The organism is Paenibacillus sp. FSL H8-0332 (assembly GCF_037963835.1).
Classification (GTDB): Bacteria; Bacillota; Bacilli; order Paenibacillales; family Paenibacillaceae; genus Paenibacillus_AQ; species Paenibacillus_AQ rhizoplanae.
The window spans coordinates 173015-288357 of record NZ_CP150145.1; the positions used below are offsets into that span (position 1 = coordinate 173015).

Here is a 115343-nt window from a genome sequence, read left to right on the forward strand (position 1 = left end):
GATCATGGTCGCTGATTCGGATGCCGTCGGCATCAGATACAGTGCCTTTCGGATAATCTCCCGGATCTGCAAAATCGGCATTAACATGCACGATATCAAGCTTGCTGGCAGAAGCCAGTCTGTTATTGACGAGGATATGATCCAGCGTCTGGGAGTTGCCCTGGAAGTTGTAGGAATACCGTTCATTCAGCGGCAGGTTGTTTACCAGATTCGTAAGCGCACTGCCCTTGAGGATATTCAGCGTGTCTGAGAACTGGAAGTCATTCAGATCGCCGAGCACGACAAGATTGGCATCAGGGTTCTTCTGAAGCACATCCTCAGCGAAGCTGCCTACTACCTTGGCGATCTTGGCCCGCTGAACTTCAGTCGAGAAGACCGGAGGCTGAACGGAGCCGAACAGATAGTTGTCGCTGCTCTTGGAGTTGAAGTGATTAGCAATCACGACGATCTCTTTGCCCCCGAAAAGGAATTCGGCAGCCAGCGGCTTGCGCGACTCCTTGAAGGCTTCATTGCCCGGATCAATGCGTCCAGGGTTCAGGCTGAGGCCGGCGCCGGCGCTATAGCTTACAGAATCAGTGGCTGTACCCGGTGTGCCTGGCTTCAGCGAGACGCGGTTCTTGTTGTACAGGAAGCCGGAGCGGATATTGCCGTCCGGAACGCCGCCATCTTGGTTGTTCAGCGGTGCGATATCCGTGAAGCGGTAATCAGATGCACCGCCGTCAATGGCTTTAATGGCGGCAATCAGCGCTGTATAGCTCTCGCTGGCATCCGTTCCGCCTTTGCCGGTTCCATCATTATCCTGCACTTCTGTCAGGCCGATGATGTCCGGTGTTTTGAGATTGACCACGATATCCTTGGCGACATTGGTGATTTTGGCCGGATCATTCTGCTGGGAGAAGTTCTCAATGTTAAAAGAAGCGATGTTCAGCTTATCCGCATCTCCCGGGGAGAGCGAGGTCACTTCTCTCTTAAGCTTGCTTGGGGAGACGTCTGGCAGGCCGCCTGTTTCCGTAGAAATCAGGAATTTGCCGAAATCATAAGTCAGAATACCGGTGATATTGCCCAAGAATTGCTGGCCTGTAGTGAGCACCGGGGCAGTCTTCACCGAGAGAATCAGGCGCTGCGGGTTAAAGTCGGCACCCGTCAGTACCAGTCCACCGGCAGGGGAAGTTACTTCAGTCGTGTTGCCCGTACCGTTGACGGTCACTACCGGAATCTCAAAGGTACTGCTGGAAGCATAGTAGACTGCCGGGCCCACCGTGGTCGGCTTGGCAAGATCCAGACGCATGCCTTCCAGGCTCTCATAGAAGTCGATGGCATCGGTGGCTGGCTCGAATTTGGCCGGATTCAGGCCATCATCATCGATTACAGCCGTTGGGATGAGACGTCCGCCAGTACCCAGCAGGGTTGGGGCCGGAAGCGGATTAGCGCTGCTGACAACCGTGGTTTGGCTGGCGGTAATCTGTGTGGTGGATAATTGTCCGGTGCGGCCAAATTCCTTGACAACTCCGTCTACCGTGACAGCATCGCCTGGTTTAACGGCACTGCTTTTTCCCTTCTGATAGATTTGGATGGCTTCCGAGGTCTTGATATCAGTATCCATATCAGCGGCTGCAGACTGGATGTAGAAGCTGTCAGCATCCTTAATGTAGGTAACAATTCCCTTGACTTCAGTGACCATAGCATCCACGTAAGGGGAGATATGTCCTGCGCCTTGAATCTGGTTAATCTTAAGACCTGCCAGTGCAGGGGCGACGCTGTATTCAAAAGTGGATGTTGGACCTTTCTCAGAATCGGATAATGAGGCATAAGCTGTAATCTTAAGAGAGGTAATATCGGAGTGAACGGTGATTGGGGCAGTATACAACTGCTCTGCCACTTCTGCTGTAGTACTCTTGTTGGCGTAGACGCTGTAGTACACGCTTGCCGTTACGGAGGTGTTTAAAGTAATCTTTGATCCTGTAGCGATCTTAGTGCCTGAGGCAGGGGATGCAGTAACCGGGGGAGCTTGAGTGGCCGCAGTGGCCGCAACCCTATCGGCTGCTATAATCGGCTCTGCCGAGGCCGTCCCCGAGCCTGTAGACAATCCCGGGAAGATCCCGGTTAATAGCAATGCTACCGCCAGGAATAGACTGAGCGGCTTCTTGCATTGTGAAGAAAGTTTCATGTGAGTATACCTCCCCATAAAATATCATTCGTACTCTATTATAATAGAGATAATATGAATCTAGTGCAATTTTTCGGCAATATTTGTTAAAATCGCATAAAAACGTAGAGGGAAATGATGAGATGTATAAAATTTTAAGGTGTTTTAGATGAAGTTAGCTACATTTTCTGAAACTATGTAAACTGCATGTTACTTTTATGCTGAAAACGGCTATTCTTCCTATAAAGGAGGAGAGCCGTTTCTTTGTTGCTTAGGAAATTATAATTTTCGTCTGTTGTGGATAGGGTGCACATAGAGTTGAGGTTAAGCGGCAGTCTTTGAATCACCGGAATAATGAGCTTGGATTGTATGCGCAAACAAACATGTCTTTGAAGGCACAACTAACGCATGAAAATGAGCATTGGGTGGTGTGGAGGCACGTGAGTGAAATGTAAGCGGAAAACCGAATATGATGTGTTGGCGGGAAGGTGTGTGGGCTGCATGAAGCCCGAAGTGAACAAAAAAGGGGCACTAATGCCCCTGAATTCGCCGGGTGTCCCAAAAGTGGGCGGATGAGTAGCCGGTGGTGGTTAAGGTGAGATTACTTGTGTTCGATCCGCTCCACCCCGCCCATATAAGGCTGCAGCGCCTGCGGGATATAGATCGATCCGTCCTCCTGCTGGTGATTCTCCAGCAGCGGAATCAGAATGCGTGGAGTGGCCACCGCTGTGTTGTTCAGGGTGTGGCAGTATTGCAGCCGCCCGTCTTCATCACGGTAGCGGATGCCCGAGCGGCGGGCCTGGAAGTCGAGCAGATTGGAAGCCGAGTGGGTCTCCCCGTAAGCTTCTCTGCCCGGCATCCAGGTCTCGATGTCATACTGTTTATGGGTCTTCATCGCCATGTCTCCGCTACAGACAGCAACTACCCGGTAGGGCAGCTCCAGCAGCTGAAGAATATGCTCGGCATTGCCGAGAATCTCCTGGAGCATCTGCTCCGATTCTGCCGGATCGTTCTTGCACATGACCACCTGCTCGATCTTCGAGAACTGGTGGACCCGGTACAGCCCGCGCACATCGCGGCCCGCCGAGCCAACCTCGCGGCGGAAGCAGGCCGACATCCCGGCCAGCCGCAGCGGCTGATCCAGCTCCAGAATCTCATCGCTGTACAGTGAGACCAGCGACACCTCCGAGGTGCCGGCCAGCCAGCGCTTCTCTCCAGTCAGCTCGTAGGTCTGATCCATGCCGCCGGGGAAGAATCCGGTCCGCTCCAAGGCCTCTGGCCGGACGATCACGGGCACATCCATGACGGTGAAGCCGCGCTGCATCAGCACATCCAGGGCCAGCCGCTGCACAGCGAGGTGCAGCAGCAGACCGGCTCCCTTCAGCACATAGCTGCGGGGGCCGCCGGCTTTGACCCCGCGCGGAAGGTCGAGGATGTCGTGCAGCTCTCCGAGCTCGACATGGTCCCGCGCGCGGAAGCCGAACACCGGCAACGTGCCATGCCGCCGCAGCTCCACATTCGCGCTGTCATCCGGCCCGATCGGCGTATCCGCCGACACGGGATTCGGCGCTTCCAGCAGCAGCTCCCCGCAGCGCCGCTCCGCTTCCGCCAGCTCCGCCTCCAGCAGCGCGAGCTCGCTGCCGATACCTCGCACCTGCTCCTTCACCCGCTCGCCGCCTTCGGCGTCGCCCTGGCGCAGCAGACGCTCCACTTCCTTCGTCAGCGCGTTGCGCTCTGCCCGGCGCAGCTCCGTCTCCCGGCGGGCCAGCCGCCGCCGGTCATCCCACTCCAGAAGTTCCTCCAGGGGGAACTTCAATCTTTTCCACTCGGCAGTCTTCCGTACAATGTCCTCATTCTCCCTGATCCAATTCATATCCAGCATCTGCATCCGCTCCTTAAGTGTGGGTAAAAAAACGCAAAAAACGCCCTCATCCATGGGACGAGGAGCGTCAGCTCGCGGTGCCACCCAGGTTGACCCATTCACGTTAAGCAACTCTAATGCACGGAATAAGGCCCTCTTTGGTCTTCGCGGTAACGGGCGAAACCCGGTAAACTTAGGGAACAGGAAGCTGCTCCGGTCGCAGACGCCTCGCGGTTGGATGCCGGTCGTTGGCCTGGTCGGGATATAGGTTTGCCGTTTATTATAACCAGAGGGGCAGCGGTTTGCAAGCATAAGAGGGGTTTGACAATATTCCTTGTACTCTGCTAGGATTATTACTAATTTGAAGTATCAGTGTCCGGTGCAGTAGCCCGGCATATCCTATAATAGCGGACGGAAGAGGTGCGGAAATGGCCAAAATAGTCGTAATTAACGGAACACCCTCTCTGGTCTCACGGATCAATGCCGTGATTGAGTATGCAGAGAGCGCCTTGCGGGAGCGCGGGTATGAAGTGGAGCGGATCAATGTGGCAGAGCTTCCGGCGGAGGATCTGATTCACACCAAGTTCGAGAGTGAAGCCATCGTCAAGGCGAACGGGCTCGTGGCGGAAGCCGATGCGGTGATCGTCGTCAGTCCGGTATATAAGGCTTCTTACACGGGAGTGCTGAAGACCTTCCTAGATCTGGTGCCGCAAAAAGGGCTGGCCGGCAAAATCGTGCTGCCGCTCTTCATGGGCGGAAGTCTCGCGCATCTGCTCGCCATTGACTATGCACTGAAGCCGGTATTGTCCGTGCTTGGCGCCCGCTACATTCTTGGCGGCGTCTACGCCGTAGACTCCCAGGCGGTGCGTAACGATCAGGGCGTAGTTGAGCTGGCGGAGGAGCTGAAGCTGCGCCTGAACAGCGTGCTGGAGGAGCTGGCTGAAGAGACGGAGCATAAGGTGGGGCGCAAGGCAGGGCAATCAGCAGCCGTAGAATAACGTTAGGCTGCCGGTTACAGCTGCCCGTACAATCAAAAGGCACTACATTACCCGAATGCGGGAGTGTAGTGCCTTTTTGTATATGAATTTTATACCCCTTGAAAGCTCAGCTCCGGCTCCCACAGTACCACCATATCTCCCGCCAGACTCGCCGGAATATCGATGATCCGCTGGTTGCTGCTCCCCCGGTAGGAGAGGGTCAGGTCCTTCAATGCCTCAACAAACCGTCCGTCGATCACGACCTGGCACAAGGCCAGCAGCTTCCATTCCGCAGAGCCCGGGGAAGCCGTAAGCTCCTCGTACGTATAGCCGGTATAGATCCAGATCGGGAAGCCCGGCAGCTCGGCGCGCAGCTCATGAATGAAATCTGCAGCCTCCTCAGCCGAGAAAAAAGGGTCCCCGCCCGCAAGCGTTAAGCCGTCCAGCAGCGGATTGCCTGCAATCTCTTCTATAATCTCCCGCCGCCGCTCCGGGGTGAAGGCCTCCCCGTAGTTGAAATTCCAGGTCTTCGGGTTGAAGCAGCCCGGGCAGCGGTGGCGGCAGCCGCTGAAGAAGAGGACGGCCCGCAGGCCTTCCCCTTCATTGATCGACTCCGGGTAATAGCCGCAGATGTTCATAGATGCTTAACACGGTCCCGGACTTCGGCTTGCTTGGCAGCATTGAAGCGGGTCTGATAGTCGCCGGTCAGATACCCTGTAACCCGGCGCAGACGGCGGATATGGGTGGTATCTTCATGCGCATTGCAGGTCGGACAATTCGCGCCGATGACCCCTTCATAGCCGCAGGCGGAGCAGCGGTCAATCGGATGGTTAATGCTGAAGTAGCTGATGTCCTGCTCCAGCGCGTATTTGATGATTTTGACGAAGGCTGACGGGTTGCTCCGGGCGTTGCCGTTCAGCTCGACATAGGAGATCGCTCCGGCGTTGCAATGTTCATGGAACGGAGCTTCCAGGCTGATCTTCTTAGCTGCGCTTAGTTCATAATAGACCGGAATGTGGAACGAGTTCGTATAGTATTCACGGTCCGTTACCCCAGGGATAGAGCCGAGCACCTTGCGGTCGATCTTGGTGAACTTGCCGGAGAGACCTTCGGCCGGCGTTGCGAACAAGGTGATGTTGAGATTAAGCTCCTCGCTCTTGCGGTCGCAATATTCACGCATGTGGCGGACGATGGCTACAGCCTTGGCGTGAATCTCCATATCTTCGCCGTGGTGCTTACCGTACATAGCTTTCATGCATTCTGCCATTCCAATGAAGCCCAGCGACAGACTGCCGTGCTTCAGCAGCTCGCCTACGCTGTCATCGGGGGCAAGCTGCTCGCCGCCTTCCCAGACGCCTTCACGCATCATGAAATCGGAGGCTTTGGCCTTCTGGGAAGCCTGAATACGGAAACGGTGCAGCAGACCGTCGAGCGCAATATCCATGTAGTGATTGAGGTCGTCAAAGAACCCTTTTTCGTCAGCAGCCAGGCGGCGGCCGGTTACCGTACCGTGGGCCAGTCCAAGACGCACCAAATTGAGCGTGTTGAAGGACAGATTACCTTTGCCGGAGCAGTGGTTACGTCCAAAGCGGTCGCCGAGCACACGGGTCCGGCAGCCCATCGTAGCGAACTCGGTATCCGGGTCAGCCGGATCGTAATATTGCATGTTCAGCGGAGCGTCCAGATTGGCGAAATTCGGATACAATCTGCGCGCCGAGCACTCCGCGGCCTTCAGGAACAGCTCATAGTTGGGATCGCCCGGCTGCTGGTTGACGCCTTGCTTACATTTAAAGATCTGAATTGGGAACACCGGCGTCTCCCCGCTGCCCAGTCCGTTCATCGTGGCCGCCAGCAGTGAACTGATCACAAGCTGGCCCTCTGGTGAGGAGCAAGTGCCGTAATTGATGCTGGTAAAAGGAATCTGGCCGCCGGAGCGGCTGGACATCGTATTCAGGTTATGTACCATGCTCTCTGCGGCCTGCAGGGTCTCGCTCTGCGTCTCCTTCAGGGCGAAACGGAAGGCACGCGGATACTGCTCAGCCAGATCGCTGCGGCTCATCGTAATCTCCCCAAGCTCAGAACCCTCTGTATTCTCCTCGAAATACTCCAGACCTTTGCGGAAGAGCTTGGAGAAGGATTTGGTCACATAAGGGGCCAGATCATAATCCAGCTTGTTGGCGGATACGCCGCCGTATTGCGCATTTTGCTGCGACTGGAAAATAATCGCCACCAGTGACATCGCCGTCATAATCGAGTTGGGAGGCCGTACGCTGCCGTTGCCGGTGTTGAAGCCTTCACGGAGAAGCCGTTCAAACGGAATGAAGATGCAGTTCGTGGTTCCAATGGCGTACTGATCAAGGTCATGTACATAGACGACATTATCCAGGGTAGCCTGTACCAGCTGTGGCGGCATGGTGAAGTTACGGGCATACCATTTGGAGTATTCACTGCCGAACTTGCTCATTTTGCCGGAGAAGCTCTCCCCGTTCAGGTTGGCGTTCTCGCGCAGCAGATCCAGATCCCGGCTTTCGATAATATCCCGTCCCAGATGAATGACCTCTTCTAAAAGATCCTCCTGTGCAGCTTGTCCTTCGTTATAACGTTTCTCCAGCAGCGTCATTATATAACTCTCTCCTCTCGGGTATTGTAAGCGTTAAAAAAGCACCCCCGGCCGGGAAGGCCGGAAATGCCCGAATGCATGATGCAAAGTTCCGGAAAGCGGAAATTTGCCTGTGGTCTGGGTGGAACATACGAGCAGACACAGGGCGATAGCTTACGCCCGTTCTTGTATATTCCGCAGAGCCGATACCTGAAGATAATCCTCGATCGTCCTCAGGTATCGGCAGCCTATGGCCCGATTGACGGAAGGCTAACTCTGCTATTGCAGGCCGCATACGGACACCTCCCCTGTTCCTCGCAGGAGTCTAAGCGGTGCCACCGAAACGGGCAGGTCTCCTGGCTTCCGGCAACTCCTCCTGCGCCTTCCCGGGGGGCTTATTCCGCCCCTTAGTGGCAATTAGCCGGAGAATGCGGCCCTGGGGCATCGCGCCCTGGGAGCATCCGGTTACAGTGGCGGGACCGCAGCGGTTTTGCACCGCGCTTCCCTATTAAGTCGCACCTCTATTACAAGGGGTGAAACACCCGTTTCTACTATATTTTGTTGTTATCTATTAAAGCTAACGCAATATATTGTGTTTGTAAATGTTTTTTTGCAATCCCGCACGGGGAGCGGGTTCGGCGCTTTTACTCACAGCTGATCCACAGTTAGTCCACAGGTAATCCACAACTTTTCTATGAATTTTCCTTGAATGTTTCATAAAATCTCCGAAAATACGCCACAAAGAATCCATAAATAGAGTGCGTCTAATCCTGGTTATCATTTTGACGGATATTAATAGAATAGAGAGGGTGGCAGGTGATTTGTGGCGAGCCTGGCGAAGCGTTACAATAAGAGGATAAATAAGAGGCTCAGGCACATCAGATCATTAGGAGGGAGATCACAATGGCAATTGGCGAAGTGACCGTTATTCCGATCGGGACAGGCAGCACCAGTCTCAGCAGCTATGTGGCCGAGATGCAGCGCGTACTGGAGACGGTGGAGGGCATTACCTATGAGCTAACTTCTATGGGTACGATTATTGAGGGACCGGTAGCGCGGATTCTGGCTGCGGTAGAAGCGCTGCATGAGTCGCCGTTCACCGCCGGGGCGCAGAGAGTCTCCACCTCGCTTAAGATCGATGACCGGCGCGACAAGATCTCCACCAGCCGCAGCAAGCTGGAATCCGTGGAGCGTAAGCTACAGGGAAAGTAGTGGGAATATAGTATCTAATCAGAAATGACGATAAGGAGCGGATTCTACATGGCAGAAGCAGCGCGGCAGATCGGAATTCAAATGTATACACTGCGGGACCAGACGGAGCGGGATTTCCTCGGCACACTGGGCAAGGTGGCAGAGATGGGATACCAGGCAGTGGAGTTCGCCGGTTATTTCGGCGTAGCTGCCGGGGAACTGCGCCGCAGGCTGGATGAACTGGGCCTTGCGGCGCCTTCGGCGCATGTGGGACTGGACTTCAGCAGCCTGGATAAGATGGAACAGGCCTTAGCCAAAGAGATTGAATACGCCGTAGAGCTCGGACTGCAATATATAATCACCCCGTCGGCACCGCTTCCGCCCAGCCCTTCCATCGAAGATGTGACAAGAATAATTCCATTCCTGGAGAAGGCTTCCGCGATGGTCCGGGCGGCAGGGATGGAGTACGGCTACCACAACCATGATTATGAATTCGCAAAAGTTGACGGCAAGGCGGTCATCGATATCTGGCTGGAGCGGATTCCTGCAGAGCATATGCTGGCAGAGTTTGATCTGGGCTGGGTACACCGGGGCGGAGCCCGGCCCGCAGATTATGTGTCACGGTACGCCGGCCGTGTTCCGCTGGTCCATATTAAGGATTTCGGAGCAAACCAGGAGGAGACCGATCTCGGGAAGGGAGAGGTCGATTTCCAGAGCGTCTTTGAGATAGCGGAGCAGAGCGGAATTCTCTACTATATTGTAGAGCAAGAGGCCTATGAGGTATCCTCCCTTGCAAGCGCAAAGCTCGCGCTGGATTATTTCCGCGGGCTGGGGCTAATGCAGTAGTGTTTAAGCCGATGCATATCAGGGGTAGGGGATCGGATATATCTAAGGGGTGTCCATAAAAATAATGAAGAGATATACGCTTTATTTAGATGAAATTCTCACAGGTGGTCATTTTGATCATTTTAGCTTAATGGGATTTGCAATTGGAGAAAACGAATATGAGATGGATATTATCCCTTATGTCAATTCAATAAAGAATAAGTACTTTGGGGATGAAAAGGTCATAATTCACGAAATGGATATCAATAGACATAAATCCGCCACCCCATTTAAGGTCTTTCAGGATAATGATGTGCTTAAAAATTTCTGGGGTGATATTACTGGGATGTTCAAGCATTATAATCTCCCAGTGTTTGGAGTCAGCATTCACGAGAAGGACTGCCAAAGCTTATATACTAATGGACGTGATAAGTATTTCATTGCTCTTCAAATAATTATGGAGAATTTTGTTCACTATCTTGAAATGAACGATGGTAAAGGTTCAATTTATTTAGAATCAACTAATGCTGATCCAGACCAAAAAGATCAACAATTACAATATCATTTCCATTATCTTATGGCCCAAGGAACTCTTTTTTACAGTAATAAAACTGTACAAAAAAGACTTAGTACAATAAATTTCGGCTATAAACCTGATAACATAATAGGATTGCAGATTGCAGACTTATTACCAAACACGTGGAATAGAAAGCTTTCCGGTAAACCACTTAGGACATATGGTTTACTTGATATGATTGAAAATCAAGCATACGATGGAGGATGTAACAAAAAGGAACGATTTGGCTTGAAAATAATTCCATAGTGTACATTGACATAGAAAATTGTTTGAGTTAAAATGTTTTATGTAGTGATAGCGTAAGCTTTCCCTGCATCAACTACCTCATAAGAATTGCGAAAGCTCTTCTTTGTACAAAAAGACATGTATAATTAAAGCAAGTCGACGAATACTAATATAAATGATATCTAAGACTGCGAAAGCTCTCTTAGGTATCACGACTTAAGGGGACTGCGAAAGCTCTCTTCTTATTTAATGGAAGCGCCTTTTAAGGCGCTTCTTTTCCTTTTAACAAAATGTAATTATCATACTCACTACTGAAAAAGGGCTTGCGTTTTCCGCTGGAAGAGTTATAATATTTTTTGCTTGGCAGGACAGCAAAGCCTGTTCGCTGGTGTAGCTCAGGGGTAGAGCAACGCACTCGTAATGCGTAGGCCGGGGGTTCAATTCCCTTCACCAGCATCCTTACAAAGTCGATAGTGGCGCAGGTTCCGGTTTTTTTGGAACTGCGCCTTTTTTCTATGCAAGTATCAACTTCTACCATCCAAATATAGTATAGTGTTAAGCATATGGTTGGATGCTAGGAGGCAAGGATCTTATATGGGAAACCGGACATTCCTGATTGTTACCAGTGCCGATACGGATTTGATTGGTTATGAGAATACAGCTTTCGAAACGAATAATTTTCTCGCTCCAGTATGGTTTTGTCTGGTCAGCCAAGACCAGTTCCAGCGCTATAGCAGGCAGCTTATGCAAGCTTGGAGCAAGATTCAACCCCATATGGACCAACCGGATGTGGAGGATTTGCCTGAGTGGGAGCATTTCTCCGAGGCCTTCCAATGGCAGATTCCATGGGCGGATGCTGCAGAGCAATTGCGCCTGAGTTTACCCGGCACGCTGGCCCGTTTCCCAGCGCTTGCCACTCCTGTACAGGAGTGGATGGAGACCTTATCGACCCATGTACAGCGTTATTCTGCTGCCGTTATTCATCTGGAGCTTTCGCAATATTTCTCGTTCACGGGCGATCCCGCCCTATATCTGAGAGACATTCAAGAGTACGTTACCCTCTGGCAGTCGCCGCATCCCTCGCAGGAGAAGGTCTGGCAGGGAGCAGCCGATAACTTTTATATGCTGAATGGGGAGCATTTGCCATGGAGAGAACCTACGGCAGCTCAACCGGAGCAAGCTTCGGATATTCAGCCAGCACAGTCCATTCCTCCAGCATCCGGGAAGCGCCAGTCCAAATGGCGGCAGGAGCTCAACATTTGGTTGCTTGTGATTCTATCCGCAGCCCTCTTTTTTGCCGTCTATGTCAAGACCACCAGTGGTTGGTTGGCGGTGCTCTGCTTCTTCATCCCCTCCCTGTGTATCGTTTTGTGGAATATAATTATCGGTCGTAAACAAACCTCCCGCCATCAGCTGGAAGCGGCTAGGAATTTGAAGAGGAACAGTCCTCCTTCTGATGCTGTGCTCAGAATTGAGTATTTCGCTGGGCATTCCCCTATTGGGGTGGATGGCATGGAGACCGGTCCTTCGGAGGATAAAGCGTTACCGGATCTTATCCCCTGGCTGGAAATCCTACAAGCGAAGGTGTTTTCATCTCATGAGGTTGAGCTCATCATTTCTGCTAACCCTTCACCAGTCTCTACCTTACAACTTCATTTGAAGCTGGATGAACAGCTGGATGCCAAGGATATCGTATCAGCGGTTAATGCGATGGTGCTGGCTCATGACAAAGCATTGGTATGATTACATTCACTAACCGGCTTGGTGGCATCGCCCTGGTCGTTGGTACACCAGGATTGGGACTGGAAGGCCAGGAAGATAGCCACCCATCTGTGTTCATTCTCGAAATGTATAAGGACTCCGCCGTCTTGCCATGTGCCATTTTCTCTGGCGTACCCGCCCGCATTGCCTTGGTTCATATGAATATTATGAACCCCGCGTCCGGGGGTGAAGCCGAAATACTTATCGGGCTTACCCTCTTCCGGTCCCCAAGGCTCGCCGAATACGTACAGGGTTGCATCCTGTTCCTGTGTCTCTTTGAGATAAGAGGTGATTTTGTCATACAGATTGTTGTGGGGATCATTGTCTTCCTTGTCATCTTGGTTCGTATTAGGCAGAGCTACCATCTTACTGGGAATCACCAGGTTTCCTCTGATATAATCAAGGGCAAGGCTCCGGTTATGCCTGGTGATCTTCGTGAAGCCGGATTCAAGCGTGAGCCAACGGTCCGTTTCTTCGGCTTTGAAATCTTCGCCCACATAATAAAGCACCTGATTTGCAGTGTCCTCCGGTAAATGTTCCGCTTTAGCACTTGATCTGATATTGATAGCCACCCTGTACTTTTTATTAATATTACCTTCAACCTCAACCAGTACCTGGACATGATTATTTTTGACACCTAGCTTATATATGGTATCCTCATTGGATAATTTGCATTTTAATACCCCGTACCCTTGATCTAATCCGTTACCCATAGTTCGTCAGTCCCCCTTCTTAGCTATTATTGTTTCCCATAGAAGGCCATAGTAATTCTGAGTAAAAAGGTGTTCATCAGAGGAGGCAAGCTACATTATGAAATGCCTGACCATTCGCCAGCCGTGGGCCACGTTAATTGCGCTGGGAGAAAAACAAATCGAAACCCGGACCTGGCGGACCGCCCACCGGGGGGAGTTAGCCATTCATGCCGGGATGCAGGTGAATAAGGCGATCTGCCGGACGGAGCCGTATCAGTCGTTACTTGCCCGTCATGGCTACACTGCAGACAATCTGCCAACGGGCAAGATCATTGCAGTCAGCCGCATTGCGGATTGCTGTGAGGTGACGCCGGAGCTTGCGCAGCAGGGCTGGCCGGGTGGCAATGAATATGTATTCGGCAATTATGCCGAGGGAAGGTATGCCTGGAAGCTGGAAAAGGTTGTTCCACTGGTACATCCTATATCTGCTAAGGGACGCCTGGGGTTCTGGGAATATCCTGTGCTGGAAGAGGAATTGTGAATTTCCTGACGACATTTTGAAGAAAAATTGCTCCAGATTGGCTGCCGGCTGGTATAATTGGGATATTCGGCGGGAAATCTTCCTATATATAAGGATAGTTGTGCTCTGAGGCGGTTACCGCTGGAGAGGGGCAGGAATGCCGGGAAGGAGCGTATGCATAATAGATGGGAAGCCTTCTAATTGCATGGCTTTGTATGCTTTGTTTGTTTCTTGCGTTCAGGGATCAGGTAAGCCGGAGAATCCTGTACCCGGTAGCTGTAGTGGTTATATGCGGCACGTTGGGGTATTGGACGTTATTAATGTAGCCGCATCCGGGCGATCATTTGATGTAGAAGTCTGCCGCTTGCGGCAGGCTTCTTTTGTTAGCGCTGCTTCATCTTCTCCATACCCAGATATCTGCGCATATGCAGAGTGGCCTGGGCGGCAATCACATCATCCAGCAGCAGCATCCGCTCGTGATAACCCCTACAGATGAATTTGGCTTCAACGCCTGCCTCCAGCCGCTGCTGTTCATAGACCTTCAGACCACGGGCGCGCATCCCGGCACGGACCTCCCGCAGATCGGCAGAAGCGGCATGGACGGCCGTCTGGATCACCTCCAGATAAGGCGCAGGCGTGCGCAGCTCTGAGGATATAGCAGAAGCATCGCGCTCGAAGGCGGATAGAATAAGCGGCAGCAAAATATAGGATTTGACCAGCAGGTTGTCCTGGCTCTCTGCTCTTTGCATCCTTCTCAACCCCTCAAAGAGAACGTATATTCGCATTGTAACTCATCCTTCAAAAAATAATCAATGGGTTTTATAAACTAATCCTAATAATGTGACATTTTTCACAATAAAATAGAATGAATTATTTTATATTAAAATTGAAACATTAAAGATAGAGGATTAAAAAATTTCAGCTCAAAGGAGAATGGCAATGAGTCATGAAGGAAGTCTCCGCCGTGGTTTAGTATTCGGGATCATTCTAAGTGTTCCGCTCTGGGTATCGATGATTGGCTGGGTTCAGCTGTTCGGGTCTGCCTAGGCGACATTTTTATTCAAAATATATGAATTCTATTTGCAGGTGTCGTCCCTATGGGCGGCACTTTTTTTTCGAGCTGAGATGCCCATAAATAGGTAAAATTGCATTGAACAGGAGCAGATGATGAGTAGAGGTGGGCTGAGGGCGATAAAATAGGACGAATGTATCAAATTTTAATGATATAAATTGATAGTATTATAGAAAAGAGAGACAAACGGCTACAGCCAATCCTCTGATTTCTCGACTTTTTTCGTCACTAGATAAAAAAGAGACTCGTCCCTTAACCCTTATGGTACAAGGGATCAATGAGGAACCATCGTAAAAAATAATTTCAAAAAATATACTGGGAGTGGATTGACAATAGGGTGGGAGAGCGGATAAACTGAAATTAGTACAAAAGTAACAAATGTCATAGACTCAACAATGAATTTACATAAGCAAATTATAATTTCATATCGAAATCATGTACAAACGCAAACCGTATCGAAAGAACGGGACGCAAAGTCAGGAATCTACTGTCTCAAAAGTTGAGGCTAGGGTCGTCCGGCCGCCGTGAAGCTAACCCTTCTTGGCGGTCTTTTTTGTTGTTATAGTCTCGTGACAGATTCATAGAATAGTAACTAGGAGGTGTGGACTATTGAAGAAAAGAGTGCGTAAAACAGCCGCCATCATTATGGCGGGCCTATTGACCTTATCCAGTGCCTTTACGTGGGGGACGGATGTTAGAGCAGCTTCAGGGGTGCCGTATACGCCAACACCGGTTTTGGGTGTCGCAGGGAATTTTAATGCTTTTATCCTCGGGGATTTTAAACAAGCCAATGATCAGATTGAGGGCCGCCTGGCAGCGGCAGGGAACATTACCCTCTCCGGAGGTTACGGAGTAGCCAGAGCATACAGTGGTGCTGCGCCGACGGATGTACTTGTGGCCGGTAAGAATTTTGTACATTCAGGCAGTGGAGAGATCTATGGGAATGTGGTATTTGGGGATAGCTTTACAGCCAATGAGCCTGGTGTCAACATCAAAGGCGGGAAGAAAAATGCCAGCCCGATTGATTTTGCAGCCGAGCAGCAGATGCTGATCTCCCGTTCCACAGAGTATGGGGCTTTGGCCGACACGAATGAGATTGGCGATAATCATTATGGACAGCTCAAGATAAGTGCACCGGATCGTTTCAATGTAGTTCATTTGGATGCTTCGACACTGGCGAAGACCAACTATATCGAATTCAACATTGCCCAGAACGCTACGCTGATTATTAATATAAGCGGGTCTACAGTCAATGTGCCGAGCTTTTCAATGAGTAACGGCAGAGCCAGTCAAGTATTGTTCAACTTTTACGAAGCCTCTGAGGTGAATATCGAATATACCTCATTCTTCGGGACGATCCTCGCACCTAGAGCGGATGTTCATTATAAAGGAGCAGAGCTGTACGGAACCCTGATTGCAAAATCTTTTAGCGGCGGGGTAGAGATGCACCTGGGATTGTACGAAGGAGAGGGGCCGCCGCCGAGTCCGACGCCGACCGCAACGCCGACACCTAGTCCATCACCGACACCAACGGCTACACCAACACCAACCGTGAAGCCAACGCCGACGGTAACACCAACACCAACCGTGAAGCCAACACCGACGGCAACACCAACACCAACCGTGAAGCCAACACCGACGGTAACGCCTACACCTACAGTGAAACCTACACCAACAGTAAAACCTAGCCCGACACCTGTGTGCACTCCAACTCCAAAGCCAACACCTACCGTGAAGCCGACACCAACAGTAAAACCTAGCCCGACACCTGTGTGCACTCCAACTCCAAAGCCAACACCTACCGTGAAGCCGACACCAACGCCGACCGTGAAGCCGACACCGACACCAACTGTAAAGCCGACACCAACGCCGACCGTGAAGCCGACGCCGACCGTGAAGCCAACACCAACGCCGACCGTGAAGCCGACGCCGACGCCGACCGTGAAGCCGACGCCAACACCAACCGTGAAGCCGACGCCGACGCCGACCGTGAAGCCGACGCCAACGCCGACCGTGAAGCCGACGCCAACACCAACCGTGAAGCCGACGCCAACACCAACCGTGAAGCCGACACCAACGCCAACTGTGAAGCCGACGCCAACGCCAACTGTGAAGCCGACACCAACACCAACAGCGGTACCGACACCAACGCCAACAGCGGTACCGACACTAACGCCAACAGCAGTACCGACACCAACGCCAACGGCGGTACCGACACCAACGCCAACGGCAGAGCCGACGCCAACGCCAACGGCAGAGCCGACGCCAACGCCGACGGCAGTACCGACACCAACGCCGACAGCAGAACCGACGCCAACACCAACGGCAGAGCCGACACCAACGCCAACGGCAGTACCGACACCAACGCCGACGGTAGAACCAACGCCGACACCGACACCAGAGCCAACACCGACGGTAGAGCCGACACCAACACCGACGCCGACGGCAGAACCAACACCAACACCAACGGCAGAGCCAACACCAACACCGACGGTAGAGCCGACACCAACGCCGACGGTAGAGCCGACACCAACACCAACGGCAGAGCCAACACCAACACCGACGGTAGAGCCAACACCAACACCGACGGTAGAGCCGACACCAACACCAACGGTAGAGCCAACACCAACACCGACGGTAGAGCCGACACCAACGCCGACAGCAACGCCAACGGCAGAGCCGACACCAACGCCAACGCCGACACCGACACCAACGCCGACGCCAACGCCGACGCCGACGCCGACAGCAACGCCGACACCGACACCGACACCAACGCCAACGCCGACGCCGACACCAACGCCGACGCCGACACCAACGCCGACACCAACGCCGACGCCGACACCAACGCCGACGCCGACGCCGACACCAACGCCGACGCCGACACCAACGCCAACGCCAACGCCGACACCAACGCCGACGCCGACACCAACGCCGACGCCGACACCAACGCCGACGCCGACACCAACGCCGACGCCAACGCCGACACCAACACCAGATCCAACACCAGTAACAACGCCAGCGCCAACATCGCCGCCGTTCAGTTTCCCTCCAGTGCCTACGCCGACTCCGATTATCGGATTTATCGTGAGCAATGATGTGGCTGTGAATGATGATCCGCTGCCGCTTGGACCTGTAGCAACTCCAATAGCTACAACAGTACCGGCACCAACGCCGACACCGGCTGTTGCGGTTGCGCCAATAGCAGCAACACCGGAGCCAACGCCGTCAGCGGAACCGGCACCCGATGTAGTCATTATTGATGATGAAGTTCCTCTAGGCGGTGTGCCTGTGGAAGGGACTCTGCCGAAGACGGGCGAATCTAGTCCTGCACCTTATTATTTTGCCGGTTTGGCACTAGCGGGTCTGGGCTTGATTCTTAGAAGAACCACCAGAAACAGCAAACGTAAGTAAGTGAATCATCCTAGCTGAGTTTTATACAAACAAACGGTGATCCTGTAATTTGACAAGGGCTGCTTTCGGAGAAGACGTTCTCCTGGAAGTAGCTCTTTCTTTTGATTAGAAAATTATGATTTACGTCCGATGTGGATAAGTTGTGCATATAGTTGGGGAAAAGTGTCTTGGAGCATCCGCAGGATGACTATATTCTGGATCAGGAATAGGAATGACTTTGCTGATTTCACTGAACACATGGACAGCGCGTGGTCATCTGGGCTGATTATGGCCGAAAAAGCGACTACATTCGGTGCGGCAGAGGCGTGTGTGCCGAATGTGGTCGAAAAACCGACTACATTCGGTGCGGCAGAGGCGTGTGTGCCGGATGTGGTCGAAAAAGCGACTACATTCGGTGCGGCAGAGGCGTGTGTGCCGAATGAGGTCGAAAAACCGACTACATTCGGTGCGGCAGAGGCGTGTGTGCCGGATGTGGTCGAAAAAGCGACTACATTCGGTGCGGCAGAGGCGTGTGGGTCGGATATGGTCGAAAAACCGACTACAATGGCGATGCCGCAAGCATTTTGTTCCTTTTGATACTCCCACTCTTAAACAGCGGAGCGGGCGGAATGATTGTGGAGAAGCAGAGCGGTCGCCTTTGTATCCGGATTTTCACCGATTAGGGGAATGGAAAAATCTGGATACAAGAGCGATTGGAACAACGTTCCGTTTGCGGAGCGTGCTTCTAAGCGTCGCCGTAATTCATACTCCATTACAAAATACACTAAAAAACAGGGCGTCTCGGCTATATTTTTAGTTGGCCGTACTCCCGTGCTATACTAGGCTCAAATTACACTAAGCAAGAGATGCTTTTCCCTGACTGGGAAGGGTTGCTTACTAAAGGAGGAACGTTGATGTGGATGCTATACCTGCTTGTGGCGCTGATCGTCGTGGCCGCAGGGGTGGGATATGCCGGATTCTATTTTTATGGAGTAGCCATTAGGCGGGCCCCTAAGGAATTCCTGGCCAAGACTCCAGACCTTAAGATCGATCCGCCGCCGGTGGCCGGAGCTTCGTGGGGAGAAGGGGCGGAGTGGGTGTCCCGGCAGACCTTCCGTGAGGTGGAGCTGGTGTCTGAGGAGGGGCTCAAGATGCAAGGCTATTATCTGGCGTCAGAGCGTGCTGCCGGACGGACGGTCATTGTTGCCCACGGGTATTCCGGGAAGGCCAAGGATATGGGAGCGACCGCTAAGAACTATTATGAGAACCTGGGGTACAATGTGCTGTTGCCTGATGCTAGAGGACACGGGAAAAGCGAAGGAGATTATATCGGCTTTGGCTGGCCGGAGCGCCGGGATTATCTGAAATGGATCGGATTTGTCCTGCAGGAGAACGGACCGGACGCGCAGATCGTGCTGCATGGCGTATCTATGGGCGGAGCCACGGTGCTGATGACGTCCGGCGAGGAGCTTCCTCCGCAGGTCAAGGCGATTGTCGCCGATTGCGGCTACACCTCGGTCAAGGCGCAGCTGTCCTATCAGCTGAAGCGGATGTACCATCTGCCCAGCTTCCCGTTTGTGCCGGTGGCCAGTCTGGTGACCCGGATGAAGGCCGGTTATTCCTTTGGGGAGGCGTCTGCGCTGAAGCAGGTACGCAAGGCCAAGGTGCCGATTCTGTTCATCCATGGGGATGCGGATACCTTCGTGCCTTTTGATATGATGAATGAGTTGTATGAGGCCTGCCGGAGTCCGAAGGAGCAATTAGTGGTGCGTGGAGCGGGGCATGGTCTTGCCTATGATACGGATAAAAGCACATACATCCGCACAGTAGGCGAATTCGTGGAACGCTATGTACACAGCCCGGTTGCCGCTGAATCAGTAAGGTAAAAGTCCCTAGAACGTAGACGCGCCCGATATCCGCTGACAGCGGTTATCGGGCGCTAATTATGTTCCACACATGGGGCCTTTCCCCAGAACAGGGAAGCAGCACGCCAAGTCTTTATCGGTATATTAATCCCCCGCCGTCTGTGAGCAAGACGGGTGTCGTTATTCCTTGTTATTTCCAGCAGCCGTGTGGCGAGAGAAATCCTTCCAATACGACAAAAGCCCTACCTCTCTTTTGTCCTTGCGGCTCCGTGGCCGCGCCAGTGTGAATCGGAATGCTATGTTCGAATTTAATCTCATAAAAGGGATAAGTACTGCAAGAAAACGTAAGATATTGTGTCCAAACCGCCGATAATATATAGAGTGATTCATCGGCCTGACATCTTCTTGATGGGGATAAACATACTCGAAAACAAATATTGTTTTATTATAGCACGGGCATCATAAAAACGCAACTGTATATTGGGCTGAGGCCGGGACGGGAATGAGGGGACAGATGAGACTATACAGAGGTTTTTTGAGAAGTCAGATCCGGAACTATGTCTTCGGCTCTACTGTAGCGGTACTGGCAGTCGGGAGTCTGCTTATGCTATCTTCCCTGGAGATCAGCCGGGTTGAATATTACCGCCTCCTGCTGGTGCTTATTTTTTCTTTTGTGATTATGGCGTCCATAGAGATTACGGTCTTTCTCAGACAGATCAGACCCATACGGGCTGCGCTGGTTCAGGAGAATGCTACATTACCTATGCTCGAGGAAGCTTATCTGCACACCCACCAGCTGCCCAAACGGGCCATTCAGCGGATTATGGGGCCGCATCTGCTCGGATTATCCGTGCCGGCTCTGTTGCTGACATTCTGGATGATTCATGCGGGCTGGGTGACGTTCCCTTATATCTATCTGATCCTGGCTATGTGCTGCGCTGTGCTTGTGGCCTGTATGCACTCCCTGATTGAATTCTTCCTGACCTGCACCGCCATTATTCCGCTGATCAAGGAATTCAGGAACCGTGCGCTGGAGCAGTATGGCGTGGATTTTGCCCTGGAGGGCCATGTGTTCGTGCCGATACGCCCCAAATTCCTGGTGAGCTGTATGCTGATCGGGACCTTCCCGCTGTTCCTGTTTATTATGGCGACACATATCCGTATGAACGGTGAGGGGGATTCTATAGTTGTCGTCGGACTTCAGAGCTATTGGGCCTGGGCGGGGATGGTGCTGCTGATCGGCACGCTGTTCTCCTCCATTGCGGCCTGGCTGCTGACGAACAGTGTACAGCATCCGATCCATGAACTGTATCAGGCGATGAACCAGGTGAAGGACGGTAATCTGGTCCAGGTGCAGGATGAGTATTCCGATGAGTTCTCCAAGCTGGTTGCGGGCTTTAACATGATGGTCCGCGGGCTCCAGGCCAGGGAGCAACAGAGCCGCCAGCTGCTGGACAGCTACTTCTCCACCCTGGCCGTGGCGCTGGATGCCCGCGATTCTTATACGGCAGGACATTCGCTGCGTGTAGCGGAGTATTCGGTTATTATTGGACAGCTGGCCGGACTGAGGGGGCAGGAGCTGGATGATCTGCGCAAGTCGGCCCTGCTGCATGATATTGGCAAGATCGGGGTGAGGGACAGCATCCTGTTCAAGGAAGAAGCCCTAACGGATGAGGAATTCCTTCAGATTCAGAGCCATACGGTGCTGGGGGAGAATATTCTGCGGCAAATTGAACCGGCGGACAAAATGGCACCCTTTCTGGGCGGTGTCCGCTCGCATCATGAGCGTTATGACGGCCACGGCTACCCGGATGGTCTTGCCGGTATGAATATCCCCCTGCATGGCCGGATTATCGCGGTGGCAGATGCCTATGATGCGATGACATCGGACCGGCCTTACCGGAAAGGGATGGACCACGAACGGGCGCTGGGGATTCTGGAGCAGGGCAGCGGCAGCCAGTGGGACCCAGAATTCGCCGGATTGTTCCTGGGTTATTTCGGACGGAAGCCGGAAGCCCGCAAGGATGCGCAGCCGGTCCAAGCCGGGTAATACACAGTTTGAGTGCATTATCCTTTTATTCCTTGCCGAAGCGGATACTATCCAGTTTATGGAGGTTCCGCTTCGGCTTTGCGTGCCTATTTTGTGAACTGACATGGAAATGCGACAATTAACGACTACATTCATTGAAGGATTGAAGGCAGACCGTTATAATTATTAAGTCTGGATTTTAATTAAAAAATAAGGGAGATTTCTATGAAACGCGCAGATGTGCTGCTAATTTCTATCGTTCTGATTGCTGCGCTCGCTTTTCTCGTGCCAAGATGGCTGTCAAACGATGCTAATAAAGGTGGGCCAGGCAAAGAACTCAAGGCCAATATAACGGTAGATGGTAAGTTATTCAAAACGATAACCCTGACCAAAGAAGAGCAGACTATTGAGGTCCGCACCGAGCGGGGCTATAACATTCTGAAGGTGCATGATTACGGGGTTGAGATGTTCGATGCGGATTGTCCCGATAAGGTCTGTCTCGGCTTCGGATTCATCACGCTGCCCAAGCAGACCATCGTATGTCTTCCGCACCGGGTATTGGTTGAGATTGCAAGTGCGGCCGGGGAGGATGAAGTAGATGGCTATGTCCAGTAGTGAATCGGCCACAGCGCTGAAGCGGACCGTAATTATCGCTATATTTGCTGCCGTTGCTGTGGTGCTGAGTATTGTGGAGGCGCAGATCCCGCTGGCCGGAGTGGGGCTGATGCCCGGGGCGAAGCTCGGCTTCGCCAATATTATGATTTTGACCTGTATTTACTTTCTGCGCGGACGCGATGTCCTGGTACTGGTGATCCTTAAGACACTGCTGACCGCCTTCCTGCTCGGCACGCTGTCCAGCCTGCTGTTCAGCTTGTTCGGCTCCCTGTTCAGCTTCATTGTGATGTTCGCGCTGGTGAAGCTCGGCCGCAAAAAGTTCAGTGTTATCGGCATCAGCATTGCGGGAGGCTTGGCTCATAATACGGGACAGCTGCTGGCAGCCTCGTTCGTATTTAATTCAACCAGTATTTTCTATTATCTGCCGGTTCTGCTGATTACCGGTATTATTACGGGCATTGCTGTCGGCTTCGCCGTCCGGTATGTGGTGGACTCACTATCCAAGATATCCTTGTTTGAAGAGTTCCTGAACGGACCGGGTCACTAGCTGCGGAAGGATGAGTAACATGAACCAAGCGTACAACGATACAAAAGCCGGTGAGAAGCCGGCGGTGATTGCCCTTGAGGGCGTATCCTTCGGCTATGATCCGGAGCATCCGATTCTTCATGATATCAACGTGTCTATCCCGCAGGGCCAATGGGTGAGCATTGTGGGGCCTAACGGCTGCGGCAAATCGACCCTGGTCAAGCTGCTGAATGCGCTGCTTCCGAAGAGCGCCGGCCATATCTCTGTCTGCGGGCATACGCTGCAGGAAGAGACGGTTCAGTCCATCCGGCAATGCATCGGAATGGTCTTCCAGAACCCCGACAACCAGTTCATAGGTCAGACGGTGGAAGAAGATATTCTCTTCGGCCTGGAGGGGCTGTGCCTGTCCTACGAAGAGATGAAGGAGCGGCTCGAATTCTATACCGGGAAGCTCGGGATCAGCCATCTGTTGTCCAAGCATCCCGGAGAGCTGTCGGGCGGGCAGAAGCAGCGTGTAGCCATCGCCTCGATTCTCGCCATGAAGCCAGGCATCGTCATCTTCGACGAGGCCTCTTCTATGTTGGACGAAGGCAGCCGGGATGAACTGATGGGGATTCTGCGCGACATGCAGGCAGAAGGCAGCTACACGATTCTGCTGATTACTCATGATGCTGATGAGATTCTGGCGTCGGACCGGGTGCTGGCGCTGCATGGGGGAAGCATCGTGGCAGATGTATCACCTGCGGAACTGTTCCGTGATGCAAAGCTGCTGGAGAAGTGTCATTTGCGGGAGCCATATACTTGGCAGCTTGCCCGTGAACTGGAGAGCCGGGGAATTACGGTGGATGTACCCGCCAGCGAAAAGGAGCTTATAGACACACTATGGCAATACAACTACAGCAAGTAAGCTACACGTATGCCGACCGCAGTATGTGGAAGCAGACGGCGCTGCACGGGATTAATCTGGAGATTGCCCAGGGTTCGCTGACCGGAATTGCCGGAGCCACCGGATCGGGCAAATCGACACTGCTCCAGCTGTTCAATGGCATTCTTAAGCCGACAGAAGGCACGGTGCAGGTGCTGGATGTAACGATAACTGCAGGGGAGAAATCACCGAGGCTGCTTCCGCTGCGGCGGAGGGTAGGCCTCGTCTTTCAATTCCCGGAGCAGCAGATGTTCGAAGATACGGTGGAGAAGGATCTCTGCTTCGGGCCGCTGAACTTCGGGGTCAGCCTGGAGGAGGCCAAGGAGCGGGCGCGCAAGTCGATGACGGATATGGGACTGGATCTGGCGCTGCTGGAGCGCAATCCCTTCCGGCTCAGCGGAGGACAGATGCGGAAGGCAGCCATCGCCTCGGTACTGGCGATGGACCCGGACATTGTGGTGCTGGACGAGCCGACCGCCACCCTGGACCCGGTAAGCCGCGCGGAGCTAATCGCGCTGCTGGAGCGGCTGTGCCGCGAGCAGGGCCGGACGATCATCATCGTGACGCACCGGATGGATGAACTGCTGCCGGTGGCCGACAACTGGGTCCTGCTCAAGGAGGGGGAACTCGCCTTCCAGGGCAGCGGCCGCGAGCTGGCCGCCGATCCGGCGATTCTGGAGCGCTGCGGACTGCGGGTTCCGCAGTCTCTGCGTTACTGGCAAGCTGCCGCCGAGCGCTTCGGCCTTAGCGGCGAGCAGCCGCTTCTTACAGCGGAGGGCCTCGCGGGGCGGCTTGCCGCCTTGCTTGAAGAGCGCCGCACGCTGAATGCCTCCGGCGGGGAAGAAATGGGGAATGGCCATGAATGAGCGTCTGCTGCTGGGACGCAGCATTGATACGGGCTCTTGGGTGCATAAGCTGGATGCCCGGTCCAAAATCACCGGGATGCTGCTCTATGTAGCGATCATCCTGCTGTCCACTTCGTGGATATCGATCGGGCTGGTCGCGGTCTTCTCCATTGCGGTGATGGCGACGACCCGCATTCCACTGAAATATTTCATTAAGGCTGCGAAGCCTTTGCGTTATCTGATGTTGTTCATTTTCATCGTACAGGCGCTGTCCGTGAAGGAAGGGGAGGTGCTGTGGTCGCTTGGCTCGTTCTCGCTGCATGCGGGCGGCCTGCGGATGGGGGCATTTTCTGTCATCCGCATGTTATTCCTGCTGACCTTCACCGCGCTGCTGACCTTCACGACAACGCCGGGCAAGCTGAACCAGGGGCTGGAGGGAGTGCTGGCCCCGCTGAAGAAGCTGAGGCTGTCACCCGACCGGATTACGCTGATGATCAGCATCGCGCTGCGTTTCATCCCGACGATTCTGGATGAGGCACAGATTATTCTGAAGGCGCAGGCCTCGCGCGGAGCGGATCTGAAGGAGCTGCCGCTGAAGGAGAAGGCGCGCATGCTTGTCTCGCTGCTGGTTCCGGTCATCGCCAGTGCGTTCCGGCGGGCCCAGGACCTGATCTATTCCATGGAAGCCCGGGGCTTCCGCATGGATGCGCCGCGCAGCCGGTATCACCGGCTCAGGTGGGGCGCGGCGGATACGCTTTTTGTTGCTATGTTCGTTGTACTGGGAGTTGCAGTTGCATTATTGTAAGACATTTAGGGGGATACGGAAATGGCACGTTATTTTAATGGTAAAGAAGTAGAGTTATTGGCACCTGCGGGAACCTTCGAGATCTTCAAGGCTGTCATTGAATCGAAGTGCGATGCGGTGTATTTCGGCGGTCCGGTGCTGAACATGAGAATGATGCGCAAGGGCTACAACTTGAGTCATGAAGAGATTATCGAAGCCCTGAATATCGCTCATACGATGGACAAAAAAGTATATATCACGGTAAACAATCTGTTCAGCGAAGAGGATGTGGAAGAGGCCAGAGAGTATCTGCGTTTCCTGGATACAGCCCGTCCGGACGCGCTGATCGTGCAGGATATGGCTGTGCTGGAGTTGATCCGCGAGATGGGGCTGAATCTGCCGGTGCACGCGTCCGTCATGATGAATGTGCATAATCTGGAGATGATCCATGCGCTGAAGGAGCTGGGCGTCAGCCGGGTCGTTACCTCGCGGGAGATGGATCTGCAGACCGCTAAGCTGCTGGGACGCCAGAGTGGCATGGAGCTGGAGTATTTCATCCATGGGGATATGTGCTCTGTCCACGGGGCGAACTGTTATTTCAGCTCCCAGGTGTTTGGGATGAGCAGCAACCGGGGCAAATGTATGAAGCCTTGCCGCTGGGATTACCGGATCAAACGTGACGGCTATGTCTTCCCTGCGGAATATCCGCTGGCGGTGAAGGATATGTTCATGTATGAGCATCTTCCGGAGCTGATTGAATCCGGCATTACTTCCTTCAAAATCGAAGGCCGTATGCGCGACAAAGACTTCATGGTGATGCTGTCCAACAGCTACGGCGATGCGATTGACCGTTATATCGATGATCCGCTGGGCTTCGACCGGACCCAGGATTCCAAGGACCTGCATAACAACCGCAAGCGCGATTTCTCCACGGCGTATGCTTTTGGCAAACCGGGACTGTCGAATATCAACCGCCGTTATGAGGGAACTGGCAAGTTCTACAGCACCGGTAAAGTGTTCAGTACGCCGACTGCCGAGCGTGAACTGTCTGCCGAGCGGGTGACAGAGCTGCGCGGGCGAATGGCTGAAGACAGACGCAGCACCCTTAACAAGCCTGAGCTGGCAGTGCGTGTGAATAATATGGAGCAGGCGCGTCTCGTACTGGAGATGGGAGTGGACAGCTTGTATCTGCCGGGCGATGTGTTTGAGCCGGACCGTCCTTTTACGAAGCAGGATATTAAGGACCTTGGAGCGGTAAAAGGCCATACCAAGCTATATCTCGGCCTGCCGCGGATGATGAATGAGCTGCATTTCGACCAGTATGATCATCTGCTGAACGGGGAACGGCTGCCGATTGACGGATTGATCATTACGAACCTGGGAGCGATCCGCCGTTACCGTGGGACTGGTTATCCTATGATGGGCGATGCCAATCTGAATGTCTACAACCATCTGTCTGCCGGACTGTATGCCGGACTGGGCCTTACGAAGCTGACTGTTTCGCCGGAGATGACGCTGGAGCACTTCGCCACCTTCACCTCGCACAGCGACTTGCCGCTGGAGGTTGTGGTACACGGAACGCCGGCGCTGATGTATATGGAGCATGATCTGTTCGAGAATACAGAGGTGATGGAGCCAATCGGAGAGGAAGACAACCAATATGTCCGCAATGATGTGCTGGTGCTCAAGACTGACAAGGGCGAGAACCCGGTCTACCGTGACCAATATGGCCGCTGCCATCTGTTGTTCGCCAAGGAGTTATGTTATCTCCCAATGCTGGGTGAAATGAACGGCCTGGGGATTGCCAGCTTCCGCATTGAAGGCCAGACATACAGTATAGAGGAGCTGCGCACTATTATTGCTGCTTATCAGGCTGCGATGGATGGAACGAAGCCGGAGGATGATCTGCTGGGCGGATTGAAGCCGGTATATGCGGGGTACACCCTCGGTTCACTGCAGTTTAACTAATGCTAATAATTCAATTTTAAAATAACGCTATTGCGAGTATAATAAGGGAATATGGCGCGATTATAAGTACCTTTTTTCACAAACTAATAGACAGGTGTGCCTGATGTGGCACCAGCCTGCTAGCCATCATTGTTAAATCATCAGCTATCGAAAGCGAGGGGAATCTCATGGAACAGAGCGTTATCATTGGAAGAGAAGCGGTAGCTGCCAAAAGAAAGCAGTATTTCTACCCGTGCACCGCACATTTTTACCGGGATGCCCCGCAATTGGTACGTGGAAGCATGCAGTATGTCTACGATGAGAACGGCAAGGAATACACCGACTTCTTCGCGGGAGTCTCTGTGGTTGCCTGCGGCCACTGTAATCCGGCTATTACTTCCCGTACGATAGCACAACTGCAGCAATTGCAGCACACCTCGCCGATCTATCTGACCCAGCCGAATGTAGACTTGGCGGAACGCCTTGAAGAAGTGCTGCCGGGCGCGCTGCGCCGGACATTCTTCGTCAATAGCGGCTCAGAGGCGAATGAAGGGGCGCTGCTGCTGGCGCGGATGCATACCGGCCGCAAAGGTTTCATCGCTCTGGATGCCGGCCTGCATGGCCGGACCAACCTCACTATGAGTGTGACCGGACTGCAAATGTGGCGGACCGATGCCTACCTCGATGAGGATGTGACGTTCATTAAGCGCCCGTATCATCCGGAATTGACTCTGGAGGAAGCGGCGGTGCAGTCCATCCAGAATCTGAAGGAGGTACTCGCTGCCCAGGGAGACACCATCGCTGCTATGATCGTGGAGCCGATTCAGGGAAATGGCGGGATTGTCATGCCTGCGCTGTCTTACTTCCGTGAGGTGAAGGCGCTGCTTGAGCAGTACGGTGTACTGCTGATTGACGACGAAATCCAGACCGGCTACGGCCGGACGGGAGCTATGTTTGCGATGGAGCATTTCGGCGTTGTGCCGGACATTATCAGCATGGCTAAGGCGCTTGGGAACGGTGTGCCCATCGCTGCCTTTTCCACGACGGATGAGATTGCGGCATCGCTGAACAAGCCTTCCGCCTCGACATTCGGAGGGAACCCGGTCTCTGCGGCTACGGCACTAGCGGTGCTGGACTACATTCGTGATGAGCGGCTGGCAGAACGTGCGGCTGAGCTCGGCGGGCAGCTGAAGCAAGGCTTGCTTGCTCTTCAGGAGCGTTACCCTGCGTTGATTAGCGATGTACGGGGCAGCGGACTTATGCTGGGGGCCGAGCTGGCCGGTACGGAGACTGAGGATGCCGCTGCTGTGACAGACTATGTGCTGGAAGAGTTGAAGGACCGCGGATACCTGATCGGCAAAAACGGCATAGGCCGCAACGTCCTCGCCTTCCAGCCGCCGCTTGTTGTCACTTCCGGGAATATCGATGCCCTGCTGGATGCACTTCATGAAGTGCTGCAAGCGATCCACTGAGAAAGAGGCCTAACATTATGGTGATCATTAATGCTTTTAAACATACGGCACTAAAAATGAAAATGTTCAGCGAGCTGGTGATGTTCTCCCATACGCTGTTCTCCCTGCCTTTTGCCATCATCTCGATGGTATGGGCGGCGGGCGGCTGGCCTTCCGGCCATATGATGTTATGGGGGCTGATTGCGCTGATCGGGGCGCGCAACGGGGCGAATGCGTTCAATCGTCTGGTAGACCGCACCTTCGATGGCAATAATCCGCGTACCGCCCACCGGCATCTGCCGCAGCGTCTGCTCGCCGAGAAAGAAGTCATTCTGTTCATTATCATCAACTATGCCCTGTTCATTGTAGCCTCCGGGATGCTGAACCTGCTCTGTCTGGTGCTGTCTCCGGTAGCCATTGTACTGATCTCATCCTATTCCTATACGAAGCGCTTCACCTTCCTCAGTCATCTGTATCTGGGCTTCGTGATTGCGTCGGCGCCGATTGGTGCCTGGTTTGCGGTTACCGGGAATATCGCCTTCACGCCGTTCGTGATCGGAACCGTGGTGATGCTCTGGATCGCCGGGTTCGATATTATCTACGGAACCCAGGACATTGAGTTCGACCGAAAAAACGGCTTATGGTCCATACCGAGCTTCTTCGGCCTGGAGAATGCGCTGTGGATCTCCAAGGGGCTGCATTTCATTATGGTTATGCTGCTGCTGTTCCTGTACCTCTGGCGTGATCTCGGCTGGATGTATCTGGTCGGCATCGGCATCGCTACGCTGCTGCTCATGACGGAGCACAAGATCATCAAGCCTGCTAACCGTAAGCTGATGAAGGTGGCTTCTTATAATTTGAATCAGGTGATTAGTATGGTGATATTGCTGTGTACGCTGATTGATTATTTTTACGTTAATTAGGCTGGGAGGCGGCGCGGGAAGCGCGTTGGAGGTTGGGGAGCTGCACTGCGCGGAATATTTGGACTTCCGGTCGCTGTTAACTTCGGATTCCCTGATTGGAACCGCTGAACGCGGTAGGAATCCGAAGTGAGCGTATGCTTCCGAAGCGAGCTTTCCTGCGGAAAGCTTTTAGGCGAACGCTGACGCTCCTCCAGTTCCAAAATTCCTCTCCGTTCCGTCCTAACCTCCCCCCAGGCAAGATTAACTTCAAAAAAAGACAACAGGCCTGCCCAGCAGGGGCGGGCGGCAAAAAAGCGCGATAAGCTTAGGCTTCGCGCTTTTCTTCTTTTTGGGCAGGTAGCTTAAGACCAACCCCCAACCCCCAACCCCCAAACCTGTAAAGTCTCTGTAGCTAAACACGTTCACGTTCGCTTCGCTGCGTTCACTTGTTTAGCGAAGCGGCAGTAACCATTGGCATTGCAATTGCACTCCGTACAATAGAATCCGGTGAAATTAGTCTGAAAATCGCATCTGTTGCACTTTGTACAGTAGATTTTGCTCAATGGATGTGAAAGGGGCACTTTTTACGAAATCAATGGTACAAAATACAACAGAACACGTTTGAGCTTAAGAATTGGTGGGATCTATTGTACAAAGTACAATCATCAGCATTAAAATCCAAGGGTCCATCCCTTGAACCCGCCAAGGCAACAAAAAAGAGCCTGATTAAAGGCTCTTGATTGGGAAAGATTACATATAACGCGCCAGCGGGTAAGGCCGGTTCAGCGGTCACGCCCGGCGAAGTACTGCAGCAGGGTCGTAAGATCGGCATGCGCCGGGAAGCCGGAGAGCTGCTCCACAATAGCAGCAGCCCGGGCCAGGTAGTCCTGGCTGACGGCCTCTGAGCGGGCCAGGGCATCACTGCCCTTTACCAGTTCCAAGACCTGCTCGATGTCCGCAGGAGAAGAGCCAGGGCCTATTCTGCGGATGGCAGGGGCAAGCTCAGCATCCTGTAAGGCGAAGAGCACCGGAAGGGTAACCTGGCCGTGGCGAAGATCGCTGCCAGCCGGCTTGCCGAGTACATCTGCGGATTGCGTGAAGTCCAGGATATCATCCTGAATCTGGAATGACATCCCCAGCGCTTCGCCGAAATCATAGAGAAGCTGAGCTGTCTCAGCACTGCTCTCCGCTGATAGTGCGCCTACCCGCAGACAGGTTGCCATCAGCAGCGCGGTTTTGTTACGGGACTTCTCCAGATATTGCTCCAGCGTAAGATTATAATCGAAGGCATGCTCTAACTGCTGGTATTCCCCAAGACATAACTGGGCCGTGGCGACAGAGGATAGATCGTGAACATAACGGTCCTTATCCCCGGTGTACTTGCTGAGCAATTCAATAATGCGGGCAGACATATAATTACCGATATGAACAGCGGATAGAATACCGGTCTTGATATGCAGCGCAGGCTCGCCCCGCCGCAGCTCGGCGTTATCAATAATATCGTCATGAATCAATGAGGCCACATGGATAAATTCAGCCGCAGCGGATAATTGCAGGGTTCGCCGTCCTTCAGGTCTCAGACCAAACCGGCTGCCGACAATGACCATCAGCGGACGGAGGCGTTTCCCGCCGGAGCCGGTCAGTTCGAGAATGCTCTGCGCCAGCTGAGACTTTTTGGGAACATCCTTATCATGGGTCACCAGATTCTTAATTTCACGGTTAATTTCATTCAGATCAATATTCAAGGCTTCATGCAGCTTCATCGTTCGTGTTCCCACCTGTCAAATGGCTTTGCTGGTACGGCTTCGTTGTCTGCGCTCCTGAATGAGGAAATCACCCAGCTCCCGGGCCGGATTGTGTTCCGTGAACTCTCCATTTGAACGTTCGATCTGCATTTTTTTGATGGAAGGGGCCATATAGGCCACCAGATCCAGCTCCCGGCATTTCACTGCAAACTGCAGGTAGAAGCTGTACAAGTAATCTCCATCCAAAATGTTGCGGGTCAGGTCAGGATGATGTGGGACACATTCCTTATGGCGCTGTGCAGCCACGGTAAGAATGGTATAAATGCCTAGCAAATGGATTTTGCGGTCATGTTCCAGATCATGGCGTTCCAGTACCGAGAGCATATGCTCGCATTCTGCCGGAGAGAGAGACAACTGAATTCCGGCGATCTTCGACATTTCAGCCTGAAGCAGCCGGAATGTATCTTGGGTGATTTTTTGGTTCACAAGCTTCTCTCCTTCTTGTCGGTTTTGCTGGATGGAACCAAATCCCTGATTATCCCTACAAAACCATTTTGTTGAAGATGCACACATAATTGTACTTTCACCTTGTTAAACAAGGAGAGTAATGTGTCCTAGGGACACATTACTCTTAAGAATATCCTATTCAGCTTGCAGCAGCGCAGCCTGTGCATACGCCGCTGTTATAAATGAATGTAGTTCTTAACTACCGGTTACCCGGTTCATCAGTCGGTATACAGATACCAGCGCCGGACGAGAGGAATCCTCTTCCACTGCTTCTTGAGCCAAGGAAGAACATAGTAATCCAGGCCGAACACGCTGCCGGAACCGCCGATGCAGGCAATCGCTGCGCCAACATACCAGAGCATTTCTGTTGCTGCCATCTTGGTGGTCCAGATCATAACCGCCATACCTATCGTGGCCAGAGCAGAGATAGCTGTGAACAGACCAACGATCAGCATTACACCGAACACGATTTCGGCACATACCATACCGATTTGGAACCATTTGGCCAAGAAGGTGTAAGAACCGTCCGGGTTATAGAACATAAGATCCATGAACCAGTTAGAGATATCATAGATGAAGCCTGGAACCGGAAGAGCCGATACAGCTTCTTTGGCAGTGGATACTGCGGAAGCGGCAGATTGGGCATCTACGGTAGTTTTGACTGCATCAACAGCTACACTGGCAGCTGAAGTGGCGTCGGCATAAGGAGCAGCAGGAATCAGGAAAATCTTATTCGGATCAACCCAGATTTTGCGGATCTTCTCTATACCTTCATATAACCACATTCCCCCGAGGAGCATACGGAGCGGAACGAGCCAGAAGTTCGGCGAACGCTTGGAGAAGTAGCCGCCGACGAAGCTCTTGCGGTTCTCAACATGGAAGAACTCGTGCATCATGTAAGTCCAGACCTTGTTGAAACCCACAACCTGGGACAGATAGAACATATTGATGAAATGTTTGGACAACATAGCCATGAAGCCGGTCAGCATGAAGAACTTGCCCGGAAGACCCACGTTCGCTACACCGTAGCGGCTGCCGATCGAAACCATGGTGCCATGGAAGCCTGGTTTGTATGCTTTTTTAGGCGTACCCTTGATATCGGCAGTGATGTTGCCTGCGATAACCGGAGCTGCTTGTTCAGCATTCTCAACCATTTGTGGAACTGGACGTTCTTCGCCTTCAGGGATGAAGAAGATGTTATCCCCTACAACGTATACGTTCTTATGGTCAACACTCTCGAGGTGTTCATTCGTAACAATACGTTTGCGGCCTTGCTGTTGAACATCAAGGTTGCCGACGATTTCGGAGCCTTCAACACCGGCTGTCCAGACGATTGTCTGTGCATCCACGATGTTCTTCTCGCCGAGGGCAACAGAGCCTGTGCCAACTTCGGTGATTTTGGCGCCGGTAACAATTTCTACCTTCAGCTTGCGCAGACGGGCTTCGGCTTTCTGAATCAGCTTCTCCGGCAGGATAGGCAGAATCTTCGGAGCCATATCAGCCACGACCAATCTAACTTCGGATGGATCAATGAAGAATTCCTTACAGAGCTCCTCGCGCTGCTCGGCCATTTCACCTACAAGCTCAACGCCGGTAAAGCCGGCACCGATGATTACGAAGGTCAGCATTGCGCGGCGGGTAGCCGGGTTCTTTTCCTTCGCAGCTTTGGTGTACATGTCGCGGATCTGACGCTTCAAGACAACTGCATCATCGTAGGACCAGAAGGAGAAGGTGTTCTCTTCTGCTCCAGGGATTCCGAAGAAGGTTGGCTTGCTTCCTGTGCCGATAACCAGATAATCATAAGCATAGGTGGCTTTGTCGGACTTCAGCTTCTTGTTCTTGAAATCAATGTTGCTGATTTCATCCAGAACAACATCTACCTTCAGGCCGGCAAAGATTTTCTTCAAGTCAATTTTGATCGAATCCTCAGGTGCGCGATTCGCAGAAACCTCATGCAGCTCAGTCAAAAGAGTGTGGTATGGATTTCGGTCGATCAGTTTGATTTCTACATCTTTGTCGTTTTTAAATTTCTTTGCCAGTTTCTTAGCCGTGAGTACGCCGCCGTAGCCGCCGCCCAAAATGACTATTTTCTTCAAGAGAAACTCACCTCATTCATCTGATTAGCTGCAAAAGGGTAGCGAATAGTTATTTCGCGCCTTCAAGTGCTTTTTGTGCAAGTGTGAAATATTCACCAACGTGGATGGATACGCCGGAAATTGCGTCTGTTTTACCTTCAGCATCCAGGGCAGGAGCTGTGCCTTTGTTCTCAAGGTAGTATTTCTCGGCAAGGGCGATTTCTTCATGCCATTCAGCAGCAGCGCCGCCGGCTTTCATGCCGTATTTGCCGTCTACAGAATATTGTTTCTTATCGTCGCCTGCAGCATTCACACCGCTGAAATTAACAGCTACAACGTTGCCGTTAGCAACAGACAGAGCAACAGTGGACTTCCAGCCGGATTTAGCATCCATTTCGCCTTCAGCAGTATATCCGCCATCTTTGTATGGGCCTGCTTGTGCAGGGCCGGCAGCAAGTGCAGCCTGAGCCGCGCCAACGAAATCACTAACGTGTACGGATACACCGGAGATTGCATCTGTTTTGCCTTCAGCATTTACAGTGAGAGCAGCAGGATCTTGTTTTTCAATCAGGTAGGCTTCAGTAAGAGCAGCCTGTTCATGCCATTCGGACTTCGCACCGCCGATTTTAACCAGACCATAGTTGCCATCTTCGGATACTTTTTTCTTCAAGTCGCCCGCTTTTTTAACATTGAAAGCATTCCAGTCAGCTTTGGTGATTTTGCCGCCTTCTACAGTCAGTTGTGTGAAGGTCTGCCAGCCAGTCTCTGGATCGGCATCCACTGTACCGTAGTAGGTTCCGTCCTGGTACTTGCCTGTTTCGGCTGCAGGTGCAGTAGTTGCTTCAGTTGCGGCAGTAGCAGTTGCTACAGGTGCTGTTGTTGCAGCAGCGTTCTCTGCTTTGTTGCTGTTGCCACAACCTGCGAGTAAAGTACCCAATACCAGAGCGCTCGACAAGATTACAGAAGCTTTTTTCATTTTGATATGACCTCCAAGAAAATAGTTTAAAATATATATATTAAAATGTAAAACATTTTAATAGCGGTGGAAGTGATAAAAATCACTTTATAAATGATAAATGTCACGTTCAACTCGGACTTAAGTCCCTTTTTGTAGCAGGCATACGACATATATCGGCAGGTAATAAGAAAAAATTTAATCATATCGTTTCTTGTTCGATGGCATTTTAGCACAAGCTGTAGAACTATCATGTGAAAATAATCACTTAAATCATAAATAAATTTACTTCTGAAGTATATCAAATTTTAAGATATTTGAATAGCTTTTTTAAAAGACTTTTATGTGACAAAAGTTGAGTATTTCTGCAAGGTTTCATCCCGGAGGAAGAGAAGCCCCGGCACAGCTCGGAGATTCAGTGAAAAGTCATAGGGGTAATAGTTCACAAGCAATTATAAGCTTTCGCCAGACATTAAATAGACAACTAAGGAGATGAGCTTGTAGTGGATAACAATGTGATCAAAGGCAAATGGCTACAGATTAAAGGTGAAGCAAAGAAACAATGGGGCAAGCTGACAGATGACGATCTGGATATCATCGACGGTGAAAAAGACAAGCTGTTAGGCAAGCTGCAGGAGCGTTACGGCCATTCCAAGGATGAAGCCGAAGCGGAGTACCATAAATGGGAGTCCTCCCACCGCAGCTAATCAGCAGTTAACGATAAGAAGGGCACTAGAAGAGCGCAAATCGTATCTGATTTGCGCTTTTTTGCCGTCTCCCGGACATGTCGAAGCCTTCACTCTCATACATATACATATGCAATAGCCCTCACGCTTCATGTTTTTCATTCCTCCAGTATGATACTATAAATATTATTGTGAACTTATTTTCGCTGCAGGAGTGAAGCCATGGAATATGTCAAAATCTTTTTTGTGAATACAGCTTTACTAATCACTCTGTCGTATCTGGCGAATCTAATATACAAGTACACTGTAACCCACGCATCCGAGCCTGTAAAAAGAGTAAGCTGGGTGCTGCTCGCGGTCTTCGCAGGGTGGATCAGCACCTTTTTCGGCTACAGACTGCATGAGCATGTCATTTTTGACCTGCGGTATGTACCGCTGATCATTTCTACACTGGCTTACCCCCAGCCCTTGGTCCTGATTATCATCGGAATCGCAACCGGGCTTACGCGCCTGACCTTTGGAGTGAACGAGGCAGCGCTGGTAGGCGTGCTGAATCTGACTATCCTGGGCTTTGTCTGTGCCGCTCTAAGCGTATGGATGAAGCGTTCGTCTTCGTCGGTGATTTATAAGGGGATTGCTACTATTCTGGTAGTCAATGTAGTGAATGTGCTGAATATTGCCGTATTTGGGGTCATTCCCACACATGATTACATAACGAAGATTCTGCCGGTTACCTTTCCCGCAGGCCTTGTCCTCAGTGCTCTGTTCGCGCTGATTATCCGCGATTTCCATCTGGACCTGATGCGTACCGGACAGATCATTAGAGCGAATAAGCTGTTGTCCGAGCAGACGGAGGAGCTGCATAAGAATAAAATTGTGCTCGAGGAAAGAGCCAAGCAGCTCATGCTCGCCTCACAGTTCAAATCAGAATTCCTGGCGAATATGTCCCATGAATTAAGAACCCCGCTGAACAGCATTATCAACCTGTCTCAGATGATTGAAGAAGGCGATGAATCCCTGAGTGCGGAGGAGCTTGCTGAATATGGGGGGATCATTCACCGCTCCGGGGAGGATCTCCTGTCGCTCATCAATGATATTCTCGATCTGTCCAAGGTAGAGGCAGGGAAGCTGGATATTATTATAGAGGATTTAAATACCAGCGAGGTCCCTGATCTGCTCGTCCAGCAGTTCGGCGTCTTAGCCAGACAGAAGCAGCTCACCTTCAGTGTGGCTCTGGACGAGGAGGTGCCTGCGGTAATCTACACGGACCCCCAGCGGGTGCAGCAGATTCTGCGCAATCTGCTCTCGAATGCGTTCAAGTTCACAATGACTGGCGGGGTCACTATGAATATCCGTGTAGTGGAACGTCAGGAGGGGGCTGCTGCACAGAAGTGGATTGCCTTTGAGGTGCAGGATACCGGGATCGGCATTCCCCCGGAGAAGCATGATCTGATCTTCGAGGCCTTTGAACAGGCGGATCTCAACGTCAGCCGCAAGTATGGCGGTACGGGGCTGGGCCTATCTATCAGTAATGATCTGGCCAGGCTCCTGGGCGGCTTCATTACCCTGCATAGCCGCGAAGGCCAGGGTAGTATATTCTCCTTACATTTACCACTGCATTCAGGCGCGTCCGTATAATCCCCGCAGCTCCAACTTTATTTGTGATTTCGGTGTATTGACAGGAACCTGGTGCTGAGTAGAATGAAGCAAAAGCCGCATCAAAGGAGAGTCAACACCCCATGAACATCATGAGAAACCGGCCGCTGCGGAACCGTTCCAAGGATTTGCGCAAGGCCTCCGTACACCGCAAGAATCTGCAGATCGCTACCTTTGAGGGGATACCGTCCACCATATTCCAGGTGCTGCTGCAAGGCCAATTTCTTACAGGCTTTTTGTTATACCTGGGTGCCAGCTCCAGTCAGATCGGATTTGTCCTGGCGCTTACTACATTGGTGAACGTCGCACAGATTGGTGTGGCCTTCCTGATCCAGAGGCTGCCGAGCCGCAAGTGGGCGCTCGTGACTTTTATTGGCTTACACCGGCTGTTGTGGGGATCTACGGGCCTGGTTCCGTTTGTTTTTCCGCAAGAGCACTGGGTTACCGCCTTCATCGTTCTTTACACGATTGCCTTCATTGCCAACACTGCAGGCGGTGTGCTGTGGAACTCGGTCATCAGTGACCTGGTGCCTGCAAGGGTCCGGGGCCGTTATTTTGGCATTCGTAATACGTTCCTTAACGCGCTGGGAAGCCTGGTGATGTACGGAGGCGGTATTATCCTTGACCGTTATCCGGGCGGACAGGGGTTCCTTATCCTGTATATTGTAGTGTGGGTTTTCTCCATCTCGAACATCGTGGTGTTCTTCTTCTACCCGGATGTGCCGTTTGAAAAATCTGAAGAGAAGGCCTTCCTGCCGATGCTCAAGAAGCCGCTTCAGGACAAGCTGTTTATGAAATCCACGCTGTTCCTGTCTGCTTGGCTGCTGCTGCAGAACCTGACCGTTCCGCTGTATTCCTATGTCATGCTGCAGCTGCTGAATATCAATTATGAGAAGCTGTCTCTGCTGAATGTCGCGCAGACGGTCTTCATGATGGCCAGTTTCTATGTCTGGGGCAACCTGAATGCCAGGCACAGCAACAAGAAGCTGCTGCTCTGGACGCTGCCGATTATCGCGGTCTCTTCCCTGATCTGGGGACTCTTGTCCGTGCTGCCGATGCTTCCGGTATTATTCGCAGCCCACATTGTATTCGGTGTGGGTGTGGGCGGTTTCAACCAGCTTGCCTTCAACTTCATTATTGGAGATACGCCGAAGCGCGAACGGCCGATGTATATGGCGATGTATGCGGCGCTCACCGGTCTGGCGGCCTTCTTCGGCCCGCTGCTGGGAGGCCGTATCTATGAATGGATTAAGGAATGGCCCCAGTGGATGCAGATCTATGGCATGCAGTTAGTGGTAGGCGTGCTGATGATTCTGCTGGCACTGCTGCTGGGCCGCCGTATTCTGCGGGATGAATAAGGAGGAATATAAGGAGGCTATTTCGGTGACAAGAATTGCACTGGTACTGGGAGCTACAGGGCTGGTCGGCAGTGCGCTGACCCGGGACCTGCTGGGCGGGAATTGGGACGAGGTCCGTGTACTGGTCCGCCGTCCGCTTGCGCTAGAGCATCCCAAGCTGAGACAGATTCAAGTGGATTGGGACCGGCTTGAGCAATACAGCGAGCAATTCGCCGGTGTATATGCAGTATTCTGCTGCCTGGGAACGACGATTAAGCAGGCGGGCTCGCAGGAGCAGTTCGAACGGGTAGATCTGGAGTATCCGCTTGCCGCTGCGGCCCTGGCCAAAGAGCATAACGTGAAGCAGTTCCTGGCCGTGTCTTCAATGGGAGCCAGTGCCAAATCGCGCACCTTCTATAGCCGCATCAAGGGGCGGACGGAGGAGGGCCTGATTGCTGCCGGATTCCATGGCCTGCATCTGTTCCGGCCTTCGTTGCTGCTGGGTGACCGGGCAGAATTCAGGCTGGGTGAACGCGCCGCGGCTGTGCTGATGAAGGCACTGGATTTCGCCATGATCGGCAAGGCTGCGAAGTTCCGGGCCATTCCGGCCGCCACGGTAGCGCGGGCAATGATGAATATTGCCCTGGCCGATACAGGCGGCGTTCATATCTACACCAATGACGTCATTCATGTGATCGGCAAGCATTAGAGGGCATCAGGGTTTGCAAACCGCAGACTCCAGGACTTACAATGAGCATACAATTAGAATGTACATAGCGGTCTATAGGCCGCGTACAGCATGCAGGAGGCGTTCACTATGACCAAAAAACAAGTAGCTACAAAGAAAGCTCCAGGAGCGATCGGCCCTTACAGCCAGGCCATTGTTGCCGGCAACTGGGTCTACACTTCAGGCCAGCTCGGAATGGACCCGCAGACGGCGGAACTGCCGGGCAGTGTGCAGGAGCAGGCACGCCAGTCGCTTAACAATGTGAAGGCCATCCTGGAAGAGGCTGGAGCCTCAATGGATCAGGTGGTGAAAACAACCGTGTATCTGAAGGATATGAATGATTTCGCGGCGGTTAACGAGGTGTACAGCACCTTCTTCACCGAGCCTTACCCGGCCCGCAGTGCCGTTGAGGTGGCCCGTCTGCCTAAGGACGCGCTGGTCGAGATCGAAGCGGTAGCACGCAAGAAATAAGCCCCGGCCGGTTACAACCGGTCAAGGTAGGGTAAAGGGAAATCCCCCGCACGTGAAGCAGGCGTGCGGGGGATTTTTTGTGTGTATTAGTATCTGCTGCGGGAACGGCGCGGAGTCAGGAGCAGCCAGATGCTGTAGAGCAAGAGAAGTCCCGCTGCAATCAGGCCGGTGAAATACACCTCATTCGTGTCCTTATGCTCTATAGCAATGGCGATGTAGGCCCAGACGAAGACGAGCGGGTAAATGCTGTCCCGGTACGGGTAGCTTACCAGCACAGCCAACAGAGCACCGACGCAGAGCATGATGACTGCCCAGAACGGGGCGCTGAGTCCGAAGCCGTCCCAGTCATTCTTCACCAGCACAACGCTGACATTGACAATGGTGGCTACCGAGATCCAGCCGAGGTAGAGGCTGAACGGCAGCTTCACGAGCCACTTCTCGCCAGTCGTGGGGTCTGCGATGAAGCGGGTTTTGCGGTAAATGACGATCAGGGAGAGCAGCAGAAGCAACATCGCCACCAGCGACAGCTCAATGTACAGGTAATGCCAGAGGAGCAGCCAGCCCATATTGAAGATGCAGCTGAGCATGAACCAGATTCCAATCCGCTGGACGGAATCCCTGCTCCCGGTATCGCTGCGGAACTGATAAATAATGAATCCGGCCAGCAGCAGATAGATCAGGGACCAGATGGAAAAAGCATATCCGGCCGGTGTGAGATACGTATGATACCTGTCCGAGATTTCGGCGGTACTGTTCCCGCCAAGCGGCAGGACGACCGAAAGGGTATTGACGGCAATGACGCCGAGGAAGAGCAGCAAATTCCCCCACTTATAAGGATTAGTTCTAGTCATATGACCACTCCCTAACTTGGTTGATAACTACGTTTTGGCCTTGGCCTATATAGAATATACCCGCTTTGGCGGCAATTAAGACTAATTCAACGAAAAAAATGACCAATTGGTCATAAAAATCGCGGATAGCATTCCTTGGGCCCGGGGTAATATGTAGTCAAGCAGTGGATCAGCAAGCAGCGAAGGGGGAGAAGATTCATGGAGAGCAGTGAGGCGATACGCCCCGAGAAGATGGGGCCGCTGGTGATGAAGGAGACCTGGAACACGCCGGGTAGCGTGGTGTCCTGGGAACGCTCTGAGAATATCTATATCGTCCGGGGGGAATGCGCCGGGATGGCTTTTATCTTCCTGAGCGATGATATGTTCCGGATGAAGGTCTTCCACGATAAGGTGCCGGACCTGACGACCTCGGAGGCAGTGCTGAAGGAGTGCTGTATTCCGCATCTGTTTCTGGTGGAGGAGACGGAGGAGCAGCTCATCTTTTCTACCAGTGCCATCCGGCTGATTATTGAGAAGGCTTCATTCCTGCTCCGCGTGGAGAATACGGCAGGCAAGGTGATCATGCAGCAGAATCTGGCCAGCTGGAACCCGCGCGGCGCAAGCCATGCGGAATATGATATGCAGCCGGACTCGCATTTCTACGGACTGGGTGAGAAGTCGAGCTTCCTGGATAAACGCGGAGAGCGTTATACGAACTGGAACACCGATGTGTTCGCCCCGCATCTGCCGGAGATTGAAGCGCTGTATGAGTCGATTCCGCTGATTATCCACATGCACGGTGACCTCTCCTACGGGCTGTTTCTGGACAATACGGGCCGGAGTGATTTCGACATGCGCTCGCACGGCATTGCTTTTACCATTGGCTGTTCTACGGGAGCATACGATATCTATTTCATTAATGGTCCCGAGATGAAGGATGTCGTCCGAAGATACACCACGCTCACCGGCCGGATCGCGCTGCCGCCCAAGTGGGCGCTTGGCTATCACCAGTCCCGCTACAGTTACATGAATCAGCAGGAGGTGCTGCAGCTGGCCAAGACCTTCCGCGAGAAGAACATCCCATGCGATGTAATCTATCTGGATATCCACTATATGGACGAGTACCGCGTATTCACCTTCGACCCTGTCAACTTCCCTGATCCGCAGAAAATGATCTCGGAGCTTGCGGAGCTGGGTGTGCGCATTGTCCCGATTGTCGATCCCGGCGTCAAAAAAGACCCCAAATACGAGGTTTATAAGCAAGGGGTGCTGGAGAAGCATTTCTGCCGCCGCCTGGAGGGCGATATTTTCTTCGGTGAGGTGTGGCCTGGGATCAGCGCCTTTCCTGATTTCAGTGACAGCCGGACCGCCGAGTGGTGGGGAGATCTGCACAAATACTACACGGAGCTTGGCATTCAGGGCATCTGGAACGATATGAACGAGCCTGCGGTGTTCAATGAGACCAAGACGATGGATCTCGATGTGATGCATTTCAACAACGGGCGGCCGGTTACGCATGAGGAATACCATAACCTGTACGGGATGATGATGTCCAAAGCTACCTATGAGGGGCTGGCCGAGCATATGGGGGGCGAGCGTCCCTTCGTGCTGACCCGTGCCGGGTATGCGGGCATCCAGCGCTATGCGGCCGTATGGACCGGCGATAACCGCAGCTTCTGGGAGCATATGGCGATGGCGATGCCGATGGTGCTCAACATGGGGCTGTCCGGGCTGGCCTTCTCGGGGCCGGATATCGGCGGGTTCGCCCATCATACATCGGCGCAGCTGCTGGTGCGGTGGACACAGATGGGCGTGTTTTTCCCCTACTGCCGGAATCACTCCTCCATCGGAACGCTGCGCCAGGAGCCGTGGTCCTTCGGGGAAGAGGTGGAAGGGATTCTGCGTGAATTCATCGGGCTGAGGTACCGCTGGATGCCGCATTTGTATAATCTTTTTCATGAAGCGGAAATGAGCGGTCTGCCTGTCATCCGTCCGCTGGTGCTCGAATATCCGCGTGATCCGCATGTGACCAACCTGTGCGACCAGTTCCTGCTGGGTGAAAATGTGCTGATTGCCCCGGTCTACCGCCCGGATACGGATCACCGCTCCGTCTATCTGCCGGAAGGCAGCTGGCTGGATTATTGGGACGGAGAGATTCACGGAGGCGGACGCCATATTCTTGCAGCTGCGCCACTGCACATCATGCCGATGTATGTGAAGGCCGGCAGCTTCGTGGCTGAGGGCCCGCTGAGACAGTATGCGCTGGAGGACACGGAGGAGACAATCATCTTCCATCTCTATGGGGCGGAAGCGGCTGCGGGCTTCTCTTCCTTCAAGCTGTACGAGGATGACGGCCACAGCTTCAGCTACCGCAAGGGGCAGTATACGGAGCTTACTGTGCAGGCCGAAGGCGGGGAAGGTGTGCTTGCGCTGAAGTGGGCGTATGCGGCGCATGACTATAAGCCGCGCCGGGAGACGCTGCGGTTCGCGCTCTGCTATCCGTTCTTCACTGTCGCTGCGGTGGAGGGGCTGGCAGAGATTAGTCTGGAGGAGCTGAATGAAGGGGCGCTAGGCTGGGCCTGGAACGGCAAGAACGGAGCGATCATCGTTCAGGTAGCGGATGCTGCTGAGGGCGGAGAGCTGCGGATTCTTGCGGAAGCGGAGCAGGGATAGGGAAATGCGGGAAACAGTGGAGGTTCAGAGCTAAACTAGTAGAGTACGTGGGCGTGCAGTAATATCCGGGCGATAGCCGGGTGGAAGTAGATGACAAAGAGCCGGCTTCGTTCCGCAGGGAGGGGAGTGCGGCTCTTTATGCGGACTGGAGAGGCTAAGTGAGGGTGAAGGGACTGGATAAATTATTCAGTTTGGCTTCCTGGAAGGCAAGCGGGGCTGCGATTTGCTGCGGTTACCGCTTAATTGCAGAGAAATTTGCGGAAAATCACAGAAAATGTGCAGAAAGATTTTTAAATATAGGCTTTTTCGTATAAGATGAAGGGATGAAGAAAAAGTTGCAGTTATCACCGTCATAGGAAGGCTGTACAGCTACAGCTATTGCCGCTGGTACGGCTTCATAATATATTTCTCGCGCAGCAGGATGCAGTCTTCCGGACAGGAAGGGCTGGCTCTTGCTGTGTGCTCAAAAGAATGGAGATCAACAATGATTAAGCATCTGTATGCAATATGGTTAGGGGACGTATTATTCTGCTTCTCGGGCGAAACCTCCGAGCCGAAGGTGGATGCATGGACACGCGTGATCAAACGGCTGGAGCTGCGCAGTGGCTGGCGTCCTTTTGCGGGGGCTGCGCTGCGTCTGGCGGAAGTGAAGTATCCTGCGGCCGCCGCCGTGGAGGGCAAACCGGCGCGGCGCGGACTGCCAGGGCGCACGCTTGAAGGGCTGGCGCTGTCGCCGAAGGATGCCTTCGAGCTGCTGCTGGCCTGGGATGAGCAGGCGAGTCGTGCCCAGGGCATTGAGCCTGGGGGAGAGCTGCGCTATTGGTCGGCAGCGGCCCGGTTTGCGCTGGAGCTGATGGGCAAGGGCGGGATTGTGCCCGGCGCCCAGCCGCCGCGCAAGGTCGGCACGCGGCGGCGCGGCGGCGAACAGGCCGCTGCCGTATGCTGGTCACCGGCGTTCCGGGAAGAGGCGGATAAGGAATTCTTCCTGCAGATGGCAGCCTCCATGCCGGTGCTTGCGCTCGGCACACACGTAGCCGAGGAAGGCGACCTGTCCTCGCGCGAGGAAGCGGGCGGATATGTGCTGTATTCCTTCCTGCAGGCAGTTATGACCGCCGAGATCAAGAATGTGGTTGCCGCGCATGAGAGTGCGCTGTCGGCATATAAGGCCAATTATCGACGCGGCTATTCTCCGCTGACCGAGCTGTGGTGGAACAGTCTGCTTACCGGCAGCCGGGATATCCCCGTGCAGGGAACCCCGGCTGAGGTGACTGAGCTGCTGGCGGTGGTGAACGAGACGGCGGGCCATGAGGTGCCGCATTTCGAGACCGAGGAGGCCCGCAGCGGGCAGCTTAGCCTGGGTCTGCGGCTGGAGCCGCCGGCGGAGGAGAGTGAGCTGTGGCAGCTGACCTTCTGGGCGGAGAGCCGGGAGGAGGGTGAATTCTGGATTCCGGCGGAGGCAGTCTGGAGCAGCAGCGAGCGGGAATTCACTCTATGGGGCAAGCGCTACCGCAATATTCAGCAGCAGCTGCTTGCTGCGCTGGGACGGGCGGCGAAGAGTTCGCCGGATATTCAGCGTTCGCTGGCTGAACCGGCCCCGCGCGGTGTTGAGCTGCCCCCGGAGCGGCTGTATTTCTTCCTGAAGGAGAGTGTGCAGCAACTGCGTGAACGGGGAATTACCGTGCAGATGCCTTCACGCTGGAGCCGTGAGGGACGGCGGCGGATTGGTATGAGAATGAAGATGCAGGCGCAGCCTCCGGCGGGCGGAACAGATGGTCCGGTACAGGCGGCGCTGGGTATGGAAGAACTGATCTCCTTCCGTATTGAAGCCTCTCTGGGGGATTCCGACATCACGGAGGATGAGTTGAATGCCCTGGTGGAAGCGGGCGTACCCTTTGTGCGCTTCCGGGGAGAATGGATTGAAGTGGACCCGAAGGAAGTTCGTCAGGTCTTAAGATATATGAAGCGCAACGAGAGCGGAGAGATGACGGCAGCCGACTGGATGCGTCTGGAGGCCGAGGATGGCGAAGACAGGCTGTGGAAAGGCATGTCGGTTACCGGCATGGAAACCTCCGGCCTGCTGGCTTCGCTTATGCACGGCGATATTCTGCGCGGGATACCGCTGCGTCCGGTGCCGGAGGATCTGAACGGAACGCTGCGTCCTTACCAGGAGCGGGGTTACCAATGGCTTACGGCGCTTAGTAGCCTGGGCTTCGGAGTCTGTCTTGCGGATGACATGGGTCTAGGCAAAACCATACAGGTCATCACCTGCCTGCTGGAACAGGCGCTGAATGCACCGCCCGGTGAGAAGCAGGAGCCGGTGCTGATTCTCTGCCCGACCTCGCTGCTGGGGAACTGGCAACGGGAATTGCAGCGCTTCGCCCCTTCGCTTAGTTTGCATATTCACCATGGGGGACGGCGGGTGCGCGGCGAAGGGTTCAGGGAGCTGGCGGCCAGCCATGAGATTGTGCTGACCACCTACCATCTGGCGGGCCGGGACAGCGAAGACCTGGCCGGGGTACGCTGGTCCACCGTTGTGCTGGATGAAGCGCAGTACATCAAGAATCACCGCACCAAGCAGGCGCAGAGTGTCATGAAGCTGACCGCGCCGCACCGGATCGCAATGACCGGGACTCCGGTGGAGAACCGGCTGGGCGAGCTGTGGTCGATTTTTCATTTTCTCAACCCAGGCTATCTGGGGACGTATCATTCCTTCCGCCAGCGTTATGTGTCAGGGGAAGGCGGCGAACGTCTGCGTGAGCTGCACCGCTTGGTATCGCCCTTCCTGCTGCGGCGTCTCAAGAGTGACCCGGATATCTCGAAGGATCTGCCGGAGAAGCTTGAGCTGAAGTCTTATTGTCCGCTTACGGAGACACAGGCTGCATTGTATCAAGGGGTTGTGGATGAGATGCTCGGCGTCATCGGCGAGCGCTCGGGCATGGCCCGGCGCGGGCTGGTGCTGTCTTCCCTGACCAAGCTGAAGCAGATCTGCGATCATCCCCAGCTGTTCCGTAAGGATGAGGGGCGGAGCCTGCGCAGTGAGCCCTCGGGCAAAATGGATGTCATGTTCGAGGTGCTCGACAGCATTTCCGAGCTTGGCGAGTCGGCGCTGATCTTCACCCAGTATGTGGCGATGGGCGAGCTGCTGGTCAGCCGGCTGGCCCGAAGATACGGGCAGACACCGCTGTTTCTGCATGGCGGCATTTCGAAGCGTGAGCGCGACGAGATGGTGCATGCTTTTCAGGAGGGAGAAGGTCCAGCCTTCTTCGTTCTGTCGCTCAAGGCAGGAGGGGTCGGCCTCAATCTGACACGGGCCAATCATGTGCTGCATTATGACCGCTGGTGGAACCCGGCCGTAGAGAACCAGGCGACGGACCGCGCCTTCCGCATTGGACAGCACAAGAATGTGCAGGTGCACAAGCTGATCTGCCAGGGGACGCTGGAGGAGAGGATCGACGAGCTGATTGAACGCAAAAAAAGCCTGTCCGAGCAGGTTGTAGGCTCCGGCGAGAACTGGTTGACCGAGATGTCCAACCATGAGCTTAAAGAGCTGATTGAACTACAGGGACAGGATTGGATGTAGATCAAGTGAGACGCTGTAAAGCAGAAGGAGGAAGCATCTATGAATGAGCTGCTGGAATTGCGGTTGGAGGTGCTGCCCGGAGTCATCAAGGCCACCGGGAGTCTTGGGCCTGCTGCTGAAGGAACAGATGACAGACGCAGCGGCAAAGCCGGAGCAGGGATAGAGAAGCAGGGGGAGCGGGCGGAACCAGTGCCGCAGGTGCAGCGGGAGGCTGTCACCCTGCGCATTCCGCAGTGGACGCCCGCCCGGAAGAATGAAGTGCTGCATCAGCTCGCTGCGCATCCGGGAGAATTGTATGATCTGCTGCAGGGCAGCCTGAATGGCGGGCTTGCTGCGCTAGAGGTATTGCCAGCAGATGACGAACTGAGGCAGGCGGCGGATGAAGAGGGCACGGGTCTGCTGCCCGCTGAGGAACTGGTGCAGCGGGTCCGGCAGCAATTGACCAAGGAGCCGCTGCTTGCGTTCGCCCTGCGCGGACTGTCCAAGGAAGAGCTGCTCTCCGGCGTGTTTGCTCTCTGGGCGGAGCAGGAGAATGAGCGGATTGAAGAAGAGGGCACGCCTGCGCCTGTGTCGCTGGCCTCCGAGCTGGCCCGGCTGGAGCGCAAGGGTCCGGCCGTCTCATCGGGAGAATGGCTGGCCGAGGCGGCGGCCGAAGGCTCGCTGCATCAGCCGGGGCCGCTGTTTCATGAGATCTCCTCCCGTCCTTTTCCGGCTATGCCTGAGGTGATGGAGCCGGAGGAGGACTGGAGCGCACTCCTGCCGCAGACACCCAAGGCGCGTGAAGGGCTTGCGCTGCTAATGCGCCGGGTCTCGGAAGCCGCGGCGAAGCGTGCGTCAGGCTTGAATAAGCTGTAGGTGCGCGGGTACGTGAGTTGGGCTTGAGTAGCAGTATGCTGCACGGGAATAAGGTGGATAAATCCCTGCCAGCAAAACAAAAGAGGAGCACAATAGTGCCCCTCTTGTAGCCGGATAACTACCTAGCTGTGGTCATGTTACCTTAATGTCTGCCCAGTTATGTTATTCACTTATGCTGCGGTGATGCGCAATTAAGACTTGTTACCACCGCTACCTTCCGACAGCTCCAGGATCTCCCGGCGCAGGCGGAGCATCTTCTGGTCCAGCTCATCAGCGGCACGGGCGGCTTCCTTAAGCTCCTCGGCCACATGGGAGGGAAGCTGTTTGTCGAATTTATAGTAGAGAATATGCTCCATGCTGGCCCAGAAATCCATGGCTAGCGTACGCAGCTGCATTTCTGCCTTCACCCAGCGGGTGCCATCCAGCAGCACCAGCGGAATAGCCACGATTAGATGCAGGCTCTGGTAGCCGTTCGGCTTCGGATGGGCGATGTAATCCTTAATCTCAAGCACACGGATATCCTCGCGGGCGCACAGGTGATCCACCAGCCGGTAGATATCCTTCACGAAGGCGCAGACAATTCGCATCCCCGCAATATCATGGATGTACTGCTCCATATTATCCAGGTTAAGCTCATAGCCCTTACGTTCCATCTTTTGAACAATGCTCTTCGGTTCCTTGATCCGTGACTTCACATGCTCGATCGGGCTGAAGCCGTCACGCACCTGCCATTCGGTCCGGATGATATCGATTTTATTCTCAAGCTCATTCAGAGCATGACGGTACAGCGCCGGCAAAGCCTTGAAATTCTCAACCTGCTTGGCAAAATCCTCGTCAATCTGCCACTTCTGCATATCCTTCACATGGACCTGCAACTTGTTCAATGTAGCTTGTGAACTATCATATTCTTCCACTGAAACTCTCCCGGTTTTCGTTATTTGTGACTGTAGACAATGAACGGATGACTACGGCGATCTCATACCATGTGCTTGCAGCTGATCTGATTCTATTTTAACCGATGTACAGCCCCGGAAGCAAAATAAAACCGTAACCCTGACCGAAGAGAAACATTCTTCCCTCCGGCGCGTATTAGCACAGTATAGGCATTAAGCCGTCCGTAAGGCGCAGCTCTGTTCATTCTTATTTGTTGGTGGGAGAGCCTGTGCCGTAACCTTCATCCTGATAGCCCGTGTTCTCCAGCTTCTGCAGGACCTTCAATCCATCGATCTGAAGGCGTGTCTCGTCGGTACCGTGGTCGTGCAGATACTGGAACAGGCGGATGGTGGCGTCATCGAACTGTTCTGCGGCATCATCGTGATCGGCTGACTTGTAGGGGACCAATGCGCGCCGGAAGGCGTAGTCATCTCCACTGGACAAATCGGTGAGGAGATCCTGAAGCACGGTCAGCCCGTCATTCGATAGCAGAATCTCGTAGTCACTGGAATCGCCCCTCTCTTCCTGAATCAGACCGTGATTCACAGAGACGAAATATCGGTTAAGGTTATCGTCAGGCACAATTCATCCCTCCATCATTCGATAATGTACGGGTACGCAGGAACGGAGGACAGCAGAAGGCAATACGTATGATTGCTTCTTCTGCAGCATACTCATTCCAATAAGAACGTTAGCCGCCTCTACTTGGTATTTACCACATGACGACAAATAATGAATCTGCCGTGGACTTTTGGTATGATAGAATCACATTTCCGCTGCTGCATGGAGCGGCAATTGGAATAGAAGGATATACGCGGCTGCGAATCAGCCTATTCTCACTCTGGAGAAGGAGGAACTACAATGAATTTTCTGCAACGCATTAAAGACGGTGCCAGCCGGGTGAGTGAAAAAGCGCAAAGCTCGGTGGAAGTGAGCAAGCTGAATGGGCAGATTTCGGATATTGAGCATGAGATGCAGGTTGAATTTTTGAAAATGGGGAAGCTTTTCTACGAGGGATATCGTTCAAGAGATATGTCGGTGGCTGAAGGCCAGATGATCGAGCTTGCGCGGGGCTGTAACAAGCTGCAGGAGCAGATCGAGGGTGTGCGCTCAAGAATTGCCGAGCTGAGGAATGAACGCCTATGCGCCTGCGGTCAGATCGTGGCGATGGATGCCAATTTCTGTCCGCATTGCGGACGTAAGCTGGAAGCACGCAAACCGGAGGGCCGGAGGCCGGAGGAGCAGGAAATCTCACTGCGTAAGGAACCGTCTTCGGCGGCAGCCGCGGCCGCAGCGCCGCCTGCGGTTACCGTACATACGGTGCTGGAGCATGAAGATGAGGAAGACCAATACTACGGCGAGGAAGAGCTGACCGAAGCGGAACGGGAGCTGGCCAGAAGACCCGAAGCGCGTGTGCAGTACGCTGAGGTGCTGCCTGAACGGGAAGAAGAGACAGAGCTGGAGGAGGTTGACCGGATGGTTGCCGGTTCTGACCGGAGCCGCCGGGAGGCAGATGAGCTGGAACGGGAACGGGAGCGGCAACTCGAGCTGGACCGCCGGATCAGGGACTGGAAGGCAAGTGAGCCAGACGAAGAGCGGGTAGCCGGAGACGCGGATACACGGGAGATCGTGAATTGCCAGATCTGCCGCGCCGATCTGCCGAAGGGCTCTATGTGGTGCCCGCGCTGCGGCTCGGAGCAAATATAGACAGTGTAGTACTGACAGCTTAGGGGGACAACATAGATGGAACAGTTGCTACTGCATCTGCGCAATTTGGGTTTCACAGAGATGGAATCCAAAATTATGGTTGAGCTGGCCACCAAGGGCCAGGCTTCGGGCTACGAAGTAGCAAAGCAGCTAGGAGTATCAAGATCGAACGTATACGCGGCGCTTCAGCGCCTGACCCAGCAAGGCTACGTGCGCTGCGGAGAAGGGGAGCCGGCACGCTACAGTGTGCTGGACCCGGAAGAGCTGGCCACGATGATTTCCGGCCGGGTGCAGGCCTCGCTTGCGTATATGGAGAGTGAAATGCCGCGTGGAGGTCCGGTCAGCCCCTCCTTCTACAACGTGGAGGGTGACCGGAATGTAATTGGAGAGCTGGTCCGCCAGCTGAATCTTGCCGCTCAGGAGATTGTAGTGGATGTGTGGCGGGAGGAAGCCTCGCTGCTGCGCAGTGAGCTTGAGCAGGCGGAGAAGCGCGGAGTGAAGCTGCTCTGGGCCTTTGACGGCGGTGACGCTGTACCGGCACCTTTTCCGGTGTGGCCGCCCCTGCCGGGCAAGCCGGAACGCAGCGGAGGCCGGAAGTTCTCCTTCGTGGTGGACCGGAGCTGGTGCATGCTCGGCATGCGCTATGAGGACGGGAGCGCCCAGGCCGTGGTTACCGAGCATCCGGTGCTGGTGGAGCTGCTGCTCAAATCTTTTACACAGGAAATGGTGTTGTTCGAGCTGGAGGAAGATATGGGTCCCGAACTGCAGCGACGCTACGGGGAGCGCTATAGCCGGATCTACAGCAAATATGTGCTGCATGATCAGGAGGAATCCGGGGAAGAGCCGGAGGAATAGGGCTGCAATAGTAAGTGCCCAAGTTCACTAAGCAAGGGAGGTGACAAGCATGGAGTGTATTGTACATTTTGAAGTGCAGCATGCAGAGGGCGTCAAGCCGCTGCGCGGACTGCTGTTCCTGGAAGAGGGTAAGACCCCGGGAGAACAAGAGCTGGTGGAGATGTTCAAGGACATGAAGTTCAACGTGCGGCTGGATGACCGCGAGAAATGGATTTTCAAGCCCGTGGCTCCGGGAGAAAGTTATTCCGAGATCCGCATTACCAGCTTTGACAACGGGAAGAAAAGCAGCAAGCCGGAGGGTGAGCTGAAGTCGATAGTCGGCAACTTACTGCCCCAGAAACCAACAGGGATATAACCGGAGCAGCGGTGTTCCAGCGGTTTTTGTCCGCTAGTAGAATTACTGCTGCTAATGGAGGATATGTTTGTGAAGAAGGTCTATTCCTGCACGAAGCAGGAAACGGACCAGGCGGAAACGTGAAATATGTAACAAAGAGCAGGCCCAGGGGAATACCCGGGGCCTGCTCTTTGTGTTGGGAGAAATATCATTCCAACTTCTTCATTAGCCAGAACAATCTGCAGCCAGACCAATCTGCTCCTAACGGACCTGAGAGACCTTATCCCCTGGAAAACAACACTTTTGGTGTCTTAACGGACCGAGGTGACCTTAAGGTAGCTCAAAACGATTCTTAAGAGCGGTATTTCAGAGAATAAGGTCCATGTGGTCCGTTACTTGCCTAATTTATGACTTTCATCCAGAATAAGAGCGCCTCAGTCCGTTACGCTGAGCCACATATGCGCCCCGCCCCGCCGCGTCCAGCCTAGCCGCCCGCGCGGCAGGACCCCGCGGCGCCGGCATCCACCGCCGAGGCTGCCGCCAGCGGCGAGAGCACGCGCAGCGCGCCCGGCTCGCAAGCCACGGCCAGCGGCGCCGTGCCGAGCGCTTCGCCGTCGCCGATGGCGTGGCGAGGCTGCGCGAAGTGGACGGCTACGCTGCGTCCGCGCAGCATAGTGACATAGGGCAGCTTCGTGTGCCTGCCCTTCACCACCGTCGGGAACAGCCGCAGCAGTTGCCCGCGGCTGACCCCGTGCACGACGCAGACGTCAAGCAGGCCGTCGCCTGATTCCGCCTGCGGACAGATCAATAGCCCGCCGCCGTAGCTGGGCAGGTTGCAGACCGAGACCAGCCACGCCTGGCCATAGGCCTGCTCCTTACCGTCGCAGGTCACGCTGACGCGGCAGGGCTTGAAGGTCATCAGCGTATGCAGCACGCCGATGATATAGGCTAGGCGCCCGGCGCCAATGGCGTTGCACAGCCGCTTGTAGCGGCTGGCGTTCACATTGACGGCCACCTGCGCGTCGAAGCCGCTGGCCACTGCGGTCAGGGTGAGAACACCTGCCGCGTTAAGCAGATCGGCTTCGATGCAGCGCTCCTGCAGCGCGTGATCCAGCGCTGCCTCAGGCGCGAGCGGGATGCTGAACCCGCGCGCGGTGTCATTGCCCGAACCCGCCGGGATGACTCCCAGCGGGACCCCTCTGCGCCGCAGTGCGCCCAGCACACTGTGGATCGTGCCGTCGCCGCCGACAACGATGGCGGCGCGCCAGTCCTCGCGGCGGGCAAGCGCGTGCAGCACCTGGCTCTCTGCGCTGTCAGCGCTCTGTGTGAATAGCGCTTCATACGCAGCTGCACGCTTCTCAAGCAAGGCCTGGATGGTGTGCCAGGTCCGCAGCCCTGCTCCGCCGCCGGAGCGGGAATTTATGATGAACAAATACATGGATGCTTCCCCCAGCCTGTAGATTCCTGCATGTCTTATCTCATTGTAAGGAGCAGACAGGCAAAAGGGAAACTATTTTGAAATACAAGAAATTATATGTTTCACACGATAACTTATCCTTCTATTTCTCGCCTAAACGAATGCCGTCCTTTAAAAGGACGGCAAAGCCGTTTCCACTTGTGCACCACGGAGCTATAGCTGCCGCAGCTGGCTTTCGGCGATTTGCCCTACCCAGGGGAGCTTGAACCATCTGCTGCCCAGGGCATGGTAGATCATCAGGAGCCAGACCGCGAAGCTGCAGAGGGAGATCAGGGCGCCCGCCACATCACCGAGAAGCGGAATGAAGCCGCTGAGCACATGGGCGATCATGAGCGCACCGAAGGCAATCAGGGATTGAAGCGAGTGGAACAGGACGAAGCGGCTGCGCTTCTCCAGCGCGAGGAAAATAATTGCCCCGATAAAAGGGAAGAAATAACACAAGGCGGCGGCAATGTTATCAGGCAGTCCGGTGGAAGATCTGAAAGGCGACAAAGGGCTCACTCTCCTTGGATTGTAGAGAAAAGGACGAATAATATTCTTGCTTCTTCCCTACAAGCCTATGAGGTGTCCAGGCAAAGTATGAGCCGTGCGGAGATGCTGTCCAATAATTTCTGGGGATAGGGGGCACACTATGTTCAGGTTCCCAAACGGGAGGGCAAGCATATACTATAAAAAATTTCCATTTGCATTTTTACATGGAAAGGTGGAAGTTAATCTGGAATATGATACAATATAACGATAAGGCCCGAAAGGAGTGATTCAGCAAGTGGCTCTTCGGGTAATTAAAGTGTCAAGGTGTCTTTGCAGTGGGACATCCTTACTCTCAGCCCAAATCACGACGAACCTGCTTCACCGGCAAGGCGGATTTCCAAGTTACTGGAATGGTAGTCTGGACGGGTAATGCAAGCCGCGTATGTGTAATGGTTCTTACTTGCATTTCAAGGTTACGGCGAACTTTTCATCATGCATTCTCTACAACGGAGCATTCATTTTCAATGTTTTGGGAGGGAACTGATCATGGCAAGTAAAGGTCATAACGAAGTCAAGGAAAGTCTAAGGGAAATGACACGTATTTTCCGGCCCAAAGATCCCAAGAAATTTGTGAAAGAGTACGTCCGGAAATATCGGATCACGGGAGGCTATGAGGAAGAACTGACCATGGTTGTGGAGCATGAGCTGGTTAGAATGAATTCTTCCGTCTCGTGAAGCAGCGGGCAGAGCGATTAATTCTGTTTCGTGCTGTGTGATTCCGACACTATACATTTAATTTACATTCGAGCGATAACATCCATGAGGATTCTCATAAACCGTGCCCGGGCAGCCTGCTGCTTCTGGAATCGGTTTTTTTTGTATGTCCTTTGCAGATGATCTTCGTATGTCAAATGAATTAATAGACACAACTACATATGAATACGCTTCAAAAGTAGTTTAACAGTTTTTCGGCAATATTGAAAGCGCTTTTAAAATCAGCATTGACAAGCTTTCCGCGATTCAAAAATGATTATGTGAATTTGTTGTGAACGATTGACAAAACCGTGGGCCGAACTTATATTAATAGTGATTGTTATAATTGACAGGAAAATACTCTAATCTACGAATTCGGGAAAAGCGGGGTAGATCAATGATGAAAACGTGGCAGGCTGGTAAGCGGCTTCTTCCCATGACGGCAGCGCTTGGACTCCTTCTGGCCGGATGCGGGCGGGAGGACTTGTCGGTACTCAGACCGCAGGGACCCGTAGCGGAAAGCTCTTACGGACTGATGAAGCTGTCGATCGCAATCATGATTGTGGTGCTGCTGATCGTCTTCTCTATTGCGGCTTATGTATGGATTCGCTTCCGCCGGAAGAAGGATCAGGATGAGATTCCGAAGCAGGTGGAGGGCAGCTTCAAGCTGGAGGTGCTGTGGACGGTCATCCCGCTTATCCTCGTCATTGTGCTGGCGATTCCCACGGTGAAGGTGGTGTTCGCTGCCGGCAATGATCATTCGGATGACAAGGACGCGATCAAGGTCAAGGTGACCGGCCACCAATACTGGTGGGAGTTCGAATATACGGATTACGGAATAACGACTGCGCAGGATCTGATTATTCCTACAGGCAAGCACATCGCCTTCGAGCTGAGCACCAAGGATGTGCTGCATTCCTTCTGGGTACCCTCGCTGGCCGGGAAAATGGATACTAACCCCGACGGCACGGTGAACCGCTTCAGCTTCAGTGCGCCGAATGAAGGCGTTTACCGTGGAAAATGTGCGGAGCTGTGCGGCCCTTCCCACGGGTTCATGGAGTTTAAGGTGAAGTCGGTCAGTGGTGAGGCCTTTGACAACTGGGTGGCTTCGATGAAGGCACCGGAGTCTGTGATGCCGGAAGACCCGGTACTGGCTGAGAAGTTCAAGTCCCAGTGCCTGAGCTGCCATGCGATTGGCAGCATGCCTGCATCACCGGTGGCTCCCAGTCTGACCGGAATCGGCTCGCGTGAATCGGTTGCCGGGATTCTGCTTAATGATGACACCCGTGAAGACGGGGCGCCGATTCTGGAGAATCTGAAGACTTGGCTGCATGATCCGCAGAGTGTGAAGCCCGGCAACAAGATGCCGAACCCGAAGGATATGGGCTTAAGTGATGAAGAGATCGACGGCATTGCCGAATATCTGGCCGGTTATACGCTGGACTAGGGGCCTATGACCGAAGCGGAAGCAGCATATTTGATAAGGGGGTACATACCTTGGCTCACGCAGCGCAATCCTTGCAGCCCTCCCAGCCCTTGAAGCCCGGCCACAGCGCCAAGCGGCATACCGGGCTGATGGACTGGATTACCACCGTCGACCACAAAAAAATAGCCATTCTGTATCTATGGGCCGGCGGCCTCTTCTTCGGCATAGGGGGCATTGAGGCGATCCTGATCCGTATTCAGCTGATCAAGCCGATGAATACCTTCCTGGACGCTCAGACCTTCAACGAGCTGATTACCATGCACGGCACGACCATGATCTTTCTTGGAGTCATGCCGGTTATTTTTGCGCTGATGAATGCGGTAATTCCGCTGCAGATCGGCGCGCGGGATGTCGCCTTTCCTTTTCTCAACTCGCTGGGCTTCTGGACCTTCCTGTTCGGCGGTCTCCTGCTTAACCTGAGCTGGGTGATGGGCGGTGCGCCTGATGCAGGCTGGACCGCATATACCCCACTCTCCGGTAAGGGATACAGTCCCTCGCACGGAGTGGATTTTTATACGATAGGGCTACAGATTGCCGGTCTCGGCACACTCATTGGCGGGATTAACTTCCTGGCTACCATCATTACGATGCGTGCGCCGGGGATGTCCTTCATGCGGATGCCGATGTTCGCCTGGGCTACCTTCATTACCTCAGCCATTATTCTGTTTGCATTCCCTGCGGTTACCGTAGGACTTGTCCTGCTTACCTTCGACCGGATACTGGACGCCAATTTCTTCAATGTTGACGGTGGGGGCAATCCCGTACTGTGGCAGCATATCTTCTGGATCTTCGGCCATCCCGAAGTGTACATTCTGATTCTCCCGGCCTTCGGCATCATCTCCGAGGTCATTCCGACCTTCTCGCGCAAGCGGCTGTTCGGTTACAGCTCCATGGTCTTCGCCACGATTCTGATCGCCTTCCTGGGCTTCATGGTCTGGGCGCATCATATGTTCACCACCGGCCTCGGTCCGGTAGCGAACGCCTTGTTCTCCGTCTCTACCATGCTGATTGCCGTGCCGACCGGGATCAAGATCTTCAACTGGCTGTTCACCATGTGGGGCGGACAGGTGCGCTTCACGACCCCGAATCTGTTCGCGGCCGGGTTCATTCCCACCTTCACGATGGGCGGGGTAACCGGGGTGATGCTGGCCTCCGCGCCGGCGGACTTCCAGTTCCATGATACGTACTTCGTGGTAGCGCATTTCCACTACGTCATTGTCGGCGGTCTGGTGCTCGGGCTGTTCGCCGGGCTGCACTACTGGTGGCCGAAGATGTTCGGGCGGATGCTCAGCGAGTCCTTGGGCAAGTGGACCTTCTGGACCTTCATTATCGGGTTCCACTTAACGTTCTTCGTGCAGCATTTCCTGGGACTGATGGGAATGCAGCGGCGCGTATTCACCTATTTGCCGAACCAGCAGTTCGATACGCTCAACCTGGTCAGTACAGTGGGGGCGTTCCTGATGGGAGTGGGCATGATTATCTTCCTGGTAAATGTATTCTTGACCTCCAGACGGCCAGCGGATGCGCCGGAAGACCCGTGGGAAGACGGGCGTACCCTGGAATGGACGATACCTTCGCCGCCGCCGGAATATAACTTCAAGCAGACGCCGCTGGTGCGTGGCTTGGATGCTTTCTGGAAAGAGAAAATGGCCGGACATAAGGCCATGACTCCTGCGGAGCCGATAGGCCCGATTCATATGCCGTCGGCTACGATTCTGCCGTTCCTGATGTCCGTCGGTATCTTCATTGCGGGCCTTGGCTTCATGTTCAGCCGCGATGAATTCAGCAGCAGCATGATGAGCTTCCTGTTCAATAACTATATTGTTACGGCGTTGGGGCTTCTTATTACCTTCGGATCGATGCTGATGCGGTCGCTGTTCGACGATCACGGCTGGCATATCGAACCCGAAGAGCTGGAAGGAGGGGAGCAGAGATGACAACGGCACATGCTGAAGCAGCGGACGGTACACTCCCGCATGAACCTGAGAAAGCGACCCTGGAAGGACGCAATAAAGTGCTGGCCTTCTGGCTGTTCCTCGGAGGGGAAGCGGTGCTCTTCGGCACCCTGTTCGCTACCTTTCTGGCGCTGCGCAATCAGACGAATGAGGGACCCTCGGCGGCTGAGCTGTTCCATCTGCCGCTGGTTGCGGCAGCGACCTTCCTCCTCCTGGTCAGCAGTCTGACCAGTGTGTTCGCCATTCAGGCCATGCACCGGGGAAATGTGGCCCAGCTCCGGAACTGGCTGGTGGTGACTGTCCTGCTCGGCCTTGCATTCCTGATCCTGGAGATTTACGAGTTCAGTGTATATATCCGGCATGAGGAATTCGGGATGACGACGAGTGCGTTCAGCTCGGCCTTTTATACGCTGGTCGGGTTCCACGGTGCCCATGTTGCCTTCGGGATTCTGTGGATCTCCGTGCTGATCGGACAATTGCTGTATAAAGGCTTGACGGTGGTTACCGCACCGAAGATCTACGTGTCGGCGATGTATTGGCATTTCATTGATGTGGTGTGGGTCTTTATCTTCACAGTCGTATACCTGCTCGGAAAGGTGGGGTGAAGCCATGACGACGAAGCAGCCTTCTTCAGATTCTGCGGTGAAGCACCGGCACCGTCCGGAAGGACCGCAGCGGCATATTGTGGTGTTTGTGTTCTCCGTGGTGCTAACGCTGATCGCTTTTGCCGCGGTGGCAGCCGGAGGGGTGAATGCTACCTTTGCGATTATCCTGCTACTGGTAATGGCTGTGCTGCAGGTGTTCCTGCAGATGGGCTTCTGGATGCATCTGAAGGACAAAGGGCATATGCTGCCGATTATCTTCATGCTGGGCGGCTTTTTTATCGCAGGCACCAGTATTGTAATGGCGCTCTATTGGGTATGGTGGGATTGATTCTATCTCCGGGGAGGTCTTGAGGATGATACCGGGATTGCAATATTTCAGCTTCACAGAATTATGGAGTCCGCTGTTTCTGGCCCTGTTGCTCCTCCTGACTGCCGGATATTTTGTGCTGATCGGTCCGCTGGCCTCCCGTTTTGAGGGCAGTACTGCAGTCCCCTTCTGGCGGAGGGGGCTGTTCTTATGCGGAATGCTGGCCCTCTATCTGGCGCAGGGGGGACCGGTCAGTCTGCTGGGACATATCTTATTTTCCTTCCATATGGTTAGTATGGCCTTATCCTATCTGGTGGCGGTCCCGCTGATTATGCTCGGTATCCCCGACTGGTGCTGGCGTGCCCTGCTGCGGGTGAATCCGCTGAAGGGACTGGCTTTTCTCGCTAAGCCGGTGGTGGCGGCTCTGCTCTTCAATGGCCTGTTCTCGCTCTACCACATCCCCGCCATCCATGATTATGTCATGCTGCATTTCACCGTTCACCGACTGTATTATGGCGTTCTGTTCCTGACCTCGGCGCTGATGTGGTGGAATCTGATCAACCCCTTGCCGGAATACCGGGCGCTTAGCGGTCTGGGGCAGGTGGGCTTCATCTTTCTGAACATGGTGCTGCTGACACCGGCCTGCGGGCTGATTATTTTTGCCAGTTCCCCTCTGTATGCAACGTATAGCGACCCGGGCACCTGGGCGAAAGCGATGGGCTACTGTGTTCCGCAGAGTCCGGCTGCATTACTGCAGGCTTTTGGCGGTCCCGGCTTCTTCGGATCTCTCTCCCCCAAGGTAGATCAGCAGGTCGGCGGCATCGTGATGAAGTTCATTCAGGAATTTATTTTCGCCTCGATGCTTGCTTATGTGTTCTATCATTGGTATAAAAAAGAGAACGGACAAGAGGACACGGATGTGTCCGCGTCACCCTCTGCCCTGGCGGAGGAGGTCTGAACTATAATGAGCTGGTAAGTACCGAGGGGGATATTCATGGATATTTTCACATTGTTTCCTACGATCAGTACATCGTTCATCGTCATAAGCGCGGTGCTGGTGGCAATCGGCTGGAGACAGATCATTCAAGGCAAACGCGAAGCGCACAAGAAGACAATGATTGCGGCTGCGGTGGCAGCGATTCTGTTCTTCCTGGTGTACTCGTCAAGAACGGTGTTCGTAGGCAATACCTCCTGGGGCGGGCCGGATGAGCTGACGACGATCTACCATGTCTTCCTGATCTTCCACATTGTGCTGGCTACCGTCGCTGCCGTATTCGGCATCACAACGCTGACGCTCGGCTTCAAGGCCAAGTATGCCAAGCACCGCAAGTGGGGCAGAGTGACCGCCGTCATCTGGTTCATCACCGCCATCACGGGAGTCGCTGTCTACGTCCTGCTGTATATCTTCTATCCGGGCGGCCACACGAAGCCGGTCTGGGAAATCATCCTGGGCGCTTAAGCCGAGGGGAAGCCTGAGGTGAAAAGGAAAAAAGCCTGTCCATCTGCTCCGCTGCTGCGGGGGATGGGTGGGCTTTTTTGGGGTTGGCGAAGTCAAAAAGGATTAGGTTGTTATATCTTTTTTGCTGCTACTAGTGAAAAAAAGATGTGCTCCATTATAGCTGGTAACTCTTGATGATGCACATTAGGATAACGTGTCATATTAGTAAGTTTGGCATCTGCGGGAGGATGAATATGATAAGGTTCAGTTCATCCACCCAGTCGTAGAAGTACATCTCTATTCGTCCTCTGCTGAGATGCTCAGTTATAAGCAAACGGGACAGATCCGTGAACACAAATGTGTGCCGGGTAAATGAGATAGAGGTGAATAGACCGCTGCCATCCCCATCACATGAGTTCATAATAATATTCGAAAAGTCTTTCTCCAACTGGCTGATGTTGGATGGGGGGCGAGTATTCAGTCCCATTTCCTTTCAATGGAGTACAGCAGACTGGACCATTGTACTGCGTCCCGAGATTGTTCTGGGGCCAAATCAGTTTTTTTGCCCAGTGTCTCTTCGAATGTTCCGCCATATCTTTTTTCAAAATGAACGACAGCATTAAGTATTTCAGCCATTTCCTCAGCTGCTGTCATTTCTTTATTTCTGCCTAAACGGTTTTGCTCTGCTTCATAACGTTTCGCAACTTCTGTTATAGCTGACTTCATTCCAGTAGGAGAAGTGTATATTGCATTCTCAGGAAACCTTATTTGTTTGTAACGCTCTCCTTTTTCAACACCGTCAAATCGCCCAAGTGCAATCCAATTATGGATCGTAGCAATACTTACCCCGAAGAATCGGGCGACATCTCCTGTTGTGTAGACTTTAGTGCTTAACACTTCAGCCTCTATCCCTACAGTAACCATGTGGATTAGCACTCGTTGCAGAGCCTGATCAGAATTACCATGAACCAAATGACTATTCACGGCCTGAAGCACTTCTGAAGGATTATGAATGGAGTTCCGTTCAATGTAATTGGCCAAAGCCTTAATAAACAATGACATCTGTGTTTCATTCTCGTGAAGATGTGTCTTGAATACTTCGGAGATTGACAATGCTTCCGACAATGCTCTTTCCTTTTCTGTTACATTAAACATATACATCACCTCAACTCCATTCTAACACTTCTCGCTTAAACTTAAAACAACTTAAAGTTTACCGTACTTAACTTAAACTTAACTTATATTATTGCCTGTTTTCGAATGATATAACGCATGCTATAAAAAAAATCCTGGAAATAGATGATGACAAGGAAGTGACTTCTGGAGGATGCATTATTATTTGAAAAGCTCTGAGGGGGTACATCAAGGATACGTATTTCTCGGTAGATGAGTCAGACCGGCAGCTGCCCGATGGCTGGAAGAGCCAGCTGGACTTGTTTCTTAAACTGCGTGAAATTATCGTAGTCGTCGGCATGCACCGGAGTTGGGATTTAACCCAGGCTGACGATTGGACGCGTGGGTTCTTGCAAGAGAGTACAGTGCGTATTATCAAGGGGATTTCATTAATTGATGGGTTCGGCGAAGAGGGACAATGATGATAGTTGGAAAAAGCACACTTAGTTCCAGCGATACAGCCAGTTGCAGGTAAGCAATTGGAAAAAGTCCACCTAATCCCCCGAATATCATCGAATTGGATGGAATCGTAGAAATTAAGTGTTGTTTGTCCAACTGCTGTCCGGGAATGGGGCGATGCCGTCAAATTAGATGGACAAAATCCAATTAACGCCACCGGCTGCGTTCAGAACTGTACACTAAAACCTTTGAATCGGTGGATGCCTGTTCCAAAATGATCAAGCCCTTGCTCTTGCAGATACAGTGCCGCACGCTTCGCTTCTTGAAGAATCTCAGGTTCAAGTCCAAGCGTATAATGAGAGCCGTATACTTTGAGGACGCCGCTAATCTCTGAAATGCGTATCAGGGAGCGTGTCAGATCAGCGGGATTCGTGGAAGGGTAGAAGGCATAGACGGGCATGGTGTCATAGAGCAGATCGCCACTGAACAGGAACCCCCGCTGATTGTCAAAGAAGCATAGATGGCCTGGTGAATGCCCTGGCGTATGATATACCGTGATCATCCGTCCGCCGCCCAGGTCAAGCGTATCTCCGTCATGCAGCAATCCTGCCGGTTCCCCTTGAAAAGGTGTGTAGGTAGAGGGATCGAACCCCTCAGGTGTCTGGCGTGTGATATCCCGGCCGATATTCCGCCTAATCTGTTCCAGGGACAAGCCCTGAATACCGTGGATCAGCCAGTGCTGATCCTCTTCATGCACCAAAATCCGCTCGAATTCTCCATGGCTGCCAATATGATCTGTATGAATATGGGTAGTAAGAACATCTATGGGCAGAGTGGTCAACTGGCTGGTGATGCTGCGGATATTCCCTATGCCAAGTCCTGTGTCGATCAGTGCAGCTCGGTATGTTCCCAGTAACAGAAAGGAATGCACCTGTTCCCAATGACCATATTCGCTGATGGCGAAGGTTGAATTATCGATTGCTGTAACCGTGAACCAAGAATCCTCCATTACACATCCCTCCAATAATTAAAGATACTGTATATCCGGCTGATCCCGCAAGAATAACAAAAAAACCTGCAAGCTCCGAAAGGGGGCTTGCAGGCACCTGAATGAACCAAGAGCTACAACCGGAACGAAGACACCGTGCTCTGCAGCTCCTCAGCCAGGCTGGCCAGGGACTGGGCGGAAGAGGCGGTCTCTTCGCTGCTGGCGGCGGACTGCTGGGTGGTGGCGGAGATGCTCTCCACGGCAGCGAGGACGTTGGTGGACTGGGCGGCTTGTTCTTCGCTGGCGGCGGCGATTTCGGATATTTTCTGGCCGGCGTTGTTGACCATCGTCACGATCTGATGAAAAGAAACGCCGGTCTTCTGCGACAGCTCCGCACTCTCCTGCACAGCGCTTACGCTGTAGCGTGTATTCACCTGCATCCCCTTGATGATGCTGGTGATCTGCTTGGTGGCCTCGCCGCTGCGTTCGGCCAGCTTGCGTACCTCATCGGCCACCACCGCGAAGCCCCGGCCCTGTTCCCCCGCTCTTGCGGCTTCAATGGCGGCATTCAGAGCAAGCAGGTTGGTCTGATCTGCAATATCCTCGATGACATCGATAATCTCGCCGACCTTCTGCGAGTCCTCCTCAAGCTTAGCCATCTGCCCGCTGACAGCCTGCATACTCTCCATTGACTCCTGAATGATGCTGTTCCCGTTCTCGGCAATGGTTACCGTCTCATCGGAGATCATCGAGGCCTGCTCGGTATTCTGGGCTACGGAGTGGATCGCGCTGGACAGCTCTTTGAATAACTCGCTGATGGTCCCGGCATCATCCGCTGTGGTCGTGCTGCCGCTTGCCACCTCTTGCGTACTGGCGGAGATCTCCTCGGCGGCGGCGGACAGGCTCTGGGAATGCAGCAGGATGGAGCTCACCGTCCGGCGGAGGTTGCTGACCATTTCGTTCACCTTGGCAGCCAGGCTGCCGATTTCATCTTTGGTGTCAATATCGGATTGGCTGCGCAGGTCGCCGTCAGCCACCTTCGAGAGAACGTTGACAACCTTCGCCAGCGGATTAGAAATAATCCGGGAGATGATATACCCTAGCAGGATGCACAGAATTACCGCACCAACAATGATGCCAAGGGTAATATTGCGCGAAGAGCTATAGAGTGCGGCTCCATTCTGCCGGGCCTGATCCGCTTCCTTGGTGTTGGTGAGAATCAGCTCGTTCAGAATATTCTTCAAGGAATCGCCTTGGTTGTTAAGTGTGCTGCCGCGCAACATTTCCAGCAGCTTCTCGTCTTGTCCGGTCAGGGAGAGGCTCACAAGAGAATCATAGGTTAGCAGATATTCATTCCATGCCGCTTCAAAAGGGGCAATGGCTTGAACCGATTCGGCGCTCAGCTTGGTTTTGCGGAAGGCTGCGATGTTATCGAGAACGTTCTGCTTCTCTTTTTTATAATCATCCACCCGCTGCTGGCGTTCCTCAGGGGTCTTCTTAATGTACAGATCCCTGACGATAACGCGCATGACGGAGAAGCTGTTCTGTGAGCTCTGCAGGGAGGAGACGGGAACCAGATTGTTCACATACATATCGTCCAGACTGTTATTAATAGAGCCGAGGTTGCTCAGTCCGTAGAGGCCCACGAAGGAAAGAATGACAGCGACGGTCAGGAAGGACGAGATTAATTTCACGCTTGTTTTTAGATTATAGAACCATTTCATACCTGTTTCCCCCAGTAAAGATGAATTTGTTAAGCGAAGACTCCCGTATTGAAAAATAAGCTGGCTGTATCTATGATCAGTGCGATATTGCCGTTTCCCAGGATGGTGGCTCCTGATATATTCTCCGTCTTGCCCATGTAGGCGCCGAGCGATTTGATTACGATGTCCTGATTGCCGATCAGCGTATCTACGGCCAGTGCCAGCCGTTTCTCTCCCCTTCCCACAATGATCAGCGGAATGGATGCTGGGCTGCCGCACGCACTTGCAGGGAGGTGCAGGATATCCTGCAGCCAGACCACCGGTACGAGCTGGCCCCGTGCGGTAATAACAGGTTGGCCCCGGACAGAGGCAATCTCCTCTGGAGCGACGCGGACGATCTCGGCCACACTGCTCATGGGAATCACGAAGGTGGCTCCCCCGGCATGAACGAGAAGACCCCGAATGATGGCAAGCGTCAGGGGCAGACGAATCCGGAAGCGGGTGCCTTGCCCCCGGGTGGTCTCAATATCGATCATGCCGTTAATCCGTTCAATGTCATTGCGGACGATATCCATCCCGACTCCGCGGCCGGAAATATCGCTGATTTGCGGGGCGGTGGAGAAGCCGGGCCGGAAAATAAGCCGCAGCGCCTCATCCTCAGTCATCCCGCTGGCCTCTTCCGCCGTAATGATACCCTTCCGCAGAGCAGACTCTGCAATCAGGCTGGAATCGATACCGGCCCCGTCATCCTCTATGACCAGGATGACCTGATTATCCTCGTGGGAGGCGGCGACGCGGACGGTTCCGGTCTCGCTTTTGCCGGCGCTGCGGCGGATTTCAGGGGTCTCTATCCCGTGATCGACGGCATTGCGCAGCAGATGGATCAGCGGGTCGCCAAGCTCCTCAATGAGCGTCCGGTCCAGCTCCGTCTCCTTGCCTTCAAGGACCAGCTCAACCTGCTTGTTCAGGGAGCCGGACAAGTCTCTGACCATGCGGGGGAGGCGGTTGAATAGCTGCTCTATCGGCAGCATCCGCACCTTAATCATGCTCTCCTGCAGCTCGCCCGTGATCATAGCCAGATGGTCGGCAAGCTGGCCGAGCTCCTCTGTCAGATCATTGGTTCCGTATTGCTGGTGGAATCTGCGGTTCAGCAGATGGAACCGGGTCTGGTCGATGACCAGCTCACCCGCCAGGTTCATCAGCTTCTCCAGACGCTCCACCTGGACGCGGATCGTTTGCGGCTTGGTTTTGTCAGTGGCAGAGGGTGGGGATTCGGGTACTTCCGGGAGTTCCCGGCTCCCCGTCTCCGGATGGTGCGGTCTCACGAATTCACCGGGACGCGGGGAATCGTTCAGCACTTCTTCTATGTAGATACGATCAACGTCCATAATGGATAAGACCTCCTGACGGAGCTCCTCGATATCAATCTTGGGTGACAGCAACCAGGAAGCCTCGTCGATCCGGCTGTCATGGTCCTCTATCTCTTCCAGCTCCGGCTTCATGCGCAGGACCGCAGCGACACTCCGCAGCTTGGCATCAATCAGGTGAAGGCGGGGCAGCTTCATCTCACAGCCGGGAGAGAGCCACACATGCACCCAGAACAGCTGGAGAGGCAGTTCTGCCTGGCTTGTCTGCACAGCGGGGGCCTTATCCTCTGGCTCCTGCAGTCCCTCCACTGCGAATGTACTCAGCCGCTGAACCAGACCGGATACATCTGTAGTCTCCTGATCCGTAGCAGCGATCTCGCTCTGTAGCGTGCGCATTCCATCCAGCGCTTCGAAGAACAGGCGGATCAGCTCCGGCGTGACCCCCCGTTCCCCGCCCCGCATCTGATGCAGCAGATGCTCCAGATGATGCGTGACCTCCTTCAGCCCGTTGTAGCCCATAGAGGCTGAGGAGCCTTTAAGGGTATGGGCCGCCCGGAAGAACTGCTGGATTCCGCCTTCCGTCTCCCCGGCCTGCTCCAGCCTGAGCACCTCATCCTCGATCAGCTGTAGCTGGTCCTCCAGTTCCTCCAGAAAAATCCCTCGGTATTCCGATAAATCAACCATGGTTCGCCTTCTCTCCGTGTAGCCTTTGTTTAGTCGCGCAGCAGGATCTCATCCAGCCTCAGAATGCCGACCAGCTCGGAAGAAGAGAAGCCTACTCCATTGAAGAAGGAACCGCTGATTCCGGCGATGCTGCCATTTGCGGGCTGGATATCGCTGAAGGTCGTCACTTTATTCACGTTGTCGACAATGACGCCGAGAGACTCCTCCTGGTGATGGACCACCAGAATGCGTGTATGCTTGGTGTGGGTCACTTCCTCCATCTGGAGCAGCACTCTAAGGCTGAGCACGGGCACAATTTTCCCCCTGAGGTTGATAATGCCCTTAACATAGTGACGGCTGCTGGGGATCTCCGTTATTTCCTGCATTCTTATAATTTCATGGACATCTGAGATCGGGATCGCATAATGCTCGTGATCTACTCCGAATTCAACATATTGTTTCTGCAAAACGGTCTCCATAGTTACCCTCCGGCTTCTCATATTACTTGGCTGGCCCGCAGCTGCTACCCTGTCTCCGTCCCCCTCCCTTGAATTCTGCACGGTACCTTCTGCTGTTCTCGCGTGGTCCGGTCTTTGGCCATCCTTGTGAGATAATGGGACAAAATACCACAAAAATGTCGTACAATATCACTTATGCGACATGTCTAATCCTGAGGAGTGATGAAAAAAGAATGAGCCAGACCGAATTCAACCGTACGGCGCTCAGCTTGGTGTACCCGGAAGAGGGATACTTAAGCGATGATCAGATTGTTCAGATGTTTATGGCTACCTGCTGTACGAATGTTAATACAGGTCGAAATTATAAGCGGGCGATTGCCGATTTCCGCAGATTTATTGCAGGCACCTCCTTACGGGCAGTTAGCTGGAGGGAGATTGAGGCGTATAAGATTTTCCTGACGCAGGGGGGCTACAGCTATCCGAGGCAACTGGCACCGGCAAGCATAGCGGCATTCCTTGCGCCGTTGAAGTCTTTTTATAAATGGGGGAGTGACCAGCATATCGGGATATTTGCCGTGAATCCGACCTCCTCGGTGCGTATCCCCAAAATAACTGTGACCAGCCGCAAAAACTTCCTGACCAAACGGGAGGTGGGAGAGTTACTGAATGTACTGGAGAAGCAAGGACTGCGCAATTATCTGATCGGGTTGACGCTGGTAGTGCTCGGTCTGCGGGTATCAGAGCTGACGGCGATGAAGTGGGGGGACTTCCATAATGATCTGCTGGAGACCTCTGTCTGGCTGACCGTGGAGAACGGCAAGGGGGGCAAACTCAGAGAAATCAAGGTTCCGCCGACCCTCTGGCAGCTGTATTCCAAGTTGTCTGATACCCTGCCAAGGAAGGAAGAGGTCACCCCGGAGCAGAGGATGTTTCCATTATCTTCGCGGCAGGTGGAACGGATTATTAAGAACGCCGGAGCAGCCAGCACGATTGAGAAAAAGCTGACGCCGCACTGGCTGCGGCATACGAATGCCACACTGGCTCTGCTCCAGGGAGCGTCGCTTCAGCAGGTTCAGGAAACGCTGGGGCATTCCCACATCAATACCACCCAGCGTTATCTTCACACCGTTCAGCAGATTCAAAAGGCTGCTCCGGATTTTGTGGAGGACAGCCTGCGCACGTTCTTTCAATAGATTGGATTCGACAAAAATTGCAGAGGCGCGAATGGAACATAATTGTGGAAGCAGAGGGGCTGATCCCGCGAAGTTTCTATACAGAAGTTAGGAAATGACCTATAATAAACGCATTGCTGCTTGATTATGCGCAAGTATGCATGGTTTATCGTGTTTCACTCAAAAAAAGTCGCATAAGTGATATTGTACGACAAAAAACGTCAAAGTATACATACAGACTTAGCTGATTGTGGTTTGTTGCATCGAAATCCGGCACTTGTGCCGCAAATCCTGCGTATGCTCCAATAATAAAGTCAAGACTCCGCCCATGTGCGGGGTTTTTTTGTACATGAAAATCGAAATAATAAAAATAGCAGAGGTAATCAGTTGACAGTGAAAACCATAGGTCATATACTGTGTATATAGATATATACAGTAAGCACACACAGATACACACTGAAGTTAGCTGATCTGCCGGCTCCTGCCGTTCAAGACGAATAAAGCGAGGTTAGAAGTTATGACAACATTAAAGCAAGCGTGGGTCATCGTACGCAGCGAATTCCACGGTGACCGCTGGAAGCTGCTGTGGGCACTGCTGTTTTCGCTCTTGTTCATGGGATATTTTGCCGCACTGTCAGGAATGATCATCGACGATACGCTAACAGGACATGATAAGCAGCTTTTCAGCGATATTCTGATGGTTACGATGATGCTCATGCTCAGTGTCAGCTTCTCCCGGCGGACGATGAAGTATATCTCGGAGGATTCCTATACCCGGATGCTGGCATATATGCGGGCGATGCCGGTGCCAACAGCAGTTATTCTCTGCAAAAGAAAGCTGAATACCCTGTTCGCTATTGTCATGAACAGTCTGTTGTACTTCGGCCTGATCTATGTACTCAGTCCAGGAATACGCGCCGAGCTGCCGCCTGCCGCGTACCTGGCCTTCGCCCTCACCTGGATAGGTTACAGTCTGATTGTCGCAGGCATGTATATTATCATCGAGTTCTCGGTCAGCGGCGTCATGTACTTCTGGATCATCTCAGCCATCATGCTGCTGGCGCTGGCGGTGTCGGGACTGGTCTATCTGGTTGGAGGCAATCTACTGCTTGCCACGGTCGCTGTATCCAAGGAATGGGGCCTATTATCTCCCCTGATGTGGGGGGCGCTGGTGCTTGGTGTGTTATCGCTTCAGCTGTTCTCCAGATGGACGATTCACCGGCTGAAGAGCCGGGATCTCGTATGAGACGGGGCAAGGCGTTCATCCGGGGGCCGGGCCTGGAAGGCAGGTGTAAATGATGTGGATACCTATACAAATTAATGAGAACAGCGCAGAGCCGCTGTACCATCAGATCGAGACGCAGCTCAGATCGCTGATTATCTCAGGTGCGATTACAGAAGGGACGCTGCTTCCTTCCATCCGCGAATTCGCCGGGGACCTGAAGTGCAGTGTCATTACGGTCCGCCGTGTCTATCAGGATCTGGAGAACGAAGGCTTGCTGCGCACCCGGCAAGGGACGGGGACCTTTGTGTCCCATATCGGGACCGGGGCCATGGAGGACTATAAGCAGGAGACCATCCGCAAGGCGCTGGAGAGCGCCGTGGAGGCGGGACTGTCCGTCCATTGCAGTGAAGAGGAGCTGACCAGGCTGTTCACAGAGATTGTGAAGGACAAATACGGGAAGCAGGCAGAAAGAGGGGGAAGCTGATGGGACAGCAAGCGATAGAGCTGCGGGATGTGTGCAAGAAGCGGCGGCAAAAGACGATTGGACCGCTTAATTTAAGCGTACCGCAGGGGTATATCACTGCACTTGTAGGCCAGAACGGTTCGGGCAAAAGCACATTGCTGCACATGCTGCTGCAGCTGAGTTTTCCCGGAGAGGGTGAGGTCCGCTGGTTCGGCGAGACTTACCGGGACGGGCTGCCGCTGCCGCTCCGCCAGCAGATGGCATATGTGCCTGAGGTATCCCAGAGCGAGGAGAATTTCTGGACAGCCGCTGAGGCTGCGGAGTTCCGCCGTCACTGGTATTCTTCCTGGGATCACGGCTACTTCGAGGAGCTGACCCGTAAGTTTGAAGTGCCGCCGAACGCCAGACTGGGCAAGATGTCCAAGGGGGAGCGCCGCAAGTTCGAGCTTGCCGCCGCACTCGCGGCGAAGCCCCGGCTGCTGCTGCTGGATGAGCCGTCCTCGGGCCTCGACCCTTTTGCCTGGAAGATTATGATTGATGCATTGCAGACTTATATGGAGGAGCATGAGGCGACGATTATCATCTCCACCCATATTGTTGAAGAGGTACGGCGGCTGGCCGATTATATCGTGCTGATGCACCAGGGGCAGCTGCTGGGAATGACCGAGAAGGACAGTCTGTTTGGTTCATGGAGTGAAATATGGGTTCAAATTGAGGGAGAGCAAGAGCTGCAGGAGCTGGCAGCCGAGCTGCCGCAAGCGCTGGAGCTGAAGCTGGAGACGCCGGGTGTGGCCTCATTTTTGACCCAGCAAATTTATCTGTATGAGAAACGCATTCACGATTTGGGCGTAAAGGTACTCAAGAGCCGCAGCCTGGAGCTGGATGAAATCCTAAGCTTATGGACCCGGGGACACCGTCCGGTTCTGATCGACCAGAAGAGAGGGGAATAAGAATGGAAGCATTGCAGTTGAATCAGGTAGTGAAGCAGTACGGTGAGAAGACAGCCGTCAACGGAGTCAGTCTAAAGGTGGAGCAAGGCGAGATTTACGGTCTGCTGGGTGCCAACGGCGCCGGCAAAACAACGACTATGCGCATGGTGCTCGGCCTGATCTATCCCGACGAAGGGAGCATCTTGTATAACGGCAAGCCGTATAGTAAGGAGCTTCAGCATCTGATGGGCTATCTGCCGGAAGAACGGGGACTGTACCCGAAGGTCAAGGTAAGCGATCAGATTATCTATCTGGCGCAGTTGCGCGGGATGTCCGCCAGTGAAGCGGATAAGAGCCTGAAGTACTGGCTGGAGCGCTTCGATGTTCCGGAATATTATAATAAGAAGATTGAAGAGCTGTCCAAGGGGAATCAGCAAAAGATGGGCTTCGTCGCCGCTGTGGTCCATAAGCCGAAGATACTGATCCTGGATGAAGCCTTCAGCGGCCTCGATCCGGTCAACGTGGAGCTGCTGAAGGATACCGTCAGAGAGATGCGGGATCTGGGAACGAGCATTCTGTTCTCCACGCACCGTATGGAGCATGTTGAAGAATTATGCCGCAATATCACGATTCTTGACCGCTCGAACACCGTGGTTCAGGGAGATATCCGCGAGATCAAGAAGGGGTATCCGCGGGAAGAAGTTGTACTGCGCACCGCCGGGGAAGTGAACGGACTTGCCGAGATTGCCGGAGTTACCGGAGTGCAGCGGCAAGAGCGCGGGTATGTGTTATCCATCAATGACCTGGGAGCGGCGCAGCGCATATTGCAGCTGGCTGTGGCTCAAGGCGAGGTCGAGCATTTCGAGATTAAGGAACCGACGCTAAACCAAATCTTTATCAGAGCGGTGGGTGAATCCAATGAATAAAATGGCAACCATTATCGGCTTCACATTCAAGAACAAGGTAAGAACGAAATCCTTCATGATTACGACCCTGATTCTGGTGCTTCTGCTTAGCATTGGGATGAATATTCCTTATCTAATCAAAGTGTTCAACGGAGAAGACGGTGCCAAGGACGCGACACAGATCGGAATAGTTGCCGCGCAGGGCTTCCGGCCCGCCGAGCTGCTGCTCGCTTATACTCCGCCGGCTGAAGCAGACGATAAAGTCGTATTTACCGCATATCCTTCCGCTGAGGATGCTGCGCTGAAGCAGGGGCTGGAGGATGAGAAGATTGAGGGGTATCTTACCTTTGCCGACAAGGGCAGTGTAGGGGTGCCTCCGGTAACGTATCACAGCAAAGACGGAGACATCAGCAGCCAGCTGAAAACGAATCTGCAAGCGGCTCTACAGCAGGTGAATACCGGGCTGATTGTTGGAGATAAGCTGACGGAGAGCCAGGTTGCTGCTATATTTGCTCCGGTCTCGTTTGATACAGAACAGCTCAGTGCCGCAGGAGGAGCGGGTGGTGCAGATCAGGATCAGTCCAAACCCATTATCAACTATGTGATTGTCTATATCCTCCTGATTCTGTTCTTCATGTCGGTGATGATGACGGGCAACATGATCTCGGCCGAGATTACCTCGGAGAAAAGCTCGCGCATTATGGAGATTCTCATCACCAGCGCCTCGCCACTCACCCAAATGTTCGGCAAGGTCATCGGAATCTTCCTCGTCGGTCTGATGCAGATCGCCATTATCTCGGCTGCCATCGCCGTCAACCTGATGCTGCCGCATAATTCCACGATCTTGAGCGATTTCGATCTGAATCTGGGACAGCTTAATGTCAGCATGATTGTCTATGGATTCATCCTGTATATCCTGGGCTACTTCCTGTACGCCCTGATGTATGCCGCTGTCGGCTCAATTGTCAGCCGGACAGAGGATTTGGGGCAGGCCGTGATGCCGGTCATGATGCTGGGCTTCGTCAGCTTCTATCTGCCGCTGTTCAGCATCTCGAACCCGGACACCCTGCTGGTGAAGGTAGCCAGCTTCGTGCCATTCACCTCTTCGCTCAGCCTGCTGCTGCGGATCGGGGTCGGCCATGTGGCCTTCTGGGAGATCATGGTCTCGCTGGCAATCCTGCTTGCGACAACCTTCCTCTTCGGCTGGCTCGCTGCCAAGATCTACCGCACCGGCGTCCTGATGTACGGCAAGCGCCCGAGCATCAAGGAGATTAGAAAAGCTATGAAGGCTTATAAGATCTAGGGTTGGACAGATTATTAACTTTGACAAGGAAGTGGAGAAAATGAATAAACAACAACAAAATTCAGTGATGCTGTTCCTGGCCTCTTTCTCAGCGATTGTTGCTGGTCAAGTCATTCAGTCTAACGGAAGCAGTGTGATGGATTTCTCGCAGGGAGTACTAACAGGCATTGGAATTGTGGGAATGATGATGACAATCGTAACTCTTGGCAAATTTAAGAAACGTAGGGAACAGTAAGGACTTTTGGCAGCAAAAATCCGCTACGGCCTTCCGGGCAATACAACAAGGAGCAGTTACCTCAGGTAACTGCTCCCTGTTGTATATTCAGCCATCCCCACCAGGATTCAAACCCCCTGTTTGATTAAACTCCAGAGGCGTTCAAACCGTTCTTGGTAGTCTGGTGAATTCCAGGATTCTTTAAAAGAGGGGAGACTAAACACTGCAAACGCAGATAGAATGGCCTCTGCCCGTTCAAATTGAGGATCATGATATTCCATGAAACCATCAATGACTTGATAAGAATCCCAAAGCACATCACGTAATACCAATGGATTACTGTCCACATATTGTGTATTCAAGGCGAACATTTGGGGATTCTCATTATAAGCGCGTTTTTTGGCATTAACAAATGCCCATAGCCAATCGTGGAGCACTTCCTGCGGGGAGGCCGAATTAATCATGTTTATACGGATTTGTTCTGAAATCATCCGGTTGAACCAGCCCTTAGCTACTGCCGCCCAGAGTTCTTGTTTATTTTTGAAATGTTTATAGAGTGCAGCGTGGGTGATGTTCAATTCATCCGCTATTTGAGAGAGCGTCACCTCAGATTTTTCCGTACGCTCAATTAATGTCTCGGCAGTTTCAATAATAAGCTCCTGTGTAATTTTAGCCATTTGTTGTGGCAGGTGAATGGGGGAGTGCAGGCACTTACGATTAACCCCCCAGTGTAACACCGTGCTGCCAACCCTTCTTTCGTTAATTAATAATATCCACTTATAGTTTAGCATGAAAAAACAAAGTAACAAATGTTGACTTTTGTAACTTCTAGTCTTATGCTTGCTGTGTTAGTTACAAATCATCACAAATGTTACTTAAGATATTGCGGATAGGAGGATATTAATTATGAAGGCGGCACAGATCACCAAATATTCCAAACCGTTTCAAGTTGAAGTGCGCGATATTTCAGTCCCGGAAATAAGTGATTACGAAGTTTTGGTTAAAGTAAAGGCGGCAGCGGTTAACCACTTGGAGCTGCTCATCGCTACCGGAAGCGTGAAGTTAATCCAGGACTATGAGTTCCCCTTGACCCTTGGTAACGAACTCACAGGTGTTGTTGAGAAGATGGGTAAGAAAGTCACAGGCTTCAAAGTGGGTGATGCCATTTATTCCCGCCTGCCGCTGCGAAAGATTGGAGCATTTGCCGAATATGCGGCGATTCATGTTGGGGCTATTGCTCACTTGCCGGGTAATCTGGATTTTGTAACCGGTGCGGCTGCGCCTTTAACAGGATTGACAGCCTATCAAAGCCTGCATGAAGAGTTAGCTGCCAAAGCTGGCGAAAGTGTGTTCATTCCAGGAGGCTCTGGTTCATTTGGTCAAATGGCGGTTCCTATCGCTAAAAGCATGGGGCTGAAGGTCATCGTCAGCGGAAGTCCACAGGCGCGCGAACGTACAATGGCCGCGGGAGCTGATCAATACATTGATTACACCACGGAGAACTACTGGGAACGGCTTCATGATCTTGATTATGTGATTGATACCTTGGGACCTGGTGAATTTGACCGTGAACTCTCTATTATTAAACCAGGCGGCCATCTTCTCTCTCTACGGACCGGACCAAACAAAAGATTCGCCAAAACTATGGGCTTGGCAGGTTGGAAGCAAAAGCTGTTCAGTATTGCTGGTGCTAAGTATGATCACAAAGCCAAGAAGAAGAAGATTGAATATCATTTTGTGTTTGTACGCAGTGATGGAGAACAATTACGGCAAATCACAAAAATCATTGAAGAGAACCAAATTATACCCGCGGTAGATGCCCGGGAGTTCCACATTGAAGAGATTAATGAAGCTCTAAATCTGGTTGCTACAGGTCACCCCCAAGGGAAAGTGGTTATCCGATTTTAAATATTCATATAATTATTTACCGATCGTTCTCAATATGTTATATTGAATTTATAGGACATCACTGCATGATAAGATTAGGTTAGGTTATTATATCATTTCCTGTGCATTTTCTAGAACAATCATTCTCATATAAGGAGCGAATACAATGAACATTTCTGAACAAGTCGCATTTGTTACTGGAGCAAACCGGGGGCTTGGCCGCCAGCTTACGCTTGAACTTCTAGCTAGAGGGGCTAAGGTCTACGCGGGAGCAAGAAATCCGGAGACCCTGGATATTCCAGGAGTTACCCCTGTAAAACTTGATGTTACCAACCCTCAAGAGGTAGCGGCAGCAGCCAGCCTGGCTAAGGATGTTACAATTCTGATCAACAATGCAGGATCATCTACAGGCGCTTCTTTGCTGGAAGGGGATATGGAGCAAATCCAGCTTGAATTGGATACGCATTTCTTCGGTACGTTATCCATGGTTCGCGCTTTTGCACCGGTCATCGAGAACAACGGGGGAGGATCGGTTCTGAATATTCTTTCCGCATTATCCTGGTTTAGTGGCGGAGCTGCGGGTGCCTACACAGCTGCGAAGGCTGCAGCATGGGCGCTGACGAACGATCTTCGTTTGAATCTGTATCCCCGTCATATTAGAGTATCAGGCTTACATGTGGGTTATATGGAGACAGACATGACGGCCGGCCTGGATGCTCCCAAATCAAACCCTTCAGATATTGCGAAAATAGCTATTGACGGCATAGCAGCCGGCAGCTTCGAAATTCTTGCCGACGATACCAGCCGAATGATCCAAGCCGGACTTGCAGGCGGCGTGTCCGCCCTCTACCCGCATCTGTCCTAATCCCAGTGCAATTAAAGTCAGGAACATGGAATTACCGCGTCGTTTAGCCATGGCCCCCATAAACAGGATGTTATCGAGTCTCCACATGGAGACTCTTCTTTTTTATTGTTTAGGAAGTTATTATGATTCTTATACCTCTAGAACGGAGGATTGAGATGAATATAAAAAGGATAATAACAGCTGCCATTGCATCAATTATGGTATTCGGATTCCTAACGGGTTGTTCCAATCTTTCTTCTGAATCAGATGGATTAGCAGCAGCAAGCCTGTCGCCAGAGCAAATTAAGGAGCTTCGTAAAGAATATCCTCTATCCACCGGCTCTCCCGAAAATGTTGATTTGCGGGATTTAACATTCAAGGAGGTATTGGATCATACGGACACGGTCATAGTTGCTGAAGTCATTCAGCAAATGCCGGATTTCAGCGTGGATCTGATAACTGAACCTGGAACTCCATGGGGTAATTTAGCGGAGAAATTGAAGGATTCCGGTCTGGAGCCTTATAAGCCTATGTTTACCTCTTTTCAAGTTAATGTAGATCAAGTAGTTACTGGTGAAGAGGTTGAAGGGACCATTAACCTGATTTATAACTCTGAGTTCAAGGGCATTGAACCCGAACTCAAACCAGGTATGAAAATTGTAGCAGCGGTGAAAAAGGGGGTGGGCTTAGAGCAAGAGGGGAGTTACTCGTATACGCGATATGGTACGTATTATGTCGTAGAAGACGATTATGTTCTATCTGCATTCGAGGGACAAACCGAAGAAATGAGAGCCTTCTCCCGGGATACCAACGGTTACAAGCTGGATCATCTCATTGCTGAGATTAAAGCGCTGAAGGAGAATTAAATAACGATAACTTATCAGCATAATAACAAAACACCCATCCGCCCCATAAAGGCAGATGGGTGTTTGCTATACACCATTATTTTTACGATAGTCGGAGGGGTTAATGCCCGTCCATCTTTTGAATTGTCTGCTGAAGTGAGAGAGATTCTTGTAGCCTAAACGGTTTGAAATCTCATTTAAAGATATCCTGGGCTGCTGGAGTAATATTTTGGCTTCCTGTAGCTTTAAGTCAGATAGATAGGTGCGGGGCGACATTTTATATATTTTTTGAAATACCTCTAATCCATAGTTGGGGCTGATCCCAAGCGAAGCAATGATGGGCTGGATGTGAAGGGTGTAATCTGAATTTCCCTGGGTGCAATTTTTCTTAAAAGCTCTCTTGATGGCTTCGGCAATTTCTTTGGCATATTTCGCAGTGGTCATCGATTGGTTGGCACGTATCTCCTTGTGAACCGGCTGGATATCTACTAGCACCTCTAATAACTCGAACAAGACAATTTGTGCTTTTAGCTTCGCTTTGGTGAACGACAACTCAGGCTCATGCAGAATATCGATCCATGTTTGAAGGCATTTTTTCAGCGGGCTATGATACAAACTGGAGGGAGAATAGACCCAGTCGCAGTTTTTCAGTATTTTCATCCGTAAGGAGGGCTCGTCTACATCGAAATGAGCACAAAAATAGGTCATCGATGTAGCAGAAATACACTTATTCGTATGCTCGAACCCAGGCGGAATCAGCAGAATATCACCACTGTTCACGATGAATTGTTCATGATCCATCCTTGTCTCTTGAGCCCCATCCAACACAATCAGAATCTCAAAGGCATGGTGGGATTCTGTAGTCATGCTCCAATCGGCAGGAACGGTCTGTGTATGTGCGCCAAAAAAGCGTATATTCCAATCAATGCGCGGCAGCAGCAGCGTCTGTGCACCTGTGAGATAGCTATTCATATGTTCCAATTTGCAGCACCTGCCTTTGATTTGGGTAAATCTAGCCGTAATCATCCCATCGCATAAGTACGTTAGTAGTTATTATAATATACATAGACAACAGGAAAAGGGTAAATAATATGGCTAAACAGCGAAGGGAAGCAAATAAATGACGAAGATTAATAATCCTATAATCCCTGGAATGGCACCAGATCCCTCTATTATTAGAGTGGATGATGTGTATTATATTGCAACCTCCACGTTTCATTGGAATCCCGGTATTCAAATTTTCAAGTCAACCGATTTAGCCAATTGGGAGCTGACGGCCTTTGCCCTGAATAAAGGTGAAGTGAATCTAAGAGGCACAAATACTCCAGCCGGGATCTGGGCACCGCATCTATCCTATGATTCTAGGACGAACCGGTACTGGTTAGCTTATTCGCATATGTTAAACATGGCAGGCCGTGAATTTAATTCGGATTCCTATGCCATGTGGGCAGAAGATATCCATGGACCCTGGTCTGAGCCCATCTATCTGACATCCATCGGTTTCGATCCGGCGCTCTTCCATGATGAAGATGGCAGACACTATGTGTCCATTCTTGAATGGGAGACCCGTGAAGGGTATCAGGCGCCTGGACATATTGTGATCGCTGAATTTGATTTGAATGAGGGAAAGTTGGTTGGACAATGGCACCGGGTGACGCAAGGCTTCACCAGCCGAGGCTGTGCTGAAGCACCGCAGATCTATAAATATAGAGGTATGTACTATCTTTTATTAGCAGCTGGCGGAACGGGTTATGCTCATGGTGTTGAGCTGGGGCGTGCAGAGAATATTTTTGGTCCCTATGAACCGCATCCGTCGGGAGAGCCTATTATCACCTCCTCGCCGCGCCATCTATTCTCACTGGGTAATCCGGATGCCGGGCATTTTGAGATGTATAATCCAAGTTCAATCATGCAAAAAGCAGGTCACGGCTCATTAGTTCAAACACAAACAGGCGAATGGTACATTGCCCATCTAATGTCACGGCCTGTGGAAGGAACGCTTTTAAACCCATTAGGCCGTGAAACCTCTATACAAAAAATGCATTGGACAGAGGATGGCTGGCTGGAAATGAAGGATGGATCGAATGTAGCCAAAATGGAAGTTGAGGGGTTAACAGGTGTTGAATTAGAGGCCGATGGAATCTCTCATGACGTATTTGATGATTTTAACCAGGAGAAATATGATCTTCATTTTCTGACTCCATACCGGGACCAGCAAGCTGCATGGGTGAATACGGTTGAACGTCCGGGTTACTTACGCATTCATGGAGAGAATTCTTTCTTCTCGCAGATCCATCCGGCGATTATGGCCACGCGTGCAACCTCCCTTCATTATGAAGTTCAAACCAAGGTTGAGTTTCATCCCGATCATTATTCGGAAACGGCCGGTCTGGGGCTATACTATGATTCAAATAATTGGCTGTATGTTCACTTGACCCACTCGGAATCAGAGGGGACCGTTCTATATGTGCTGCAGGCCAAGCTGGGGGAACGTACCGAATTGGTCCACAATTACATTCCAGTCCCTGAAGACGCAGCGGAGCTCAAGATTATCTATAATGCAGGCCTCGCGAGTATCCTGTACCGCTTCGGGGATAACGGGGATTGGCAAGCTTTTGTAGAGGCTATCGATGTTCTCTATTTGTCGGATGAAGGTGTGAACGGGGAGCCGGGGGAGATTGGCGGATTTACAGGGTTGTTCAATTTCATCGGTTCCGTTGATGCTCACCAGCATGACTCCTTCGCTGATTTTGAATACTATGTGGTGAAGAATTACTAGCCAAGGACGCCATACGTTCTTCGCCTGGTGGTGCCCGGAGCCGGGGTGAACTGGTGAAAACGCCGGAGATGGTGTACCTTAGATAGTATTAGTCTTTAGGAGTGGTGAATGGTTGTGAAGAAAAGTAGACAAACCCCCGTGCTGGTCGCGGCCTCTATCCTGCTCATTATTGTCAGCAGCCTGATCCCGTCGGATCAATCGGCTTGGCTGGGGGCGTTACAGACCCTTATGCTGGGAGCCGGATTGCTCGGCTGCTGTATGGCTTTTTGGCGGTTTGCCAAGGGCGGCAAGGGTGGTAAGGGCAAGAGCTGAGTTCGATGTACTGAACGGTCGGCGGAGACAGGATCAGTGCATGATGGTTAGCTATGTAAGGTAAGCCAAGCACTTTATGGGTGCTGGTGCTGAGAGTCAATGACTAAGTCGCGGCGGATGCTGCGGCTTTTTTTGATAGGCGTGCCCAGAGGCACGCATTATCTAGTTGGTGCAAGTCCAACCAAGAGAGGGGCCAAGCCACTCTTGTAGCTAGGATGCTTGCGCATGGCGAAATCTGTGTGTAAAAGCGCATCGACAAAAGTACCGGTCAGAGACTGGGCGAGCAACAACCCAGGCCGTAACATCAAGTGAATCCTGCCGCGTCGTCAAAAAGGCCCTGCGAAGGGGAAGAGAGGAAGCCGAGTCCCGCTTTCATGGACGAAGGCCAAGGAAGCTGTACAGAACTTGGAACAACAGTGAAGAATCCTCCGGGGTATAGGGATCGGCATGGGTTGAAAGATAATGCAGTGAACTGGGGAGACCCTCCCCCACACGGGGGTTTTTTTTTTTTTAGAAACCCGTAAATAGGCGCTCTATAAGTCCAAAAGACGAAATGAACCGTCTGTGGGAAGGGAGTCCGAGGGGCTCGTAGTACCGAAGAACCTAAGGACAACATAACCTTAGGGAGGGAAGGAGCCCTGCTTTGTTTACGCTTTTGGAGGAGGTACGAGTGAGTGAATGCCAACCGGCTAACGACACCCAAAGAAAAAGTTCAAGAACTCCAAGAAAAGCTAGGTCATGCGGCCAAGGAGAACAACAAGCGTAAATTCCATGCGCTGTACGACAAAGTCTATCGCTGGGATGTGCTGAGTGAAGCCTGGAGACGAGTTAAGGCAAACAAGGGAGCGGCTGGAGTAGATGCCGTGACGCTCGCAGATATTGAAGCACAAGGAGAAATACGGTTCCTGAAGGACTGTGAGCGAGAATTGAAAGCAGGTAGCTACGATCCAGAGCCCGTACGGCGGCACTATATCCCAAAGAAAGACGGGAAACAAAGACCGCTGGGTATCCCGACGGTGCGCGACCGAGTCATACAGATGGCAACGAAACTCGTGATTGAACCGATCTTTGAAGCAGACTTCGAAGAAGTATCCTTCGGATTTCGCCCGAAGCGAAGTGCGAAAGGAGCGCTGGATCGAATCCGGAAAGCCTGCAACCGCAAAGGGAATTGGGTAGTCGACGTCGATATCCAAGGCTACTTCGACAACATTAACCAGGAGAAACTTATGAAATTGGTACAAATGCGTATCAATGACAGGCGAATCCTGAAATTAATACGGAAGTGGCTTCAAGCGGGTGTGATGGAAGAAGGAAACGTAAGGCGTTCCGATTTAGGCACACCGCAAGGTGGGGTGATTTCACCGCTACTGGCGAATATCTATCTGAATTACTTTGACCGACTATGGGAGAAATACGGAAGGGGGTTGGGAGAACTGACAAGGTATGCAGACGACCTGGTGGTGGTCTGTAAAACCAAAAAGGACGCCGAACATGCTTATGAGCTCATAAGCAGGATTATGGAACGTCTAGAGTTAACCTTACACCCGGTCAAAACTCGCATTGTAGGCCTGTGGACAGGAGAGGAAGGATTCGACTTCTTAGGAATGCACCACCGAAAAACGAAAGCAGAAACCTCTCAAGGGAAGGTGTACTATACCACCCAGCAGTGGCTAACGAAGAAGGCAGAGGAACGTATTCGAGGCGTGGTCAAAGATAGATTAGCACCGCCCGGCATGCGATCTAAATCGTTTGCGGAACACGTGAAATGGCTCAATCCGAAGATACAAGGATGGAGAAATTATTACTACACGAACTACAGCCAAAAGAGATTAGCTAAGCTAGACTGGTATATTCTGCAGCGATTAACCCGGTGGTACGCGAAGAAGAGACAGCGCAGAAGATGGATGAGTTCACTATCTGAAGTCAAGTATATAGCCAACATGAATGGACTAAAAACGCTATTGTGATCTGCATGCTCATGAATGACAAACATCGGAAAGCCGTATGAGGGAAAACCTCACGTACGGTTTGATGAGGAGGGGCTGGTTAATCCAGCCCTTTACTCTAGAATTTATATGTTTTGGGTCCCCGCAAAGTACCTGAGTCATCATCGAAGCTAAACCCCACTTTGTGGGGTTATTTTGCGGACTCAGCGGCCCTTATTTCGTGAAAAAGACCGATTAACTCCCCGTTACGGACTGATAGGACGTTAAGGGCTGTGTGGAGCGCAAAATGAGGCGGAATGGGTTAATTAAGCGCCTCTCAGTCCGCTTGGCCTTCGGCATGGTCCCATTTGCCGAAATAGCGGATCTGTAGTCCGCACGGCCCGCTATCCATCTCCTTCTACCGCACTCATGCCTATATCCCATATCTTCCTCAGTCTCATCCCGCCGAAGGGCGGTGGACCGCAGGCAAGGTTGAATGTGCGGCTGCCATCTGTTCGCGTATTCCTCTAAGCCGCGCCTTCAGCTCGGGGATGCTGCACTCCAGGATCTGGCTGATGTCGGGCAGGGGGAGCTGGATGCCGTACCATAAGGCACTGGTAACGTGATCATCCCAGTTAAGCAGCCCAGAAGCGCAGCGGCTACGGTCCCGGGCGAGCACGGCACATTGGCGGATGCACTCTCTGTAGGCAGAAGCAGCAGCGCCGTCTCCTGAGAGGCTGTCCTTCAGCCACAGTGGATGGAGTGCCGCGAAGGTGGCGGTGGTTGCTTGCTCGGCGCGGGCCCCCTTTTCGAGCAGCAGGCAGCTAAGCGCATAGACGGGGCCGCTAGATTGCTGGATGAAGTGGTTGAATCCGGCAGCGCTTGCTGCCTTGGGCGATAAGGGGTCAGGCATGTGGTCACGTTCCTTCCTGAATCTGTACTTTAGTGTTCATTCCAGCGCGCAAAAAACCGCAGGACAGAGGAGGACCTCTGCCTGCGGTTTTGGGTATAAGGCGTTAGACGCCTAGCGCAAAATCGTGGCGGATCTGGCTCTCTCTTAGCGCTTACGGGGTTAGCTGTCGGATTCGGACGGTGAGAGTCGCCCTACCTGCCGGAGACTTGCGCGTGGCATTCTCCTTCGGATTCACCCCAAGTCGGCCTGACGGCCGGATGGTTCCCCCGTTTTCCACATGACGGAAATTCAGCGTGCAATGCATATGCTCATTTTCATGAATGCGTTCATTTGCTTTCAACACGAATCATACTCTGTTCAGAGGGGGGTTGTAAAAATGGAAAAGAGTGCTATTCGACTTGTTTTCAGCAAATGGCTGAATGGCTGTGCATAGTGAAGCCAAAACTCATATATATAGCAGATTATCTGCCATTTATCTCGCTCAAGCGCTGTTTTTTATTTTTGGCAGACGGCAGTGGGGAGGAAGGGTCCCCAGGTATCGTCGCCGCCTACCTCTATGAATCGCAATAAAAAAGGCGCTGCTCCTGTTGAGAAGACAGCACCTTTACGTATATTACAGAACAGCAGCATCCATAAGCTCCTGAAGCTCAGGAAGATTGAAGCCCTTGACCGCCCGGTCCCCGGATACGGTGACTGGAATGCCCATGAATCCCAGCTTCTCCACTTCCTCCTGGTAGACGGAGCTTGTCATCACATCCCGGACCTCGAAGGGAATGCCCTTGCTCTCAAGCAACTGCTTGACCTGATTGCATTCGCTGCAGCCGGAGGTTGAATAGACAATTACGTTCGCGCTCATTGTTCCACTGCTTCCTTTATCGCTTTTTGGGTAATCTTCCAGTGTGAGGTGTTCCAGCGGACTTCGCTGTCCTCCAGCAGGAAAATCTGCGGGGATTCATGCTTGATCCCTAAATCCTCAGCAATCTGGTTGGAGACAGGACGGTCTTCGATCACATGGACCACGGCTGCAGGAGTATCTGAATGCTGTGCATAGGCCTGGAATTCCTCGTTGGCCTTGGCGCTGATCGGACAGGTGGTGCTGTGCTTGAAGAGCAGTTTTTTGCCAGGCTGCCCGATATATTGCTCTAGTTCTTCCTTAGTGTGAATTTGTTGAATAGACATCAGAGGATCACCTTCCTGGGTAAGAGTAATGAAACCTGTTGTCAACAATTGTGTTGTTAACAACTATTATTCATGATTGTAGCATAGTTCAAAATTAAAGCAAAAGAAAGTTCACCATAGCCTGCCCCTCCCTTGCGGGATGTTGTTAACGGCCGGTGGCCGTGCTAATGTGAGAGGGATGAACCAAGGCTCGGTGCATATTGATGCAGATATGAGGGGGGAGCTCATGAAAAGGGTTGCGTGTGTCACCGGGGCTGATCGTGGACTCGGATTGTACCTTGTTCGCTCTCTTTTGGAGAGTAAGTACATGGTGTTTGCCGGACAGTATTCGCCGGATCAGGCGGCACTGGAAGCTTTGAAAGCGCAATACCCGGATAGCCTTAGGCTGGTCCCTCTCGATATCGGCAGTGCAGGGAGTGTGAAGGAAGCCGCGCGGAGTATTGCCGGAAGTACAGGACACCTTGATATGATTATCAATAACGCCGGGATTATCCACCGGTCGGATGATGCAACGGTGCTCGTGGATATGGATGATGAAGCGATGGCGCATATTTATAACGTGAACACGCTGGGTGCGCTGAGGGTAAGCAACGCATTGATGGGTTTACTGCTGCAAGGCCGGCAGCGTCTGGTGGTTAATATCTCGTCGGAGGCTGGCAGCATTGGGCGGAACAAGCGGATTAATATGTATGGCTATTGTATGTCGAAGGCCGCGCTTAATATGCAGTCCTCGCTGCTGCACAATCATCTGCGTACGATGGGCGGACAGGTGATGGTGTTCCATCCCGGCTGGCTACAGACCTATATGAACGGGGAGAAGGATGCGAAGGCGCCTGTAACTCCTGAAGAATCGGCAGGCAAGATTATGACGATCGTTCATAACCATAAGATGTATCTGGCTGAAGAACCGGCTTATATCGATCTGGACGGCAATCTCTGGCCCTGGTGACACGAATATTCAGGACAGGCTAAATTGGCTAACTTGGCAAAAGAGAGGTGTGCATATCATGTCTTCCTATAAAGCATTGGCGTTCGGCAGCTATACCGAAGTGAAGTATCATCCCTTCCAGGAGGTAGACCGTGAGCTGGAGCAGCTCCTTGAACCGGAGTTCCAGGTGGTCTCTACGGAGGATTACAGACGGATGAACAAGGCAGAGCTGGCAGAATGCAGGCTGGTGGTCTCCTATACGGAATTCTCCGAAGATAAGTTACCCGCTGAGCAGAGCGGGGCCTTACTCGCTTATGTGGCTGGCGGCGGGGGGCTGCTTGTCGTGCACAACGGCATTTCCCTACAGCGTAATCAGGAGCTTGGGGCGATGCTTGGTGCCCGGTTCACCCACCATCCGGCGTTCACGGCGCTAGAGATGAAAGTGACTGCGCCGGAGCACCCGATTATGGAGGGGATCTCTGATTTTGTGATAGAGGATGAGCCTTACTATTTCGAGCAGCATCCCCACTTCGAGACAACGGTGCTGGCCGAATATCCTCATGACGGAGCGATGAGACCGGCGGCATGGTGCCATACCTTCGGCGAAGGCCGGGTGGTCTATCTGATGCCTGGGCACCATCTGCCATCATTCTCCTCAGAGCCGCTGCGCCGGATGATCCGCAGAGGCGGATTATGGGCTGCCGGAATGCTATAGCATGTGACGCTAATGATAAAAGGCAGGATACCGCTTGGATAACATGCGGTGTCCTGCCTTTGTGTATGGGATGATCAGCTATGATGCCCTATTTTGGGGGCTCAGTATCAGCAACAGGTACGACCTCGTTCTGATGGAGAGCTTCCAGTACCTCTGCCCGCAGCGTATCGGTGAAGGCGGCCCAGACTTTTTTGCCGACATCCAGCTTTTCGCGTCCAATCGATTGCAGCGTCTCCAGCCATACCCGCTTGTCATTAATGAGTCCGAGCTGGTCCTGAATGTCCTTATAGAAGGCTTCATGGGCGTGGAATTTCTGATCCAGCGCAAAAGCAGCCGCATTCGCCGTATACCGCAGTTCCTTGGCGGCAATCCGCAGCTCATGAAGAGCTTCGAAGGCTTCCTGCGTTTCGGCTGCCGGACCCTTGAATAGGGTTTTGCAGGCTTTTTTCTTCTGTTCAAAGGCGACTTCAAGCTCGCGCATGGCGACATTGGCGTCTTTTTTGGCAGCTAGGGGCTCAAGCCCGGTCTCGATAAAAGGTGTCCACAGCGCTTCGAGTGCTTGGCCGGACAGCTTGGGCAGTGCCTTCTTTAGCTTCTTACGGGACGCCTTGCGTGTGTCCTTCTGGTGTCCGATGACCGCCTTCAGCAGCTTGGCAGTCTTCTTATCGCCCGCCGCCTTCGCCGCCTTGCGCCGGGCCTCAAAGGACCCGATCAGCACATCTGCATCACGGACCCTGCCGAGCTTCTTCTGGGCCTGCTTGAAGCTGTCATACAAGTCTGCCGTTGCAGTATGGCCCGGATCAAGAATGGACAACAGGGTCAGCAGCTTGCGGCTATTGACTCTGGCCTGATGAATATCCTCATCGTTGAACCCTTTGCGTGCATCCTTGCTGTAGTCCTGAAAATTAATGTACAGCTTGTTCATGGCCTGTTCCCATTGCCTGGATTTACTTAGTTGCCTGTGCATTGCCTGTGGTTCGGTTGTCATGCAGCATCACTCCTAGAGGTTGTGTATAGCATGAGCTTATGCGCGAATCTTATGGCTGGTATATTCTTCTGTACTACATTAAGGATAACGGGTTCGCTCCGCCATTTCAAATCCGTAAGGGGATACACTGCTGGTTGTACGGTGCGGGGAGAGATCGGTTACAATGTGAATAGTTAACGGAGTTAAGATTAGCGCAGGTCTTAATAGATAGAAAGGGGAATCAGCATGCGGAGTGAACCTTATGATGTATTGGAGAACGGGGCGGCAGGAAGGCTGCCGGAGCAGATGGTCCTCTTCACGCATACCGGCGGTGAATCAGGGGATGAGGCATCTGCTGAGGATATGCTGATTCCGTTTGCTTTTGAAGAGGTGCTGTGCCGTGATGTCGGGGCCGGGAGGGTCCCGCCGGTGCTGCATCTCTGGAGCCACCCCGGCGGAGTCGCGCTGGGGCTGCGGGACAGTAAGCTGCCCCGCGCAGCAGAGGCGATGCAGGCGCTGGAGCAGCAGGGCATCCGTACGGCGGTCCGCCATTCGGGCGGCGCTGCGGTGCCGCTGGATGCGGGAGTGATCAACGTGTCCCTGCTGCTGCCGAAGCCTGCGGGCAAGCTGGACTTCCACGATGATTTCCGGCTGCTGGCTTCGGTGATTACCGAAGCGGTAGCTGCGGGCCATCCGCAGGCAGCGGCGCAAATCCGGGCAGAAGAAGTCACCGGGTCGTATTGCCCCGGTGACTTCGACCTGGCGATCGGCGGCCGCAAGTTCTGCGGCATCGCCCAGCGCAGACAGAGCAGCGCGTACTTCGTCCACGCGTTCGTGATTGTGTCAGGCTCGGGGCTCGCGAGGGGAGAGCGTATCCGCCGCTTCTATCAGGATGCAGCGGACGGCGATGCCTCCCTGGACTATCCGTGCGTGCGGCCGGAGACCATCGCCGCGCTCGCGGAGCTTGGCGGCCCGTCTTCGGCGGCCGAGTTCACCGCGGGCATCCGGCAGGCGCTTGCCGGCCGGGGAACCTGCCTGCTGCCGGCGGAGCTGCTGCAGCAGGAGACCGGCTACAGCCTGCGGTACAGCGATCCGCAGGTGCTGGAAGCAGCGCTTATGCTGCGCGAGCGGTACGCCCGCTGAAGCGGGCTGCGGCTACTGGCGGCAGGCTGGGGTATGCGCGGCCGAATGTATGCGGAAAACAGGATACATTGTGCGCGTCCGAATGTATGCGAAAAACAGCATACAATGTGCAGGCTGGGGTGTGTGCGGGCCAGAGACAGTCCAAGAGGATGACCGCGGGGGCAAAAGATGCAGCCCCCCGCGATCATCCTCTACATTCCCCCCCCCAACTACATATACAACTCCGGGCGCCGGTCCGCGAAGACCGGTATCTGTCCCCGTACCTCCCGGACCCGGGCGAGGTCAAGCTCGCCGCTGAGGATCTCTTCGCTGCCGGAGGCCTCGCTGACAATCTCGCCCCAAGGATCGATGATCATTGAATGTCCAGCGAAGGTATTCGCCGGATCAGCTCCCGCCCGGTTACATGCTACGACGTAGCATTGGTTCTCAATCGCCCTGCTGACCAGCAGCGCCCGCCAGTGAGAGAGGCGGGGAAGAGGCCATTCCGCGCTGATGAACAGGATCTCGGCCCCTGCAGCCATATGGACGCGGACCCATTCCGGGAACCGGATGTCGTAGCAGATCAGCCCGGCGCAGGAGATACCGTCCAGTGTGAATAGTCCCTTGGCTGCGCCGGGCTGGAGGTAGAGATGCTCCTCCATCAGCTTGAACAGATGCAGCTTGCTATACTCTCCGGTGCACGCCCCGCTGCGGTCAAAGACATACATACTGTTCGTTATGCCGCCGCTCTCCTGCCTGACCGCAATGGAGCCAGCGACGATATTCACTCCATTTTCCCGCGCCAGACCTGACATTAAGGCACCGGTGGTCTGTCCGCCAGAGTCGGCGATTTCGCCCAGACGGGTCAGATCATATCCCGTTGTCCATAGCTCGGGAAGGATAATGCAGTCCGGACTGCCAGCGGCAGCCTCACGAATTTTGCGCTCAGCGGCAGCATAATTCACCTCCGGTTTGCCAAATGCTATATCGAGCTGAATCAGGGCTATTTTCATACAGGCAGCCACCTCCAAAAATTATTAGTTGACGGGTCAATGAATTGGGTGTAAAGTATGTTTTGTCGAAAAGGTTTTGCACAATTTATTTGCGTGAGGGGGTTAATCTTGAGCGAAGTTCAGCCCGATGAACATAAGATCTTCGAACTGCTACAGGCCCTGCACAAAGAAATCGGCCCCAAATTCGAGCGCTGTGCCGGCATGACTCCAACCCGCTTCAGGCTGCTGCAAGAGCTGTACCGGATTTCCGAGATCAGTCAGATTTCCCTGCAAAAGCTTCTGGAAATCGACCCAGCAGCGGTTACCCGCCACTTAAAAGGGCTTGAGGAGAACGGGATGATCGCCCGCCGGAATAATCCTGCCGATAACAGAGTGACTCTCGTCACCCTGACCGCTCATGGCCGCGAGCATATTGATGCCTACCGGGAGAACAAGACCGAGTTCATCGGTGATCTGCTGGCCGGATTCAATGAACAGGAGCGAACCGAACTCGCAGAGATGCTTACCCGGCTGCAATATAATATTAATGTACTGTAGCCGGCACCTATAATCAAACCATTTTAAAAGGAGCTAATTATTCATGAACACTACCAAAAACAATGATTACATCAGCATTATTACAGGACGCCGCTCGATCCGCAAATATGATCCATCGGTTAAAATCAGCAAAGAAGAAATGACAGAGATTCTTACAGAAGCTACGCTGGCCCCTTCTTCCGTGAATATGCAGCCTTGGCGTTTTGTGATCATCGAAAGCCCGGAAGCCAAAGCCAAGCTGGCGCCTATTGCCAAGTTCAACCAGCTTCAGGTCGAAACCTCCGCAGCCATGATTGCCGTATTCGGTGATTTGAAGAACTTCGATTATGCTGAAGAAATCTACGGAACTGCAGTAGAACGCGGACTTATGCCTGCCGAAGTCAAAGAAAGACAACTAGCTGCTCTCGGCGCGCACTTCGCCAATCTGCCGGCCGATATTAACAGAGAGACAGTCATGATTGACGGCGGTCTGGTCTCCATGCAACTGATGCTGTCCGCCCGCGCACACGGGTATGACACCAATCCGATCGGCGGATTTGAAAAGGATCAGATCGCTGAAATGTTCGGTATGGACAAAGAGCGCTACATTCCGGTTATGCTGATCTCGATCGGCAAAGCGCTGGATGAAGGCTACGCCTCCGTCCGTCTGCCAATCGACAAGATCGCCCAGTGGAAATAAGCTCAACTTAAACTCAGGAGGAATAAACGAATGTTAATTATCCATGCGCTGCTTCATGTGAATCCTGCACGGGAGGAAGAATTCCTGGCCACAGCGAAGCCGCTGATTGCTGCCACGCACGAAGAAGAAGGGAACCTGTCCTACGAGCTGTATAAGCATGCAGCAGACGGAAGTCTCTATATTATGGTTGAGACCTGGCGTGACCAGGCCGCCGTTGCCGCTCACAACACAAGCCCCCACTTCACCGGCTTCGCCGCCAAAGCGGGAGAGTTCCTGACCGCACCGCTCGATGTTAAGGTGTATAGCGCAGAGGAATTGAGCAAATAATTACGAATTAAGCGGTTCACCCAATACGATCTGGAATCCCGGGATGCTGCGGCAGTCTAATGACTGCTGCGGCATCCTTTTTATTGAAATATAAGAATTTATATGTTTCACATAATAAGTTTTCCTTCTATTTCTCGCTGAAACGGTACCGTCCTTTAAAAGGACGGCATAGCCGTTTCCACTTGCTAAGTGCCATACCGTTTATAAAACGTACAAGCGGGGTATCTTACCTTACTCTCACTTGGATTGTCATTTGCTGGCGAAGCAAGGCGGGGGGAAGGACGAAGGAGATGAAGACAGCATGACTAGTGTACATAACAATCACGGGTTAACCTCAATCCCTGCTGCTGCCGAGCGGGACGGGCAGCTTCAGCAGGATCTCATAGATTACGTGAATTATCATATTTCGGGCGGCTCCCTGGCCTCGCTTACCGAAGGCGCGAAGGAGGCTGAGCCGGCGTTTACCCCTCTTTTGCAAAGTGATACCGCGCGCGCTTACCGGCAGGAGTGCGGGGGCGTCATAACGGATATGCAGCAACTCGGGCAACTGCCGGGTATAAGCCAGGAATGGCTTAATCAGCTCGCGGATACAGTAGCGGGACTCGATTCCGGTAAGCTCAGAGCTCTGGCCCCGCAGACCACCCGGCATAACCGGGTAGATCCTTATGTGAACGGGCCGCAGTGCCTGGACATGCTGCTCGGCGAGATCCGCAAGGCTGAACGTTACATTCATCTGTCCGTGATGCTGTTCTTCAATGACCATTCGGGGAACCTTATCGCTGCTGAGCTGCTTCATGCGCTTGAGCGCGGCGTCGAGGTTAGAATCATGGTGAATTATACGGTCACTGCGCTCGGATACGGCCAGAATCTGGAGGTGGGGCAATTCTCCACAATTGCCGGGCGTCTGGAGCAGGCGGGTGCGAGGCTGCTGGATACCTTCCACTCCTATTACGGTGCGGAGGAATGGGCTGCGAAGCGTAAGGTGCTTAAGTCACAGGGCGTGCCTGAGAGCATCCTTTTTCTGCAGGATAAGGTTCAGGAGGATGTGGAAGTGACCGGGCTGAATGTGATTGACCACCGCAAATTCATGATTATAGACGGAATAACTTCCGTTATCGGCAGTCTGAATATCGGGGACCAGTATACCTTTGCCACCCCCATTCAGGAGGCCCCGGGCCGTCAGGCGGATGGACGTCCGCTCGGTATACCCGCGAAGGAAGAGGAATGGCATGACGGCTGCTTCCGCATTCAGGGGGCTGTGGCCCAGTCGCTGAACGCTGTTTTTCACTCCAGATGGTTGCTGCTCGGGGGAGATCACTTTGACCTTGCGTCACCCTTCTATCGTCCTGCGGTAGACTATGCATTCGGGGAGGAGGAGTGCACGCTCTTCGCGAGCTTTCCCGGCAACCCGGTCAACCTGATTCAGCAATATATTCTGGATGTGATCACCTATGCGGCCGATGAGACCGTTATTGTGAATCCCTATCTGATCGATCAGGCCTTCTGGGACCGGCTGGGAGAAGTGGGGCCGGAGCGCGCCTGCCATCTCGCCATCTGCAATCCGCTGGAGGTTAACGATCATCCGACAAACCGGGCGGCGGTGCGCAGCAACATGTACGTTCCCTTTTGTAATGGCGTATCCTTCTATGATTATAGTGCGACTGAACGCTTCTCCCACTGGAAAATCATCTACGACCACAGAGCGCAGGCGGTATTTCACGGCTCTTATAATATTAATGAACGGAGTGCCTGCCATGATTACGAGCTGGGCCTGCTGGTGAAGGGCAGAAGTCTCGCGGAGAAGGTGAAGCGCATGATTGATTATGACCTCAGTGTCTCCCGCAAAATCACCGACAAACACGAGTTCTTCAAGCATCCATGGCTGCATCCCAGCACGTATCTGAACAAAGCAACGCAGAATTACACCTGATATCCTCTCCGGCGACTGGTCATGTATAATGACGTTATACCAATGAACGAAGATGGAGCTAATGAAGATGAACATACAGATTCTTGGACAAGGTCCCCGGACCGGGGAAATCAGATTCGCGGCAGCGAAATGGGGGGAAGCCAGAGCCATTTGGTGCGGACCGCCTGTTCAGCCGGGAGAGGAATGGGAAGCTGAATGGGAGCTGCCGGCGCTATTCATGAGCTGGGTCGATATTGTGCCGGCTCCCGGCGGTGCCTTTGGCCTGCGCATTGAAGGGGAGACGGTCATCCTGACGGGCGTGCTGGAAAATATAGAGGAGGACGGCACGGGTTATCTGCGGATTGGCCGCGACCTGATCATGTTCGAATGCCTGGGCGAACCGATGGCGCTGGGCGGTTTCGTCGAGCTGAGGACCCGTGAAGCCAGGCTGTATCCGGTGAATCTGTAGGGGCCGCAGAGCCCCGGGCGGACGAATGATTTCCTGCCCCGGCATAGCCACCTTCAAGCAAATGAGCTAATATAATATAGATTGAAACAAGTAACAGCATAAGGAGTAGAAGTCTGATGAACAGCGATATTCAACAATTTAAGACGGAATTCTTCAAGGCGCTGGCTCACCCGATGCGGATTCGGATTCTGGAGCTGCTTAGCGAAGGCGAGAAGAATGTGAACGAGCTGCAGGCGATCCTGGGCTCGGAAGGCTCTGCGGTATCCCAGCAGCTGGCCGTCCTCCGGGCCAAAAATGTGGTCACCAGCGTCAAGGAAGGGACCACTGTCATCTATGCCCTCCGTGATCCTCTGATCAAGGAGCTTCTGGCTGTAGCCAGGCAGATTTTCGACAATCATCTGGTGAGTACCATTTCCCTGCTTGAAGGCATCCGCAGCGAATAACCCCGGCCTCCGGGGGCGGATTACCCCGTTGACAAGAGCAGCGGGCAGGAGTAATGTGGGTATTATATTCAAATAATCAGATATTCAGAGAAAAGAAGGTTATAGGATGACAGGGTGGGGCCGTTTCAAAGGCTATAACATTGCTTCGCTGCGCAAGGATATCATTTCAGGGACAATCGTCGGCGTTATTGCCATCCCGCTCGGGATGGCATTTGCTATTGCTTCCGGTGTGAAGCCGGAGTACGGAATTTATACAACTATTGTGGCCGGCATACTGATTTCCTTATTCGGCGGGACCAAGTTTCAGATTGGCGGGCCTACGGGAGCATTCATTCCTATTTTGTTCGCCATTGCGATGCAGTACGGGTATGAGAATCTGCTGATTGCCGGAATGATGGCCGGGGTGATTCTTGTCGTGATGGGTGTTCTGCGGCTGGGGGTATTGATTAAGTTCATTCCGAAGCCGGTGACCATTGGCTTCACGGCCGGGATTGCCGTTATTATTTTCAGCGGGCAGATTGCGAACTTCCTTGGCCTGAGGGATATGAAGCGGCATGAGAGCTTTATCGACAATATGAAGGAGATCGGGGCGCATCTCTCCACAATCAACCTGTACAGTATTCTGACTGCGGCGGCCTGTCTGGCTGTAGTGGTGCTGGGCATGAGGTTTGCCCCGAAGGTGCCGGGTTCCCTGATCGGACTTCTGTGCGCTACGCTAATCGCCGCCCTGTTCTTCAGCGGTAAGGTGACCACTATCGGTTCTGCTTACGGGGATATCCCGAATACACTCCCGAGCTTTCACTTTCCGCTCATTACCTGGGAGAAGATCAAGCTGCTGATCCGCCCTGCGTTTATCATTGCCATGCTGGGGGCCATTGAGTCGCTGCTCTCCGCAGTAGTAGCGGACGGCATGTCGGGCGACCGCCATGACAGCAACCGTGAGCTGATCGGCCAGGGGGTCGCCAATATCGCCGCGCCGCTCTTCGGCGGGATACCGGCTACCGGCGCGATTGCCAGAACCGCTACCAATATCCGCAGCGGTGCCGCTTCCCCGCTCTCCGGGATCATTCACGGTGTGGTGGTGTTCCTGATTCTGCTGCTGTTCGCTCCGTACGCCTCCAGCATTCCACTGGCAGCGATGGCGCCGATTCTGATGGTTGTAGCCTGGAATATGAGTGAACGCAAGGAATTCCTCCACCTGCTGAAGCTGAAGACTGGGGATTCGCTGGTGCTGGCGATTACCTTCCTGCTGACGGTATTCGCCGATCTGGCAGTGGCGGTAGAGGTGGGGCTGATCTTGGCCGTTGTCCTCTTCGTCAAGCGTATGGGCGAGGTGCATAGAATCTCCAAGGTGCTGCCTGACCCGACTTCCGTCAAGGTCGAGGCCCATATGGTAACAGAGAGCCACGACTGTCCGCAGATCGGAATCTACAATGTGGAGGGACCGCTGTTCTTCGGAGCCGCTTACCGCTTCGACCATACCATGCCGGAGCTTGGCCCGGATCAGCCTAAGCTCATCCTGCTGCGTATGGGCAAGGTGCCGCTGATGGATACCACGGGCGAAGCCAATCTGGCTGCGCTGGTGAAGCAGTTGCAGGCGGATGGCGGCAGGCTGATGATCTCAGGCATCCAGAGCCAGCCGCTGGAGCTGCTGAAGAAGACAAGGCTGTACGACCGGATCGGTGCGGCACAGTTCTATGATCATACCGGCGATGCAATCAATGAGGCGCTGGGAAGTGTCGATTACAACCGGTGCCGGGGCTGCGAACATGCGGCCTTCAGAGAATGCAGCGCCTTCTCGGGGCTGGAGGAATCCGCGTTGCGCAGCGCGGCCTTCAAGGGGCGCACCCCGGCGGTGACCCGCAAGCTGAGCGGCGGGGTATAACCCGCGCAATCCGGGGCTAAGAAGATAACAAATGCAGCCGCTTAGCGGCCAGTCCGCAGGCTCCGCAATTGCAGTTTTCTGTTAACGTCACACCAGCAGTGCTGTCCTTCATGGGCGGTACTGCTTTTTTACTGTTTAGGAAATTATGATTTTCTTTTATATTCATCTAATTTACATATTTTAACATAAAACCGAACACAATTGGACTGGACTCGCCACGTAGGCCGTGCGTTTATCGCAGGTTGTGCCAGAAGTATTTTCACAGGAAAACCGAATACAATGGGTGCCGCTGCGCGGAGGAAAGGGCCCCATGCATCACAACCAGTAACATTTTAAGAGAAATCCTGCAAAAAGGGCAACAATACTGCCCAATAGAAGCGGCTTATGCAGAAATCCTGCACGAAATGCAACAAATCCAGCGTTTACTTACTCTAACCACCGTAATTCCTGCAAATTATGCAACATTGTGCTTCAGCCAGTTACATTTATAGATAAATCCTGCAAAATGTGCAACAATGCTCTCCGTACAAGCGGCCGGTGAGAGAGAAAACCTTCAGAATTGGCCGGAGTTAGGCGGAGCACGGATTGGAAAGGGAGAAGACTTCAGAGTGTATGCGGAAAACCGAATACAATGCGCAGCGTGAGGGTACAGCACCAATATTGGACACTCCCGCCCCATATTTGTACAATTACATCATTGGACTATATCAAGGTAAGGAGATTATCCTTCATGAAAGAACTGAATTATACCAAGGTCTTCATCCTTCTGGCTGCTATGACAGCGGCAACACTTGCGGTATACCGCGTGGTTTCGCTGCAGACGGATACGTTCTATGCCTTTCTGCTCTGGAATCTGTTTCTGGCCTGGGTGCCGTTTTTCTTCTCCATGGCCGCGCATGAGCTGGATAAACGGAAGATCGGAGGGATGCTGATTTTGCCGCTGGGCGTAGCCTGGCTGCTGTTTTTTCCGAATGCGCCTTATATTATGACCGATCTGATCCATCTGACTGTCCGCAAAAGCAAGTATATCGTCGGCGGAACGATCCAGAACCGGTACTGGTATGATCTGACCACCCTGCTCCTGTTCACCTGGAGCGGCTGGCTGACTGGATTCTTCTCCCTGTACCAGTTCCAGCACGTGATCTACCGGAAAAGCAACATGCTGCTCTCGTGGGCCTTCGTCCTGTTCGCCTGTGTCATGGGCGGCTACGGCGTCCTGCTCGGCAGAGTCTACCGGCTGAACAGCTGGGATGTGCTGACGGACCGCCATCAGCTCTACCGGCTGGTCATGGACAGTCTGAACCGGCAGTCTGTGTTCTTCAGCCTGTTCGTCGCGTTTGTACTGCTGGTGATCTATGCCACGATGTACTGCCTGCTGAACGGGCTGGCGGACGGGAGCCGCAGGAGTTATTCCGAGGGCCGGAGGAAGATAGGTTAAGTGTCGTTCTCATCGCCGAGTTCAGGCTCCATCTCGATCTCCATATCCAGTTCCATGTCCAGCTCCAGCTCAAGAACAGGAACATACTGATAGCGCTCCAGGTCAACCACACCCCGTTCATCGAAGATAACGCCCTCTCCGGTTAAATATAGCTGCTGTAGGGAGGCGGATTCGTCTTCTGTGAGCGAGATCATTCCTTTGGCGTTGATGACCCTGTACCACGGCAGCTTATACTTCCTGCTCATGGAGTGCAGGATGCGCACGACCTGCCGGGCCGCCCGGGGACTTCCGGCCGCCCGGGCAATCCCGCCGTAGGTCATGACGGAGCCTTCCGGGATCGACTGAATAATGAGAATAACTTTTCGCGTGAATGGTGTCATCTTACGGGCTCCTTACTGTTCGTTCTCTGTCAATAACAATACTGTACTAACCATAACATAAAGCGGCTGCTGCAAGGAGCTTTTGCCGTAGTGGAGCAGCGGCTGGCGAATATCATATGAAGCTTGGCGTAAGTCAGCCCCTCTTTTGCAGAGCGGGCTAATTTGTTGTGCCGTTCAAGGGCCGGACGGCTTCGGCTCTTCCATGCAGCAAATTCTGGCGAATAAGAGTCAGAGAGACGGGGGATAATCAGAGCAATAGATCTCTGACAGGAGTGATAGCGGTGAAGAACAAGCATTCTGCACTGAACAGTGAAGCTGCCGGTACCCTGTCTGCCCATCCTCCGCTAAGCCCTTCGCTGGAGGAGACGGTGGGGCGGCTGCGGAAGATTTTCAATAACGACGGGACACTGAGAGTAAGGATCATGGAGAACAGCCAAGGCGCTCCCGTCCGCTGCGGATTAATCTATGTCGATGGAATGGTGGACCGGAATCTGATTCAGACGGGGATCATCAAGCCGATATTGGCTTACCAGCCCGCAGAGGAAGAGCACCGGGACCCTAAGGTTCTGATGGAGAGAATCCGGTTGACTGTCATTGATACCCCAGATGTCATGGTCTCCGAGGAGTTGGATGGACTGATCGGGGCGGTCGTCAGCGGGAAGGCAGTGCTGCTGCTGGAAGGTTATGCCGGAGGGCTTATCATCAATGTTCAGGGATGGGACTCCAGGGCGATAGAAGAGCCTACTACGGAAAAAGCAGTGCGCGGCCCCCGTGAGGGCTTCACCGAATCGCTGCTTGTGAATCTGACCCTGATCCGCCGCAGGGTGCGCGACCCGGATCTGAAAATTGAATTCACCGAAATCGGAACACGCAGCAAGACGCAGACCTGTATCTGCTATATGGGGAGTCTGGCCTCTCCCGATATTATTAAGGAGCTGTATGACAGGCTGGAGAAGGTGGAGCTTGATCTGATTCTGGACACGGGTTATCTGGCCGAGCTGATCCGTGACGAGCCCTACTCTCCGTTTGAAACCGTTGGAAGTACCGAACGGCCGGACACACTTGTGAGCAAAATCATGGAGGGGCGGGTTGCGCTTCTCATCGAAGGCACCCCTTTTGCGCTGACAGTTCCTTATGTATTCGTTGAGAACTTCCAGGCCAGTGAGGATTATTATATCAACTATTATTTTGCATCGTTTAACCGTGTGCTTAGAGTGTTGGGCGCCTTCATGTCGATCAGTATCCCGGCCGGTTATATTGCCCTTGTAACCTATGCCCAGGAGATGGTCCCCACTCTGCTGCTGCTTAGTATTGCGACTGCCAGGCAATCGGTACCTTTTCCGACCATTGTTGAAGCGCTGCTTATGCTGACCATCTTCGAGGTGCTGCGGGAAGCGGGGGCGCGGATACCGACAGCGATTGGCCAGGCAGTAAGCATTGTCGGGGCGCTGGTGCTGGGCCAGGCTGCCGTGGATGCGCGGATTGTCAGTGCGCCGATGGTTATCGTGGTGGGATTGACAGGGATAACGACCCTGCTGAATCCACGGCTGACCGGGCCGCTGATCATCGCCAGACTGGCGCTGCTGGGCACTACCTTTTTCCTGGGCCTCTACGGGTATTTCTTCGGTCTGCTCGGTCTGGTCATTCATCTGATGAGCCTGCGCTCCTTCGGCGTCTCTTATATGCTTGGGGTTGGCTCGATCCGGCCGCAGGATATTAAGGACACCGCTGTCCGTGCGCCCTGGTGGGATATGAATTTGCGTCCGGCGGTGATTGGAATGCGCAACCGGAGACGGAAGCCGTCCAAGAGACCGGCCAAGCGGTCATGAGGTCCCTGCGAAGAGGAATCGCCTCTCTTAGCTCACTACTGCTGCTGCTGAGCCTAGGACTCACTGGCTGCTGGAATTATGCCGAGGTGGATGATATGGCGATTGTAGCCGGAGTGGCCATTGATAAGAATGAGGATGGGAAGCTGCTGCTTACAGCAGAGATTGTGGATACAGGAGGGTCGGCAAACAAGGCTCAGGCGGGCTACAAGATGGTCAGCCTCAGCGGAAATACGATGTTTGAAATCGTCCGCAATCTGATCTCTATAACGGGCAAGAAGCTGTTCTGGAGCCATGCCAAGGCGATTATTTTCAGTGAGGAGGCAGCCAAGGAGGGGCTGATCCAAGTCATTGACTGGTACAGCCGGGATACGGAGACACGTTCAGATGTGTTCATCTTTGTGTCAGGAGAGAAGACGGCCCGCGAGGTTCTTAATCTGAACAGTACCACGGAAGCCATCCTGTCCTTTGAATTGGCCCAGATGATGCGTGATGAGAAGTATACGAACATCGCCCCGACTGTGGAGATATGGGATTTCATTGATAAACTGGAGACTTCAGGGATCAATGCGACCGCACCAGTCATTCATATTCATCAAAAAAACGGTGAGCAGAGGGTAAGGGTGTCAGGTACCGCCGTATTCGTGAAGGACCGGATGGTGGGTAAACTGAGCGGCGATGAGACGAAGACGATGCTAGTGGTCAAAAATGTACTGCAGGGAGGGGTGCTGGCTGTGGATGATAAGCGGGGGAATCCGGCGTATTCCCTGGAGATTGTCTCCAGTCAAACCAAGCTGAAGCACAAAATGGTGGATGGCAAGCTCCAGATGCAGATCCGTACTGTAACCAAGACAGGGCTGGATGAGGTTATGACACCGGATGGATTCTTTAAAGATGAGACTGTTCAGGATATTGAGCACAGGGCCGCTGAGCGGCTGCAGGCAGATATTCTTACGTTAGTTCATAAGATGCAGCAGCAATACGATGCTGATATTTTTGGCTTTGGCGAGAGCCTGTACGAGAATCAGCCCAAGCTCTGGGCGGAGGTGAAGGATCATTGGCCTGAGGTCTTTGCCGGTCTTGAAGTGAACGTCCAGTCTAAGGTGACGATACAGAGCAGTGCCAAGACTTCGCGGGCCATCCGGCTGGGGGATTAAGTATGTTCATTTACGTGATATTGATCTACGCATTGATAGCTGTAATTGATCCATGTGGGCTGCGGAAGAAGGGAATGAAGCGGGATTTCCTGGTCTGCTCCGCCCTGTACCTGATCTCCTTCGGGCTGGCCTTCGCACTGTCGATGCGCTGGGAGATTCCCAGTCCGTCCCCGCTGTTTGTGGATTGGGTGAAAAGGCTATATTAAAGCGCGCCGCTGAAGGAGGAGGAGAGTGTGAGCAAAGAGACTATTCCGGCTGGACAGTCCATCAGCATCGCTATATTATTTGTCACCGGCGCTTCCCTGTTCCTGGGAACCTCCTCACAGTCCGGTAACAGCAGCTGGATTGCCCAACTGCTGGCGATTCTGCTGGCGCTTCCCCTTATGCTGATCTATGCAAGACTCCATGTCCTGTTTCCAGGCAAGGATCTGTATGACATGCTGATTGAAGTGTTCGGCTCCGTCCTGGGACGGATGCTCTCTTGTCTGTATATCTGGTATGCTTTACATCTGGGAGCGCTGGTGCTGCGCAATTTCGGGGAGTTCAGCAAGACCGTGGCTTTAACCGCAACTCCGATGTTCGCACCCATGCTTATGATTGGACTGCTCTGTATCTGGGTGGTCCACGCCGGCATCGAGGTGCTTGGAAGAAGCGCCAAATTCCTGCTGCTGTTCTCGCTGATTGTAATTGTGATTTTACAACTACTCTCCGTACCCAAGTTTGAATACCATCATCTGAAGCCGCTACTCCATACCAGATTAGACCTTATTCTTGCAGATACAGCCGGATCGTTCACCTTCCCTTTTGCCGAGATTGTAGTCTTCCTTGGCGCGTTCAGCGCCATTCCGGCCAAGGGCTCTGCCAAGCGGGTGCTGGTCAGCAGCACACTGATTGCAGGGAGTATCATTATTATGATTACGCTGCGCAACCTGCTGATTCTTGGCCCTGATATTCTGTCCGGTCTGTACTTCCCCTCTTACGTGGCGGTCAGCCGGATTAATATCGGCGATTTCGTTACCCGGATCGAGGGCTCGGCGGCCATTGTATTTGTTACGGCGCTCTTCGTCAAGGTCAGTCTGTGCCTGTATGTAACCTGCAACGGGGTAGCGAAGGTATTCAAGCTGAGGAGCTACCGGTCTGTAGTGCTGCAGATGGGGCTGATTATGATCTATCTGTCGGATTTCATCTATTCCAATATTATGGAAATGGAGTATTTCGCGTATCACATCTATAAGGTGTATGCCCTTCCTTTCCAGGTGATTATCCCTGTACTGCTGTGGCTTACAGCCGAGCTTATCGCCCGCAAAAGGAGCAGCAGGCAGGAGGTTCCTCCTGAGCAGCAGCCGGAAGGTTCATAAGCGTAGAAGTCTCATCTCCTCAGCCCCGCCCTGCGGGGCTGCCTTGTTTTCAACCTGTGCTGAAGTTAGCTATAATGAGAGGTAAGAGAGCATCTCATAGAACAGGTAGGAAAGGCGTGGATTAAAGATGAGCGTATCCAGCATTGTAATGTCCTCACATTGGGGCAGAGAGGTCAGACATAAGCTTATCGCCCAAGGCTCCAAGGTACTGGCTGTGGTGTTTCCGGGACAGAATTATTCCGCCGAGCGGCCGCTGCTGGATTATGCGGGCAAGCTGGCCCGGGAATACGGCTGTGACCTGCTGCTATTAGAATACGGCTACCAGGCTGCAAGAGTATCCTTCAAGCGCGAAGAGATTGATATTGTTGCCGAGGAATGCAAAATTGCGCTGGCTTCGCTTCCCGACTATGAACAGCTCCTGTTCATCAGCAAGAGTATGGGGACGATTATTGCCGGTAAGGTGGCGTCGGAGCCTGGAATGGGGGAGAAGGTGTCGCAACTGTTTCTTACACCAGTTCCCGAGAGCCTTCCGTTCATCCGGCAGAGCCGGGGCAGTGTGATTTACGGCGGAAGTGACCCGATGTTCACCGGGCAGCATCCCGCCGAGCTTAGCAGCATGAAGCAGGTAAGGGTATACAGGATTGACGATGCCAACCACGCTCTGGAAGTGGATAGCGTCAACGAATCGCTGGCTGTGCTGCTGGTTATTATTAATTTCTATCATGAGTTTTTCCGCGATTCACTATAAAAGGAGATGAGAGTATTTACTCGCGGATCAGTCTGGATTAGCCGGGAGGGCATTGATATGCAGGGGAAGGTAATCGGTCAAGGCAGAACGGCGGAAGTGCTGGAGTACGGGGAAGGAAAGATTCTTAAGCTGTACCGCGATGACGTTCCGGAAGAGTATGTGGACTTAGAATACCGTTTCAGTAAATGGGTCTATGAACAAGGTGTTGCTACTCCGCAGCCCCATGAGCGGGTAGTGGTAGAGGGCAGACCGGGAATTGTGTATCAGCAGATCGCCGGTCCTACCCTGTTACAGCAGATGAACCGGAAGCCGTGGCTGAACTTCAGCGGCTTCAAGCAGATGGCCGGCCTGCACTACAGTCTTCACCAGCTTGAGGGTATGGGCGAAGCTGGAGCGCAGAAAAAGCAGCTGGAACATCAGATCATAGCTGCACCCATGCTTGCGACAGAGGAGAAAACACAGATTCTGTCCCGGCTTGCAGAGCTGCCGGACGGGGAGAAGCTATGCCATGGCGATTTCCACCCGGACAATATCCTGATGGACGATAAGCTGTGGGTCATTGACTGGATGACCGGCGTCCGCGGCAATCCTGCAGCGGATGTTGCACGGTCGGTAATCATGTTCAGTATCGGGGCCTTGCCTGAGCGGGCTTCTATGTTCACTAAGGGGTTCCTGGGGTTTGCCAGGAAGCGGCTGACCGCGCAATATGTCCGCAGTTATCTGAAGCTGTCAGGCATGGCGCTAGCTGATATTAACCCTTGGATACTACCGGTAGCGGCGGCACGGCTGGTAGAAGGCCTTCCGGTTCCCGAGAAGGAACTGCTGGTCCGCGAGATCCGTAGACATCTGAGAGCATAGCGCTGAGGGCAACAGACTGTATAGAGGAGGCGGAAGTGCAGATGAATACATACATTGCCTTGCTGCGCGGCATTAATGTCGGCGGCAATAAAATCATTAAGATGCAAGCACTTACGGCGATGTTCGAAGCGCTTAAGTATGGGAAGGTGCGGACCTATATTCAGAGCGGCAACGTTGTGTTCGAGAGTGAAGAGACCTCCGCTTCTCTGCTCGCCAGGACGATCAGCCAGCGGATTCAGGAGACCTTCGGCTTTGAGGTGCCGGTGATGATCCGTTCTCTGGAGGAGCTGGAGGCGGTCATTGCCGGCAATCCGTTCCCGCAGAGTGAACAGGAAGCCTACAAGCGTCTGTATGTCTCGTTCCTGGCAGCGGAGCCAGCCGCTGAGGCGCTGGAGAAGCTCCGCCCCTATGAGGATGGAACCGATAAGGTGCGGGTGATCGGCAGGGAGCTGTATGCCTTCTATGAAGTGAGTGTAAGCGAGTCGCCGCTGTTCAAGGTGCCGTTCGACAAGCTGCTGGGAACGGCACTTACCGCGCGCAACTGGAACACCCTGAACAAGGTAGCAGCGCTGGCCCGTAAGCCGTAAAGGAAGTAGCAACACTAATAAATACCCCACTTGGATGCATCTCCGAGTGGGGTATTTGTCTAAATATAAGAATTTATATGTTTCACACGATAACTTATCCTTCTATTTCTCGCTGAAACGGTACCGTCCTTTCAAAGGACGGCAATGCCGTTTCCACTTGTGTCCTGTGCTTCCGGCACGTTCAGCAAACATTCAGCGGGCATTCATTACGGGTTAAGGTACGGATGCCATAATACACCTAAGAAATGAACGAATCGGAGTGGATCAAACGATGAAATTACTGAAGAGGCCGGGTACCGATGTTGTCCTGCTAATGATTATGCTGCTGGCAGCCGTCCTGTACGGATACGGAATCTGGAATGACCAATATGCTAATACGTACTATACAACCGCTGTAGGAAGCATGCTGCAGAGCTTTCATAACTTCTTCTTCGCTTCCCTGGATTCTGCAGGGTCAGTAACGGTGGATAAGCCGCCGGTCACCTTCTGGCTGCAGACCTTAAGCGCGCTGGTCTTCGGCCTGCATGGCTGGAGTGTCATCCTGCCGCAGGTGCTCAGCGGTGTAGGCTCGGTACTCTTAGTCTATCTGCTGGTGAAGCCAACCTTCGGACGGGCGGCGGCAAGGCTTGCAGCGCTCGTTATGGCCGCTACTCCGGTAGCAGCGGCGGTAAGCCGCACGAACAATATTGATACGCTGCTGGTGTTCACACTGCTGCTGGCGGCATGGTTTCTCTTCCGAGGCACCCGGACCCACCGGCTGGGCAGCCTGCTGGCTGCCTTCGGGCTCATCGGTGTCGCTTTCAATGAGAAGATGCTGCAGGCTTATATGGTACTTCCGGCCTTTTATCTATTCTATCTCCTGGCAGCCAAGGTGAACTGGAAAAAGAAAACCGGCACCCTTGCAGCCTGCACTGCCGTACTCCTGGCAGTGTCTCTATCCTGGGCGGTAATTGTAGATTCCATTCCGGCGGATAAGAGGCCTTACATCGGTAGCAGTGGCACCAACTCTGTGCTGGGTTTGGCTTTTGGCTATAATGGTGTGTCCCGTCTGACCGGTGACCGCAGCACTGGGGGAGCCGGAAGCGGCGGCTTCGGCGGTGGCGGCATGCCCGGAATGAACGGGGAAATGCCGGACTATAGCGGTGAATTCCCGGCCATGGATGGAGCTGGCGGACGGCGCGGAGAAGGAGAGAAAGGCGGATTCGGCGGGTTCGGAAGCCCGAACGGACGCGGTGGGGTGGGTGGTGGCGGCATGTTCAACACAGGCACTGCCGGTCCGCTGCGGCTGTTCCAGCAGGAGCTGTCCGGCCAGGCGAGCTGGCTGCTGCCGTTCGTGCTGTTTGGCAGCATCGGGATCTTGGCCAGCCTGCGCCGCAGGAGCTTCACCCGGCAGCATAAGGAAGCCCTGTTCTGGCTGGCCTGGCTGGTTCCGGTCATGGGATTCTTCAGCATCGCCGGCTTCTTCCACCAGTATTACCTGATCATGATGGCTCCGCCGGTGGCGGCGCTGGCAGGTGCAGGCTGGTCTCGGCTCTGGAGCTACTATAAGGAGCGGAAGGCCTGGCTGTCCTGGCTGCTGCCCGCAGCCGTGCTGGCTACAACGGTGCTTGAGGTGTACATTATCCGTCCGTATGACGATACCATCGGCAGCGGCTGGTCCTACGGTATTTTGGCAGCAGGTCTTGCAATGACGGTACTGCTGGTGATACTGCGGCTGCTGAAGGCGGTACGCGATAAGTCTTCCTGGCTGCATGCCGCAGCGGTAACGGGGTTGCTAGTGCTACTGATTGGCCCGCTCTATTGGGCGTTCACACCGATTGTCTATGGCAATAATAGCATGACGCCAGCAGCAGGACCTGATAGCGGCAGCTCCTTCAGAATGGGCGCAATGGGTGCAACGGGCAACATGCCTGACATACCCAACATGCCTAACATGGGCGGCATGGGGGGAAGGAATAACGCTGCTGGAATCAATGAGTCTCTGCTGACCTATCTCAAGGAGCATAATACCGGCGAGAAATATCTGTTCGCAGCGATGGATTATGGAACAGCAGGCCCGTATATCATCGACGAAGGAGAGCAGGTCGTCATCCTGAACGGCTTCAATGCGTCAGATACGCCTTATACCCCAGACACCCTGAAGGAGCTTGTAGAGAGCGGGCAGGTGAAGTACTTCCTGGTCACCAACGGCGGCATGGGCGGGATGCGGGGCGGCGGCAGTTCGGAGATTACGGAATGGATTACCGCGAACGGGACGGAGGTTCCGGCCGCAGACTGGCAGGGAACGCAGAACAGCGGCAATGCCGGAACCTTGTACGAGATCACCCTGAACTGACCTGCGGGAGCAGGGGATCAGGAAGCGCGTATATCCGGTCGTGTGCCGGCGCGCTTCCTTACTACTTTTGAGGAGGAGCTGCCCATGAGTGTTCAAGTGCGCTATTCCATTATAATACCGATGTTCAATGAAGAGCCTGTTATTCAGGAGACCTACCGGCGCATCAAAAAAGTAATGGGCATAACAGGCGAGCCCTACGAGCTGATCTTCGTCAATGACGGCAGCACCGACAACTGCGCACAGATGATCGAGGAATACAGCTATTGGGATGAAAGTGTGAAGCTGATCGATCTGTCCCGCAATTTCGGGCATCAGGTTGCTATTACAGCAGGGATGGATTATGCGCTGGGCGATGCGGTTGTGATCATTGACGCGGATCTCCAGGACCCGCCCGAGCTGATTCCGGAGATGATTGCGGAGTGGAAGCAAGGCTACCAGGTCGTGTATGCCAAGCGGATCAAGCTGAACGGAGAGTCCCTGTTCAAAAAGTGGACGGCCAGCTTATTTTACCGGGTGCTGCGTTATTCGACAGATATCTCCATTCCGGTGGATACCGGCGATTTCCGCCTGATGGACCGCAGGGTCTGCGACGAGCTGAAGCGTCTGCCCGAGAAGAACCGCTTCGTGCGCGGTCTGGTCAGCTGGGTCGGATTCCGCCAGAAGGCGATAGAATACGAGCGGGAGGAGCGGCTGGCCGGAGAGACCAAATATCCGTTCAGACGGATGCTGAAGCTGTCGCTGGACGGCATTACCTCCTTCTCTTATAAGCCGCTGAAGCTGGCGGGCGTGCTTGGAGCGCTGCTGTCCGCATCCGGTTTTCTGTACCTGATGTACGTACTGTATCTGGTGCTCTTTACAGACGCAGCCGTGAAGGGATGGGCATCGATGATCGGAATCACCTTGACCTTCAACGGGTTCGTACTGCTCATGCTGGGTATTCTCGGGGAGTATGTCGGACGGATCTATGATGAATCGAAGGGCCGTCCCCTCTACATCGTTCAGGAATTCTACAATGGCAGGCCGCAGCAGAGCGCACAGGAGCAGAGAGTCGCCAGTCTCAACAAATAACATTATTCCTTCTGCACAAAAAGAACCGCCTCTCCTCCAAAAGGAAAGGCGGTTCTTCTGTAGTATTTGCTAAGCCTTCAGCAAATCGTGATCGACATACCGTGCGCCGTTCAGCTCACTGATGATGTTGACGGCCACCTTGGCGCCGTCCCCGGCAGTGATAATCGCGTGAACACTCATTCCGGCCGCAGTTCCAGCAGCCCAGATTCCGTCGATGTTGGTTCTGCCTTCCGGTGTGGCGGCAATGACCGTCTTGATTCTTGGCTCCGTGCCCTCCTTGGTTGTTACCCCGGCTGCGGCAGCCAGATCCGTCAGAACACCTGTCGCCAGCACAACATGCATAGCTTCATAAGTAGCTCCGTTCTCCGTCCCGATGACGAAGCCCTCACCGCCTGATTCCAGCGAGGTGGCCTGTCCGGCAACCAGCTCGGCCCCGAACTTCACGGCCTGCTTATGTCCGGTTTCTACCAGATCAGGTCCGCCGATCTCGCTAATCCCGTAATAATTCTCATACCAGCCTCTGCGGGTCATACCTTTGTCGTTGTCAATCAGCAGTGTTTTTTTGCCGGCCTTGGCAGCGAACAGGGCGGCGCTTGCACCGGCAGGACCGGCACCGATAATGGCGATTTCGTACATGAGATAACCTCCTAAAAGTTTTGGTAGATACTCTTCATTGATTCACTTCGCAAAACTGGCTTCGAAAGCATGTGCTTAAGTTTTGATAGCATAAACCTCGTTGAATCACATCGCAAAACTCGCTTCGTTTCTGCTAACTATTATATCGCTATTTACAGCTCATTGGCTAATCTGGCGAACAAGGAAGCGAGACCTTGAAGGCAGCGCCCTCACCCGGGGTGCTGGAGACCGTAACTTCTCCCTGATGTGCCTCGGCAATGGACCTCGTAATCGATAATCCTAGCCCGGAGCCGCCGTATTTGCGTGTGCGGGAGGAATCGCTGCGGTAGAACCGGTCGAAGACATACGGGAGATGCTCCGCAGAGATGCCGGAGCCGTTATCCTTCACGGTCAGCTTTGCCAGTTCTCCCAGTTCTCCCCCAGCATGCAGCGATATATGGATGATGCCCTTGGCCGCATCGGTATGCTGAACCGCATTGTGGAATAGATTAAGAAGGACCTGTCTGATCTGGTCAGGATCAACCAGGCACCGGATGCCGCAGGCTAGATCGAAGACGACCTGCCGCTCTCCGGCCAGTACCCGGAGCTGCGGCTGCATATCGTCGATCAGCTCGCCCAGCAGTACCTGCTTGACCCGCAGCCGGGGGGCGCCGTCCATCCGGGCGAGCAGAAGCAGGTCCTCCACCAGCTTGTTAATCCGCTTGGCTTCACCATGCATGCTGTTCAGCGCGCTGTACAACTGCTCCCGGTTATCGGCGGCTCCGCGCAGCAGCACCTCCAGGAAGCCGTAGATGGACGTCAGCGGCGTCCGCAGCTCATGGGAAGCATCGGCGGCGAACCGGCGCATCTGCTCCTTCGCCTCCCGCTCATTCTTGAACGAAATCTCCAGCCGCTCCAGCATGCCGTTGAAGGACTGGGCGAGCTGGTCGATCTCAAGCTGGCCCTGCTCCTCAGGGAACCGCACATTAAGATTGCCGGCATCGATGATCTGGGCCGAACGCCCCATGTTGGATAAGGGGACCAGCGTCTTGCGCAGCGCAGGCAAATACAGCAGCAGCCCGGCGAGCAGAGCCGCTACCGACAATGCGCCGAAGATAAGCAGCTGCTGCAGGATGACATCCCTCAGCGGTCCTGTCTCCACCGTCATCTGCAGGAGCATCCGGGCAGCACCGGGTCTGCCCAGATTCATGAAGACCGCCAGATGCTCGCTGCCATCCCCGGCTGTAATCAGCTGGTAATCCCCGCCCCGCTTGTCCGGGGGGAGCATCAGCAGCCGGTTATAGGCCTCACTGCTCATTCTAGGTGCAGGCGAAGCGGATAGGGTCTCGTCCTGCAAATCCCTGAAGCTGCCGTCCTGGCTGTAGATAGCGAGGGTAGTATGGGCGTCCAGCAGCAGAGGACGGCGGTCTCCACCCGGCCGTCTGCTGCCTGTACTATTGAAGATTTCATACGGCACGGAGCGTATCTGGGTCTCCATCGCCTCCGCCCGGTTGCTGTATATGAAATTCCGCATGAGTACATACTGGAGTGTGCCGATCAGAATAAGCAAGCCCGAGAGAATGAGCAGCGAGGCGGCGAGCAGCTGCTTGCGCAGGGAACGCGGAGCATGGAATCTGCCCGTGAGCCTCCGGGTCCGGGCCGTCATAACAGATCCACACGGTACCCTGCCCCGCGCAGGGTGCGGATAATCCGGTGCTCCTTATCACCGAGCTTCTCCCGGAGGGAGCGGATATAGACCTCCACAATATTCTCCTCTCCGCCGAAATCATAGCCCCATACCTTGTCGAGAATCATCGGCTTGCTCAGGACCAGCCCGTGGTTAATCACCAGATACTGCAGCAGCTCATACTCCGTCGGAGACAGCTCCAGCACCTCCTCCTTATGGCGGATCTCTTTGCGGCGGCCGTCAATCCGGAAGGGGCCGCAGCGCACCTCGCCGAGCAGGCCGGGGAACTGGTTGCGCAGCCGTGCCTGAATCCGGGCCAGCAGCTCATCGAAGCTGAACGGCTTCACCATATAATCATCTGCGCCCAGAGACAGGCCCGTCACGCGGTCGTCCACTTCATCCTTAGCGGTCAGCATGATGATCGCCACCTCCGCTTCCTCGGCACGGAGGGACCGGCAGACCTCGAAGCCGTCCATGCCGGGCATCATGACGTCGAGGATGACCACATGCGGCCTGAAGTCAGCCGTCGCAGCCAGGGCTTCGGCCCCATCTGCGGCCGTCTGTACCTCAAAGCCTTCGTTGATCAGGCCCAGCTCGAGGAACTGGAGGATATGAGGCTCATCATCCACCAGGAGCAATCGGACACCTTGTGCTGCTTTCATTAGAAGTTCCTCCATATTAAGTAAATTTAATATTATAGTATGTCCATAGTATGAAGTCTCAGGTTGAAGGTTTGCTGAAAATAGGTCTTTGGAGCCAAGGCTTCGATTCATTCGTGCTGATTGCGGTTAATCATAATGGTTAATCTAATTATAGAGATATTTTACGTCATTAAGTATGAAATATAGTTAGAAATAAGGCGGGCAATAAAGGGTTTTGACGGCGGGTATAGAACACTATTAGAATAAAGGATAGAATATATCCCGATCAGCAGTTTTCCTCCCCGTATCACCCGTATTCATCCTGTCTCTGCATTTCTTTTGGGCTACATCTTTTCACAACACTTCTTTTTAGGGTATTTACTTAGGTCTACACTTCACAGCTTCATTCATTCAACCTAATTTATTACATGTTTCACTACCCATAAGTCAAGGAGGCTCTTCCATGAAGAAAAAAGAGATGGTAGCCATGCTGTTGGCGGGAGGCCAAGGGAAAAGATTAAAAAGTTTGACCAAATCGATTGCCAAACCGGCTGTTTATTTCGGAGGAACCTACCGCATCATCGACTTCCCCCTAAGTAATTGCTCGAATTCGGGCATTGATACCGTGGGTGTGCTGACACAATATGAACCGCTGGTGCTACATTCGTATATCGGAGTCGGCAGCGACTGGGATCTGAACCGCAAGGATGGCGGCGTATTTGTATTGCCTCCGCATGAACGGGAGAATGGAAGCAGCTGGTACCGGGGAACGGCGGATGCCATTTACCGCAATCTCAAGTTTGTGGATCAGTTCGATCCGGAGCATGTGTTAATTCTGTCGGGAGACCATATTTACAAGATGGATTATCATGCCATGCTGCAATATCACAAATCCAAGAACGCGGACTGCACCATCTCGGTCATTGACGTTCCACTGGAGGAAGCGAGCCGCTTCGGCATACTGAATACGGAAGATGATCTGAAGATCTACGAGTTCGATGAGAAGCCAGCCCAGCCTAAGAGCACACTTGCTTCAATGGGTGTATATATTTTCAAATGGGATGTTCTGCGCAAGCATCTGCTGGAGGACGGAGAGAACGCCGGCTCCTCACATGACTTCGGCAAGGATATTATTCCGATGATGCTGGGTGAAGGCCAATCCCTCTATGCTTATCCATTCGAAGGCTACTGGAGAGATGTGGGTACGGTAGACAGTCTGTGGGAAGCGAATATGGATCTTCTGAGCGATACGCCTCCCTTGAACCTGAATGATACCGGCTGGAGAATCTTCACCCGTAATCCGAATCAGCCTGCACAATATGTGGCGCCGGGAGCCAAGGTATCGAGCTGCATCATTAATGAGGGCTGCATCGTGCATGGCGAGGTGAGGCACTCCGTCCTCTTTTACGGGGTTGAAGTGGGCGAAGGCAGTGTCATCACCGACTCTGTCATTATGCCCAAGGTGAAGATCGGCAAGAACGTGAGAATTCACAAAGCCATCATCAGTCAGAACACGGTCATTGAGGATAATATGGAAATCGGCGCCGACCGGGAGAATGAGGATGAAATTCTGCTGATCGACAAACGAAGCAAGAAGCTCAAATCTGTAGCAGCCAAAACCATATAACCACAAGAGGACGGGGGATTCCGATGAAAGAGCTTATGGGCGTAATTAATCTTGATCATGAATTGGATAATTTAAATGAACTGACCTATTTCCGCTGCGGGGCAGCGGTCCCCTTCGCCAGCCGTTACCGGCTGATAGATTTCGTCTTATCCAACATGATGCGTGCAGAGCTGGAGAGCGTGGGACTGTTCGTCCGCCGCAAATACCGGTCGCTGATGGATCATCTCGGTGACGGCAAATCGTGGGATATGAACCGTAAGCACGGCGGACTGTTCATCCTGCCGCCGGACTGGAATGACCCTACGGACACCTCCCTGGGAGACCTGCAGCATTATCATAACAATCTGGATTTCTTCAAAAGGGCTTCGGCCAAATACATCGTTTTCTCCGGCAGCCAGCACATTAACACGGTGGATCTGCAGGACCTCTATCAGTATCACCTGGAGCAGGGCGCGGATGTAACGATGGTCTACAAGCAGATTGACGAGCTTCAGCCGGAGCATGATCCGTGTCTGCGGGTCGAGCTTAATGAAGACAACCTCGTTACGAATATTCACCATGAGAAGCATCATCCGAATGTGTATCTGGACATCTTCATTATGGAGAAGAAGCTGTTCCTGGAGCAGGTGGAGCATTGCATTGCCCATGGCGAGAGCTATTTCTTCCGCGATGCCATTCAGAAGAACCGCCACAAATTCAAAATCTCCGCCTATGAATATAAGGGTTACCATGCCGTTATCAATTCGCTGGAGAGTTACTATAAGAACAGTCTGGAGCTGCTGAAGCAGGAGAATTACTTTGGCCTGTTCAAAGAGAATCCGGTGCAGACCAAGATTAAATACGAGGCGCCTACCCGTTATCTGGATAGTGCGTCGGTCAGCAACTCGCTGGTGGCCAACGGTTGTATAATCGCCGGGACGGTGGAGAACAGCGTCATTTTCCGGGGCGTGCAGATTCGTAAGGGTGCGAGGATTATTAACTCTGTTATTATGCAGAAATGCGTGATTGAGGAGAATGCCGTGATCGAGAATGTGATCATGGACAAAGATGTGCATCTCAGCAAAGACCGGATACTCGTTGGAGACAGCAGGCGTCCATTTGTCATAGCCAAGAGCAGCAAGATATAATATCTGGATCAGGGGAAATGTTCCACTTCGGGGCATTTCTTCTGATCCAGTGTTGTAATAGGCACTAATTTCTACAAATACAAGTATCTGTTAGGAGGAACCTGCCGTTGTTCAACGATAAAGAGACTTTCAAGCAAGTGTTCCGTGAGAAACTCATCGGGAAATTAGGCAAGCCGCTTGAGGAAGCTTCCAATGCTGATATTTATAATATTCTCGGCAACATGATCCGTGAGAGTGCCGGTAAGGACTGGGCTGCCACTAATCAGAAGTTCAAGATCGACAAGGATAAGCAGGTGTATTATTTCTCCATGGAGTTCCTGATCGGCAGGCTGCTGGGCAATAACCTGCTGAATATGGGCGTGCTGGAGGTTGTCCGCGAGGGACTCGCGGATCTGGGGTTCTGTCTGCAGGATATCGAAGAGGTAGAAGCGGATGCCGGTCTGGGCAACGGGGGGCTGGGCCGTCTGGCTGCCTGCTTCCTGGATTCGCTCGCTTCCCTGCAATATGCAGGACACGGCTGCGGCATCCGTTATAAATACGGCCTGTTCGAGCAGAAGATTGTAGACGGCTATCAGGTAGAGCTGCCAGACTATTGGCTGCAGAATGATAATGTGTGGGAAGTGCGCCGCGAAGACAAGCAGGTAGAGGTGCGGTTCTGGGGACAGGTGGATACCCGCTGGGAGAACAATGAACTTGTATTTGAACACAAGGATTATGAAGCGGTACGGGCGGTTCCTTATGATATCCCGGTCATCGGTGCAGACCGCAGACATGTGAATACACTGCGCAACTGGAGCGCCGAGTCGATCACCCAGCCTTCGAGAGTCTTCGGCGCTCTGGGCGGTTCGGATTATCACAAGTTCCTGGAATACAAGCGGTCCGTGGAATCCATCTCGGAATTCCTGTATCCCGATGATTCCCAGTACGAAGGCAAGCTGCTTCGGCTGAAGCAGCAATATTTCTTGTGCAGTGCCGGTCTGCAGAGCATTATACGGACCTTCGCTAAGACGGGCGTGCCGATTGAGAACCTGCCGGACAAGGTTGCCCTGCATATCAATGATACACATCCTACGCTGTTGATCCCGGAGCTGATGCGCATCCTGATGGATGTCTATAATCTGGGCTGGGATCAGGCTTGGGATATGACGACCCGTATGGTGTCGTATACGAATCATACCATTCTGAGCGAGGCACTGGAGAAGTGGCCGATCGGCATGGTCAGAGAGCTGCTTCCGCGCATCTTCCTGATTATTGAGGAGATTAACGCCCGCTTCTGTGGCGAGCTGATGAGCAAATATCCCGGAGACCAGGACCGGATCAATCAGATGGCGATCATCCATGATGATCAGGTGCGGATGGCGCATCTGGCGATTGTTGCCAGCCACAGTGTGAACGGTGTAGCGGCACTGCATACGGAGATTCTGCAGAAGCGTGAGATGCGCCTGTTCAATGAGATGTATCCGCACCGCTTCAATAACAAGACCAACGGCATCACACACCGCCGCTGGCTGCAGCATGCCAATCCTGAGCTTGCCGGACTGATCAGCGAATCCATCGGCACCCGCTGGATGCATCAGCCCCAGGAGATGATCGGGCTGATCAAGTACAGCGAGGACGCCTCCTTCCAGGAGCAGGTGGCCGCCATCAAACGCCGCAACAAGCTGCATCTGGCGGAGTATATTACCAGTAAGCACGGCATTCAGGTAGACCCGGACTCGATCTTCGACGTTCAGGTGAAGCGCCTGCATGCCTACAAGCGCCAGTTGCTGAATGTACTTCATATTATGCATCTGTATAATCAGATCAAAGATAATCCTTCGATTAATATCGTCCCGCGTACCTTCATCTTCGGTGCCAAGGCTGCTCCAAGCTACCATCTGGCCAAGCGGATCATTAAGCTGATCAATACAGTGGCTGATGTAGTGAACAAAGATCCGGACATTAACGGGAAGATCCGTATCTTCTTCCTGGAGAATTATTCGGTATCCTTGGCGGAGAAGATTATTCCGGCCGCCGATGTTAGCGAGCAGATCTCCACGGCGAGCAAGGAAGCTTCCGGTACCGGCAATATGAAGTTCATGATGAACGGTGCGCTGACGATCGGAACCATGGACGGGGCTAACGTGGAGATGCATGAGATGGTAGGAGACAATAATATGTTCCTGTTCGGCCTCCGGGCAGAGCAAGTACTTGATTATTACCAGTACGGCGGATACCACGCCCGCGATATCTATAATGGCGACGGTAGGGTAAAAGAAGTCTTGGATCAGCTAATCGTCCCAGGCCCCTTCTGCTCCCATGCCCAGGAGTTCGATACGCTCTTCCAGTCACTGATTGACAACAATGACGAATTCTTCGTGCTTAAGGATTTCGCCAGCTATGTGGAGACCCATGTCAAGATTGACTTGGCTTACCGGAATCAGAAGGAGTGGCTGAAGAAGTCCATTATCAATATCGGCCATTCCGGCAAATTCTCCAGCGACAATACGATTAGCCGCTACGCCTCCGAGATCTGGCATATCAATCCGGTCCGGCTGTAACGCCGCAGCTCCGGACGGTATAATCTGAGCAGCAAAAAAGCCGCCCCATCCAGGAATCATTCCTGCGGTGGGGCGGCTTCTTTCCGGTTCTTGCCTTATTTACTGCTGATGAGGAAGGATGCCCTTACAGCACCTCGGATACCATGGCTGCGAACCGTTCAAGGAAGCGGCGCTCCTCGTCGTCGAAGCGGTGCTTGAGCGGGCTGTCGATATCCAGTACGCCATAGAGGGTGTCCCCTTTGACCAGCGGAACGACAATCTCACTATTGGAGGCAGCATCACAGGCAATATGCCCCGGGAAGGCATGAACATCGCCGACCACTAGCGTGCGGCGCTCAGCGGCTGCGGTTCCGCAGACGCCGCGGCCCAGCGGAATCCGGATGCAGGCCGGAAGTCCCTGGAAGGGGCCGAGCACCAGCTCTTTGCCGTCATACAAGTAGAAACCGGTCCAGTTGGTGTCCGGTAGAGAGAGCTTTAACAGCGCCGAAGCGTTGGCCAAGTTGGCAATGGCGTTCGGTTCACCCTCCATCAGTGCCCCGAGCTGGCTTAGAACGGCTTCGAACCGTTC

104 protein-coding genes, 1 tRNA gene and 3 riboswitches (2 of these 108 running past the window's edge) are annotated in these 115343 nt (G+C 53.2%); of the genes, 73 read left to right on the forward strand and 32 right to left on the reverse strand.

The features are described from left to right. Positions 1–2167, reverse strand: partial view of an S-layer homology domain-containing protein gene (locus tag NST43_RS00740; RefSeq protein ID WP_339221889.1) — the 5' portion only. The gene continues 2963 nt to the left of window position 1, outside the view; 2167 of the gene's 5130 nt are visible here — the first part of the coding sequence; it begins with the start codon at positions 2165–2167; its stop codon lies beyond the left edge, outside the window. 580 nt (positions 2168–2747) lie between these two features. After that, positions 2748–4028, reverse strand: a complete 1281-nt coding sequence (gene serS, locus NST43_RS00745; RefSeq protein WP_339221890.1) for a serine--tRNA ligase — start codon at positions 4026–4028, stop codon at positions 2748–2750. A 407-nt stretch (positions 4029–4435) separates the two neighbouring features. Here serS and ssuE point away from each other — a divergent pair, with 407 nt between their 5' ends. Next, complete coding sequence (gene ssuE, locus NST43_RS00750; protein WP_209994704.1) at positions 4436–5005, forward strand: NADPH-dependent FMN reductase; 570 nt, start codon at positions 4436–4438, stop codon at positions 5003–5005. A gap of 89 nt (positions 5006–5094) precedes the next feature. Here the strand turns inward: ssuE and nrdG are convergent, their stop codons facing one another. Both nrdG and NST43_RS00760 read right to left on the reverse strand, forming a co-directional pair. Beyond that, entirely contained in the window at positions 5095–5622 is a 528-nt protein-coding gene (gene nrdG / locus NST43_RS00755) for an anaerobic ribonucleoside-triphosphate reductase activating protein (protein ID WP_339221892.1), read from the reverse strand. Continuing rightward, the gene (locus NST43_RS00760; RefSeq protein ID WP_339221894.1) at positions 5619–7604 is read right to left on the reverse strand and encodes an anaerobic ribonucleoside triphosphate reductase; all 1986 of its coding nucleotides are present in this window, start codon (positions 7602–7604) and stop codon (positions 5619–5621) included. The genes nrdG and NST43_RS00760 overlap by 4 nt, the downstream gene beginning before the upstream one ends. Positions 7605–7911: 307 nt before the next feature. Further along, positions 7912–8144: riboswitch (cobalamin riboswitch) on the reverse strand. Between the two features lie 342 nt (positions 8145–8486). On the opposite strand from NST43_RS00760, the gene NST43_RS00765 reads away from it, so the two are divergent. The 5 genes from NST43_RS00765 to NST43_RS00785 all read left to right on the forward strand — a co-directional run bounded on the left by NST43_RS00765 (position 8487) and on the right by NST43_RS00785 (position 12144). Further along, entirely contained in the window at positions 8487–8795 is a 309-nt protein-coding gene (locus tag NST43_RS00765; protein ID WP_209994701.1) for an MTH1187 family thiamine-binding protein, read from the forward strand. A gap of 48 nt (positions 8796–8843) precedes the next feature. After that, entirely contained in the window at positions 8844–9620 is a 777-nt protein-coding gene (locus NST43_RS00770) for a sugar phosphate isomerase/epimerase (protein WP_339221896.1), read from the forward strand. Between the two features lie 64 nt (positions 9621–9684). Beyond that, positions 9685–10422, forward strand: a complete 738-nt coding sequence (locus NST43_RS00775; RefSeq protein ID WP_209994699.1) for a DUF3800 domain-containing protein — start codon at positions 9685–9687, stop codon at positions 10420–10422. A gap of 363 nt (positions 10423–10785) precedes the next feature. Further along, positions 10786–10857, forward strand: a tRNA-Thr gene (locus tag NST43_RS00780). A 138-nt stretch (positions 10858–10995) separates the two neighbouring features. Next, the gene (locus NST43_RS00785) at positions 10996–12144 is read left to right on the forward strand and encodes a hypothetical protein (protein ID WP_339221898.1); all 1149 of its coding nucleotides are present in this window, start codon (positions 10996–10998) and stop codon (positions 12142–12144) included. Here the strand turns inward: NST43_RS00785 and NST43_RS00790 are convergent. Continuing rightward, positions 12123–12875, reverse strand: a complete 753-nt coding sequence (locus NST43_RS00790; protein ID WP_339221900.1) for a YukJ family protein — start codon at positions 12873–12875, stop codon at positions 12123–12125. The two genes, NST43_RS00785 and NST43_RS00790, sit on opposite strands and share 22 nt — an antisense overlap. Positions 12876–12972: 97 nt before the next feature. Here NST43_RS00790 and NST43_RS00795 point away from each other — a divergent pair, with 97 nt between their 5' ends. Further along, positions 12973–13395 carry an ASCH domain-containing protein gene (locus tag NST43_RS00795; protein ID WP_339221902.1) on the forward strand — a complete coding sequence of 141 codons (423 nt, stop codon included), beginning with the start codon at positions 12973–12975 and terminating at the stop codon, positions 13393–13395. A gap of 362 nt (positions 13396–13757) precedes the next feature. Here NST43_RS00795 and NST43_RS00800 read toward each other — a convergent pair whose 3' ends face one another. Then, entirely contained in the window at positions 13758–14123 is a 366-nt protein-coding gene (locus NST43_RS00800) for a hypothetical protein (protein ID WP_209994601.1), read from the reverse strand. Positions 14124–14880: 757 nt separating this feature from the next. After that, positions 14881–14973, forward strand: a riboswitch (cyclic di-GMP riboswitch). A gap of 82 nt (positions 14974–15055) precedes the next feature. On the opposite strand from NST43_RS00800, the gene NST43_RS00805 reads away from it, so the two are divergent. The 12 genes from NST43_RS00805 (at position 15056) to NST43_RS00860 (ending at position 29746) form a co-directional block, all read left to right on the forward strand. Further along, on the forward strand, positions 15056–17857 hold the full coding sequence (locus NST43_RS00805; protein WP_339221904.1) for a choice-of-anchor A family protein: 2802 nt from the start codon (positions 15056–15058) through the stop codon (positions 17855–17857). A gap of 183 nt (positions 17858–18040) precedes the next feature. After that, positions 18041–18433, forward strand: a complete 393-nt coding sequence (locus tag NST43_RS00810) for a hypothetical protein (RefSeq protein WP_339221906.1) — start codon at positions 18041–18043, stop codon at positions 18431–18433. A gap of 323 nt (positions 18434–18756) precedes the next feature. Then, positions 18757–19722 carry an alpha/beta hydrolase gene (locus NST43_RS00815; RefSeq protein WP_339225309.1) on the forward strand — a complete coding sequence of 322 codons (966 nt, stop codon included), beginning with the start codon at positions 18757–18759 and terminating at the stop codon, positions 19720–19722. Between the two features lie 514 nt (positions 19723–20236). Next, positions 20237–21751 carry an HD-GYP domain-containing protein gene (locus NST43_RS00820; RefSeq protein ID WP_339221908.1) on the forward strand — a complete coding sequence of 505 codons (1515 nt, stop codon included), beginning with the start codon at positions 20237–20239 and terminating at the stop codon, positions 21749–21751. Between the two features lie 204 nt (positions 21752–21955). Further along, the gene (locus NST43_RS00825) at positions 21956–22345 is read left to right on the forward strand and encodes a NusG domain II-containing protein (RefSeq protein ID WP_339221910.1); all 390 of its coding nucleotides are present in this window, start codon (positions 21956–21958) and stop codon (positions 22343–22345) included. After that, positions 22329–22892, forward strand: coding sequence for a Gx transporter family protein (locus NST43_RS00830; protein ID WP_209994599.1), 564 nt, complete (start codon positions 22329–22331; stop codon positions 22890–22892). The genes NST43_RS00825 and NST43_RS00830 overlap by 17 nt, the downstream gene beginning before the upstream one ends. A 19-nt stretch (positions 22893–22911) precedes the next feature. Beyond that, positions 22912–23778, forward strand: coding sequence for an ATP-binding cassette domain-containing protein (locus tag NST43_RS00835; protein WP_339221913.1), 867 nt, complete (start codon positions 22912–22914; stop codon positions 23776–23778). Next, entirely contained in the window at positions 23754–24662 is a 909-nt protein-coding gene (locus tag NST43_RS00840; protein ID WP_339221915.1) for an energy-coupling factor transporter ATPase, read from the forward strand. Before NST43_RS00835 ends, NST43_RS00840 begins: the two co-directional genes overlap by 25 nt. Next, positions 24649–25446, forward strand: a complete 798-nt coding sequence (locus NST43_RS00845; RefSeq protein ID WP_339221917.1) for an energy-coupling factor transporter transmembrane component T — start codon at positions 24649–24651, stop codon at positions 25444–25446. The genes NST43_RS00840 and NST43_RS00845 overlap by 14 nt, the downstream gene beginning before the upstream one ends. A 21-nt stretch (positions 25447–25467) precedes the next feature. Continuing rightward, a complete protein-coding gene (locus tag NST43_RS00850; protein WP_339221918.1) occupies positions 25468–27393 on the forward strand; it encodes a U32 family peptidase in 1926 nt (641 codons plus the stop codon). A 167-nt stretch (positions 27394–27560) separates the two neighbouring features. After that, positions 27561–28844, forward strand: a complete 1284-nt coding sequence (locus NST43_RS00855) for an aspartate aminotransferase family protein (protein WP_339221919.1) — start codon at positions 27561–27563, stop codon at positions 28842–28844. 17 nt (positions 28845–28861) lie between these two features. Beyond that, positions 28862–29746, forward strand: a complete 885-nt coding sequence (locus NST43_RS00860) for a UbiA-like polyprenyltransferase (RefSeq protein WP_339221921.1) — start codon at positions 28862–28864, stop codon at positions 29744–29746. A gap of 761 nt (positions 29747–30507) precedes the next feature. On the opposite strand, the gene NST43_RS00865 is transcribed toward NST43_RS00860, so the two are convergent. From NST43_RS00865 to NST43_RS00880, 4 genes are all read right to left on the reverse strand, one after another. Then, positions 30508–31488 (reverse strand): polyprenyl synthetase family protein, encoded by a 981-nt coding sequence (locus tag NST43_RS00865; RefSeq protein WP_339221923.1) that lies wholly within the window; start codon positions 31486–31488, stop codon positions 30508–30510. A gap of 18 nt (positions 31489–31506) precedes the next feature. Further along, entirely contained in the window at positions 31507–31956 is a 450-nt protein-coding gene (locus NST43_RS00870; protein WP_209994592.1) for a hypothetical protein, read from the reverse strand. A gap of 239 nt (positions 31957–32195) precedes the next feature. Further along, positions 32196–34073 (reverse strand): FAD-dependent oxidoreductase, encoded by a 1878-nt coding sequence (locus NST43_RS00875; protein ID WP_209994590.1) that lies wholly within the window; start codon positions 34071–34073, stop codon positions 32196–32198. Between the two features lie 49 nt (positions 34074–34122). Further along, a complete protein-coding gene (locus NST43_RS00880; RefSeq protein ID WP_209994588.1) occupies positions 34123–35028 on the reverse strand; it encodes an FMN-binding protein in 906 nt (301 codons plus the stop codon). A 482-nt stretch (positions 35029–35510) separates the two neighbouring features. Here NST43_RS00880 and NST43_RS00885 point away from each other — a divergent pair, with 482 nt between their 5' ends. The 5 genes from NST43_RS00885 to NST43_RS00905 all read left to right on the forward strand — a co-directional run bounded on the left by NST43_RS00885 (position 35511) and on the right by NST43_RS00905 (position 39884). Then, positions 35511–35714: a CsbD family protein gene (locus tag NST43_RS00885; RefSeq protein ID WP_339221926.1), complete on the forward strand. Its 204-nt coding sequence runs from the start codon at positions 35511–35513 to the stop codon at positions 35712–35714. Between the two features lie 201 nt (positions 35715–35915). Continuing rightward, positions 35916–37331 (forward strand): ATP-binding protein, encoded by a 1416-nt coding sequence (locus NST43_RS00890; protein WP_209994586.1) that lies wholly within the window; start codon positions 35916–35918, stop codon positions 37329–37331. A 101-nt stretch (positions 37332–37432) separates the two neighbouring features. Continuing rightward, entirely contained in the window at positions 37433–38707 is a 1275-nt protein-coding gene (locus NST43_RS00895; protein WP_339221928.1) for an MFS transporter, read from the forward strand. Between the two features lie 25 nt (positions 38708–38732). Next, the gene (locus NST43_RS00900) at positions 38733–39395 is read left to right on the forward strand and encodes an oxidoreductase (RefSeq protein ID WP_339221930.1); all 663 of its coding nucleotides are present in this window, start codon (positions 38733–38735) and stop codon (positions 39393–39395) included. A gap of 108 nt (positions 39396–39503) precedes the next feature. Next, on the forward strand, positions 39504–39884 hold the full coding sequence (locus tag NST43_RS00905; protein ID WP_339221932.1) for a RidA family protein: 381 nt from the start codon (positions 39504–39506) through the stop codon (positions 39882–39884). An 86-nt stretch (positions 39885–39970) separates the two neighbouring features. On the opposite strand, the gene NST43_RS00910 is transcribed toward NST43_RS00905, so the two are convergent. Beyond that, positions 39971–40735 (reverse strand): tryptophan-rich sensory protein, encoded by a 765-nt coding sequence (locus tag NST43_RS00910; RefSeq protein ID WP_339221934.1) that lies wholly within the window; start codon positions 40733–40735, stop codon positions 39971–39973. Positions 40736–40933: 198 nt separating this feature from the next. Between NST43_RS00910 and NST43_RS00915 the strand changes: the two genes are divergently transcribed. The 3 genes from NST43_RS00915 (at position 40934) to NST43_RS00925 (ending at position 47822) form a co-directional block, all read left to right on the forward strand. Continuing rightward, a complete protein-coding gene (locus NST43_RS00915) occupies positions 40934–43387 on the forward strand; it encodes a TIM-barrel domain-containing protein (protein WP_339221936.1) in 2454 nt (817 codons plus the stop codon). A 484-nt stretch (positions 43388–43871) separates the two neighbouring features. Continuing rightward, positions 43872–46967 carry a DEAD/DEAH box helicase gene (locus tag NST43_RS00920; protein WP_339221938.1) on the forward strand — a complete coding sequence of 1032 codons (3096 nt, stop codon included), beginning with the start codon at positions 43872–43874 and terminating at the stop codon, positions 46965–46967. 39 nt (positions 46968–47006) lie between these two features. Beyond that, positions 47007–47822, forward strand: coding sequence for a hypothetical protein (locus tag NST43_RS00925; RefSeq protein ID WP_339221940.1), 816 nt, complete (start codon positions 47007–47009; stop codon positions 47820–47822). A gap of 191 nt (positions 47823–48013) precedes the next feature. Here NST43_RS00925 and NST43_RS00930 read toward each other — a convergent pair whose 3' ends face one another. Together NST43_RS00930 and NST43_RS00935 are read right to left on the reverse strand one after the other, a co-directional pair. Continuing rightward, positions 48014–48676, reverse strand: coding sequence for a GTP pyrophosphokinase family protein (locus NST43_RS00930; RefSeq protein ID WP_209994605.1), 663 nt, complete (start codon positions 48674–48676; stop codon positions 48014–48016). A 286-nt stretch (positions 48677–48962) separates the two neighbouring features. Continuing rightward, positions 48963–49337, reverse strand: coding sequence for a hypothetical protein (locus tag NST43_RS00935; RefSeq protein ID WP_339221942.1), 375 nt, complete (start codon positions 49335–49337; stop codon positions 48963–48965). A gap of 279 nt (positions 49338–49616) precedes the next feature. Here NST43_RS00935 and NST43_RS00940 point away from each other — a divergent pair, with 279 nt between their 5' ends. From NST43_RS00940 to NST43_RS00950, 3 genes are read left to right on the forward strand one after another with little or no spacing between them, the layout of a single operon-like run. Next, positions 49617–50462, forward strand: a complete 846-nt coding sequence (locus tag NST43_RS00940; RefSeq protein WP_339221944.1) for a zinc ribbon domain-containing protein — start codon at positions 49617–49619, stop codon at positions 50460–50462. Positions 50463–50498: 36 nt separating this feature from the next. Next, on the forward strand, positions 50499–51317 hold the full coding sequence (locus tag NST43_RS00945) for a helix-turn-helix domain-containing protein (RefSeq protein WP_339221945.1): 819 nt from the start codon (positions 50499–50501) through the stop codon (positions 51315–51317). Positions 51318–51366: 49 nt separating this feature from the next. Further along, positions 51367–51672, forward strand: a complete 306-nt coding sequence (locus NST43_RS00950) for a hypothetical protein (RefSeq protein WP_209994567.1) — start codon at positions 51367–51369, stop codon at positions 51670–51672. 463 nt (positions 51673–52135) lie between these two features. On the opposite strand, the gene NST43_RS00955 is transcribed toward NST43_RS00950, so the two are convergent. Both NST43_RS00955 and NST43_RS00960 read right to left on the reverse strand, forming a co-directional pair. Next, on the reverse strand, positions 52136–53089 hold the full coding sequence (locus NST43_RS00955; protein WP_339221946.1) for a diacylglycerol kinase family protein: 954 nt from the start codon (positions 53087–53089) through the stop codon (positions 52136–52138). 192 nt (positions 53090–53281) lie between these two features. Then, complete coding sequence (locus NST43_RS00960; protein WP_209994882.1) at positions 53282–53620, reverse strand: hypothetical protein; 339 nt, start codon at positions 53618–53620, stop codon at positions 53282–53284. A gap of 525 nt (positions 53621–54145) precedes the next feature. On the opposite strand from NST43_RS00960, the gene NST43_RS00965 reads away from it, so the two are divergent. The 7 genes from NST43_RS00965 (at position 54146) to NST43_RS00995 (ending at position 60164) form a co-directional block, all read left to right on the forward strand. After that, positions 54146–54334, forward strand: coding sequence for a hypothetical protein (locus NST43_RS00965; protein ID WP_019913840.1), 189 nt, complete (start codon positions 54146–54148; stop codon positions 54332–54334). A 415-nt stretch (positions 54335–54749) separates the two neighbouring features. Then, positions 54750–55799, forward strand: a complete 1050-nt coding sequence (gene coxB, locus NST43_RS00970; protein WP_209994881.1) for a cytochrome c oxidase subunit II — start codon at positions 54750–54752, stop codon at positions 55797–55799. A gap of 128 nt (positions 55800–55927) precedes the next feature. Further along, a complete protein-coding gene (gene ctaD, locus NST43_RS00975) occupies positions 55928–57775 on the forward strand; it encodes a cytochrome c oxidase subunit I (RefSeq protein ID WP_209994885.1) in 1848 nt (615 codons plus the stop codon). Then, positions 57772–58398 (forward strand): cytochrome (ubi)quinol oxidase subunit III, encoded by a 627-nt coding sequence (locus tag NST43_RS00980; protein ID WP_209994880.1) that lies wholly within the window; start codon positions 57772–57774, stop codon positions 58396–58398. The genes ctaD and NST43_RS00980 overlap by 4 nt, the downstream gene beginning before the upstream one ends. A 4-nt stretch (positions 58399–58402) precedes the next feature. After that, a complete protein-coding gene (locus NST43_RS00985) occupies positions 58403–58726 on the forward strand; it encodes a cytochrome C oxidase subunit IV family protein (protein ID WP_209994879.1) in 324 nt (107 codons plus the stop codon). A 28-nt stretch (positions 58727–58754) separates the two neighbouring features. Further along, positions 58755–59663, forward strand: a complete 909-nt coding sequence (gene ctaG / locus NST43_RS00990; RefSeq protein WP_209994884.1) for a cytochrome c oxidase assembly factor CtaG — start codon at positions 58755–58757, stop codon at positions 59661–59663. A 36-nt stretch (positions 59664–59699) separates the two neighbouring features. Further along, entirely contained in the window at positions 59700–60164 is a 465-nt protein-coding gene (locus tag NST43_RS00995; RefSeq protein ID WP_036695274.1) for a DUF420 domain-containing protein, read from the forward strand. A 456-nt stretch (positions 60165–60620) separates the two neighbouring features. Here NST43_RS00995 and NST43_RS01000 read toward each other — a convergent pair whose 3' ends face one another. From NST43_RS01000 to NST43_RS01020, 5 genes are all read right to left on the reverse strand, one after another. After that, complete coding sequence (locus NST43_RS01000; protein WP_209994667.1) at positions 60621–61304, reverse strand: helix-turn-helix domain-containing protein; 684 nt, start codon at positions 61302–61304, stop codon at positions 60621–60623. 637 nt (positions 61305–61941) lie between these two features. Further along, positions 61942–62724: an MBL fold metallo-hydrolase gene (locus NST43_RS01005; RefSeq protein ID WP_339221950.1), complete on the reverse strand. Its 783-nt coding sequence runs from the start codon at positions 62722–62724 to the stop codon at positions 61942–61944. Between the two features lie 113 nt (positions 62725–62837). After that, the gene (locus NST43_RS01010) at positions 62838–64427 is read right to left on the reverse strand and encodes a methyl-accepting chemotaxis protein (RefSeq protein ID WP_339221952.1); all 1590 of its coding nucleotides are present in this window, start codon (positions 64425–64427) and stop codon (positions 62838–62840) included. Positions 64428–64456: 29 nt separating this feature from the next. After that, positions 64457–66457 (reverse strand): chemotaxis protein CheA, encoded by a 2001-nt coding sequence (locus NST43_RS01015; RefSeq protein WP_339221954.1) that lies wholly within the window; start codon positions 66455–66457, stop codon positions 64457–64459. 29 nt (positions 66458–66486) lie between these two features. After that, positions 66487–66915, reverse strand: a complete 429-nt coding sequence (locus NST43_RS01020; RefSeq protein ID WP_209994671.1) for a chemotaxis protein CheW — start codon at positions 66913–66915, stop codon at positions 66487–66489. Between the two features lie 212 nt (positions 66916–67127). Between NST43_RS01020 and NST43_RS01025 the strand changes: the two genes are divergently transcribed. The 7 genes from NST43_RS01025 to NST43_RS01055 all read left to right on the forward strand — a co-directional run bounded on the left by NST43_RS01025 (position 67128) and on the right by NST43_RS01055 (position 73126). Then, on the forward strand, positions 67128–68087 hold the full coding sequence (locus tag NST43_RS01025) for a tyrosine-type recombinase/integrase (RefSeq protein WP_339221956.1): 960 nt from the start codon (positions 67128–67130) through the stop codon (positions 68085–68087). A gap of 496 nt (positions 68088–68583) precedes the next feature. After that, positions 68584–69312, forward strand: a complete 729-nt coding sequence (locus tag NST43_RS01030; protein ID WP_339221958.1) for a hypothetical protein — start codon at positions 68584–68586, stop codon at positions 69310–69312. Positions 69313–69364: 52 nt separating this feature from the next. Beyond that, positions 69365–69775, forward strand: coding sequence for a GntR family transcriptional regulator (locus NST43_RS01035; RefSeq protein WP_339225310.1), 411 nt, complete (start codon positions 69365–69367; stop codon positions 69773–69775). Further along, positions 69775–70704, forward strand: a complete 930-nt coding sequence (locus NST43_RS01040) for an ABC transporter ATP-binding protein (protein ID WP_339221959.1) — start codon at positions 69775–69777, stop codon at positions 70702–70704. The genes NST43_RS01035 and NST43_RS01040 overlap by 1 nt, the downstream gene beginning before the upstream one ends. Before the next feature lie 2 nt (positions 70705–70706). After that, positions 70707–71609: an ATP-binding cassette domain-containing protein gene (locus NST43_RS01045; protein ID WP_339221960.1), complete on the forward strand. Its 903-nt coding sequence runs from the start codon at positions 70707–70709 to the stop codon at positions 71607–71609. Continuing rightward, the gene (locus NST43_RS01050; RefSeq protein ID WP_209994676.1) at positions 71602–72891 is read left to right on the forward strand and encodes an ABC transporter permease; all 1290 of its coding nucleotides are present in this window, start codon (positions 71602–71604) and stop codon (positions 72889–72891) included. The genes NST43_RS01045 and NST43_RS01050 overlap by 8 nt, the downstream gene beginning before the upstream one ends. Before the next feature lie 40 nt (positions 72892–72931). After that, entirely contained in the window at positions 72932–73126 is a 195-nt protein-coding gene (locus tag NST43_RS01055) for a hypothetical protein (protein WP_339221961.1), read from the forward strand. 107 nt (positions 73127–73233) lie between these two features. Here NST43_RS01055 and NST43_RS01060 read toward each other — a convergent pair whose 3' ends face one another. Then, positions 73234–73782, reverse strand: a complete 549-nt coding sequence (locus NST43_RS01060) for a TetR/AcrR family transcriptional regulator (RefSeq protein WP_339221962.1) — start codon at positions 73780–73782, stop codon at positions 73234–73236. Positions 73783–74011: 229 nt separating this feature from the next. Here NST43_RS01060 and NST43_RS01065 point away from each other — a divergent pair, with 229 nt between their 5' ends. The 3 genes from NST43_RS01065 (at position 74012) to NST43_RS01075 (ending at position 76702) form a co-directional block, all read left to right on the forward strand. Next, on the forward strand, positions 74012–75013 hold the full coding sequence (locus NST43_RS01065; protein WP_339221963.1) for an NADP-dependent oxidoreductase: 1002 nt from the start codon (positions 74012–74014) through the stop codon (positions 75011–75013). 145 nt (positions 75014–75158) lie between these two features. Next, positions 75159–75857: an SDR family oxidoreductase gene (locus tag NST43_RS01070; protein WP_339221965.1), complete on the forward strand. Its 699-nt coding sequence runs from the start codon at positions 75159–75161 to the stop codon at positions 75855–75857. A gap of 155 nt (positions 75858–76012) precedes the next feature. Then, on the forward strand, positions 76013–76702 hold the full coding sequence (locus tag NST43_RS01075) for a hypothetical protein (RefSeq protein WP_339221967.1): 690 nt from the start codon (positions 76013–76015) through the stop codon (positions 76700–76702). Between the two features lie 66 nt (positions 76703–76768). Here NST43_RS01075 and NST43_RS01080 read toward each other — a convergent pair whose 3' ends face one another. Then, a complete protein-coding gene (locus NST43_RS01080) occupies positions 76769–77653 on the reverse strand; it encodes an AraC family transcriptional regulator (RefSeq protein WP_339225311.1) in 885 nt (294 codons plus the stop codon). 148 nt (positions 77654–77801) lie between these two features. Here NST43_RS01080 and NST43_RS01085 point away from each other — a divergent pair, with 148 nt between their 5' ends. The 3 genes from NST43_RS01085 to ltrA all read left to right on the forward strand — a co-directional run bounded on the left by NST43_RS01085 (position 77802) and on the right by ltrA (position 81739). Beyond that, entirely contained in the window at positions 77802–79460 is a 1659-nt protein-coding gene (locus NST43_RS01085; RefSeq protein WP_339221969.1) for a family 43 glycosylhydrolase, read from the forward strand. Between the two features lie 114 nt (positions 79461–79574). Further along, positions 79575–79772, forward strand: coding sequence for a hypothetical protein (locus tag NST43_RS01090; protein WP_339221971.1), 198 nt, complete (start codon positions 79575–79577; stop codon positions 79770–79772). Between the two features lie 674 nt (positions 79773–80446). Next, positions 80447–81739, forward strand: coding sequence for a group II intron reverse transcriptase/maturase (gene ltrA, locus NST43_RS01095; RefSeq protein WP_339221615.1), 1293 nt, complete (start codon positions 80447–80449; stop codon positions 81737–81739). Between the two features lie 415 nt (positions 81740–82154). Here ltrA and NST43_RS01100 read toward each other — a convergent pair whose 3' ends face one another. The 3 genes from NST43_RS01100 to ytxJ form a co-directional block, all read right to left on the reverse strand. Next, positions 82155–82610 (reverse strand): hypothetical protein, encoded by a 456-nt coding sequence (locus tag NST43_RS01100; RefSeq protein ID WP_339221973.1) that lies wholly within the window; start codon positions 82608–82610, stop codon positions 82155–82157. A gap of 134 nt (positions 82611–82744) precedes the next feature. Then, a riboswitch (cyclic di-AMP (ydaO/yuaA leader) is annotated at positions 82745–82914 on the reverse strand. Positions 82915–83223: 309 nt separating this feature from the next. Then, on the reverse strand, positions 83224–83466 hold the full coding sequence (locus NST43_RS01105) for a glutaredoxin family protein (protein ID WP_076160073.1): 243 nt from the start codon (positions 83464–83466) through the stop codon (positions 83224–83226). Further along, entirely contained in the window at positions 83463–83789 is a 327-nt protein-coding gene (gene ytxJ / locus NST43_RS01110; protein ID WP_209993678.1) for a bacillithiol system redox-active protein YtxJ, read from the reverse strand. Before ytxJ ends, NST43_RS01105 begins: the two co-directional genes overlap by 4 nt. A gap of 226 nt (positions 83790–84015) precedes the next feature. On the opposite strand from ytxJ, the gene NST43_RS01115 reads away from it, so the two are divergent. After that, a complete protein-coding gene (locus NST43_RS01115) occupies positions 84016–84738 on the forward strand; it encodes an SDR family NAD(P)-dependent oxidoreductase (RefSeq protein ID WP_209993679.1) in 723 nt (240 codons plus the stop codon). 58 nt (positions 84739–84796) lie between these two features. After that, on the forward strand, positions 84797–85432 hold the full coding sequence (locus NST43_RS01120) for a ThuA domain-containing protein (RefSeq protein WP_339221977.1): 636 nt from the start codon (positions 84797–84799) through the stop codon (positions 85430–85432). A gap of 88 nt (positions 85433–85520) precedes the next feature. On the opposite strand, the gene NST43_RS01125 is transcribed toward NST43_RS01120, so the two are convergent. Further along, a complete protein-coding gene (locus NST43_RS01125; RefSeq protein WP_209993681.1) occupies positions 85521–86420 on the reverse strand; it encodes a CHAD domain-containing protein in 900 nt (299 codons plus the stop codon). A gap of 225 nt (positions 86421–86645) precedes the next feature. Between NST43_RS01125 and NST43_RS01130 the strand changes: the two genes are divergently transcribed. After that, positions 86646–87542 (forward strand): lipoate--protein ligase family protein, encoded by an 897-nt coding sequence (locus NST43_RS01130; RefSeq protein ID WP_339221980.1) that lies wholly within the window; start codon positions 86646–86648, stop codon positions 87540–87542. Between the two features lie 209 nt (positions 87543–87751). Here NST43_RS01130 and NST43_RS01135 read toward each other — a convergent pair whose 3' ends face one another. Further along, positions 87752–88534: a carbon-nitrogen family hydrolase gene (locus tag NST43_RS01135; RefSeq protein ID WP_339221982.1), complete on the reverse strand. Its 783-nt coding sequence runs from the start codon at positions 88532–88534 to the stop codon at positions 87752–87754. A 108-nt stretch (positions 88535–88642) separates the two neighbouring features. On the opposite strand from NST43_RS01135, the gene NST43_RS01140 reads away from it, so the two are divergent. The 8 genes from NST43_RS01140 to NST43_RS01175 all read left to right on the forward strand — a co-directional run bounded on the left by NST43_RS01140 (position 88643) and on the right by NST43_RS01175 (position 96221). Further along, on the forward strand, positions 88643–89071 hold the full coding sequence (locus NST43_RS01140; RefSeq protein ID WP_339221984.1) for a MarR family transcriptional regulator: 429 nt from the start codon (positions 88643–88645) through the stop codon (positions 89069–89071). Between the two features lie 43 nt (positions 89072–89114). Then, a complete protein-coding gene (locus NST43_RS01145; RefSeq protein WP_209993685.1) occupies positions 89115–89750 on the forward strand; it encodes a nitroreductase family protein in 636 nt (211 codons plus the stop codon). Between the two features lie 30 nt (positions 89751–89780). Then, on the forward strand, positions 89781–90077 hold the full coding sequence (locus tag NST43_RS01150; protein ID WP_209993686.1) for a putative quinol monooxygenase: 297 nt from the start codon (positions 89781–89783) through the stop codon (positions 90075–90077). 301 nt (positions 90078–90378) lie between these two features. Beyond that, positions 90379–92007, forward strand: a complete 1629-nt coding sequence (locus tag NST43_RS01155) for a phosphatidylserine/phosphatidylglycerophosphate/cardiolipin synthase family protein (RefSeq protein WP_339221987.1) — start codon at positions 90379–90381, stop codon at positions 92005–92007. 67 nt (positions 92008–92074) lie between these two features. After that, complete coding sequence (locus NST43_RS01160) at positions 92075–92455, forward strand: hypothetical protein (protein ID WP_339221989.1); 381 nt, start codon at positions 92075–92077, stop codon at positions 92453–92455. A 116-nt stretch (positions 92456–92571) separates the two neighbouring features. Further along, entirely contained in the window at positions 92572–92898 is a 327-nt protein-coding gene (locus NST43_RS01165; RefSeq protein WP_036700195.1) for a metalloregulator ArsR/SmtB family transcription factor, read from the forward strand. Between the two features lie 106 nt (positions 92899–93004). Then, positions 93005–94783: a SulP family inorganic anion transporter gene (locus NST43_RS01170; protein ID WP_339221992.1), complete on the forward strand. Its 1779-nt coding sequence runs from the start codon at positions 93005–93007 to the stop codon at positions 94781–94783. Between the two features lie 730 nt (positions 94784–95513). After that, a complete protein-coding gene (locus tag NST43_RS01175) occupies positions 95514–96221 on the forward strand; it encodes a DUF1361 domain-containing protein (RefSeq protein WP_339221993.1) in 708 nt (235 codons plus the stop codon). Here NST43_RS01175 and NST43_RS01180 read toward each other — a convergent pair. Continuing rightward, positions 96218–96601 (reverse strand): MGMT family protein, encoded by a 384-nt coding sequence (locus tag NST43_RS01180; protein ID WP_339221995.1) that lies wholly within the window; start codon positions 96599–96601, stop codon positions 96218–96220. The two genes, NST43_RS01175 and NST43_RS01180, sit on opposite strands and share 4 nt — an antisense overlap. 281 nt (positions 96602–96882) lie before the next feature. Here NST43_RS01180 and NST43_RS01185 point away from each other — a divergent pair, with 281 nt between their 5' ends. From NST43_RS01185 to NST43_RS01225, 9 genes are all read left to right on the forward strand, one after another. Then, positions 96883–98430: a spore germination protein gene (locus tag NST43_RS01185; protein ID WP_339221998.1), complete on the forward strand. Its 1548-nt coding sequence runs from the start codon at positions 96883–96885 to the stop codon at positions 98428–98430. Next, positions 98427–99584 carry a Ger(x)C family spore germination protein gene (locus tag NST43_RS01190; protein ID WP_339222000.1) on the forward strand — a complete coding sequence of 386 codons (1158 nt, stop codon included), beginning with the start codon at positions 98427–98429 and terminating at the stop codon, positions 99582–99584. The genes NST43_RS01185 and NST43_RS01190 overlap by 4 nt, the downstream gene beginning before the upstream one ends. 2 nt (positions 99585–99586) lie before the next feature. Beyond that, a complete protein-coding gene (locus NST43_RS01195; RefSeq protein ID WP_339222002.1) occupies positions 99587–99790 on the forward strand; it encodes a hypothetical protein in 204 nt (67 codons plus the stop codon). A 27-nt stretch (positions 99791–99817) separates the two neighbouring features. Beyond that, a complete protein-coding gene (locus NST43_RS01200; RefSeq protein ID WP_339222004.1) occupies positions 99818–100942 on the forward strand; it encodes an endospore germination permease in 1125 nt (374 codons plus the stop codon). A gap of 127 nt (positions 100943–101069) precedes the next feature. Beyond that, positions 101070–101690: a hypothetical protein gene (locus tag NST43_RS01205; protein ID WP_339222006.1), complete on the forward strand. Its 621-nt coding sequence runs from the start codon at positions 101070–101072 to the stop codon at positions 101688–101690. 57 nt (positions 101691–101747) lie between these two features. Then, positions 101748–102548 carry an aminoglycoside phosphotransferase family protein gene (locus NST43_RS01210; RefSeq protein ID WP_339222008.1) on the forward strand — a complete coding sequence of 267 codons (801 nt, stop codon included), beginning with the start codon at positions 101748–101750 and terminating at the stop codon, positions 102546–102548. A gap of 41 nt (positions 102549–102589) precedes the next feature. After that, positions 102590–103135, forward strand: coding sequence for a DUF1697 domain-containing protein (locus NST43_RS01215; protein ID WP_339222010.1), 546 nt, complete (start codon positions 102590–102592; stop codon positions 103133–103135). 271 nt (positions 103136–103406) lie between these two features. Then, positions 103407–105470, forward strand: coding sequence for a glycosyltransferase family 39 protein (locus NST43_RS01220; RefSeq protein WP_339222011.1), 2064 nt, complete (start codon positions 103407–103409; stop codon positions 105468–105470). A gap of 84 nt (positions 105471–105554) precedes the next feature. Continuing rightward, positions 105555–106538 (forward strand): glycosyltransferase family 2 protein, encoded by a 984-nt coding sequence (locus tag NST43_RS01225; protein WP_339222012.1) that lies wholly within the window; start codon positions 105555–105557, stop codon positions 106536–106538. A gap of 69 nt (positions 106539–106607) precedes the next feature. On the opposite strand, the gene NST43_RS01230 is transcribed toward NST43_RS01225, so the two are convergent. The 3 genes from NST43_RS01230 to NST43_RS01240 all read right to left on the reverse strand — a co-directional run bounded on the left by NST43_RS01230 (position 106608) and on the right by NST43_RS01240 (position 109502). Beyond that, complete coding sequence (locus NST43_RS01230; protein WP_339222014.1) at positions 106608–107174, reverse strand: FAD-dependent oxidoreductase; 567 nt, start codon at positions 107172–107174, stop codon at positions 106608–106610. 166 nt (positions 107175–107340) lie between these two features. After that, entirely contained in the window at positions 107341–108819 is a 1479-nt protein-coding gene (locus tag NST43_RS01235) for a HAMP domain-containing sensor histidine kinase (protein ID WP_339222016.1), read from the reverse strand. After that, the gene (locus NST43_RS01240; protein ID WP_339222018.1) at positions 108816–109502 is read right to left on the reverse strand and encodes a response regulator transcription factor; all 687 of its coding nucleotides are present in this window, start codon (positions 109500–109502) and stop codon (positions 108816–108818) included. The genes NST43_RS01235 and NST43_RS01240 overlap by 4 nt, the downstream gene beginning before the upstream one ends. Positions 109503–109944: 442 nt before the next feature. On the opposite strand from NST43_RS01240, the gene NST43_RS01245 reads away from it, so the two are divergent. From NST43_RS01245 to NST43_RS01255, 3 genes are all read left to right on the forward strand, one after another. Beyond that, positions 109945–111108: a glucose-1-phosphate adenylyltransferase gene (locus NST43_RS01245; RefSeq protein WP_339222019.1), complete on the forward strand. Its 1164-nt coding sequence runs from the start codon at positions 109945–109947 to the stop codon at positions 111106–111108. Positions 111109–111131: 23 nt separating this feature from the next. Then, positions 111132–112235, forward strand: coding sequence for a glucose-1-phosphate adenylyltransferase subunit GlgD (gene glgD / locus NST43_RS01250; RefSeq protein ID WP_209993705.1), 1104 nt, complete (start codon positions 111132–111134; stop codon positions 112233–112235). A 107-nt stretch (positions 112236–112342) separates the two neighbouring features. Continuing rightward, the gene (locus NST43_RS01255; RefSeq protein WP_339222020.1) at positions 112343–114775 is read left to right on the forward strand and encodes a glycogen/starch/alpha-glucan phosphorylase; all 2433 of its coding nucleotides are present in this window, start codon (positions 112343–112345) and stop codon (positions 114773–114775) included. A gap of 124 nt (positions 114776–114899) precedes the next feature. Here the strand turns inward: NST43_RS01255 and NST43_RS01260 are convergent, their stop codons facing one another. After that, on the reverse strand, positions 114900–115343 hold the 3' portion of the coding sequence (locus NST43_RS01260) for a GAF domain-containing protein (RefSeq protein ID WP_339222022.1). The gene runs 36 nt beyond the window's last position; 444 of the gene's 480 nt are visible here — the last part of the coding sequence; its start codon lies beyond the right edge, outside the window; the stop codon is at positions 114900–114902.

What these genes read in the sequence shown, in the direction of transcription:
- serS (WP_339221890.1), bottom strand. Translation starts at nt 4,028, where the DNA reads ATGCTGGATATGAATTGGATCAGGGAGAATGAGGACATTGTACGGAAG.
- ssuE (WP_209994704.1), top strand. Translation starts at nt 4,436, where the DNA reads ATGGCCAAAATAGTCGTAATTAACGGAACACCCTCTCTGGTCTCACGG.
- nrdG (WP_339221892.1), bottom strand. Translation starts at nt 5,622, where the DNA reads ATGAACATCTGCGGCTATTACCCGGAGTCGATCAATGAAGGGGAAGGC.
- NST43_RS00760 (WP_339221894.1), bottom strand. Translation starts at nt 7,604, where the DNA reads ATGACGCTGCTGGAGAAACGTTATAACGAAGGACAAGCTGCACAGGAG.
- NST43_RS00765 (WP_209994701.1), top strand. Translation starts at nt 8,487, where the DNA reads ATGGCAATTGGCGAAGTGACCGTTATTCCGATCGGGACAGGCAGCACC.
- NST43_RS00770 (WP_339221896.1), top strand. Translation starts at nt 8,844, where the DNA reads ATGGCAGAAGCAGCGCGGCAGATCGGAATTCAAATGTATACACTGCGG.
- NST43_RS00775 (WP_209994699.1), top strand. Translation starts at nt 9,685, where the DNA reads ATGAAGAGATATACGCTTTATTTAGATGAAATTCTCACAGGTGGTCAT.
- NST43_RS00785 (WP_339221898.1), top strand. Translation starts at nt 10,996, where the DNA reads ATGGGAAACCGGACATTCCTGATTGTTACCAGTGCCGATACGGATTTG.
- NST43_RS00790 (WP_339221900.1), bottom strand. Translation starts at nt 12,875, where the DNA reads ATGGGTAACGGATTAGATCAAGGGTACGGGGTATTAAAATGCAAATTA.
- NST43_RS00795 (WP_339221902.1), top strand. Translation starts at nt 12,973, where the DNA reads ATGAAATGCCTGACCATTCGCCAGCCGTGGGCCACGTTAATTGCGCTG.
- NST43_RS00800 (WP_209994601.1), bottom strand. Translation starts at nt 14,123, where the DNA reads ATGCAAAGAGCAGAGAGCCAGGACAACCTGCTGGTCAAATCCTATATT.
- NST43_RS00810 (WP_339221906.1), top strand. Translation starts at nt 18,041, where the DNA reads ATGACTATATTCTGGATCAGGAATAGGAATGACTTTGCTGATTTCACT.
- NST43_RS00815 (WP_339225309.1), top strand. Translation starts at nt 18,757, where the DNA reads ATGCTATACCTGCTTGTGGCGCTGATCGTCGTGGCCGCAGGGGTGGGA.
- NST43_RS00825 (WP_339221910.1), top strand. Translation starts at nt 21,956, where the DNA reads ATGAAACGCGCAGATGTGCTGCTAATTTCTATCGTTCTGATTGCTGCG.
- NST43_RS00830 (WP_209994599.1), top strand. Translation starts at nt 22,329, where the DNA reads ATGGCTATGTCCAGTAGTGAATCGGCCACAGCGCTGAAGCGGACCGTA.
- NST43_RS00835 (WP_339221913.1), top strand. Translation starts at nt 22,912, where the DNA reads ATGAACCAAGCGTACAACGATACAAAAGCCGGTGAGAAGCCGGCGGTG.
- NST43_RS00840 (WP_339221915.1), top strand. Translation starts at nt 23,754, where the DNA reads ATGGCAATACAACTACAGCAAGTAAGCTACACGTATGCCGACCGCAGT.
- NST43_RS00845 (WP_339221917.1), top strand. Translation starts at nt 24,649, where the DNA reads ATGGCCATGAATGAGCGTCTGCTGCTGGGACGCAGCATTGATACGGGC.
- NST43_RS00850 (WP_339221918.1), top strand. Translation starts at nt 25,468, where the DNA reads ATGGCACGTTATTTTAATGGTAAAGAAGTAGAGTTATTGGCACCTGCG.
- NST43_RS00855 (WP_339221919.1), top strand. Translation starts at nt 27,561, where the DNA reads ATGGAACAGAGCGTTATCATTGGAAGAGAAGCGGTAGCTGCCAAAAGA.
- NST43_RS00860 (WP_339221921.1), top strand. Translation starts at nt 28,862, where the DNA reads ATGGTGATCATTAATGCTTTTAAACATACGGCACTAAAAATGAAAATG.
- NST43_RS00865 (WP_339221923.1), bottom strand. Translation starts at nt 31,488, where the DNA reads ATGAAGCTGCATGAAGCCTTGAATATTGATCTGAATGAAATTAACCGT.
- NST43_RS00880 (WP_209994588.1), bottom strand. Translation starts at nt 35,028, where the DNA reads ATGAAAAAAGCTTCTGTAATCTTGTCGAGCGCTCTGGTATTGGGTACT.
- NST43_RS00890 (WP_209994586.1), top strand. Translation starts at nt 35,916, where the DNA reads ATGGAATATGTCAAAATCTTTTTTGTGAATACAGCTTTACTAATCACT.
- NST43_RS00895 (WP_339221928.1), top strand. Translation starts at nt 37,433, where the DNA reads ATGAACATCATGAGAAACCGGCCGCTGCGGAACCGTTCCAAGGATTTG.
- NST43_RS00905 (WP_339221932.1), top strand. Translation starts at nt 39,504, where the DNA reads ATGACCAAAAAACAAGTAGCTACAAAGAAAGCTCCAGGAGCGATCGGC.
- NST43_RS00910 (WP_339221934.1), bottom strand. Translation starts at nt 40,735, where the DNA reads ATGACTAGAACTAATCCTTATAAGTGGGGGAATTTGCTGCTCTTCCTC.
- NST43_RS00915 (WP_339221936.1), top strand. Translation starts at nt 40,934, where the DNA reads ATGGAGAGCAGTGAGGCGATACGCCCCGAGAAGATGGGGCCGCTGGTG.
- NST43_RS00920 (WP_339221938.1), top strand. Translation starts at nt 43,872, where the DNA reads ATGATTAAGCATCTGTATGCAATATGGTTAGGGGACGTATTATTCTGC.
- NST43_RS00925 (WP_339221940.1), top strand. Translation starts at nt 47,007, where the DNA reads ATGAATGAGCTGCTGGAATTGCGGTTGGAGGTGCTGCCCGGAGTCATC.
- NST43_RS00930 (WP_209994605.1), bottom strand. Translation starts at nt 48,676, where the DNA reads ATGCAGAAGTGGCAGATTGACGAGGATTTTGCCAAGCAGGTTGAGAAT.
- NST43_RS00940 (WP_339221944.1), top strand. Translation starts at nt 49,617, where the DNA reads ATGAATTTTCTGCAACGCATTAAAGACGGTGCCAGCCGGGTGAGTGAA.
- NST43_RS00945 (WP_339221945.1), top strand. Translation starts at nt 50,499, where the DNA reads ATGGAACAGTTGCTACTGCATCTGCGCAATTTGGGTTTCACAGAGATG.
- NST43_RS00950 (WP_209994567.1), top strand. Translation starts at nt 51,367, where the DNA reads ATGGAGTGTATTGTACATTTTGAAGTGCAGCATGCAGAGGGCGTCAAG.
- NST43_RS00955 (WP_339221946.1), bottom strand. Translation starts at nt 53,089, where the DNA reads ATGTATTTGTTCATCATAAATTCCCGCTCCGGCGGCGGAGCAGGGCTG.
- NST43_RS00965 (WP_019913840.1), top strand. Translation starts at nt 54,146, where the DNA reads ATGGCAAGTAAAGGTCATAACGAAGTCAAGGAAAGTCTAAGGGAAATG.
- coxB (WP_209994881.1), top strand. Translation starts at nt 54,750, where the DNA reads ATGATGAAAACGTGGCAGGCTGGTAAGCGGCTTCTTCCCATGACGGCA.
- ctaD (WP_209994885.1), top strand. Translation starts at nt 55,928, where the DNA reads ATGGACTGGATTACCACCGTCGACCACAAAAAAATAGCCATTCTGTAT.
- NST43_RS00980 (WP_209994880.1), top strand. Translation starts at nt 57,772, where the DNA reads ATGACAACGGCACATGCTGAAGCAGCGGACGGTACACTCCCGCATGAA.
- NST43_RS00985 (WP_209994879.1), top strand. Translation starts at nt 58,403, where the DNA reads ATGACGACGAAGCAGCCTTCTTCAGATTCTGCGGTGAAGCACCGGCAC.
- NST43_RS00995 (WP_036695274.1), top strand. Translation starts at nt 59,700, where the DNA reads ATGGATATTTTCACATTGTTTCCTACGATCAGTACATCGTTCATCGTC.
- NST43_RS01000 (WP_209994667.1), bottom strand. Translation starts at nt 61,304, where the DNA reads ATGTATATGTTTAATGTAACAGAAAAGGAAAGAGCATTGTCGGAAGCA.
- NST43_RS01005 (WP_339221950.1), bottom strand. Translation starts at nt 62,724, where the DNA reads ATGGAGGATTCTTGGTTCACGGTTACAGCAATCGATAATTCAACCTTC.
- NST43_RS01010 (WP_339221952.1), bottom strand. Translation starts at nt 64,427, where the DNA reads ATGAAATGGTTCTATAATCTAAAAACAAGCGTGAAATTAATCTCGTCC.
- NST43_RS01015 (WP_339221954.1), bottom strand. Translation starts at nt 66,457, where the DNA reads ATGGTTGATTTATCGGAATACCGAGGGATTTTTCTGGAGGAACTGGAG.
- NST43_RS01020 (WP_209994671.1), bottom strand. Translation starts at nt 66,915, where the DNA reads ATGGAGACCGTTTTGCAGAAACAATATGTTGAATTCGGAGTAGATCAC.
- NST43_RS01025 (WP_339221956.1), top strand. Translation starts at nt 67,128, where the DNA reads ATGAGCCAGACCGAATTCAACCGTACGGCGCTCAGCTTGGTGTACCCG.
- NST43_RS01030 (WP_339221958.1), top strand. Translation starts at nt 68,584, where the DNA reads ATGACAACATTAAAGCAAGCGTGGGTCATCGTACGCAGCGAATTCCAC.
- NST43_RS01035 (WP_339225310.1), top strand. Translation starts at nt 69,365, where the DNA reads ATGTGGATACCTATACAAATTAATGAGAACAGCGCAGAGCCGCTGTAC.
- NST43_RS01040 (WP_339221959.1), top strand. Translation starts at nt 69,775, where the DNA reads ATGGGACAGCAAGCGATAGAGCTGCGGGATGTGTGCAAGAAGCGGCGG.
- NST43_RS01045 (WP_339221960.1), top strand. Translation starts at nt 70,707, where the DNA reads ATGGAAGCATTGCAGTTGAATCAGGTAGTGAAGCAGTACGGTGAGAAG.
- NST43_RS01050 (WP_209994676.1), top strand. Translation starts at nt 71,602, where the DNA reads ATGAATAAAATGGCAACCATTATCGGCTTCACATTCAAGAACAAGGTA.
- NST43_RS01055 (WP_339221961.1), top strand. Translation starts at nt 72,932, where the DNA reads ATGAATAAACAACAACAAAATTCAGTGATGCTGTTCCTGGCCTCTTTC.
- NST43_RS01060 (WP_339221962.1), bottom strand. Translation starts at nt 73,782, where the DNA reads ATGGCTAAAATTACACAGGAGCTTATTATTGAAACTGCCGAGACATTA.
- NST43_RS01065 (WP_339221963.1), top strand. Translation starts at nt 74,012, where the DNA reads ATGAAGGCGGCACAGATCACCAAATATTCCAAACCGTTTCAAGTTGAA.
- NST43_RS01070 (WP_339221965.1), top strand. Translation starts at nt 75,159, where the DNA reads ATGAACATTTCTGAACAAGTCGCATTTGTTACTGGAGCAAACCGGGGG.
- NST43_RS01075 (WP_339221967.1), top strand. Translation starts at nt 76,013, where the DNA reads ATGAATATAAAAAGGATAATAACAGCTGCCATTGCATCAATTATGGTA.
- NST43_RS01080 (WP_339225311.1), bottom strand. Translation starts at nt 77,653, where the DNA reads ATGAATAGCTATCTCACAGGTGCACAGACGCTGCTGCTGCCGCGCATT.
- NST43_RS01085 (WP_339221969.1), top strand. Translation starts at nt 77,802, where the DNA reads ATGACGAAGATTAATAATCCTATAATCCCTGGAATGGCACCAGATCCC.
- NST43_RS01100 (WP_339221973.1), bottom strand. Translation starts at nt 82,610, where the DNA reads ATGCCTGACCCCTTATCGCCCAAGGCAGCAAGCGCTGCCGGATTCAAC.
- NST43_RS01105 (WP_076160073.1), bottom strand. Translation starts at nt 83,466, where the DNA reads ATGAGCGCGAACGTAATTGTCTATTCAACCTCCGGCTGCAGCGAATGC.
- ytxJ (WP_209993678.1), bottom strand. Translation starts at nt 83,789, where the DNA reads ATGTCTATTCAACAAATTCACACTAAGGAAGAACTAGAGCAATATATC.
- NST43_RS01115 (WP_209993679.1), top strand. Translation starts at nt 84,016, where the DNA reads ATGAAAAGGGTTGCGTGTGTCACCGGGGCTGATCGTGGACTCGGATTG.
- NST43_RS01120 (WP_339221977.1), top strand. Translation starts at nt 84,797, where the DNA reads ATGTCTTCCTATAAAGCATTGGCGTTCGGCAGCTATACCGAAGTGAAG.
- NST43_RS01125 (WP_209993681.1), bottom strand. Translation starts at nt 86,420, where the DNA reads ATGACAACCGAACCACAGGCAATGCACAGGCAACTAAGTAAATCCAGG.
- NST43_RS01130 (WP_339221980.1), top strand. Translation starts at nt 86,646, where the DNA reads ATGCGGAGTGAACCTTATGATGTATTGGAGAACGGGGCGGCAGGAAGG.
- NST43_RS01135 (WP_339221982.1), bottom strand. Translation starts at nt 88,534, where the DNA reads ATGAAAATAGCCCTGATTCAGCTCGATATAGCATTTGGCAAACCGGAG.
- NST43_RS01145 (WP_209993685.1), top strand. Translation starts at nt 89,115, where the DNA reads ATGAACACTACCAAAAACAATGATTACATCAGCATTATTACAGGACGC.
- NST43_RS01150 (WP_209993686.1), top strand. Translation starts at nt 89,781, where the DNA reads ATGTTAATTATCCATGCGCTGCTTCATGTGAATCCTGCACGGGAGGAA.
- NST43_RS01155 (WP_339221987.1), top strand. Translation starts at nt 90,379, where the DNA reads ATGACTAGTGTACATAACAATCACGGGTTAACCTCAATCCCTGCTGCT.
- NST43_RS01160 (WP_339221989.1), top strand. Translation starts at nt 92,075, where the DNA reads ATGAACATACAGATTCTTGGACAAGGTCCCCGGACCGGGGAAATCAGA.
- NST43_RS01165 (WP_036700195.1), top strand. Translation starts at nt 92,572, where the DNA reads ATGAACAGCGATATTCAACAATTTAAGACGGAATTCTTCAAGGCGCTG.
- NST43_RS01170 (WP_339221992.1), top strand. Translation starts at nt 93,005, where the DNA reads ATGACAGGGTGGGGCCGTTTCAAAGGCTATAACATTGCTTCGCTGCGC.
- NST43_RS01175 (WP_339221993.1), top strand. Translation starts at nt 95,514, where the DNA reads ATGAAAGAACTGAATTATACCAAGGTCTTCATCCTTCTGGCTGCTATG.
- NST43_RS01180 (WP_339221995.1), bottom strand. Translation starts at nt 96,601, where the DNA reads ATGACACCATTCACGCGAAAAGTTATTCTCATTATTCAGTCGATCCCG.
- NST43_RS01190 (WP_339222000.1), top strand. Translation starts at nt 98,427, where the DNA reads ATGAGGTCCCTGCGAAGAGGAATCGCCTCTCTTAGCTCACTACTGCTG.
- NST43_RS01195 (WP_339222002.1), top strand. Translation starts at nt 99,587, where the DNA reads ATGTTCATTTACGTGATATTGATCTACGCATTGATAGCTGTAATTGAT.
- NST43_RS01205 (WP_339222006.1), top strand. Translation starts at nt 101,070, where the DNA reads ATGAGCGTATCCAGCATTGTAATGTCCTCACATTGGGGCAGAGAGGTC.
- NST43_RS01210 (WP_339222008.1), top strand. Translation starts at nt 101,748, where the DNA reads ATGCAGGGGAAGGTAATCGGTCAAGGCAGAACGGCGGAAGTGCTGGAG.
- NST43_RS01215 (WP_339222010.1), top strand. Translation starts at nt 102,590, where the DNA reads ATGAATACATACATTGCCTTGCTGCGCGGCATTAATGTCGGCGGCAAT.
- NST43_RS01220 (WP_339222011.1), top strand. Translation starts at nt 103,407, where the DNA reads ATGAAATTACTGAAGAGGCCGGGTACCGATGTTGTCCTGCTAATGATT.
- NST43_RS01225 (WP_339222012.1), top strand. Translation starts at nt 105,555, where the DNA reads ATGAGTGTTCAAGTGCGCTATTCCATTATAATACCGATGTTCAATGAA.
- NST43_RS01230 (WP_339222014.1), bottom strand. Translation starts at nt 107,174, where the DNA reads ATGTACGAAATCGCCATTATCGGTGCCGGTCCTGCCGGTGCAAGCGCC.
- NST43_RS01235 (WP_339222016.1), bottom strand. Translation starts at nt 108,819, where the DNA reads ATGACGGCCCGGACCCGGAGGCTCACGGGCAGATTCCATGCTCCGCGT.
- NST43_RS01240 (WP_339222018.1), bottom strand. Translation starts at nt 109,502, where the DNA reads ATGAAAGCAGCACAAGGTGTCCGATTGCTCCTGGTGGATGATGAGCCT.
- NST43_RS01245 (WP_339222019.1), top strand. Translation starts at nt 109,945, where the DNA reads ATGAAGAAAAAAGAGATGGTAGCCATGCTGTTGGCGGGAGGCCAAGGG.
- glgD (WP_209993705.1), top strand. Translation starts at nt 111,132, where the DNA reads ATGAAAGAGCTTATGGGCGTAATTAATCTTGATCATGAATTGGATAAT.